Genomic DNA, 114,216 nt, shown 5'->3' on the forward strand with positions numbered 1-114,216 from the left:
TGGGCGAACTTCTTGCGCACGCTCCTGATCCGCCCGAGCAGCTCGCCCTGCTGCCGGGCATCGACCAGCGGAATCAGGCGGTGACCGACCTCGAGCCCCAGGGTATCGACCATCTGTACATCATCCCAGCTCGCCTCCGGCGCCTCCTGCACCGGCGCGGGTGCGGCAGAGATCTCTTCTTCGACCAGCTTGCGTTCGCGCTCACGCATCAGCCACCAGGCCAACCCGCCCAGCAGGGCGGTGAAGATCAGGAACACCAGGTTGGGCATGCCGGGCACCAGGCCGAGAAGCCCCATGACCCCGGCCGCCAGAATCATGACCTGAGGGTTGACGAACAGCTGGCTGATCATCTGCTGGCCGACATCCTGGTCGGTGGTCACGCGGGATACCGTGACACCCGCGGCGGTCGAGATCACCAGGGCCGGTATCTGGGCGACCAGCCCATCACCGATGGTCAGCAGCACATAGGTGCGCGCGGCGGCCTCGAAGGCCATATCGTGTTGCAGCATGCCGATCAGCAGGCCGCCGATGATGTTGACCACCATGATGACCAGGCCGGCCATGGCATCACCGCGCACAAACTTGCTGGCACCATCCATGGAACCGTAGAAGTCCGCCTCCTGGGACACCTCACTGCGGCGCTTCCTGGCATCTTCCTCGCCGATCAGGCCGGCGTTGAGGTCGGCATCGATGGCCATCTGCTTGCCGGGCATGGCGTCCAGCATGAAGCGGGCGCCCACCTCGGCGATCCTGCCGGCCCCCTTGGTGATGACCATGAAGTTGATGACCACCAGTATCAGGAAGACCACCAGGCCGACGGCAAAGTTGCCGCCCACCAGAAACTGACCGAAGGCCTCGATCACCTTGCCGGCGGCATCCCCCCCGGCATGACCCTCCATCAGTACGACACGGGTGGAGGCGACGTTCAGCGACAGGCGCAGCAGGGTGGTAAACAGCAGCACCGCCGGAAAGGCGGCAAAGTCCAGCGGCTTCTGGGTAAACATGCTCACCAGCAGCACCATCACCGCCAGGGCGATATTGAAGGTGAACAGCAGGTCCAGCACGAAGGGGGGCAGTGGCAGGATCATCATCGACAGAATCATGATGATCAAGACGGGGCCGGCGAGGACCTTCATCGGGACCCTGGCCATCCAGTCCTGCTGCCCCAGATAGTGGCTCAAGCCCCTCATGGACGTGCCTCGTCGTTCTCGCCATTGGGTGCCGCGACATCGAGCTCATCGGGCACCGGCAGGTCATGGGGGAGAGGTGGGGGCTCACCGCCCTCCTGCCGCGCGCGGCTGAGGCCGAAGGCCCAGGCCATGACTTCCGCCACGGCAGAGTAGAGTGACATCGGCACTTCCTGGTCGAGATCGACATGATGATAGAGGGCACGCGCCAGCGGTGGGGCCTCCAGGCGTGGGATGGCATGCTCATCACCCAGCTCGCGAATCCGGGCGGCCACGGCGTCGGCCCCCTTGGCAATGACCCGGGGTGCCTGCATGCCCTGCTCACGGTAGATCAGCGCCACGGCATAGTGGGTCGGGTTGGTGATAATCACGTCGGCCTCCGGTACCTTGCTCATCATCCGCCCGCGCGCCATGGCTTGCTGCTGCTGACGTATTCGCGCCTTGACCTGGGGATCGCCCTCGGACTCCTTGTGCTCGCGTTTCACCTCGTCCTTGCTCATGCGCATCTTCTTGGCGTGGCTCCAGATCTGGTAGGGCACGTCGATCAGGATAACGACCAGTAGTGTCAGCACCATCAGGCCACTGGCCTGGGCGGCCATCCATAGCGCCTGGGCCAGGGCCTGACGCACTGGCTGGTCCATCAGGTCCATGAAGGCACCACGGTTCAGGTAGAGAAAGGCGACCCCTACGCTGCCCACCAGCAGGGACTTGGCGATCGCCTTGGCCAGCTCCACCAGCGCCTGTACTCCGAAGATACGCTTCAACCCCTTGAAGGGGTTGAGCTTGCCAAGCTGAGGCTTGAGCGACTTGGCGGAAATCAGCCAGCCTCCGAGCAGGGCGGGTGCTACCAGGGCGATCACGGTCAGCAAGAGAAACAGCGGCAGCATGGCATAGAGCGTACGACTGCCGAGGTTCAGCGCATTGATCAGCATCGGCGTGGTCTCCATGGCCTGGCGACGCTCGAACAAGAACGCCTGCTCCATCACCATGCCGAGCTGACCATAGAGCATCTCGCCCATGCTCCACAGACCGACCACGCCACCGAGCAGCAGCATAAACGTCGCCAACTCCCGGGATCGAGCGACCTGGCCCTCCTCGCGTGCCTTTTCCAGGCGTCGCGGCGTGGCCTCTTCGGTCTTTTCCTGATCGCTATCCTGGTCAGCCATGGTCGATTACCGGGCACGCGTATGCACCCTGGCCATTGTGACGCCGGCAGGAAAGGGGTGATGCGTTAAAAAGGGCCGGTAATCGGGGTCTTATCGGCGACACGCGGCCCAATTCATCGATCGGCGGGGGGAGGCGTCAGAAGCCCAGTTGATCCAGCAGGTCATCCACCTGATCCTGGCCGGTAACGATATCCTCGTTATCCGGCTTGACCTGGGGGCCGTTGAGCAGCCCCTCTCCACGGCGTCGATCATCGGACTCCCACTGGTCACTGGCCTTCTTCTGCAGGTCGTCGCGTGCCTGGCCGCTGGGCACGGCGTCGATCAGGACCTGTACAAGCTGGTGCTCGATCTCGCGGATCACGTCCATCATCTTCTTGATCACCTGGCCGGTCAGGTCCTGGAAGTCCTGGGCCATCATGATATCGAGCAGCTCCTGATGGGTAGCCTGGGTCTTGTCGGGAACCGTTGCCAGGTAGCGGCGAGTGTCCGTGACCAGTGCCTTCGCCTCCTCCAGCTCCTTGGGTTCGGCGAACCACTCAGCCCAGCGGCTATCGAGAGACTTCGCTTCCTCGCTCAGGCTGTCCTGCAGCGGCTGCGCCCGGTCGATGGCGTTCAGTGCACGGTCGGCGGCCTGCTCGGTCATGCTGGCGACATAGCTAAGCCGATCGCGAGCGTCGGGGATCGCTTCGGCGGCACGCTCGATCTCCTTGTCGAGACCGAGCTCGCGCATGCTCTCGCGCAGCATTCGGGTCAGATGCCCGATGCGCTGAACCAGGTCATCGCTGTGAGCGGCCTGGTTTCCCTGGGGAAGATCGTTACTCATGCCTCATCTCCTCGCCGCAGGGCACAGGGCCCCACGACGGCCGTTGTTACATGCCAAGTTGCAAGCCAAGTTATATATCAAGTTACATGCCAAGTTTTTCGAAGATCTTGTTGAGCTTCTCTTCCAGGGTGGCCGAGGTGAAGGGCTTCACCACATAGCCATTGGCACCCGCCTGGGCGGCAGCGATGATATTTTCCTTCTTGGCTTCGGCCGTGACCATCAGCACGGGCAGCTCCTTCAGTGAGTCATCGGCACGAATCTGCTTGAGCATCTCCAGGCCATCCATGTTGGGCATGTTCCAGTCCGATACCACGAACTCGAAGCCACCGGACTTCAGCTTGTTCAGGGCGTCCTGACCATCTTCGGCCTCTTCAACATTGGTGAAGCCCAGTTCCCTGAGCAGGCTGCGCACGATCCGGCGCATGGTCGGGAAGTCATCCACTACCAGGATGCTCATGTTCTTGTCTGCCATCGGTTATCCTCATGTCGTGTCATGGCAAGTTGCTTCGGCATGGCTGCCGAGCTGTTCAGAATTCTTCCCACTCCGCCGCGGCAGGCGTCTCCCGGCGAAGAGAGGTCTGGGTCGTCTGGAGTGAACGGGAGCCTGCCGCATGCCGCCCGTCGGTGATGACGGCCGCATCACGGGGAGTGCCCTGATCGGTGGGCCCTGGGAATGCTGCTGGCATTGATGATCCAGAGGAGGCCGGCCGTGTCAGGTGGAAGACCGCGACGGCTCTCTCGAGGCGGCTCGCCTGCTCCTCGAGAGAAGCGGCCGCGGCCGCGGCCTCCTGGACCAGCGAGGCGTTCTGCTGTGTCACCTGGTCCATCTGGCCGACGGCCTGGCTGACCTGCTCGATGCCGTCGCTCTGTTCCTGAGAGGCTGCCGAGATCTCATCCATGATGTCGGTGACACGGCGAACGGACTCGACCACTTCCTGCATGGTCGTGCCGGCCTGCTCCACCAGGCTGGAGCCCTGGGTGACCTGACCGACGGAACTGTCGATCAGGGCTTTTATCTCCCTGGCAGCGTCGGCGCTACGACTGGCCAGTTGGCGGACTTCGCTGGCGACAACCGCAAATCCACGCCCATGCTCGCCGGCTCTAGCCGCCTCTACCGAGGCATTGAGAGCCAGGATATTGGTCTGGAAAGCGATGGAGTCGATCACCCCGGTGATATCGGCAATTTTCCTTGAGCTGCCCGAGATGCCGTGCATGGTGCTCACAACCTGCTGGACGACATCACCACCGCGTTCGGCAGTGTTGGAGGCATCCAGTGCCAGGCGGCTCGCCTGCCGGGCATTGTCGGCGTTCTGTTTCACGGTGGCGGTAATCTGCTCCATGCTCGAGGCCGTCTCCTCCAGAGAGGCGGCCTGCTGCTCGGTGCGTGAGGAGAGGTCGGCATTACCGCTGACGATCTCCCGGGTGCCCAGGTGAATCGAGGCGCTGCTGTCACGGACATCACCGACGATGCGGATCAGGCTTTGCTGCATATCACGCATGGCTGCAAACAACTTGCCGATTTCGTTGCGGCCATGGTCTTGAATCTCCTGAGTCAGGTCCGCCTTGGCGATACCTTCCAGGGTCGCGATTGCATGGTTCAGTGGGCGAATAACCACACCGCGCAGGCCGAGATAGATCAGAGCAGAAAGCAAGGCGATGATCGCGAGGACGCTAGCGCCCAGTGTCGCGTAAAACTCGGTAATACGGTTGTACTCGGCCTGTAGCTTGCTGCCGCGATCATCGGCGTAGTGCACGAAGTCGGTCAGTGCAGCCTCCTGCGCCTTGGCCGGCTCGACCATCTGTACGCGAAGCACACTGAAGGCACTGGAGTTCAACTGGTCCAAGGCCTGGTGCTGTTGACGTGCGAGGTCAAGCATCTCGGTGAAGGTGGCCTCGATTTTTGCTCCCAGCTCAGAGCCTTCCTCGGTTCTTGGCACCGCCGCAAAAGCCTCGAAACGCTCTTCGGCTCTGCCGATTTGATCCAGGGCAGAGGCGAGACGGTTGTCGGCTTCGCCACGGCGCCCCAGCATGAAGTGGTTGGAAGCGGTTTCGAGATCCAGGAGCGCCCCGGTGAGCAGGGCATCGGCACGATTGATTTCGTTAAGCTGGCGGATATTGATCTGATCCAGTGTGGCCATGGTGTCGCTGGCCTGTTTGCTGGCAAGGAAGCCCATGCCAGCAACGGCGAGGACGGCCAGCATCAGGCAGGCCAGGACCCCAACCATGATGGTGTGGAGGCTGATGTTACGCGTCAAACGTGTCATGTCGAGCTCCTGCGTCGTTGTTGTGGTGCCGTTGTTATGGTGCCGTTGTTATGGTGCTGTTGTTATGGCGTCGCTGCCGTGTCCCCACGGCCCGGAGAGTAAGGCTTGTCGATAGAGTTGAAGGCTAGACACGCTGCGCGCGGCCCGAGGCGGTGACCAGGGAGAGCAGTCGCGGGGCGATCTCCATCAAAGGAAGGACTTCGCTGGCGGCACCCAGGGCGATCCCCTCCCGTGGCATGCCGAAGACCACGCAGCTTTCCTCATCCTGGGCAATGGTCGGGGCACCGGAATCGCGCATTTCCAGCAGACCCTGAGCGCCATCCTTGCCCATGCCGGTCAGTAGCACGCCGACGGCATTGCGCCCGGCCTGGGTGGCAGCCGAGTGGAACAGCACATCCACGGATGGGCGGTGGCGGTTGACCGGTGGGCCATCGTCCAGTCTCGCCACGTAGTTGGCACCGCTACGGGCAAGCTTGAGGTGGGCATCCCCCGGAGCGATGTAGGCGTGGCCGGGAAGAATCCGTTCGCCGTCGCTGGCCTCCTTGACGCGGATCTGGCACAGGCGATCGAGGCGGTCGGCAAATGAGCGCGTAAAACCACCTGGCATATGCTGGGTGATCACGATGGCCGGACTGTTGGCTGGAAGGGGCTCGAGTACCTGGCGGATCGCCTCGGTGCCGCCGGTGGAGGCACCGATAATGATCAGCTTTTCACTGGAGATAAGCGGGGCCTTGAGGCGCTCGGGAGAGGGCGCGTTATGTCGACGCGCGGGATAAGGGCGAGACCGAGCGGCGGCACGGATCTTCTCGGCGATTTCATTGGCATACTCCAGCATGCCACTGCGAATACCCAGGGAAGGCTTGGCCACAAAGTCGAGGGCGCCCAGCTCCAGAGCGCGTAGGGTCACTTCGGAACCGGCCTGGGTCAGTGACGAGACCATCAGGACCGGCATGGGGCGCAGGCGCATCAGCCGCTCGAGAAAATCCAGCCCATCCATGCGTGGCATTTCAACATCGAGTGTCAGAACGTCGGGGTTGTGGCGCTTTACCAGATCACGAGCCACGATCGGGTCGGGGGCTACCGCGACCACTTCCATATCCGGCTGGCTGTTGATGATCTCTGTAAGCAGGTCGCGTATCAGCGCCGAGTCATCGACACACAGCACCTTGATTTTACGGGCGCTCAAGTGATTATCTCCTGTGGTTCTGACAGAGCAGTCTCTCCGGCAGGGGGTGCCGAAGATGTCGGCAGCAGGCGCCAGAACTTTAGCCTCTGTCCGAAAACTGGCTGCGCTTGGCTAGTTGCGGCGCAGGTAGACCGTCTGGCCGCGTAACTGGAAACGGTCGGTAATGTAAGAGAAGTTCTCGGAGTGGCCGGCAAACAGCAGACCATCGGGCTTGAGCAGTGGGGCGAAGCGCTCGAGGATACGCGTCTGAGTTGGCTTGTCGAAGTAGATCATGATGTTGCGACAAAAGATGGCATCGAATGACCCTTGTACTGGCCAGCGGGGCGAGAGCAGGTTCAATGGCTGGAAATCGACCATCGATGCCACCTCGGGGCGGACCCGTGCCAGCCCCTGCTGAGGGCCTCGGCCACGCTGAAAGAAGCGTTTGATGCGTACCTCCTCCAGCTTGCTCACCTGCTCCAGCGGATAGACACCGGCTCTGGCCTTGGCCAGGGCGTCGGTATCGATATCAGTGGCAATGACCTCTGCGCGTTGGCTCGCCTGCTGGCCGAGGGTCTCCAGCAGGGTCATGGCGATGGAGTAAGGCTCCTCGCCGGTCGATGCAGCGGCACTCCAGACCCGTAGGCGGCCTGGGCGGTCACGCATATGGTCGGCCAGCAGCGGAAAGTGGTGCGCTTCACGAAAGAAGGCGGTCAGATTGGTGGTCAGGGCGTTGGTGAAGGCTTCCCACTCCCTGGCATCTGGCTGTCGCTCAAGCCTGGTCAGGTAGTCACTGAAGCGGATCAGCCCATAGTGGCGCAGTCGCTTGGCGAGACGGCTGTAGACCATCTCACGCTTGTGCTCGGCCAATACGATCCCGGCGCGCTGGTAGATGAGCTGGCGGATTTTCGTGAAATCCGCCTCCGTCAGCTGCAGATCACGTTCGAGCCTGCTGTCTGCCCAGCCGGGCCCGGAGCCCGGCGGGGTGACATCATTTGGTGCGCTCAAAACTCCTCCCACTCCTCGACTCTATCTGACGATGGCGCCAGGCCAGTGGCGCCATCGCTTTGCGACGTTGTCGCTCTGGTAGCAGGGGCAGGAGTCACGGCTGCCTGTTGACGATTCCGCGTTGGAGCCTGCTCCATGCCACTTCCGTTCAACCGAAAGGCGGCAATGGCATTGGCCAACATGACGGACTGGTGTTCCAGATCACCGGCGGCCCGCGCGGAGCTCTGGACGCGGGCAGCATTCTGCTGGGTCACCTGATCCATCTCGGCCACGGCCGAGTTGATCTGGGTGATGCCATGGCTCTGCTCTTCGGAGGCGGCGGTGATCTCGCCGAGGATATCGTTGACTCGAGCCGAGGCCTCCATGACCTTGGTAATGGCCGCTTCGGCCTCATGGATCAGCGTCGCTCCCTTATCGATCTGCTGGGCCGAGCCATCGATCAACTGGCGAATCTCACTGGCCGCATCGGCGGAGCGGCTGGCCAGGTTACGAACCTCCTGTGCCACCACGGCAAAGCCTCTTCCCTGCTCCCCGGCTCGTGCGGCTTCCACCGAGGCATTCAGGGCCAGGATGTTGGTCTGGAAGGCGATGGAGTCGATGACATCGATGATCTCGGTCATCCTGCGCGCGCCAGCGGTGATCTCATCCATGGTCGACACGGCACGCTGCATCAGCTCCCCAGATGCCCCCGACTCGTTGGCATTTTCCTCGGCCAGGCCGCTTGCCTGGCGAGCATTGTCGGAGTTGTGCTGCACCGTGGTGGTCATCTCCTCCATGCTGGAAGCCGTCTGCTGTAGAGAAGCCGCCTGCTGTTCGGTGCGCGCTGACAAGTCCTCGTTGCCCCGCGCGATATCGTGGGCAGCCGGGGTGACGATAGCGATACCGCCATTGACGTCATTAACGATGCTGCCGAGGCTCTTGCGCATGATATCGAGTGCATCCACCAGCTGACCGAGCTCGTCACGGCGGTGGGCGGGAGGGTCTGCCATCAGGTTGCCCGAAGCGATCTGCAGCGTGAAGGCGCGAGACTCGCGTATGGGCCGCATCACGGCACGTAGCGTCATTCCGGCGATCAAAACGAGCAGCAGCACCCCGACACCCAGCAGGGTGGCCAGCGCCATAAGCATCTGCCGTTGACCCTCGCGCGCCTGCTGGGCAAGCACCCCGGCATTATCCTGCTTGTCGGCGATCAGCGCATTGATACTGTCGGCGAGGGCCTCACCTTGCGCCTGCATGGTCTCGATGTGTTCAGGGAGGTTGCTGAAGATATCGAAGTTGTCTTCGCTATGTAGCAGCGAGATCGCGTATCCGAGGCCATCCTGGCGGTAAGCGGTCAATTCATTATCGAAGGTATCGGCAGTGCCGTCCTGGTTGGTGTCACGGGCACGGAACTCAGACCAGAGTCGTTCGAGCCTCTCATCGATGTCGGTCAGCTGGTCAGCATGCTCGAGCTTTTTTTCAACCAGCTCGAAACGATCACTGCGGGAAAGCATCTGGTGGGCCTGAGTCGTCAACTGGTCGATCTGCTGGAGGCGGGCGACATCCTGCAGGCCATCGCGATCCAGGGTGCGCAGACGGTCTCCCGAGACTTGCAGGCCGTAAAGCCCCAGAACACTGCTGGCGACAAGCAGTAGCCCCGCGACGAGTACCATGGTGACAATGCGAGCACGCAGGCTGGTGAGGCTGGCGCCAGCCAGCCAGCCGCTCAGGCCACGGCGCTTGAGTTGCCCCTTGTCCAACTTGAGTCCGCGACTATTGCCTTCGCGGATGCGGGTATAGGCGGCTTCCGCGTGCTCCACATCCTTGCGTGAGGGCTTGACTCGCACGGAGACGAAGCCCTTGACTTCGCCTCCCTCGATGATCGGCGAGACGTTGGCCTCGACCCAGTAGTGATCACCGTCCCTGCGACGATTCTTGACCAGGCCCTTCCAGCTTTGGCCTTGCTTCAGGGTGTCCCAGAGATTCTGGAACGCCATTTCGGGCATGTCGGGGTGGCGCACGATATTGTGGGGTGCACCTATCAGCTCGTCGTGGCTGAAACCGCTGACTTCGATGAATGCCGGGTTGGCGTAGGTAATTCTTCCCTTGAGGTCGGTACGTGAAATAAGGAAATGATCGTCATCGAGCAGGTACTCCTGCTGGGTGACCGGCTGATTATTACGCATGCTGTTCCCCTACAAAGCGTTTGTCGATGTGATTGTTCTGAAATGACTGTTCTGAAATGATTGGTTTTAATGCGGCTGTTTTAATGTGATGACGGTGTCATGGAGCACTTTTCGAGCCTAGAAAGACTCCCACTCGTCATCGTGATCGTTATTGCGCCGCTGGCTCTGCTGCTGCCGGGTAGGCGGTGATGCCGATGATGGCTGGCGGTCGGCAAGCGACGGCATCCATCGCGAGAGTTCGTCGCCCGACATGTCGTTACCGGTGTGGCCGGCACCGGCTCCTGTCGAGCTCTCGAGCCGGAAGCGATTGACCGCGGCCTTCAAGCGACTGGCTTCGGCCTCCAGCTGATTGGCGGCACTGGCGGCACTCTGCACCAGACCGGCGTTCTGCTGCGTCACCTGATCCATCTGGGTGACGGCCTCATTGACCTGGCCGATGCCACTGCTCTGTTCGCTCGAGGCAGAGGCGATTTCATCCATGATGTCGCTGACGCGCTGCACCGAGGTGACGATGTCCTCCATGGTCTTGCCGGCCTGGTCGGCGCGGGTGGTGCCACGTTCGACCTGACTCGCCGAAGCCTCGATCAGGCCGCGGATCTCATGCGCGGCATCGCCAGAGCGTTTGGCGAGGTTTCCGACCTCCTGGGCCACCACGGCAAAGCCTTTGCCATGTTCACCGGCACGAGCCGCCTCGACGGAGGCATTGAGTGCCAGGATATTGGTCTGAAAGGCGATGCTGTCGATGGTCCCGATGATCGTGGCAATGCGCTGGGAACTCTGGCTGATATCATGCATAGTGCTGACCACCTCGTTGACGACGCTGCCTCCCTGCCGTGCCGTCTGGGTGGCATTCGCGGCCAGCTGGCTGGCCTGGCCGGCATTGTCGGCGTTCTGGGTCACGGTAGAGGAGAGCTGCTCCATGCTCGAGGCGGTCTCCTGCAGGGAGGAGGCCTGCTGCTCGGTGCGTGCGGAAAGGTCGTTGTTGCCGTGTGCAATGCTCTGAGTCCCCAGGTAGATGGCGTTACTGCTGTCACGAACGGTCGAGACGGTGTCGGCGAGACCTTGCTGCATGGCGGACATGGCGGCGTAGAGCCGACCGATCTCGTTGTTGCCGAGCTTCGGAATGCGTTGCGCCAGGTTGCCCTGCTGCATCCTCTCGAAGTAGCCCACCAGCTCGCTCAGCGGACGGATAACATTGGCGGTCACTCCCCATAGCACGACCACGACGCTGCCAGCGGCGACCACCAGGCCGACAATCATCAACCACTCAAGCATGTCGACCAGGTCAGTAAAGTCAGCGTAGAGGCTCGCACCACTGCGTTCGGCATCGACGAAGAAGTCGACCGCAGCGTTGTAGAAGGTCTCGGTAAGTTGCTCGACGTCGGGAGCCAGGGCCTGAAATCGCTCGACATCTCCTTCGGTCAGCGCCTGCTGTTGGGCCCGGAGTCCGTTATCCAGCAGGCGGATGAAGCTCGCCTGCATGGCGTCGATCATGGCCTCCCGTTTATCACCTCCCGGTAGTGCCAGAAACGCCTGAAAGCTGGACTCAATCCTGGATAGTTGGCTCTCCAGCGCCTCGGCCTGGTCCTGAACGGCCTCGCGCTCCTGGGGCACATCGCTGTCCAGCAGGCGCGCCTGCAGATCACGAAGCGCGAGCTGGGTGAGGAGCATCTGGGTATTGGTGCGGTTGAGGGCAGCCTGCTGGTCGACATTGACCTCGTTTAGGGTCTGCAGCACCGTTTCGCTGTGGCGTGCGGCATACAGGCCCAGTCCCCCCAGCGTGATAACCAGTACTGAGAACAGTGCCAGTACCAGGCTCCAGCTGAGGCGAACCGTCATGTTATCGAGTCGTTTCACGTTCTCATCCCTAATTCGTCAGTGGGTGGCGGTGGCGGCATGTCGTGCGCCCCTGGGGTCTGCAGCAGCGGCTGGCTCAGTATTCCGCGCGGCCGGGTGGCGTCATGACGCCCCGGTTCGGTCTGACGAGTACTCAGCTGGAAGTGGGCTACCTGATTGCGTAGGCGCTGGGACTGGTGGGTCAGTCGCTGCGAGGCTTGGGTGTGCTCTTGCACCAGGCCGGCGTTCTGTTGGGTCATCTGGTCCATCTGGGTGACGGCCTGATTGACCTGCTCGATACCCTGGGACTGCTCTTCGGAGGCGGCGGAGATCTCGCCGATCAGGGTGGTCAGCTGCTGGATGTCGCGCACCATGCCGGAGATGATCTCGCCGCTCTCCTCCACCAGCTGGGTGCCATCGGTCACCTTGGCATCCGCCCCCTCGATCAGCGTCTTGATCTCGCCGGCGGCCTCGGAGCTGCGGCTGGCGAGCTTGCGTACCTCCTCGGCAACCACGGCAAATCCACGACCATGCTCGCCGGCTCGAGCGGCTTCGACCGACGCATTGAGTGCCAGAATATTGGTCTGGAAGGCGATGGAGTCGATGGTGTCGATGATGCCTGACATCCGGGAGGCGCTGTCGTTGATCTCGTTCATCGACCCGGCGACACGCCCCATGGCAGCATGGCCGCGCTCGGCGTTGCCGGTGGTTTCCTGCGCCAGAGTGCTGGCCTTGCCGGCATGTTCCGCATTCTGACGGACCGTGGCGGTGAGCTGTTCCATGCTCGATGCTGTCTCGGCCAGGGAGGCGGCCTGCTGTTCCGTGCGGGTGGCAAGCTCGTCATTGCCGGCCCCGATCTCCTCGACCACGCTATTGACCTCATCGGTACCATGGTGGATATGACCGATGGTCTCGTCGAGGCGGCGGCGCATCCGTTCGATATCGAACAGCAGGCTCGTCTGGTCATCCTTGCGGAGCTTGACCTGACGATCGAGGTTGCCCTCGGCAATACGCCTGACCACCTCGGCTGCATAGCTGGGGTCGCCGCCCAGGCGGTGGGTAACGCTGCGGATCACCAGTCCCATCAGCAGCGAGAGCGGTATACCGACCCCGAGCAGGGCCAGCAGACTCTGGGTCAGCCCGGCGATAAAGGCGGCGTCGATGTCGTCGATATAGACCCCGGTGCCCACATACCAGCCCCAGGGCTCGAAGAGGGTGTTGAGCGAGGACTTTTCTGCCAGGGCGTCCTCTACCGAGGCATGCGCCCAGAGATAATCCACGACGCCGTCGTCGGTGCGCACGTCCTCGACGAATTCACGGAACAGGTAGCGGCCCTCCTCGTTCTGGAAGTCACGTACCGAGGTGCCGACCGGCAGGCGGGGGTGGGCGAGCAGCTCGTAATCGCCGTTGAAGATGTAGATGTAGCCGCGTCCCTCGTCATAGGTCATCTCGCGCACCGCATCGGCGGCGCGCGTCCGGGCTTCACTCAGTGGCAATTCGCCGGAGTCGGCACGCTGAGCGTGGTCCTTTACCAGGTTGACCGCCATATCGACGTAATCGCCCAGGGCGTTGCGCCGCTCTTCGAGCATTGTCTGACGATTGTCCCAGGCGCCCCAGATTACCAGGCAGATCATGCCGACCCAGATAATGCCCAGTGATCCCCATAGCTTCTTTGTCATTGTGAGTTGTCGCATGTGTGCTCCGGCTCCGTCTTACTCGCTGGCTTGTTCCACCAGGGCCATTTCGTCGCTGGTCAGCAGCTTGTCGATATCCACCAGCACCAGCATGCGGTCCTCCAGGCTACCCAGCCCGCTTAGGAAGTCCGAGGAGAGGGTGACACCGAACTCGGGCGCCGGCTTGATTTGATCCGGCGTCAGGGTCATGACGTCGGAGACACCGTCGACCACGATACCGACCACGCGGTCGGCGACATTGACCACGATCACCACCGTCTGGCCGCCATATTCGACCTTGTCGAGGCGGAACTTGATACGCAGGTCGACGATGGGCACGATCACGCCACGCAGGTTGGTGACGCCCTTGATGAACTCCGGGGCGTTGGCGATGCGGGTGACATTCTCGTAGCCGCGGATCTCCTGCACCTTGAGGATATCGATGGCGTACTCCTCCTCGCCTAGCGAGAACACCAGGAACTCGCGGCTCTGGGCCTCCAGGGTGGCGGCATCGAGGCCAGGATTGCTGAGGTTGCTCATGAGGCTTCTCCTTCGGTTTGGAGACGACGCTCCGGATCGTGATAGAGGTCGTGCTTGTGGTCGGAACGTTGCTGGTGCCGCGCCTCCTTCTTGGCGCGATTGAGACGATGCAGGCCGGGGATATCGAGGATCAGGGCGACACTGCCATCACCCAGGATGGTGGCGGCGGAGACACCGGGTACCTTGCGGTAGTTGGTCTCGAGGTTCTTGACCACCACCTGCTGCTGACCGATCAGGTCATCCACCAGCAGGGCATAGCGGCGTCCCTCGCCCTGCACGATCACCGCGATGGTCTCGTTGAACTCGGTCTTGGCGTCGGCGACATCCAGCGCCTCGTGAACCGCCACCACCGGCAGGTATTCGTCACGCACCTTGAGCACCACATCGTCACCCGCCATGGGGTAGAGGTCCGCGGAGGATGGCTGCAGCGACTCGAGCACGGTGGCGAGCGGCAGTATGAAGACCTCCTCGCCCACCTTGATCGTCATGCCGTCGAGGATCGCCAGGGTCAGTGGCAGCACGATGCGGATGGTGGTGCCTTGGCCGGGGGATGACATGATCTGCACCTGGCCGCCCATGCCTTGAATATTGCGCTTGACGACATCCATGCCCACACCGCGACCGGAGACGTCGGTGACCGCCTTGGCGGTGGAGAAGCCAGGGGCGAAGATCAGTTGCCACACCTCATCGTCACTCATGGTGTCGGAGACCGGCAGGCCGTTCTGACGGGCCTTGTCCAGTAGCCTGTCGCGGTCCAGGCCGGCACCGTCATCACACACCTCGATGATGATATTGCCGCCCTGATGACGGGCCGACAGGGTCAGCTTGCCGATGCGGGGCTTGCCGTTTGCCTCGCGCGCCTCCGGTGGCTCGATGCCGTGGTCCAGGCTGTTGCGCACCAGATGGTTGAGCGGGTCGATGATGCGTTCGGTCAGGCTCTTGTCGAGCTCGGTGGACTCGCCTTCGGTGACCAGCTCGATCTCCTTGCCGAGCTTGGCCGAGGTCTCGCGGACGACCCGGGGGAAGCGGCTGAAGACGAAGTCCATGGGGATCATGCGCACCGACATCACCGCTTCCTGCAGGTCCCGCGCATTGCGCTGCAGCAGGTTCATGCCGTTGAGCAGATTGCTGTTGCTCATGCCGTCCATCTCGCTGACGGTCTGGTCGAGCATCGACTGAGTGATGATCAACTCGCCGACCAGGTTGATGATCTGATCGACCTTGTCGACTGACACGCGGATCGAACTGGACTCGGTGCTTTTCCCCTTGTTCGATCTCGCGTTACCTCGCTTGGGCGAGCCGGCCTTGGCGGGAGGCTGGGACTTGGCTTCGGCGGGTGAGGCGGCATCTGACATGTCGTCCTGCGGTGCCTCATCGCCGGCTGCCCCATCTTCGAGAGTGGTATCGGCAGCCTCAGGGGCAGCGGAGGAGGGTGGAGGCGTCGCCTCTTCACCGTCGTCGAGGCGGATCTGCACCTGCTCTGGCTCGGCGATAAAGCACATGACCGCCTCGATATCGTCTGGAGTCACTGCGGTGGTCAGGACGATCTCATAGCATTGCGGGTTGCCCTGCTGACTCTGGACGTCACCCAGCTGCTCGAGCTCTTCGACCAGGAGAGCGCGGTCCCGGTCATTGACACCGAGCAGGCTCACCACCAGCTGCTGTTCACCCGTGGCAGGCCGAGTCGCCTCATGCGCTGCGTCGGCGGGGCCAGGCTCTGTCTCTGCCTTTATGTCTGCCTCTGTTTCTCCCCCCACCTCTGTCTGCTTTGATTCTGGGGGGGTATCCGATTGGGAAGATGCCGCTTCGTCAGGCAGGGGGAGGGCCTCTGCGCCCTCGAGCCCCTGGCCGATCTCCTCCAACGCCAGCCGTTGCAGTGTCTGGCAAATGCGGGCGAAGGCCTCCTGGTCAGGCTCCTCGCCGTTACGGTAGGCGTCGAGCTGGTCGTTCAACATATCCTTGGTTTCCAGAAAATTGTCGATAATGTCGCGGCGCAGCGTCATTTCACCGCGGCGAGCATGGTCGAGCAGGTTCTCGAACAGATGGGTGGTTTTTTGCAGGATGTCGAAACCGAAGGTGCCTGCGCCGCCCTTGATGGAGTGGGCCGCACGGAAGATGGCATTCAGCTGCTCGGCATCCGGCTCCTCGACATCCAGCTCGAGGAGATGACGCTCCATGTCGGCGAGCAGCTCTTCTGCCTCTTCGAAAAACGTGTCATAGAAATCGGTGATATCCATGCGCAAACCCTTGCCCTGAAAGTGTGGTGCCCGGTACCGGGCCTAGTCTGCCCCGAGTGCGCCCTGCAGGCTCTCGATAAACTGTATTGCCGGGGCGGTGTCGACCTGCCTGGTGCGCTGGCTGAGGGGGGACGGTTCCCCCGCACCGTTGAGCGTGCCGGGACGACGGATCCGCTCGGCGACCTCGTCGAACAGCACCAGCAGCTCGATTCGTCGGTTGATCGGGTCGATGGCCTCTGTGTCCGCTATGGGTACCCGGTCGGCAAATCCCGATACTCGCAGCAGCTTGTTCGGGGCCAGTCCGCCCGCAGTCAGCTCCCGACGAGAGGCATTGGCGCGGTCGGTGGACAGCTCCCAGTTGCTGTAACCCCGGTAGCCGTCAAGGTAGGAAAGGCCGTCGGTGTGGCCACTGATGCTCAGGTCGTTATCCAGCTCGTTGAGCAGGGGGGCCATGGTCCGCAGCAGGTCGCGCATATACGGGGCCACCTGGTTGCTGCCCAGCTCGAACATGGGACGCTGCTCGGTATCCAGCAGCTGAATGCGCAGCCCCTCCGGAGTCATCTCGAAGCGCAGTTGATGACGCAGCTTGCGGAGGTCCGGATCGGCGTTGATGGCGGTCTCGATACGCTGTTGAAGGTCGCGAAATGCACGCCGCTGGACATCGCTCGGCCGGGTCTGCTGGCGCAGGTCGATACGGGCACGCTCGCCATCGGAGTGGGTCGCATCGGGTCCTCCACCGGGAATGATGTTGCTGCTTTGTGCCTGGCCGCTGCCCCCCGTGATGGCGGTCAGCAGTGGTGTGCGGAAGTACTCGCCGACGGCCTCTCGCTGCGTCTGTGACGCCTGCGACAGGATCCACATCACCAGGAACAGGGCCATCAGTGCGGTCATGAAGTCAGCCAGGGCGATCTTCCAGCTGCCTCCATGGTGCCGGTGTATCACCTTCTTGCGTCGAATGATGATGGGTCGACGGTTCTGGCTCATGCGCTGCCTTCGCCGCCACTGGTGCCGCGTACGTACTCTTCCAGTTCGGAGAAGCCGGGGCGCTCCTCGCTATGCAGGGCCTTGCGTCCGAATTCGACGGCTAGCTGGGGAACATAGCCGTGCAGGCTCGCCATCAGGGTCACCCGCATGCACTGCAGTACCTTTTCCACCTCCTTGGTCTGGCGCTCCACGCGGCTGGCGAGCGGGTTGATGAACCCGTAGCCGAGCAGAATCCCCAGAAAGGTGCCGACCAGGGCGTGGGCAATCATCTGGCCCATCTGGTCGGGGGCGGCATCCGCCGCGCTCAGTGCCTTGACCACCCCCATGACAGCGGCAACGATGCCGAAGGCCGGCATGCCATCGCCGACCTTGGCGATGGCATCGGCGGGAATATGGGCCTCCTGTTCGAAGGCCTCTATCTCGTGGAGCATCAGCTCGTCGATCTCCAGGGGCTCCATGGTGCCGCTGACCATCAGGCGCAGGTAGTCGGTGAGAAAGGCCATGATGGTGGGGTCGGCGAGGATCCGCGGGTGCTCGGCAAAGAGTGAGCTCTCCTCGGGAGCCTCGATATCGCGCTCGATGCCCAGCATGCCGTCGCGACGAATCTTGACCAGCAGCTTGTACTGCACCGCCATCAGTTCCAGATAGAGCGCCCTGTCGTAGCGCTTGGAGCGGCGTAGACGACCGAAGATACGGAATGTCGCCTTGATGGCCTTGCCGTTGTTGGCGGCGATAAAGGCGCCGATGCCGGCGCCGCCGATCATCAAGAACTCCGTGGGCTGGAAGAGGGGGCCGAGACTGCCGCCCGCCAGCACGAAGCCGCCGAATACAGAAAGTAGTATTACCAGATAACCGATGGGTATCAGCACAGCCGCTATCCCTTGATCGAGACATGAGTTGAGTCCTTTCAGGGTTATCGGCGGGCGGGATGTGGACTTGAGGCGCGCGTGAAAAGTTCGATCCGTTGAAGCCGGCTTCAACGGATCGCAGGGCGGCTCAGACGTGGCGGGAGGCCTGTGTCCTGCAGGGTGATCTGGCCTCAATGTCACGACTGCGGGGGCTGCGACTCCGCCGTGTCTTTCCGGCGCGAGAAGGGGGCTGGCAGATGCCGCATACGTAATCGTGGTCAGGGCTGTGTGCATGGGCCACGAAGTGTCCTGCACAACGTCTGCAGGTGGAGAGTTGCAGCAGGTCGCTTTCGAAGAAGCGAACGAGCGTCCAGGCGCGGGTCAGGCCGAGCACCACCTCCATCTCGTCGTGGCCAATCTGCTCCACATAGAGGCGGTAGGCCTTGATAAAGGCGGTCATGCGTTCACAGCCCTGCCTCTCGCGTAGCCCCAGGTAGATATTGTAGAACAGCGACGAGTGGATGTTGGGCATCCAGGTAATGAACCAGTCGGTGGAGAAGGGCAACATCCCCTTGGGGGGTGACATGCCGCGGACCTCCTTGAATAGCCGTACCAGGCGTGCTCGGCTCAGGCTGGTCTCCGTCTCCAGCACCTGGAGCCTGGCCCCCAGCTCGATCAGGTCGATGGCAAGCTGTACCTGCTGCATCTCCTTGAGAAGACTCTTGTCACTCATTGGACTTACCTGAAGCTTCGTCATGGTGTGTCGAGGCCATCAGCAGTGCAGCGTGAAGTGACGCAAGGCCTTGTGGGCGTGGGTTGTCGGTTATCTGGCGCAGCTGTTCCGCGCTTTCGTAGCCGAAGTGGCAGAGCAGCTGGTTGGTGCGTGCCAGCTGGCTTAGCTGGCGGGCGTCCAGCCCGGCAATGAGGTCGGCCGTTTCGCTACTGATCTTCAGGCGAAACATCGCCTCGTCACGGTCATCGCTGATCAGGCGTTGGGCCAACAGCAAGTAGGTGAGATTCAGTTCCTGGATCTCTGCGCAGAATGAATTGGATGTCATGGTTCCCTGACGACTTTTTTCAGGCCGCATGGCGGCCAGTAGATTATGGGCCGCTGCTGTCGCTGGCGGCATGTCGCGGAACCATTGTGGTCATTATATAAGATTAAGCAATTGACCCAGGGGGGTAAAAGTATGAGATTAAAATAAGAGGCAGGGGTATGGTTTTTATAAAAAAACAATATATTCAATTGGTTACATAAAGAAATCGATGGCCGGTCGTACGGCGGAAGGTTACAAAACGTTACTTTGTGCGCTTTTTTATACCATCGGGTTCTTCTTGGCTGTTTTCGTATACCCATATCAGGATTTCAGCGATAACCTGGTAGAGGTTGGGAGGGATCCGCTCGTCCAGATCCAGCTGCATCAGCAGGCCAACGAGCTCAGGAGCATCATGCACATGGATGCCCTGCCTCTGGGCCTCGTGAATGATGCGCTCGGCGAGCTCGCCATACCCTTGTGCCACCACCCTTGGCGCATCGTCAGCATCCCGGTAGGCGAGGGCGACGGCCTGGCGGCGACTCCTGTTCGATTCATGGCTGGGCATCGGGAGTCTCTTTCGCCAGGGGGGCAAGGGTAGCACTCACCTCCTCGAAGCCATGAGCGTTCAGTCGAGCCTTGAGGGCAGGGAGGCCGGCTTGAAGGCGTTCGAGCGTGTCGTTATGGATGATGTGCATGTCGATCTCGAGTCGCGAGGCCTGCATCCATACCGAGGCCTTGATTCTACCGATACCCTCGAGATCGAGGTCGATATCCGAGCGCCAGGTGCGCTGCGAGTCTCCCTCTGGTGCATCATCCTCTGCGCCATCTCTCGACGCCTGGTGCCCTGTCGGTGGTTGAATCAGCAGGGCCATGAACAGGCCGCTCCAGACATCACCCTCCCAGCGCAGTGCCGGGGTCACTAGCATTTCAAGCTGGTGACGCACGATGCCCTGAAGGCTCTCATGTATCGCTTCCTGTGCACCGGCCTGTGGAGAGCGCGCCATGATGGCATCGTTGCTCTCGCCGCGCACAGCATGCTGACTTGCCGCCGCCTGTGAAGCCGGCGCTTGTAACGTAGCGGGGCCGGCTGTGGCGACAGTCTTGTCGGCGGGTGAGGGTGGGGCCGGGAGCGTTGAGGAGGAGTTCGCCGGATGAGATCGTTGCAGGCCCGGGAGAAGGGGGGGGCGCCTTTGTTGCGAGCTGGAGGTCTCCGGTAAAGGAGCGGGTGAAAAGCGCAGTGCACGCCACATCTGTGGCTCTCGCTCCAGCTGTTGGCGCGGGAGCTCGCCCTTGTACCAGCGACTCAGATGGGACTCGTAGAACAGACCGCTATCGCGAATGCTGCTTTCAAGACGGGAGGCGACATGGCTGACATCGGCTGACTGACCCGAGGCGACCAGCGGTAACCGGGTTGACAGTACGGATGGCGGGGACGGGAAGCGTAGCAGTAGATCGGCGATGGTACGGCCTGAGCTGCTCAGGTGGGTCTGTGTGGATGTCGCCGATACGGCAGGCTGTCGAGCCGAAGTGATCGACTCCTCTGTCGCCTGGGGTGAAGCGCGATTAGTGCCCAGCGTCGAAGTGGTGTTGGTGCGGGCATCCAGTCGGGAGTCGCTATGCAGGGCCCGCGGTGCATCTGCCGGAGAGGTCGGCCTGACCGGCTGGTTCAAGTCCCGTGGCGGTTGCGTGTCAGCCCGCTTCCCCAGCACCTGGTGGAGCAGGGTGTCCAGCAGCGGTGTGATTCCACTCACCACAGGCCCTTTTTATTGGTCGAATGGCTGTCCAGGTAGGAGGCCTGACGGCCACCCGCCGGCACTCCATAGGCGCGGCTGAGATTGCGCTGTTGCCGGGAGGTGTCGATCAGCTCGCCCAGCTCTTCACGACGCGTCATCAGCTGGTCACGCAATTGAAGATTGTTCTCCAGGATCCTCTTGATCAAGTCAGCCTTTTGCTGGCGATGCGCCTCTGTCAGCGTTACCGCTTCGTCCAGCTTCTTGAGGTGCTCAGTCTGCAGCACATACTCTGTCTGGCATGTGATCAAGGTATCCCATTCCTGCCGATGTGCCGCCTCCAGCATGCGTCGAGTTTGTAGCAGCATGGTTTCGTAGGCAGCTATTACCCCTTGGGATGATGTGGTGTCGGTCGGCATGATCATCACTCCTTGGCAGCGATTGGTTCGCCAACTTCTTTCCAGGCACCGGCAATATCGTTGAGGATCGCTTCGGCTCGATCCAGACATTCGACATCATTGTGCAGATTGGCGGCGAGTAACTGGCGGATTACGTAGTCGTAGAGCGAGGCCAGACGTTCGGCGATCTCGCCTCCTTTTTCTGCGTCCAGGGCGGCCAGCAGGCCATTGTTGATAATATCCATCGCCTTGGAGATAGCCTTGCCTTTCTCGGCGATGTTGTTGGCTTCCAGGTGAATGCGGGCAGTCCGGATCGAGGCGATGGCACCATCAAACAGCATCACGATGAGCTGGTGTGGGCTGGCGGACATGACGCCACTCTCGACACTGATCCGGGCGTAGGCATTGGCGCCGCGCCCATATGCGGCTCCTCGCATGGCTGACATGGTATTGGTCGCTCCTGTTGGGTTGTGACGGCTTAAAGGTGGTGCGGGCATCATATGATGTGGCCATCTTGATACAGTATGTCAGGTGACAGAGTTTGCAGTGGCAAGAACAACACATGTCTGCGCTATTATTTCGAACTATCGGCGCCGAAGCGGGCGACTTTAGCGTCACCTGCTAGGTGGAGATCGGAATCTCGTGGACAATCTCGCCCAGCTGTCGCGTGACATCCCCTTCAATGACCTCTCCGAGATCCTGCCCTGGGGGTTCCGCCTTGCGGGTGATCTGGACACGGTTGGGGAGGCTCTGTGCATCGAGGCCTTGCACCCACCCCATCTCTCCCGATGCAAACAGCACCAGTGAGCCCACCGGGTGCAGGCCAAAGCGCTGGATATAGCGTTTGACCCACTTCTGATCGAATCGGTCGGGCCTGGAGAGGAGTTGGCGATAGACATCATCGATACGGTGGGCGGGGCGATCCGGCCGATCACGTCGCATCGCCTCGATAACGTCGACGACGGCGGCGGCACGTGCCAGCTCATGGAGCTTGTCATGCTGCAGGCCAGCAGGGTACCCGCTGCCATCGAGTCGCTCGTTGATATTCTCGGTGACAGAGACCAGCACACTGCGCGATAGCCAGTGACAGCGACCCATTCGATCGATCAGCAGTCGGACATGTGTCTGAAGGCGTGCATGCTGTTCTGAATCGAGTGCACTGGCGTCCAGGAGCTCCGCAGGAAGAAGGGCTTTGCCCAGGTCGTGAATCATCGCGCAGGCGATCATGCCCTTGCGCAGGTCGCGTGGGATTCTGTCGAGGCCGGCCAGATTCAGCAACTGGATGGCCACGGCGAGCGAGTGGCGCACCAGTCGTGACTCGTGAGGCAGGCAGCGGGGAGCAAACAGCAGGGCGTTGCGGTCCTCATCGTGGAGCTGCAGCAAGCGGTCGGCATGCCGGGAGAGCTGTACCGAATCGATCATCCCGCCTTGCTGAAGCTCCAGCACCTGGGCATCCAGATAGCCGGCGACGCGTGCCAGTCGCTTGGCCATCGGCGTGGCATAGGCCTCGATATTGCGCCTGCTGATACCTGGGGGAGACGTCGTGCTGGTCTGGAAGAGCAGTGAGGGCAGGCGCGACGTCTCATTCCCGTCTTCATAGCGAGCGGCCTCGCGCTCGATCTCGCGTACCAGGTGCCAAAGCTGCCGTTCCTTGTCGGGGGTGACGGCCTTGAACCGAAAGCCTACCCGCAGGCTCTGGCGTTCCGTATCGACTTGCTGATGGCGAAGCTCGGCAGCACCCTGGAAGCGTGTGCCATCCGGAAAACAGAGCTCCACGTCCAGTTGCTGGTCGGCTTCGGCGAGTAACCCGCTAGCCGTGAGGGGCATTTCGAGCTGGCAGCCCTCCAGGGACAGGTCCTTGAGGTCCCCCTGAGTCGAGTGCCCCTGGTCATTGCGCAGGATGCCGCCGACCTCCATTCCCAGCCGCAGCCGTGCTCGAAATGAGGAACGTCGTTGAAGCTCTTCCAGGTGGTGGGGGTAGACGCTGACGCAGAGGAGCCGGCCGTTCTCCTCGTGGCAGGATTGAGCGGTGAGGGCGGGGGTGCGCACCATCTTGCCACTGATCTGCCCGAGGATGCGGAAGGAGTGCTCCTGGCGTAGCGCGATGGCGAGTTCGCGTATGGCGCTGATATCCAGGGTTAGCGACTCGCCCGGTGACTGCTCCACCAGAAGCACGGGCTCCGGCTTGCCGCCGGCTCCCTGCATCTCCAGTGAGGCCCCTCCTGGCTCCATGAGTGCGTCCAGAAGAGCCTCGACCTCATTGGGGCGCTCTACACGTGTGTAGCCATCACTGCTCTGCGACATCCTTGCCTCATGCGTTGCTCATCATATTGGGGTTGGGCCAGATATCGGTCCTTGCGCAGAAAACTTGAGCCTGGATGTGCCGGTATCGAGGCGACGGCGGTGGCTATCGAGGGGGTGGCGCGGCAGAGAGGTGATGGGGCGCTACGGTGTGTCTCGGATTCAGAGGGGCGTGTCGCCGAGCCGATGGGTGTCAGGGCGCCTTGCGATTGGTTTGCGGTTCTCGGCCTCAGGCTGAGGCGTTGAGTTGGCCGCTGCCGGCGAGATGGCGACCCTTGGCGGTGTAGGGGCGTGCTTCGGCGATGCTCTGCAGGTAGTCGAGCATCTGTCGATTGTGTTGGGCGCGGGTGCTGATCAGGTATCCATTGCGCTGGTTCTGTCGTGCCGTCACCCGTGTCAGCTCCAGCATGGCTTGCCACTCCTCCAGGCACCCGGCGTCCTCGGCCGCCTGGCGAGAGCCTTCGATGTCAGTGGGGTAGCCTAGTCGGTCCTGAATGGAGAGGCGACTCTTCTCGGTGGTTGCCAGGGCGTCCAGCAGGGTTTGCTTGTCCTGGGCCACCTGTTCCAGTGCCCTGCCTTCTATCTGGCCAGCAGTCAGCAGCTCCTGTTCCTGGGCAAGCAGGCGCGATAGTTCCTTCAACCGTGTGGTCTGGGTCTGCAGGAGGCGTGATAGGCTCATGGCTTTCCGTTTTCCTGGTCAAGCAGATCCTGGACGCTGGCGATCAGGCCGTCGGCGATGCGTTCGGCACGAATATCTAGCTTGCCGTCACGGATGGCTTCGCGAATCTCTTCGACACGGGCGCCGTCGATATCCTGACTGGCGTCAGTGGCGGCCTGGCTCAGGTGTGTCACACTGGCCGGGCCGGTATCCTGCTGCTTGCCACCCTGGGTGCCTGGCACCTTCTGTGTCTCCTGGCGCGACTCGATTTGGGTCTGGCGAGTCAGGTTGGGGTGTTGATGGTTGATTTTCACGGTGGTTGGCCTCGTGAGGGGTGCGTTACGCAGGCTATCGGCCGTTTCGGGCGAAGCTTTAGCCCAACGACGAAGAGCCATTTCAGTGTGGTCGTTTCGGTGTTAGAAGTCCACGGCGACTCTTTCCGGGCCTACCACCTCTCCCTCCACGATGCGTCGGCCGGGAAGCCTGACCCGAACCCTGTCACCCAGGCCGCCTTCGTCGATGGCTTGGCCCTCGCGCTGTACCCGGAAGCCGGTGCCGGAAGCCTCCACCTGCACGCTGTTATTGCGATAGACGAGCCGCGGTGTCTGGATATGGTGCGCCTGAAGGGTGACTCCCGGCGTCAGGGGGCGAGTGGCGTGCTGGCCGATGGCTTCTTCGAGCGTCATGACGGTGTGGTGAGGCAGGCGGCCCAGATTGCCGTGTTGCAGGGTGAGGTCCTTCGCGCGTATTGGTTCGCCTCGGTCGAGGCGCCTCGCCACCTCGACATAGCTGCCTGTGATGTCGATGGTCGCCTGCAGATAGCGCACCCGGCGGCCATCCTCCCCGCAGCGAATCCCGACCGAGACCCGGCTGCGCAGTCGGGCTTCGGGGTTGGGCAGGAAGGGGGACGGGTTGTCGCATTCACCCATCCGTGCGCTTGGTGGTGATACCTCGATGACCACCTCGTCGCCCAGCTGGCTGGCTCGTTCGTAGAGCAGTGTGTGAACGCGCTCCAGCATCAGGCGTTCGTTGGCACCGGCGATGAGGGGCAGTGCCAGTAGCAGAAGCGGTGTCAGCAGCCAGAGGGGTCGTGGCCAAGCATGGCCCGGCCAAGCGTGGCCCGACCAGAAGATGCCAATCATGGAGTCATGCCAGGGTATCAAAAGTGGGTGTCGGGGCGTAATGCGATTCTAGGTCGCAAGCCTGGTGGCGTATCGCTTGAAATAGGCGTTTTGAAGAGTGCTGTTCCAACCTTTGGTCTGACAGTGCCTGCAATAACCTTCATCGTCCAGGAAAGCTTTACTCGGGAGAGAGGGGATGATTGACCGGCTCGAAGCGTCATTGAATTTCCACCAGCAGGCGCTGGGGCTTCGTCAGGAGCGTCAGAAGGTGCTGTCCAGCAATATCGCCAATGTCGATACGCCGGGCTACAAGGCCCGCGACATGGATTTCGCCAGCGCCCTCTCTCAGGCCGCCTCCCGTACCGGGCACGGGCTGTCGCTCTCGCGCACTTCCGAGCGCCATCTCGAGAGCAGCGCTACTTCGCTCGGCTCGCGCGATCTGCTCTATCGTGTCCCGGCCCAGCCGAGCCTCGACGGCAACACCGTGGACATGGATGTGGAGCGCGCGCAGTTCGCCGACAACTCGGTGCGCTACCAGGCCGCGCTGACCCTTCTCAATAGCCGCATTCAGGGTCTCAAGAAGGCCATGCAGCCTGAATAAGCAGCCCGAATAAGCAGCCCGAACAACCAGGAGCGAGTGCATGACGATGTTCTCCATCTTCGAGATTTCCGGCTCGGCCATGAGCGCCCAGTCCCAACGCATGAACGTGACCGCCAGCAACCTGGCCAACGCCGACAGCGTGGCCGGCCCCGACGGCGAGGCCTATCGCGCCCGTCAGGTGATGTTCGAGACCCGCGCTCAGTCGCGGGAGGGCATCGGCGGTGTCGGCGTGCGCGAGGTGGTGGAGGACCCATCCCCCATGCGCCTGGAGTACCGCCCCGAGCACCCCCTGGCCGACGAGGAGGGCTATGTCACCATGCCCAACGTCGACCCGGTGGGTGAGATGGTCAACATGATCTCCGCCTCGCGCTCCTATCAGGCCAACGTCGAGGTGATGAACACCAACAAGCAGCTGATGCTCAAGACGCTGACGCTGGGTGAGGGGTAAGCCATGGCCACCACGATCGACAGCGGCGTGCTGAATGGCATCAATGGCGTTTCGGCGGGGCGTGGCGGTATCGGGGCCGGCGCCAATGACTCCCAGGCGCTTAACGACAACTTCATGACCATGATGGTGGCGCAGCTTCAGAATCAGGATCCGCTGAAGCCGATGGAGAACAGCGAGATGGTCTCCCAGCTGGCGCAGATCAACACCCTCAATGGCATCGAGGATCTCAACGAGACGCTGCATGGCATCGGCAGCCAGATCGACGCGGGACGTGCCCTGGAGGCCGCCGGCCTGATCGGCCAGGGCGTGCTGGTGCCGGGTGATCGAGTGCTGGTGGGGCGTGATGGCGAAGGCAACGTCAATACCACGCCGTTCGGCATGGAGCTCGCCGAGCCGGCCGAGAACGTCAAGGTCACCATCACCGACGGCGCGGGCCAAGTGGTGCGGCGCTATGACATCGGCGCTGTGGATGCCGGGGTCTCCTCCTTCCAGTGGAATGGTGAGACCGACCAGGGCAGCTTCGCTCCCGACGGTGCCTACAATATCCGTCTCGAGGCGACCCAGGGTGACAAGGAACTCTCCATCGACGCCTTGAACTACGCCATGGTCAATGCGGTGACGCCCACCGACGATAAGGGCGGCTTCGCCCTGGACCTGGGCGCCGTGCAGGGCCAGGTCGGCCTGTCCGCCATCAAGCAGATTCTCTAACGCTTTAAAAAATAGTTCGGCTTACGCAGAGGGAATAACACCATGGGTTTTTCACAAGCGCTCAGCGGCCTGAATGCCGCCGCCTCCAGCCTTGATGTCCAGGGCAACAACATCGCCAACTCCCAGACCGTGGGCTTCAAGAGCAGCAGCGCCCAATTCGCCGATGTCTTCGCCAACTCCAAGATCGGTCTGGGCACGCGCATGTCGGCGGTGCTCCAGGACTTCGGCGAGGGCAATCTGGAGAGCACCGGCCGCGCGCTCGATCTCGGCATCAGCGGCCAGGGCTTCTTCCGCTTCATGCAGAACGACCAAGTGGTCTACTCCCGCAACGGCCAGCTCTCCATGACCGCCGATGGCTACCTGCAGAACGCCCAGGGGGCGCGGATCATGGGGTTTGGGGCCGTTGGCGGTGAAGTTCAGGCTGGCGGGCAGCCAGAAGTATTGCAGGTCGGCACAGCAGAGCTAGAAGCGAAGGCAACGGAAAGTGTGAGCATGGTAGCCAACCTTGACTCGCGTGTTACAGATAATGAGTTGAATGAAGTCGATATTGGTGGAACCAAAGTTCCCTATCACTTTTCTAGTAATTTCACCGCTTATGATTCGCTAGGGAATCCGAAAAATACGACTGTCTACTTTCAAAAAACGGGCGCTGGTTCATGGAGTACCACCGCTACTGTTGACGGCGAGATGGCGGGGGCTACCACGTTGAATTTTGATAGTAACGGCCAAATTACTAATGATCCCGCCACCATCGAAGTTGACCTTGCGTTGGCTAATGGAGCCAATGGCTTAGATTTTGATATTGATGTTTCGGACTTCACTCAGTTCGGTAACACTTCACGCACCACCGATCTGCAGCAGGATGGCTACACCTCCGGTGCCTTCGTGGGCATCAGTATCGAGGCCGATGGCACGATCATGAGCAACTTCTCCAACGAGCAATCGGCGGCGGTGGGGCAGATCGCCATGACCAACTTCCGCAACCCCGAGGGCCTGAAGGCTGAAGGCGGCAACGCCTGGTCGGCCACCCAGGCCTCCGGCCAGGAGCTGGTCGGCGCGCCGGGCACCGGCCTGCTGGGCAGCATCGAGTCCGGCGCCATCGAGTCCTCCAACGTGGATATGGCGCGTGAGCTGGTGGACATGATCGTCACCCAGCGTGCCTACCAGGCCAACTCCCAGACCATCAAGACTCAGGACGAAGTCCTGCAGACCGCCATCAACCTGCGCTGATCGCGGAGACTGAGCCATGGATCGCATTCTCTATACCGCCATGAGCGGCGCGCGCCAGAGCATGGAGCAGCAGGCGGTGGTCAGCCACAACCTGTCCAACGTCAGCACCACCGGCTTTCGCGCCCAGTTGCACGCCATGCGCGCGGTGCCGGTGCAGGGCGATGGCCCGCTCGATACACGCGTCTCGGTGGCCGCCTCGACGCCGGGATCGGATTTCTCCAGCGGCCCCATCAATCGTACCGGGCGGGCGCTGGACGTCGCCGTGGAGGGCAATGGCTGGCTGACCGTGCAGGCGGCGGATGGCGAGGCCTACACCCGCCGCGGCGATCTCCAGGTCGATGGCGATGGCTTCCTGATGACTGCCAATGGCCGGCCGGTGATGGGCGAGGGCGGTCCCATCCAGATTCCGCTGGGGGCCCAGGTCTCCATTGGCGCGGATGGCACCATCAGCACCATCGGGGCTGGCGAGGACCCCGACGCCCTGGTGCCGGTGGATCGCCTCAAGCTGGTCTCGGCGCCGGAGCAGGGCCTGCTGCGCGGCGATGATGGCCTCTTCCGCCCGGCGGCCGGGGCCGAAGGGGAGCCACCGGCGGCCCTGCCGCTGGATGATGAGGTGTCACTCGTCAGCGGCGCCCTGGAGGGCAGCAATGTCAGTGCGGTGAAGGCCATGGTGTCGATGATCGATGTGGCTCGCCGCTACGAGATGCAGATGAAGGGTATCAGCACCGCCGACGAGAACGCCCAGCGCGCCAACAGCCTGCTGTCGATTCAGGGCTGATCGCGCCTGCCGTCACGCGCCAATTCGCAAGGAATTTCAATGATCAAGTCACTATGGACGGCCAAGACCGGCCTGGAATCCCAGCAGGTCAATCTGGATGTCATCTCCAACAATCTGGCCAACGTCAGCACCAATGGCTTCAAGCGCTCCCGCGCCGTGTTCGAGGACCTGCTCTACCAGAACATGCGTCAGCCCGGCGCCCAGAACAATATCCAGGACCGTCTGCCCTCCGGCATGCAGGTGGGCACCGGCGTGCGCCCCGTCGCCACCGAGCGCCTGCATACCCAGGGCGGGCTCGAGAACACCGAGAACTCCCGTGACCTGGCCATCAACGGCCAGGGCTTCTTTCAGGTATTGATGCCGGACGGCAGCACCGCCTACACACGGGATGGCAGCTTCCAGCTCAACGAGAACGGCCAGATGGTCACCGCCAACGGCTATCCCCTGGAGCCGGCGATCATCATTCCCGACAACGCCCTGTCGATCTCCATCGGCGAGGATGGGGTGGTCAGCGTGACCGAGCCCGGCACCAGCCAGCCCAACGAGGTCGGGCAGATCACGCTCTCCACCTTCGTCAACCCCACCGGGCTCGAGAGCGTTGGCGGCAACCTCTATATGGAAACCGCCTCATCCGGGCCGCGTAACGAGAATATGCCGGGCATGAATGGCACGGGGCGCTTGTTCCAGGGCTATGTCGAGACCTCCAACGTCAATGTGGTGGAGGAGATGGTCAGCATGATCCAGACCCAGCGCGCCTACGAGATCAACAGCAAGGCGGTGCAGACCAGCGATGAGATGCTGGCCCGCCTGAGCCAGCTGTAACCGATGATGGCAATGGCGGGAGAGAGGGCATGATGACAGGGCGCCTGGGTAGGCCAAGCCTGTGGTGGATGGTCGCGCTGATGCTGCTGATGGGCGGCTGCGCCCAGGTTCCTCGCGCCTCGGTGGTGGGGGAGCAGGAGCGCATCGAGATTCCGCAGCCGCCGCTGCCACGCGCCAACGGCTCCATCTACCAGGCCGAGCGCGGCTATCGCCCGCTGTTCGAGGATCGGCGCCCCACCATGGTGGGCGATATCCTGACCATCGTCCTGGACGAGCAGGTCAGCGCCAGCAAGAACAGCCAGTCCAGCGCCGATCGCAGTGGTTCCTCCAGCCTGGGCTTCGACCAGCAGGCCGATGCCATCGAGCAGCTGGCCGAACTCGGCTTCGATATCTCCGCCTCCGGGGAGAGCGACTTCAGCGGGGGTGGCGGCTCCGAGGCGAACAACTCCTTTACCGGCACCATTACCGTCTCGGTGCTGCAGGTGCTCAACAATGGCTATCTACGGGTGCGGGGCGAGAAGCAGATCGCGATCAACCAGGGCACCGAATTCATCCGTTTTGCGGGGGTTGTCGACCCGCGCACCATCACCGGCCAGGGGGCCGTGATGTCGACACAGGTGGCGGATGCCCGCATCGAGTACGTCGGCGATGGTTACATCAGCGAGGCGCAACATATGGGCTGGTTGCAGCGGTTCTTCCTCAATGTCTCGCCCTTCTAGCAGGAGTTCGACCGTGAAGCCTTCTTCGCAAGCGTGCCACAACGGTTTCTTTGCCCTGCTGGTCGTCATCCTGCTGGTCGTGATGGCGGCCACACCGGCGCGTGCCGAACAGATTCGTGAGCTGGCCAGCTTCGCCGGCGTGCGCGACAACGTCCTGGTGGGCTATGGCTTGGTAGTCGGGCTGGACAATACCGGTGACCAGACCACCCAGGCGCCGTTTACCGGGCAGAGCCTCGCCAACATGCTCAACCAGCTGGGCGTGACGGTCCCGGAAGGGACCAATATGCAGCTGCGCAATGTGGCGGCGGTGATGGTGACAGCGGATCTGCCGCCCTTCTCCCGCCCCGGCCAGCGCCTGGATGTCAATGTCTCCTCGGTGGGCAATGCCCGCAGCCTGCGCGGTGGCACCCTGCTGATGACCCCGCTGAAGGGCGCCGATGGCGCGACCTATGCCATCGCCCAGGGCAATCTTCTGGTCAGTGGTGCCAGTGCCCAAGGCGGTGGCAGCAGTGTGCAGATCAACCAGCAGGCCGGCGGACGCATCACCGGGGGTGCCATGGTCGAGCGCGAGGTGCCGCTGGACCTGGGCGCCCGAGGCGGGCTGCTGGAGCTCGAGCTCAACCGCACCGACTTCGGTACGGCACAGCGAGTGGTGGCGGCCATCAATTATGAGTTTGGGCGGCCGGTTGCCTCGGCGCTCAATGGTCGAGTGATCGCCCTGGATGGCCCGCAGAATGCCAACGCGCGAGTCAACTTCATGGCGCGGATCGAGCAGCTCAACGTCACGCCAACCGAGGCGCCGGCCAGGGTGGTGCTCAACTCGCGCACCGGGGCCATCGCCATGAATGGCCGTGTCACGCTGCGCCAGGCCGCCGTGGCCCACGGCAACCTGGCCATCACCATCGATACCGATGTGGGCGTCAGTCAGCCCAACCCCTTCGGCGGTGGCGAGACCGTGGTCGTCCAGGACACCGAGGTCAGCATCGAGCAGCAGCCCGGCACCCTCAAGGTAGTGGAGGGTGCCAACCTGACGGAGCTGGTGGATGCACTGAATACCCTGGGAGCGACGCCGGCCGATCTGATGTCGATCCTCGAGGCGTTGAAGGCTTCGGGGTCACTGCGCGCAGAGCTGGAGATCATCTGATATGGCGCTGAGTCATGGTAATGGCCTGGATGGCCAGTTTGCCCTGGAGATGCAGGGCCTGCAGCGGCTCAAGCACAGCGCGCGTCAGGATCCGGCGAGTGGCGCCGATGCGGCTGCCCAGCAGTTCGAGGCCCTGTTTATCCAGATGATGGTCAAGAGCATGCGCGACGCCGTGCCCACCACGGGGCTTCTGGACAACAAGCAGAGCGAGTTCTTCCAGTCGATGCTCGACCAACAGTGGTCCCAGACCATGGCCAGCCGCGGAATCGGCCTGGCCGACAAGCTGGTCAGCGAGCTCGAGAGTCGTGGCCTGGTCCCGTCGCAGGCAGCGCCGGCCGAAAACGCGCTGATCGCCGGTATTCCGCGGGGAACCCCCAGGCCGCTGCGGGATGCCATTCAGTCACTACCCTCGAGCGCCGTGGAACCCGGTGAGTCGCAGGCAGTACCAGATAACAGCGTCAGTGGCTTTATGGCGGCGCTGGATGCTCGACCGAGGGGGGCGGCCGCTGATTCAGGTGGCGACATGGCCACGCAGCAGGCCGCGGGTTTGCCGGCGTCGCGCGAGCGCTCCGCGATGCCGGCACATGTGCGGACCTTTCTCGACCGCCTCGAGGCGCCCGCCCAGGCGGCCAGCCGTGCCACGGGCGTGCCAGCCGAGCTGATCCTGGCCCAGGCCGCCCTCGAGACTGGCTGGGGGCGTCATGAGATCTCCACCCGGGACGGCGGCAACAGTCACAACCTCTTCGGCATCAAGGCCGGCAGTAGCTGGCGCGGCGAGACCACCGAGATCGTGACCCATGAAGTCTACGGCGGACAGCGTCAGCGGGTGCGCGACGACTTCCGGGTCTACGCCTCCTTCGAGGAGGCGTTTACCGACTACGCCAACCTGATCGGCAACAACCCCCGCTACCGGGCGGTGACCGCGGCCGCGAGCCCGGCCGAGGCGGCGCACGCCCTGCAGCAGGGCGGCTATGCCACCGACCCGGCCTACGCCGACAAGCTGATCGCGGTCATGCACAGCATAGGGCCGCTGGGCACGGACCGGCAGCTGGCCAGCGCCGGCTCCATCGCGGCCGCTGGCCTGCGCTGAGTTGGGCCTCAAGATTCTCGGCGCGCTGCCGATTAACGGGGTAACGGCCAAGGGAAATGCCACATGAGTATCTTTTCGACTGGGCTGAGCGGTCTGAATGCCGCTCAAAATGCCCTGCAAAGCACCAGCAACAATATCAGCAACGTCTATACTCCGGGCTACAACCGCGAGGTGACCGTTCTCGGCGAGAGCCGTGCCGGGGGTGGCGTGCAGGTCAACGATATTCAGCGCCAGTTCAATCAGTACGTGGCCGGCCAGCTCAACGCGGCCACCAGCAAGTCCAGTGCGCTGGAGGCGTATAACCAGCAGGTCGGGCAGATCGACAGCCTGCTGGCAGATCGTGATGCCGGCCTGGCGCCGCTGATGCAGAACTTCTTCTCCGCCATGGAGGACCTGGCCAGTGCGCCTTCCGATCCCGCTGCCCGTCAGGGCGTGCTCGGTGCCGCCGATACCCTGACCGCCCAGTTTCGCTCCTTCGACGGCTACCTGCAGGATATGCAGGAGGGCATCAATGGACAGATCGGCGACGAGGTCACCCAGATCAACAACGCCACCGAGCAGCTGGCCGATATCAATCGGGAGATCGCCCTGGCCCGGGCACGCAGCGGCGAGGCGCCCAACAGCCTGCTCAACCAGCGTGACCGGATGGTTCACGAACTCAATGAGCGCATGGACGTGCGCCTCAATATCCAGGACGGCAAGACCTACAACATCAGCCTGCCCAACGGTCAGCCGCTGGTGGCCGGCACCCAGCACTATCGCCTGGAGGCGATGGACTCGCCCAGCGATCCCCTGCGCACCGTGCTGGGCTATCGTGACTCCAACGGTGATCTGGTGGCGCTGGATGAGGACACCGTGACCGGCGGCACCCTGGGCGGGTTGATGGACTTCCGTGCCGAGACCCTGGATAAGACCCAGCGCCAGATCGGTCAGCTGGCGGTTTCCCTGGCGGAGGCCTTCAACGAACAGCATGCCAAGGGTGTCGACCTGAATGGCGATTCGGGGGGGGATCTTTTCGAGATCGACTCGACGTCACTGCACCGCGCCGGCGGCAGCCTGAAACTGGCCATCGATGATCTGGACAAGATCGCTGCGGCGGGAGTGAGTGGCGGTTCAGGCAACAACGAGAACGCCTTGGCGATGCAGGATCTTCAAAAGGAAAAAATCGTGAGCGGCTCCGCCACGCTGAGTGGCGCCTATGGTGCCATGGTCAGCGATGTGGGCAATCGCACCAATATCGTCCAGGCCAACCTCGATGCTCAGCAGGGCCTGACCGATCAACTGCGCGCGATGCAGCAGTCCGAATCCGGTGTCAATCTGGACGAGGAGGCGGCCAATCTGATCCGTTATCAGCAGTTCTACCAGGCCAATGCCCGAGTTATCGATACCGGCACCACCGTCCTCGACACCATCCTCGGCCTGCGTAACTGATCCGGAGAGAGAACACGATGCGAGTCAGCAGTGTCACCATGTACGAGCAGAGCATCTCGTCCATGAACCGTCAGCAGAACGACTTTCTCAAGGTCAGCCAGCAGATCGCCAGCGGTCGGCGGGTGGTCAATCCTTCCGATGACCCCCAGGCCGCCTCGCGGGCAGTGGGCGTCGACCAGTCCCGCGCGGTGACCCAGCAGTTTGCCGACTCTCGCGTCAGCGCCAGAAACTCGCTGGCCCAGACCGAGAGCGTGCTCAACAGCGTTAGCGACGCCGTCATCAGCGCCAAGACGCTGATTATCCAGGCGCAGAATGACACCTTGAGCGACCCCGATCGACAGTCTATTGCCTCCGAGCTGCGCGGCATCTACGAGACCGTCTTCGGCCAGGCCAACGCCACGGATGGCAACGGCCGCTATATCTTCGGCGGCTACAAGGATGACGCTCCGCCCTTCGAGAAACAGGCGGGCGATGTCGCCTATGTTGGCGATAGCAACATTCGTGAACAGCGTATCGACGCCTCTCGCCTGATGAAGGTTGGCGAGAATGGGGAGTCGATCTTTCAGAGCACGGCCGGCGATGTGGATGAAGACAACACAGATCTCTTCACGACCTTCGAGAAGGCGCTGAACGTACTGGAAAATCCGCCAGGTGACGCCGAGACGCTGCACGGCACCCTGGACGAGGTGATGCGCGAGTTCGACAACAGCCTCGACAACGTGCTGACCAAGCGTGCCTCCGTCGGTGCCCGCCTCAACGAACTGGATGTGATCGACAGCGTGGGGGGCAACCGCATGCTCAACTACGAGCAGACCCTCTCCGACCTGGTGGATCTCGACTACGCCGAGGCGATCGGTGATTACACCCTGCGCCAGGTAGGCCTGCAGGCCTCCCAGAAGGCGTTCGCCGACATGAAGGGCATGTCCTTGTTCAACTACCTCTGATTTCTTTCTTTTCCCTGCCGGCCATGCCATCCCCGTCTCCGGCATGGCCGTTTTGCCGTTCCGGTACCTGCCCAGGTCGGAACGGCTTTTTTCGATTTCGCAAGTTATGGCACGGGCAGCGGCGCCATCGTCTCCAGCAGCCCCTGAAGGAAGTCAAGCCCATTGGCGAAGTGTCGCTCCAGAAAGCCGCCCAGCTCGGTCATCAGTACCATCAGCAGCACCAGGCCGACGGTAAGCGAGGTCGGAAAACCGATATTGAATACCGTCAATTGCGGCGCTGAGCGGTTGAGGATGCCAAGGGCCAGGTTGATGATCAGCAGGGAGGCCACCAGCGGTAGGGCCAGCAGCATGCCGACGGTGAAGATGGTGCCGCCGTAGCGGGCCAGCAGGATAAAGGCGTCGGGATTGAAGCGACCGATGCCGACGGGTAGCGTCTCGAAGCTCGCCACCACGATCTCGAGAACCACCAGATGGCCGTTGAAGGCCAGGAACATCAGCAGGGTGATCATGTAGAGTATCCGCGACAGCACCACCATATTGGTGCCGCTTGCGGGGTCGAAGAAGGTGGCGAAGGCCAGGCCCATCTGCAGGCCGATAAAGTCCCCAGAGGCCTGAACCACCGAGACGATGATACGTACCGTGAGCCCGATGGCCAAGCCGATCAGAGTCTGCTCGACCAGCGTTCCCAGCCCCGCCCACGAGAAGAGCGGAATATCCGGCATGGCCGGCAGCACCGGGGCAATCACTATGGCAATCGCGCCGGCGGTGGCGATCTTGGCCTGGCGGGGCACGCTGGAGTGGCCCCAGAGTGGGGCGCTCAGCATCAGCGCGGTAATCCGCGCAAAGGGCCAGAAGAAGGCCACCAGCCAGCCGTGCAGCTGATCGAAGGTCACCTCCACCATGGTGTTACATCAGCATTGCAGGGATATTGGTGAAGAGCTCCCGCGTGAAGGTGGTGATCAGGGAGAGCAGCCAGGGGCCGGCCAGTACCAGCACGGTGAACACGGCCAGTATCTTGGGAATGAACGAGAGGGTCATCTCGTTGATCTGGGTAGCGGCCTGAAACAGGCTGACCAACAGGCCGGTGGCCAGTGCGGCAAGCAGCAGCGGGGCGGCGAGCAGCAGCGTCACACGCATCCCCTGATAGGCCAGATTCATCACCATTTCCGGTGTCATGAACGGCTCCCTAAATCAGCAGTTATCATGGATTGGTGGCAAAGCGCGATGGCGCCTGGCAATGGAGGTGTTAAAAATAGAACCGTTTAGAAATAGAAGCTCTCGGCCAGGGATCCCAGGATCAGCTGCCAGCCATCCACCAGCACGAACAGCATCAGCTTGAAGGGCAGCGAGATGGTGATCGGCGGCACCATCATCATGCCCAGCGACATCAGCGTGCTGGCGACAACCAGATCGATGATCAGAAAGGGAATAAAGATGGTAAAGCCGATCTGGAAGGCCGTCTTCAGCTCGCTGGTAACGAAGGAGGGCACCAGGATGCGTAGCGGTACATCCTCCGGGCCCTGCAGATCACCGATGTCGGCCAGGCGCGCGAACATGGCCAGGTCCGGTTCCCGGGTCTGGGCCAGCATAAACTCCCGGAAGGGCCCCTGGGCCAGCTCCAGGAACCGGCCAAGGTCGATCTCGTCATTGCTCAGTGGCACCCAGGCCAGTTCGTGAACCTGGTTGAATACCGGCGCCATGATAAAGAAGGTCAGAAACAGCGCCAGACCCAGCAGGATCTGGTTGGGAGGGGTCGCCTGGGTGCCCATGGCGGTGCGCAGCAGGCTCAATACGATGATGATGCGGGTAAAGCTGGTCATCATCAGTAGTGCGGCCGGTAGAAAGGCCAGCGAACTGAGCAGCAGCAGTGTCTGCAGCGATAGCGACCAGCGCTGCCCGCCATCTTCGGTCGGGGTGCTGATGATGCCGGGGATTTCCTGGGCGAGGCCCAGTGTTGGCAGCAGCACTCCGGCGAGCGGCAATGTCAGGAACAGAAGCCATTTTACCGATTCGCGCCGGGTCACGAGTCTCTCCTGTGGTCCAACCCGGCATTGCGCTTGAGTGCCTTGGCGAAGCGTGTGCCGAAACTGTCGCCAGCCTCGAACGGGGGAGGACTGTCGTGGCTTTCGGGTGCGCCGGGTTCTGCCGGCAGGCTATGCAGCATCTCCACACGACCGTTGCCCACACCGATCACCAGCCACGTCTCCTTGACCTGGACAATGGTGACTCGCTCCCTGGGGCCGACCAGGGCGGAGTCGATAACCCTGAGCTGGCCACCGCCGCGGCGCTGATAAGGGCCCCAGCGGCGCAGCACCGCGGCGGCGAGAAACAGGATCACCAGGATCAGCGCCAGGGCGGCTGCGGTCTTGCCCAGCATGGCCAGCCCCAGCAGCGACTCGCCGCCGGCGCTCGCGGCCTCGATGCCGCCCTGTACCTGTTCGCCAGCGTTCTCGTTCATCTGTTCAGCTTCTGCACCCGCTCGGAGGGGGTGATGATCTCGGTGATACGGATGCCGTACTTGTCCTCGACCACGACCACTTCACCCTGAGCAATCAAATAGCCGTTGATCAATATGTCCATGGGTTCACCGGCCAGTCCTTCCAGCTCGATCACCGAGCCCTGGGCCAACTCCAGCAGCTGCTTGATCGTCAGCTTGGTGCGGCCGAGCTCCACGGTGAGCTTGACCGGGATATCCATGATCATTTCGAGATCGCGGGCCACGGTAGCACCCTGGCCCTGCTCCAGCGGGGGAAATACGCTATGGCTGGCCGACTGAGCCTCGGGAGGCGGGTCATCGGAGCTTGTGGGCTCCTGGTCGGCGGCTTCGGCCGCCTGCTGCTCTGCCAGAGCTGCGGCCCAGGGATCCTCCTCGTCTGCCGGCTGGGTATCGTCGTTCTGCTCGGACATGGCGACGGACCAGTCATCCTCACTGATGTTCCTATCGGGCTTGTTGGGGTCAGTCATGGTGCGATTCCTTAGCTTTCGAGGCGGCGCCACGCGGTGAAGCCCCCTTGACGAACGTATCGGCAGGCTCGTGGTCGGCGGCATGGTCAAAGATTTTTCTTACCCGCAGTGCCCGCTGCTCATGGCGGCTACCGTATTCACATTCCATCACCGGCACACCATCGACGCTGGCGGTGACCGTTTCGGGGAGCTCCAGCGGTAGTACGTCGCCTGCCTTCATCGACATGACATGGGAGATGCGGCTGGGGATATCGGCAAACTTGGCGATCAGCTCCACCTCGGAGTGGCGGATTTCACCGGCGATACGGCGTGTCCAGGCGCTGTCCTGCTTTGGATCGCCGTCTCGGAGGGGGTTGGTCAGCAGGTCGCGCAGCGGCTCGATCATCATGTAGGGCATGCAGATCTGGAAGCTACTGGCCAGATTGCCCACCTCGAGATTGAAGTTGGTATTGACCACGATTTCGTTGGGCGAGTTGGTAATGTTGGCAAATTTTGACTGCATTTCGCTGCGTAAGTATGAAATTTGCAGCGGGTAGACCGATTTCCATGAATCGCTGTAGGCACTGATGGCCAGATCCAGCAGGCGCTGAATGATGCGCTGTTCGGTATTGGTGAACTCGCGCCCCTCGGAGCGAGTGACGAATCGCCCATCGCCTCCGAACAGGCTATCTACCACCATGAAGACCAAGCTGGGAGGAAAGACAATCAGCGCCGAACCGCGCAGTGGCTTCATGGCGATGATATTGATATTGGTGGGTACCGGCACGTTGCGAGAGAACTCGCTGTAGCTCTGGTAGCGTACCGACTCCACGGTAATGTCGGCACTGCGACGGATCAGGTTGAACAACGCCATGCGGAAGTAGCGAGCGAAGCGCTCGTTGATGATATCCAGCGAATGCAGGCGTTCGCGAATGATCCGATGCTGGGTGGCGGGGTCATACGGACGAATGTGCGAGGCGCCGTCGCCCTTGGCTTCGGGCTCGTCGTCGCCGCTGACACCCTTGAGCAGGGCATCGATCTCTTCCTGTGATAGCAGGTCGTCTTGGGACATGGTGTCTCGGTCTCCTGCCCGACTACTGGACGATAAACTCAGTGAACAGCACGTCCTTGATGGCCAGTGCGGGCTGTCCGGGCTCCAGTGGTGCCTCAAGCTCGGTGATGATGTCGTCGGCCAGGTGCTGTTTACCTTCAGCGGAGGTCAGCTCACTGGCCTTCTGGCCCGAAAACAGGGTCAGCAGACGGCTGCGCACCTGGGGCATGTACTCCTCGAGCAGCGCCTGTGTCTGGTCGTCGCCCAGCTTGAGCGTGATGCCGGTATAAAGCAGGCGTGAGCCGTAGTCATCGTCGGCGAGATTGACCGTGAACGGCTCGATGGAGAGAAAGATGGGAGCGCTGCGCTCCGCCGTGGCCGGTGTCTCCTCGGCCGAGGCGTCGGGCTGGCTGAAAACGAAGAACAGGGTGACGGCAGTCACGATGCCAAGAAGCATCAGCAGTGACACTAGCCCCCAGATGAGCTTGCGGGATCCACCGGCAGATTTCGCCATTCACTTACCTATCGTGTTGTATCGGATGTTTCCATCATGGCTGGATAGAGTATGCACCCCGTGGCGCCATGATAGTGAGCCGAACAGGCCCGACTTGCGGGCGCATCTTCAAGGATCGTGCCTAAAGAGGCTTAAAGTTGCAGAAGCTCAGGCGTAGAGGTCGACCCGACCGTCGAGGCGGATCGTACGCTCGCCCCCCTCCGACAGGCTCTGCGAACCTGTCTCGCCAGTATCGGACGACGTCCCGCCAGCCAGCAGGGTCTGGCCGCTCTCGTGCGATTCGCCATGACCCTCGTTGCCTGCATGCTGTTCGCCCACCGTGGCCTCACCCAGCTCGATGCCTTGTTCGGCCAGTGCCTCGCGCAGCTGCGGGATCGACTGCTCGAGGATCTGGCGGACCTGCCCGTGGGCCGACAGGAACTGGGCCTGGGCGCCCTGGTCTCCCATCTTGAGGCTGATGGACAGCGGGCCGAGCTCGGCGGGGTGAAGCTTCAGCTCGACCCGCTGCTCGCCGCCGCTCTGACTCATTCGAATCAGCTGCTGGCCGAGTTGCTGGGGCCAGGCCGGGCTGTTCACCGGGGCGCTCAGGCTAGCGGTCGGCGCCGGTGATCCACCCGTCGCTGAACCCGTTGCCGTCACGCTGCCGGTCAAGGGGGACAGCGCTTCGGAGAGGCTCCCTCGTGGCGCCTCACCCTGAAGCGAAAAGGTGGTAGAGGCCAGCTCTCCCTGGCGTGTGAAGGCAGTGCTGGTGTCGATGCCACTCAGTTGCGGGGCCGTGGCGTTGCCGCCATGGGCATCACCCATTTGTGTCTGGCCACCGCGCTGCATGGCAGCCAGGATGGTGTCGCGAAGCGTTGCTCTGGGAGGTGTCGCGGCATCTCCCTGCCATGCCCTGGCCATGCCGCTGCCCGACTCGCTCGCGCCTGGCAGCAGGGAAGGTGACCATGGCGCCAGGCTCGGCTCAGCGTCAGCCCCTGCCAGCCGGCCCGCCTGCTCGATCAGGGACAGGCGTTCGCGCAGTGTCGCCCACTCGTCAGGCAGGTTGTCATGCCGGGAAACGGGCCAGGCCTCATTGGAGCCACCTTGGGGCTGGAGCCCTGACGCAAGCTCCAGCGCCGCTTCACCATCGGATGAAGACAGAAGCGACGCCAGCTCGTTCAGCATGGTCTCGATGTCACTCTTTGCAACGCCAGCCTCGTCGAGCTGCACATTCAGATCGCTCAGCAGGGTGGCGATGTCACTCTGCGCAACACCCGCCGCGTCGAGCCCCTTGGCACTCGGCAGGCCGGCAGCACCCGAGGCGCTCGTCTGCGGATGAGGCGAGGCTGCCGTGGTGCTGCCGGCGGATGTCATGCTGGCCAGCTTGCTGGCAAAGGTCGGTGAGCCGGCAGGGGCACCGTCATGATGGCTGGCGGACTTGGCCGGCGAGGGGCTGAGAGGCATAACATGCTGAACATTCATCGAAAGTCTCCTCGTAGGCTCAGAATCCGCCCTCTCGGGGGCGGTGGGCCAGGCGGCTGTTGACCAGGTCATCGCTGACGCGTTGTTCGCGACGCTGGGCCATGCGCTGCTGCTCCTTGGCACGCCGTTCGGTCAGGGTGTCATAGGAGCTCAGGCGTCGCTGCTCCTGCTGCCACCGTTGGCGGGTGTGGTCGATCCGCTGCTGCTGGGTCTGCATGGCATGTCGGGCGCGCGCCAGGGCATCGTCGAGAGAGGCCAGGAACTGTTGATAGTTGCGCATGGTAGCGGGATCGATGCCGTCACGCATGGCGGCATTGAGCTTGTCGGCATACTCCTGCCGATAGTCGGTGAGTGCCGCCAGCTGGTCGGCGACCTGCTTGGCATTGCGCTGTTCGCCGGCCAGCGCCTGGCCGGCCTGGTCGCGAGAGTCGCGGGCCAGCTCGATCAGGGTATCGAGGGGAGTATGGGGCTGAGTCATGCCGGACCTCCGACAGTGCTGATGAGGGCTTGCTGAGAGGCAGCAATATCGGCGATCTCGTCGATGCGTTGTTGCAGGAAGGTCTCGAGCTGCGGAAAGCGCTGTACGGCCTCATCGAGCTGAGGGTCGTTGCCGGGGTGGTAGGCGCCGACGCTGATCAGGTCCCGGTTGCGCTGGTAGCGGGAGAACATTCCCTTGAAGCGCTGGGCCAGCCGCTGCTGTTGGTTATCGGCCACGGCGGTCATGACGCGGCTGATAGAGGCCTCGATGTCGATCGCCGGGTAGTGACCCGCCTCGGCCAGGGTACGAGAGAGCACGATATGGCCATCGAGGATGGCGCGTGCCGAGTCGGCGATAGGGTCCTGCTGATCATCCCCCTCGGTCAGCACCGTGTAGAAGGCCGTGATCGAGCCGCCCCCCGGTTCGGCATTGCCCGCTCGCTCCACCAGGCCCGGCAGCTTGGCGAATACCGAAGGGGGGTAGCCCTTGGTGGCGGGTGGCTCGCCGATGGCCAGGGCGATTTCGCGCTGGGCCATGGCGAAACGCGTCAGTGAGTCCATGATCAGCAGGACATTGTGGCCCTGGTCGCGGAACCCTTCGGCCAGGCGCGTGGCATAGGCCGCACCCTGCAGACGCTGCAGCGGTGAGGTATCCGCGGGGGCGGCGACCACCACCGAGCGTGCCAGCCCCTCCTTGCCGAGAATATTGTCGATGAAGTCCTGGACCTCTCGACCACGCTCGCCGATAAGGCCCACCACGATGATATCCGCGCGGGTGTAGCGGGCCATCATCCCCAGCAGCACCGACTTGCCGACCCCGGAGCCGGCAAACAGCCCCATGCGCTGGCCGCGCCCCACGCTGAGCAGCGCATTGATGGCGCGTATGCCGACGTCGATCTGCTCGTTGATGGGGGCCCGCGAGAGTGGGTTCAGCGGCGGGCTGGCCAGCGGAGCTCGCTGGGCCTCCTGCAGCGGGCCGAGGCCATCCAGTGGGCTGCCATTGCCATCCACGACCCGGCCGAGCAGGCTCTCACCGATGGGGAATCGCCGCGCCGCATTCGGGTTGCCCTCCACCAGCGGGAGGACCCTGGCGCCGGGGGAGAGGCCGCTGATTTCGGCCAGCGGCATCAGGTAGAGGCGGTCGCCGGCAAACCCCACGACCTCGGCCTCGGCGAAGCGGGCGGGCTCGCCGGGCAGCGAGGGTAGCTCGATGCGGCAGGCATTGCCCAGTGCTACCTGTAACCCTACCACCTCGATCACCAGGCCGGTCGCCCGCACCACCCGGCCGCTGGAGCGGTAGATCGGCAGCGGTGCCACGCGCTGGCGTACACCGCGCAGCGCCTGCTGCCAGCGTGCCTGGTAGGGGTTGGTGGCCTGGCCTGCGCTCACGAGTGCTCCTCCTCGCGACCGGTCGAAACGGCCCGCTGGCCTGGCGCTTGGGGGCTGCGACGGCGCACCTGCGCTTCGATGGCCTGCCAGCGTCTCTCCCAGGTGGCATCGAGCTCGCCGCTGGCGCTGGTGACACGGCAGCCGCCACGGCTGATCTGATCGTCGGGCTGCAGTGCCCAGCCGGCCGCCGACAGCTCCTCGCCGAGGTGCTTTTCCACCAGCGCATGGTCCTGGGGGTGCAGCCACAGGCGCTGTTGGCCCAGCAGCGGCGGGTCGGTGTGCAGCAGCGCGCGTACCACTTCCAGCACCTGGTCTGGCCGCTCCTCTAGTGCCTCGCCGGCAAGCTTGCGCCCGGTTTCCAGGGCCAGGTCGGCCAGGTCCTCGGCAATGACCTCGTCCAGGGTGTCGAGTGCGCTGGAAAACTGCTGGGCAAGCTCGCCCAGGGGAGCGAGCAGCTCGTGTTTGCGAGCCTCGAGCTCCTGGCGTGCCTGCTGGCGCCCCTCCTCGAGTCCCTTGGCCAGCCCCTCGCGGTGGCCCGCCTCGAGGCCTTCCTGGTAGCCGGCGTCACGGCCCTCCTGCATGGCCTGCTCGCGCAGGGCGTCGAGGTCGGCCTGGCGCCGCTGGCGCTCCTTCCGGCGGCGTTCGGCCTCGGGGTCGTCGCGAGTCGGCCCTAGGTGACGCTCGGACTCCGCCTGTGGGGCGCCCAGCTCGTCCATTTCCCAGCGTCGCCAGGCCCTCTGCTGGCCACCCGGGTCGAGGTGGCGGGTATCAGACATAGGTCTCGTCTCCGCCGCTCAATACCACTTCGCCGGCATCGGCCAGGCGGCGCACCACTTGCAGGATCGTCTTCTGTTCGGCCTCCACCTGGGAGACCCGGATTGGCCCGCGCGCCTCCATATCCTCGCGCATCAGGTCGGCGGCACGCTGGGACATATTGCGCATGAACTTGTCCATAAGCGCCTCGGGAGCCCCCTTGAGCGCCACCACCAGGGAGTTGGTATCGATCTCCTTGAGGATGATCTGGATGCTGCGATCGTCGAGGTCGATAAGGTTCTCGAACAGGAACATCTCGTCGATGATCTTCTGGGCCAGATCCTCGTTGTGCGAGCGCACCGTCTCGATGGCGGCCTCCTCCTGGTTGGTATTCATCAGGTTGAGGAGCTCTGCCGCCGTGCGTACACCGCCCATCTTGCTGCGCTTGAGGTTCTGGCCATCGAGCATATTGGTCAGTACCTCGGTCAGCTCCTGCAGGGCGGCAGGCTGAACGCCGCTGAAGGTGGCGATTCTCAGGACCAGATCATTGCGCAGCCTCTCGTCGAACAGCGCCATCACATCGGCCGCCTGATGACGCTCCAGGTGGATCAGAACCGTGGCGATAATCTGCGGGTGCTCGTCGCGGATCATCTCGGCGACTATCGATGGTTCCATCAGGTTGAGGGCGTCGATGCCCGAGCCACTGCCGCGAGTCTCCAGCACATCCTCGATCAGGCTGCTGGCACGATCACTGCCCAGCGCCTTGGTGAGCACGGAGCGGATATGCTCACTGGAATTGAGGTTCAGGGCGATAAACTCTTCGGTCTCGTCACTGAATGCCTGCAGCACCTTGCGCATCTCATCGTGGGAGACCTGCTCGAGGCTTGCCATCTCCAGGCTGATCTGCTGGATTTCCTGCGGCGAAAGAAACTTGAAGACTTCTGCCGCGGCATCCTCGTCCAGTGCCAACAGCAGGATGGCGCTGTGGCGAACGCCGCCCATCTCCTGAAGCTTACTCATGCTTGTTCATCCAGCTGCGTACGATCATCGCCACCATGCGTGGGTCCTCCTCGGCCATTTCGCGCAGGTCGTTGAGGTTCTGTTCATACGCCGTGGCCTTGCGACGGCGGGGCTTCTCATAGGTGGTCGTGTCTCCGTCCTTCCTGGCGCCATCTTTGTTCGACTCCTCGTCATCCCCCACGCGGGCCGTGACGGTGGGCGCTGGCTGCTGAGGTGCCGGGAGGGCCGTGGCACGCTTGATAAAGGGACGCAGGAGCAACAGGTAGAGCAGCAGAATAGCCAGGCCGATCAGCAGATACCGGCCAAGCGTGGCCGCCAGCTGCTGGATATCGGGGCGCTGCCACCACTCGAGAGGGGCTGTCTCCTGCTCATCCACGGTGAAGGGGCTGTTGACCAGGGCGATCTCGTCACCGCGTGCCTCGGAAAACCCCATGGCCTGACGCACCAGGCGCTCCAGCTGGGTAAGCTCTTCCTCGCTGAGCGGCTCTGCCCGGGCAGCGCCGTTCTCGTCGATGGTCTCACGATAGTTGATCACCACGGCGGCGCTGAGGCGCTCGATCTCCCCGCGGCGATACTGGGTATGCGAAACGGTGCGGTCGACCTCGTAGTTGATCACCTGGTCGCGGTCCAGACTTGACTCGTTGCCAGTGCCCTCGCCATCGGCACCCTCGTCACCGGCACCTTCGGCATCCTCGCCGGCGGGGGCTTCGATCGGTGATACCGCGATGCCGGGGGGAGTGTTGGAAAGGGCCCCGGGAATACCGCCCGCGACCTCCCCATCTCCCTGCCAGGTAAGGCGCGACTGAAGGCTGCGCACGGCGGCTTCATTGGGCGCCTGATTCGGCCCATAGCGCTCGGCCGTCTCCTCGCGCTGCGAGAAGTCGATATCGGCGGTCACCTGGGCCTTGACGTTGCGCAGGCCCAGAATCGGCGTCAGGATCGACTCGATGCGCCGCCGATAGGAGCGCTCCACTTCGGCGATATACTCGAGCTGGGTGCCGTCGAGACCCAGGCCGCCGCCATCGCTGGGGGTCAGCAGCTTGCCATGCTGGTCGACCACCGTGACGGCATCGGCCGCCAGGTCCGGGACGCTGCTGGCCACCAGATGCACGATGGAACTCACCTGGCCCTCACCGATGGTGCGCCCCGGCTGCAGGGTGAGCACCACCGAGGCCTTGGCGGGTTCGCGGTCACGCACGAAGACCGAGTCCTTGGCCAGGGCCAGGTGCACGCGGGCCCGCGCTACCGGGCCCAGCGACTCCATGGAGCGTGCCAGCTCGCCCTCGAGGCCGCGCTGATAATTGATCTGCTCGGCAAACTGGCTGATGCCAAAGGCCTGGTCCTGCATCAGCTCGAGCCCGGCGTTGCCCCCCTGTGGCAGGCCCTGCTCGGCAAGCTGCAGACGCAGCGTGTGCACCTGACTGTCGGGAACCAGCAGTGCCTGGCCCCCCTGGCTGAATCGGTAGGGCACGCCACGGCTATCCAGCTCGCCGATGATGCGCCCCCCATCCGCCTCGCTGAGATTGCTGTAGAGCACACGGTAGTCGGGGCTTCGCGCCCACATCAGCAGCGCCACGATGATGGCAATCGTGGCCGCGCCGGCGATCACCAGGCCCAGAATGGGGTTGCCGCGCAGTCGCGTGAGCCCACGCGCCAGACCGCCCGTCTCCTCGCGGGACTGGCTGTCGGTGGCGGTGGCGCCCTTACTCATCAACGCCTCCGTTCCCGGAGGCGCCTGGCAGGGCACGCATCACCACCCGGTATAAAGGGTAAAAGGGCATTGACGGCGTCCGTTCATCGCTTTCGACCGCACGCCGACGGGGTGCGGTACTATGATGGACGCCATTATCCGGGCTTGCCGCCACCCTAAAGGAATGAAAAGCCACTCTTTTGTCGGTCAATTGCTCGTTTGGTTTCGGGGCAGGGGTGATAGGCTAGCCGGGAAATCCGCTTCTTGAGACTCCGTTTCTCGAAAGCTCCGCATCAATACGTCGATACAGGCGGGTCGACATGACGGGGTCGCCCGACATGAGCGGGTCGACATCAATGGTCTTGCATAAGGTAGTGGTGGCAATGAGCACGCCAGCAATCGAATCCGTTCTTTCCCAGATGCAGTCCCTTGCGTCCCAGGCGGCTGGTCAGGCGGGTGGCCAGCAGGTGGATACGCGCGTCGGTGGGGGCTTTGCCGGCGAGCTGCATGATGCCATCCATCGTATCAATGACCTCAAGCTCGAGTCTGCCGATACGGCTGCGGCATTTCAGGCCGGCGAGCCCGGGGTCGAGCTCAACGATGTGATGGTGGATATGCAGAAGGCCAGCATTGCCAGCGAGATGGGCACCCAGGTGCGCAATCGCCTGGTGACGGCCTACAAGGACATCATGAACATGCAGGTTTGATGCAGGAGGCTTTCCGGCACTGTCGCCGGCACTTTCGTCGACACTCTCGGTCGATGTCGCCGGCGTTGATCACGCCTGTGTGCGGACCAGATTGCCCTTGAGCTCCTCCAGGCGCTCCGCGACCCGCAGCAGCTCCTCCGCGGGAATCTGGCGGATCACCTCGCCGCTGTCGCGATCCACGATGCGCGTCACGGGGCGCTCGGTCATATCCGAGAGCTCGAACTCCAGCCCGAAGGCGCGCATGGTCTCGTTGATGCGCTGGACGGGGGCTACCAGTGCATCCTGGCTGATCGCATCGCCGCCAGAGCTCCCCTGGGAGATGGCGCCGCCGGGGTTGGGTAGCTGAGCCAGTACGCTATCCAGGCGCTGGCGCGGGGGTAGTTCGTTGATGGTCCCGAAGGGCGCGGCGGCGGTGGCATCGGCAAGTGGTAATGTCATTTGTTGCTCCCATCTTCTGTTTTTGTTGGCGCCAGACCAGCACGGACACACAAGGACTCCGTCTATTCTATCGGCCGTCGTCGCCAGGACTTTACTTTGCGACGCCGGCCCTTGCCTCAGGCTGGCTCCATCTGTCGCCGTGCGGCCGGCAGCTGCCGGGCCGGCGCGCCGCGCTGGGTGACCGTGAAGCGGCCGGCCAGCCGCGACATATCAACGGCCTGCTGGTCCAGCGAACGGCTGGCGGAGGCCACCTGTTCCACCAGTGTCGCATTCTGTTGAGTCACCTCCTCCAGCTGTGTCAGCGCCTGGTTGATCTGCTCGATGCCAGCCGACTGCTCGCCGGTCGCCGCCGAGATGTCGTGCATCAGCTCGGCCACCTGCCTCACCTTGAGAGTAATGGCCTGTAGCGTGGTGCTGGTGTCATTCACCAGGGCTTCCCCGTCGTTGATGCGTGCCACGTTATCGTCGATCAGGCGACGGACCTCCCGTGCTTCCTCGGCGCTGCGGCTGGCCAGCTTGCGTACCTCCTGGGCCACTACCGCAAAGCCGCGGCCATGCTCCCCCGCGCGGGCCGCCTCTACCGAGGCGTTGAGGGCCAGCAGATTGGTCTGAAAGGCGATGCTGTCGATGGTCTCGACGATGCAGGTGACCCGCTGGTTGGCAGCATGGATCTGCTGCATGGCGTGGCTGGCGCCCTCGGCGACCCGGCTGGCCTCGTTGGCCTGCTGGTTCATCTCCTCGGTCATCCGCTCCGCCTGGCGGGCATTGTCGGCGGTGCTGCGCACGGTGGCGGTGATCTGCTCCATGCTCGAGGCGGTCTCCACCAGCGAGGCAGACTGCTCCTCGGTGCGCTGGGCCAGGTCCTGGTTGCCCTGGGCGATCTCGCCGCTCGCCACCTCGACCGAGTGTGCGTTGTGTTGAATGCTGCCCACCAGGGCTTCGGTCTCCTCCGAGGCCTTGTTGAAGGCGCCATAAAGGCGTGACAGCTCATCCGTTCCCGGGGCTTCCAGACGCTGGGTAAGATCGCCGCCGCGCCCCCGGATGCTGGCGAGGTTGCGGAACAGTGGAGCCAGCAGGCTGCGAACGGTCATCAGCGCAAGCACGATGGCCAGGCCGGCCGCGACAGCGGCAACGATCAGATAGGCTGTCAGGCCCCGGTAGGCCTCCTCGCGCAGCCGAGTGGCTTGCGCCAGGATGTCTCCCACCATCCTGTTCTCCACCTTCTTGAGGTGCTGAATCTTCAGGGTCTGCTGGTCGAACCAGTGTTCGGCACCGATGCCATAGCCGCCTCGCGGGCCGCGCTCGATGGCGGTCTGACGCATGTCGCCGAGCCTTGCCATATCGGCACCATGCATCAGGCGTTTCAGGGGGTCCCCATGCTCGGGGTTGGCCAGCGCCTCGAAGCTGTCGATAAATGCCGCTTCACGTCCGGTCAGGGAGAGCAGGCGACGGTGGGTCGCCACCGACATGCTGTTGGTGCCGAAGCTGTTGGCCAGCAGGGCGCGCTCGATGCCGGCAAGATCCTTTGCCTGGAGCAGGCCGGTGTAGGCGGCGAGCCGACGGGTGATATCGGCATCATCCGCGAGGTGGGCCACCCGGCCGATCATCGCGATCAGTTCGCCGTTCAGCGCGGTGTAGTCCACTACCGCCGGCTCGGCGCCAATCGAGAGCTCGAGCACCTGGCGACGGAGCGCCGGCAGGGTCCTCAGCAGGCGATGAATCGTGGCGATACGCTCGCCGAACTCGCTGTCGAGCGTCTCGGGGTCGAGTTCGCCCGCCGTCGTGGTGAAGATCGTGATCCGCGCGTCGGTGGCGGGGTGCTGACGCGGCGCAAGACGGTCATTAAAGCTGCGTCCCCCGCTGCCGATATAGCCACTGGACATGCCCCGCTCGCGTTGGAGCTCATGCACCAGGTCACCGGTTTGCGAAGAGAGTTCGGCGAGTGTCGTCAGCTGCTCCATATTGCCTGCCAGTTGCTGGCGCTCGAGGATGCCGATCAGGGCGAACCCCGTCAGCGCCAGCAGCGGCAGGGTCAGGGCGACGACAAACTTCCAGCCCATGGGGATGCGGTTCAACAGCGCTGTCATTTCGGTATCTCCCGGCCCTTACAGGGGCCTTCAGAGGTAGGCCAAGGTTCGTGGGGCAGGGAGGGGGCGACCGCTGTTGGTGGTGTTATGAGGGATCGGCTAGCGCCTGCCTGGCCTGGCTATCGACCCGTCTGGAGGCGGCTTTAGTCAAGCTGTTGTGGGGTGAAGGTTGTTCTGACCTGGGTCAATAAACAGGGCCGGATGGGTGCGGGCATCATGCAAAAGGCAGTGTGAAGAGGAAGAGTGAAAGGAGAAGGGGTATGTCGGCATGTTTCGCTTATCCTGATATAGATCAAGATGATGTGGGAAAAGTAGTGTAGCGTTCAGCTTTTTGGCAGTGCTGCCTGCTCCGTCGGCCTGTCTGTTGTTCTTTGTAACTGTTCTTTGTATCTGCTCCTTGTATCAGCCAGCAATAACAGGAAGGCAACATGCCGAGCCGACAGTGTGAGTCAAACCTGGGGGACGGAATGCTCGTCGCAGACAATCAGGCTGGAGTGGAGCCGGCGCCGTCGGCCCGTGGCGCGAGAGGAGAGGAGGCGGCCGGTCACGGGAACACCATTGCGGCGCTGCGTCAGCGCCTCAATCAACTCTCCATTGCGGTCGAGCAGAGCCCGGTCGCCATCGCGATCACGAATACCAGTGGTCAGATCGAATACGTCAACCAGCGCTTTCTCGATGTGACGGGCTATGGCCGCGAGGAGCTGCTGGGCAAGACGCCGGCGGTGATTCAATCGGGAGAGACGTCCTCCGCGGTCTATCGGGATCTCTGGGAGACGCTGAAGGCCGGTGAGGTGTGGCGTGGTGAAATACGCAACCGGCGCAAGAGTGGCGAGTGCTACCTGGAAGCCGAGGTGATTACCCCGGTGCGCGATGATCAGGGCAGTGTAATCAGTTTTGTCGCCATCAAGGAGGATATCACCGAGCGTCGCCGCCAGGAGCGCGAGCTCGAGCTGCTGGCAACGGTTTTCCAGACCGGGCAGGCGACCATGATTACCGACGCCGAGATGCGGATCGAGCGCGCCAACCAGGCATTCACCGATATCACCGGGTATCGCGAGGAGGAGGTGGTCGGCAAGACCCCCAAGATCTTCAAGTCGGGGCGCCATGGGAAGGCATTCTATCGGCGATTGTGGCAGTCGCTTCTTGACACCGCGCACTGGCAGGGTGAGATCTGGAATCGCAACAAGTTCGGCGAGGTCTATCCCTTGTGGCAGTCGATCACCGCGGTACACGATGACCAGGGCGAGATCCGCCATTTCGTTGCGGTGTTCCACAATATCACCGAACGCAAGCGCATGGAGGACGAGCTGGAGCGCCAGGCAACACGGGATCATCTCACCGGCGCCTTCAACCGACGCGCCTTCGATGCCACCCTCTGCCATGCTCTGGAACAGGCCGAAAGGGATCAGGCACCTTTTTCCCTGCTGTTATTTGATATTGACCACTTCAAGCAGGTCAACGACCGCCATGGTCATGATGTCGGTGACGCCATCCTCAAGCGCCTCGCCGAACGGGTCGCGAGGACGCTGCGCGCCACCGATATCCTGTGCCGCTGGGGCGGCGAGGAGTTTACGATTCTGCTGCAGGACACCCCTCTCAAGGGGGCGGCCAGCTTCGCCGAACGTCTGCGTCAACGGGTCGCCGAGGCGCGCCTCAACGGCCTGGCGGTGACGATCAGCACCGGAATCGCCGAGTACCGCCCGGGTGATGATACCGGCTCGATGTTGGCCCGGGCCGACGATGCCCTCTATCGCGCCAAGCAGGCGGGGCGCAACTGCATTAGGGTGGAAAGCGAATGATGACGACGCTGATGCAGGAGGCCTTCCATCAGGCGGGCGAAGCGATGGTGATTGCCGATGCCGGCTTCAAGGTGCTGGCCGCCAATGACGCCTTCGCCGAGCTGGCCCGAGTGGAGCCTGCGCAGGTGCAGGGGCTTTGCATACGCGAGCTGCTCGACGAAAGCCGCCTGGCCATGGATTTCTGCGAGATGCTGCGCGGCGGTGACCATGTGAAGGCCGAGCTCATGTTTCGCAACCGGATGGGGCAGAGTGCACCCGTGCTTCTCTCCCTGTCATGTATTCGGGATGCCGATGGCGGGCGCGATCACTATCTGATGGTGCTCTCCGATCTGATGGCGTTGGCTTCTTCTGGCCGCAAGGTGGGACGGGAGGTCTACTTTGACGCCCTGACAGGGCTGCCCAATCGCGAGCTGCTCGGTCAGTTGCTGAATGAGTCCATCGAGCATGCCAAGCGGCGTGGTGCCCAGCTGGCGCTATGTGTTCTCGATGTGGATCACTTCAAGGCCATCAACGACAGCCATGGCCAGGAGATAGGCGATCAGCTGATTACCCAGCTGGCCCATCGCATCAGCCATCTCGTGCAGGGTGATGACATCCTGGCGCGCATCGGCGGCGATGAATTTGCCCTGCTGCTTCAACAGGGGGCCGATAAGGAGACGCTGACCTGGCTGCTCAACAGCATCTCGGCACCGCTGTTTCTCAAGGGGGCCACGCTCAGGGTGACGGTCAGCCTGGGGGTGGCCCTCTACCCTCAGGACAATGTGGATGGCGATGTCCTGCTGCGCCATGCCACCCAGGCGATGCATCGTGCCAAGCAGCAAGGCCGCAACAACTTTCATGTCTTCGACTCGCGCTTCGACCGTGAACTGCAGGCCAGAGAGGAACAGCGCAGGCGCTTCCGGCAGGCCATCACCGACAACGAGCTCTGCCTGCACTACCAGCCTCAGGTCGATATGTTCGACGGCCGAGTGATCGGGCTGGAGGCGCTGGTGCGTTGGCAGCACCCCGAGAAGGGGCTGCTGCTGCCGGGGGCCTTCCTGCCGCTGATCGAAGGCAGCAGCCTCGATGATCTACTCGGCGAGTGGGTGCTGGAGGCAGCGCTGCGCCAGCTCCAGGCCTGGGGCAGGGAGGGCCTTGAGCTACCGGTCAATGTCAATATCAGCCCCACCCATCTGCTGTCGGATGACTTTGTGGAGCGCCTCTCGCTGATGCTGTCACGCTACCCGGAGGTGCCCGTCACGCGCCTGAAGCTGGAAATACTCGAGAGTACCGCCCTGGGCGACTTGCCGGCGGCGCTGGAGACCATGCGCCGCTGCCAGGCGCTGGGCATCGACTTCGCCATCGACGACTTCGGCACCGGTTACTCCTCGCTGACCCATATGCGACAGCTGCCGGTTGACCTGATCAAGATCGACCAGAGCTTTGTGCGCGATATGCTGGATGACCCCGGTGACCTGGCCATCGTCGAGAGCGTTATCTTCATGGCCAATCGCTTTCAGCGACCGATGCTGGCAGAGGGCGTCGAGACCATCGAGCATGCCAGGCGGCTGCTGGCGCTCGGTTGCGGCCAGGCCCAGGGCTATGGCATCGCCAAGCCCATGCCCAGCAGTGACTTGCCGGGCTGGCTCACCGAGTGGGCCGGGCAGCATGAGTGGACGGCGCTGGCCATGCAGGTGACACCGCCCTCGGCAGAGGGCCCGCCCCGCACGCGTGCCTGTCGGCTGACCAGTTGATGGCCGCCTGGGTGGCTGGCGGCCTCGGCGCTATCCGGTGCGTCGTTACCGCGGGCCGTGTCAGTCTTGTCCTGACGCTATTTTCATCCTGACCTTATGAGACCCAAATGGCGCAAGATTTCCCCGTAGACCGCATCATGCAGACCAGCCTGTTGAGCTGCCGGCGCCAGACGCCGCTGTGCGAGGCGGCGGCGATGATGGCAGAGCGGTGCTGCAGCGCCATCCTGGTGATGGAGGAGGGCCGCGCCGTTGGTATCTGGACCGAACATGACTGCCTGAGTATCGATTTCGATGACCCCGCCGCCATGCGGGTGCCGATCGACGAGGTGATGAGCTCGCCGGTGGCCACCCTGCGCCAGGGGGCGTCCATCGGTGAAGCGGCCCTGCACTTCGCCAGCGAGGGGCATCGCCACTTGCTGGTTGTCGACAGGCGCCAGGCGCCTTTGGGGATCATCACCCAGACCGATGTCGCCTTGAACCAGGGGCTGGAGCCCTATCTGCGCTTGCGCGACGTGGCCAGCACCATGCGTGGCCGGCCGCTGCAGCTGTCGGGTGATACGGGGCTGGGCCAGGCGGCGCGCCGGATGAAGCAGGCCGGCTGCGATGCCGCCGTGATCGATTGCGGCGCGGGCGCGCTGGGCATCCTGACCGAGCGTGATATGGTGCGCTTCGTCGCCCGCCACCCGGGGGGAACGTCGGTCGGTGGGCTGGCCAGCCGGCCGCTGCTGACCGTACAGGCAAGCGACGCGCTGCTGAAGGCGCGTGATCTGCTGATCGATCATCGGGTACGTCACCTGGGGGTATTGAGCGACCAGGGGGAGGTGGTGGGATTGCTGGGATTTGGCGATATCCTGCTCGGGGCCGAGCATCTCTATCTCAAGGATCTGCGTGAGGCGCTGGAGCAGCGCGACCGGGCACTGACCCAGTCACGCCTCCATCTGCAGATGGCCGAGAAGGTGATCGACTCCTCGCTGGAGGGGGTCATCATCACCGATGCCGATACGCGTATCGAGTTCGTCAACCCGGCCTTTACGCAGATGACCGGCTACACCCTGGAGGAGGCGGTCGGGAAAACGCCGGCCATGCTCTCCTCAGGGCGTCAGAGTGCCGCCTTCTATCGCGAGATGTGGGAGACCCTGCAGGAGCAGGGCTGCTGGCGCGGCGAGATCTGGAACCGGCGCAAGAGTGGTGAGCTCTATCTGGAGCTGCTGACGATTACCGCCATCCATGATGAAGAGGGCGAGGTGACCCATTACGCGGCGCTGTTCAGCGATATCACCTATATCCGCGAGAACGAGGAGCGCGTCAAGCGACTCGCCTACTATGATCCGCTGACCGGCCTGCCCAATCGACGCCTGCTCGACGACCGCCTGAAGCTGGCGCTGCGCCACGCCCACCGCCAGGGCAGGCGCCTGGCGGTGATCTTTATCGATCTCGATCACTTCAAGCAGGTCAATGATGCCCTGGGGCATGCCGCCGGTGACGAGCTGCTGCTGCGTGTATCGCAGCGGCTGCACGCGGGGCTGCGTGAGGATGACACCCTGGCGCGGCTCAGTGGTGACGAGTTTATCGTGCTGCTCAACGATGTGGAGGAGGTCGACCAGGTCACCCGGGTGGCGCGGCGCCTGATCGACACCATCGGCGAACCCTTCAAGATCGACGGCCAGGTGTTTCGGGTCGGCTGCAGCCTGGGCATCGGCCTCTATCCGGACGATGCCACCACGGCCTCCGCGCTGGTGCGCTGCGCCGACTCGGCCATGTATCAGGCCAAGCAGGAGGGTCGCAACACCTATCGCCTGTTTCGAGCCGACATGCATCAACAGGATGCCGTCTGCCTGCAGCTGGAGACCGACCTGCGCAATACCGCCGAGACCGGAGAGGGGCTTGGGTTTCATCTCCAGCCGCTGATCTGCCGCGACAGCGGCGAGGTGGGAGGCGCCGAGGCGCTGCTGCGCTGGCAGCACCCCACCCGCGGAGCGGTATCGCCCGGCGAGTTTATTCCGCTTGCCGAGCGCTCCGGGTTGATCCTGCCGCTGGGTGAGAGGCTGCTGCATCTGGTGGCGGGCCAGCTGCGCCGCTGGCTCGATGCCGGCTACATGCCGCCGCGCATCGCGATCAACCTATCGGCCAGGGAGTTCTGGCAGTCTGATCTGGTCGGTCGTGTGCAGCGGGTCTACCGCGACTACCGCCTGCCGCCCGGCCAGATCGGCTTCGAGCTCACCGAGAGCGTGCTGCTGGACAAGTGGCAGAATGCGATAGCCATCCTCAAGGGGTTGCGCGAGCTGGGCTGCCGGCTCTCCATCGATGACTTCGGTACCGGCTACTCCTCGCTGAGCTATCTGCAGGAGCTGCCGGTGACCACCATCAAGATCGACCGCAGCTTTATCCAGGGGCTCGGCGAGAGTCGAGGCAGCACCGCCATCGTCGCGGCGGTCACCGGCATGGCCAGGGAGCTGGAGCTGCGGGTGGTGGCCGAAGGCGTGGAGACCCAGGCACAGCTCGATGCCCTGTCGCGCTACCCCGTTCATCTGATACAGGGGTTCTTCACCGGCCGCCCGACAACGCCGGCCATCTTCGCCGAGCGCTATCTGGCCAGGCGTGAGCAGGCAGTCACCGAGGGGTGGGGGGGCTAAAGTTTCGGATGGCGCCGCCGATAGATCGGGCCAATGCCGAGGCGTGTGGCACCCGCACGCCGCCCGATCCACTCCACCCATGAGTGCTTCCATGTTCACCTCACTGCGTTTTCGCCTGCTTGTCGCCACCCTGGCGGTGATCATCCTCGCCCTGGTGCTCAACACCACCGCCAGCTATCTCACCGTGAAGTCCCACAACGACGATCAGGTGGCCGGTAACCTGGCCGCCGTGGCCAGCGGCAATGCCCGGGCCATCGGTCAGTGGCTCGATGCCCGCACCACCATGCTCGAGGCCGTGCCAACGCCCGAGGCGGGGACCAGGGCCGGGGCCGAGATTGAGACTGGAACCGGGGTTGAAACCAGTGCCGAGCCCGATCAGGCATCGCTGCCCGCGCTCAAGCAGCTCGCCGCCTCGGGCGGCTTCCAGATGAGCTATCTGGCCGATGCCGAAAGCGGCGATACCATCTTCTCCAACGGCTTCGAGGCCCCGGCGGACTTCGACCCCCGGGAGCGTGGCTGGTACCGTGCCGCGGTGGAGGCGGGCAAGCCCATCGTTACGCTGCCCTATGTGGATGTGGCGACCAACGAGCTGGTGGTGACCCTGGCCGCGCCCATGCGACGCGACGGACGGCTGATCGGTGTGGTCGGCGGCGACGTGGCGATCGGCACCATCGTCGATAGCGTGGGAGCCATCGAGCCGACACCGTCGAGCTTCGCCTTCCTGGCCGCCGCCGACGGCACCCTGATCGCGCACCCCGACCCCGAGCTGGCGCTGGAGCCGGTCTCGCGGCTGGGAGCAGGGCTCGATGCCGAGCGCCTGGCGACGCTTGCCGCCACGGGCGAGCCACAGGCCATGATGCTCGGCGAGCAGGCCGTGCGGCTGTTCGCCGAGCGTATCCCCGGCACCGACTGGCAGCTGGTGGTGGCCCTGGATAACCATGAGGCCACCGCCGGTCTGCGCGGCGTACTCACAAGCTCGCTGATCACCCTGGTGGGGGTCGCCCTGGCCGCCGCCCTGCTGTTGGGTGTGCTGCTGCGCCTGGCCTTTCGTCGCCTGCTGGTGGCCCGCGATGCCATGGCCAATATCGCCAGCGGCCAGGCCGACCTGACCCGGCGCCTGCCCGAGCAGGGGCAGGACGAGGTGGCCCAGATCGCCGCCGCCTTCAACCGCTTCGTCGCGCGCATGGAAGAGGTGATGCGCACCATCCGCGACAGCAGCCAGCAGGTGCGCCTGGCCGCCGGCGAGATCACCCACAGCAACCAGGACCTCTCGCGGCGCACCGAGAGCGCCGCCGCCAGCCTGCAGGAGACCTCCGCCTCCATCGAGCAGATCAGCAGCACCGTGAGCCATACCGCCGACTCCGCCCGCGAGGCCAATGGCCTCTCCCAGTCGGCCACCGAGGTGGCCGGCAGGAGCGGCGAGGAGATGCGGCGGGTGGTCACCACCATGGAGGAGATCCAGGACGCCTCGGGTCAGATCGCCGATATCGTCAAGGTGATGGACGGCATCGCCTTCCAGACCAATCTGCTGGCGCTCAATGCCTCGGTGGAGGCGGCCCGCGCCGGCGAGGCGGGGCGTGGCTTCGCCGTGGTGGCCAACGAAGTACGCCAGTTGGCCACGCGCAGCGCCGAGGCCTCCCACGAGATCCGCGAGCTGATCGAACGCTCCGAGGCCAGGGTGAAGGGCGGCACCGCCTTGGTGCATCAGGCCGGCGAGACCCTGGAGACGCTGGTCGGGCAGGTGAATCGCGTGGCCGAGGTGCTCGGCGAGATCACCGCTGCCACCAGCGAGCAGAGCGATGGCGTCGGCCAGGTCAACCTGGCGGTGGCCGATCTCGACCGGGTGACCCAGCAGAACGCCGCCCTGGTGGAGGAGTCCAGCGTGGCCGCCGAGCAGTTGAAGGAGCAGGCCGGCCGCCTGGCCGAGGCCGTGGAAAGCTTTACCCTGAGCGAGCGGGGCCAGGGTGGCGAGAATGTGGCGCCTGGCGCACCACGCACGGCCGGCCGTCATGCCGCGCCGCAGCCGGCCTGACAGTACTCGCGGTACTCGGCACTCCTGTAGGCCGGATAAGCCAAAGGCGCATCCGGCGGAGCCGGCCCTACAGGCACTTCGCCCCGCCGGTGAGCCGGTCCACCCAGGCGGTCACATTGCGTGCCCCGCGCTGGATCTCGCCGACGATAGTCTCGATGAGAGGCTCGTATTCGTTTGGCCGATAAATGCCAGCGTGTGGCCAGTAAGTGGCCGGTAATGGGCTTATTGGCCGGTAAATGGCCGGTAATGGGCGGAGCGGTTAAAGTTATCCTACCGATGGCCGATGCCAGGTAGCAATATCACCCTATTCTTCGTCAGTCGTTGGCTTGACAGGAGCGTCTTATGGCAAGTATCTCATCTCTCGGCATCGGCTCGGGGCTGGACCTGAACGGGCTGCTCGACCAGCTACGCGACGCCGAGCGGGGCAAGCTCGAGCCCATCGTCGCCCAGCAGCAGCAGCAGGAGTCGCGGATCTCGGCGCTGGGCAAGCTGCAGTCGGCCATGACCCAGTTCGACGACAGCGTGGCGACCCTGAACGACGCCTCGCTCTATGAGAGCCTCTCGGCCAGCGGGGGAGGGGACGCGCTCTCCGCCAGCGTGGACGCCACCGCCCAGCCGGGCAGCTACAGCGTGGAGGTAAGCCAGTTGGCCACCGCCGGCACTCTGGCCACCCAGCGCGTGGCGGCGCCGGATGCCGATATTATCGGCGATACCGCCACGAGCCTCGAGCTCACTTTCGCCGAGAAGGACGACCAGGAACCGCCGCAGAACGTCACGGTTAGCGTCGATGTCGCCGTCAACAGCACCCTCGAGGATATCCGCGACGCCATCAACGCCAAGGAAAACGCCGGGGTCAGCGCCTCCATCGTCAACGATGGCGAGGGCTACCGCCTGGCGCTGAACTCCAGCGAGACCGGCGAAGAAGCCTCCATCGAGACAACCAACTTCAAGAGCATCCTTTCGACCGACACTCAGAACGTCATCGATGCGGACAACACCAACAAGGTGATCGCACAGGCCGGCCAGGATGCCGCCCTGAAGGTCAACGGCATCGATATCACCAGCGCCAACAATACCGTGGAAGGCGCCATCCAGGGCGTCACCCTGGATCTCAAGGCCACCACCGGCGACGGCCAGCCCACGACCCTGAAGGTGGAACAGGACACCCTCAAGGTGCGCGAGGCGGTTTCTGGCTTCGTCAAGTCGTTCAATGCCCTCAAGGAGACCATCGGCACGCTGACCAGCTACAACAGCGAAACCGGCCAGGCCGGCGAGCTCAACGGCGACCGCACCGTGCGTACCGTGGAGTCGCGCCTGCGCAGTGTGCTCTCCGGCGGCGTGCCCGGCAGCGAGCTCAGCATGCTCAGCGAGGTGGGCATCACCCTGCAGCGCGACGGCACCCTGGAGCTGGACGAGGATGTGCTGAGCGATCAGGTCAGCGGCAATATGGCCGCTCTTGGCGAGTTCTTCGCCGGCAGCGAGGGCAGCTCCGGCATGGCCGAGCGCGTAGGCGACACCTTGGGGCGTATGCTCGATGATGAGAGCGGCCTGGTATCGCGCTCCATCGAGGGCGCCGAGGGGCGCATGGAGCGCCTGGGCGAGCGCTATACCCGCATGGAGGCGAGCGTGGAGCGCACCATCGACCGCTATCGCACCCAGTTCGGCCAGCTCGACGCCATGATCGCCAATATGAACCAGACCAGCAGCTACCTCACCCAGCAGTTCGACGCCCTGGACGCCCAGCTCGGCCGTAAATAACCCCACCTGCCATTCCGAGTGACCTCCTTGCTTGTGACATGCGCCCCGGCCGCAAGGCCCGGGGCGCTGCCGTTCCGTGCAGGCAAAGCGGTATAGGCCAAACGCGCCGCCTGGCCCCGGCGCCCGGCCTGTCAAGCCGCCCAGGCCAAAAAAATCGCGTTTCACCCTAAAGTTCGCTCAACAGCGGTCGTTAAATGGAGTAACGGCCAACGGCGCCGTTGTGGCAGGCCCGCTGGGCCTTGGGTAACACACGCAGCGGGCCCGCCAATGGAGCCCTCAACTACCGGGAAGGAATCACACCATGTCCGTGATCAATACCAACATCACCTCGATGATCGGTCAGCAGAACCTGAACGAGTCGAAGAACGCCCTGACCACCAGCATGGAGCGTCTCTCCTCCGGCCTGCGCATCAACAGCGCCAAGGATGATGCGGCCGGTCAGGCCATTGCTAACCGCATGAGCGCCCAGATCACTGGTCTCTCTCAGGCGAGCCGTAACGCCAACGATGGTATTTCCATCGCGCAGACCGCTGAAGGTTCCTTGAACCAGATCAACGATAACCTCCAACGCGTTCGTGAACTGACCGTTCAAGCCCAAAACGGCACCAACTCCGATTCTGACCTTCAATCCATTCAAGACGAAGTAAATCAACGTCTCAACGAAATCAATCGCATTTCAGAAGAAACAGATTTCAATGGCGTTAAAGTGCTCTCTGAAGACGTTAGCACTATTGCGATTCAAGTCGGAGCTAACGACGGTGAGAGCATTAGTGTAAATCTCGAAACTATTAATCAGAAATCGCTCAGTCTTGATGGGTTTGATTTGTCGAGCACTTTGCGAGATGTGTCCGCAGCAGAAGACCGTTACTCATCTGATTCTGTACTTTTTAATAAGACTGACATGCAGGCTGAAGGTACCGTAACTACTGCTTCTGAGCTTGATTCAGCTGGAACGTCAATTGATGGTTATGAGTTTGGCGGTGAGGCGCTTACTACGGGGAACTATGAAGTTAGAACCTTCGAAGGTGAGCAGTATGTAGTCGGTACTGCTGGCGATGTTGATGGTAAAGTATTTTCTATTGATTCTGTCGACGAAGCTTCAGGAGCTCTGACAGTCAATATTGGCAACGAAATTACTGGTCAAGTTGCTAGGGCAGAAGGTGACCGTGGAAGTTCTTTTGACTTCCAAGATGGCACTTCTGGTATTACAGCCAGCGATTATGATATTAGTGTAGTGACTAATAATAGTGGTGATCGCCTAGCACGCGCGGTAGATGATCAAGGTGGTATCTCTTATTACGATATTAGTGCTGAGGGAAAAGCGCAAACTGACGGTAGTGTAAGCATTACGTTAGGCAGTGAAGTGGCTGAAGGCACAGGTGATCTTGCTGGCGTTACTACCGACCCTATGAAAAAGCTGGATGATGCGCTATCAAAAGTTGACAGCCTTCGCTCTGAGCTGGGTGCGGTTCAGAACCGTTTCGAAGATGCTATCAGCAACCTGAGTACTAACGAGACCAACCTCTCCGCTGCCCGCTCGCGCATCGAAGATGCCGACTACGCGACAGAAGTGGCCAACATGACCAAGAACCAGATTCTGCAACAGGCGGGTACGTCGGTTCTGGCACAGGCTAACCAGCTGCCGCAGAGCGTGCTGTCTCTGCTGGGCTAAGACTTGCTCTAAGGGAAGCAGCTACCCCTTTGGCAATGCCATCGAACCGGCCCCATTACGGGGCCGGTTTTTTATTTCTGGAGGCGGCATGACGGCGGATGAGCACCAGCGCGTGATCGATGAACTTCAAGCTGTTATCGACGATACCCAGCACACCCTCGACCGCTTCGAGGCAACCGACATGGCGTCCGAGATGCCGGAGGACGTTGAACAGCTTCACGCTATTCTCGATCGTGCGGTCAGGGACCAGAAGGCGCACACGCTGCGCATGCTAACTAAAAATAAAGGACACCCACTTACTTGACGGCACGCCCCGGCCGGCTATGTTGACAAACAAGCCTCCTGCCGAGGGCTTCCCCATGGCCCAGCCCCGCTCCACGCTGATCTCGCTCGAAAGCACACCCTGGTACCACCTGGTCAACCGCTGCGTGCGACGCGCGTTCCTCTGTGGTGTCGATAGCGTCAGCGGCAACAGTTACGAACACCGGCGCGGCTGCATCAGCTGGCGGGGCTCTTTGCCATCGACGTGGCGGCCTACGCGGTGATGAGCAACCACTACCATCTGGTAGTGCAGGTGGACGCCCGGCGGGCCGCCGAGTGGAGCGACGACGAGGTGCTGTACCGCTGGACGCGGCTCTTCAGCGGGCCACTGCTGGTGCAGCGCTATCGCGCCGGTGCCGATCAGTTACCGGTGGAGGTGGCGGCGGTTAGGGCGCTGGTCGCGACTTACCGCGAACGGCTGGCGGATGTCTCCTGGTTCATGCGCGTGCTGAATGAATCCATTGCCCGCCAGGCCAACGCCGAGGACGGCGCCAAGGGGCGTTTCTGGGAGGGGCGTTTCAAGAGCCAGGCGCTGCTCGACGAGTCGGCGATTCTCGGCGCCATGGCCTATGTGGATCTCAACCCGATCCGCGCCGGTATGGCACAAACCCCCGAGGCCTCCAACTTCACCTCGGTTGCCGAGCGCCTGGCCGAGCTGTCAGGTGACGACGAGATGGCCGGGTGGGAGGCAAGGCGGGAGGCAAGAGTGGAGACACCTGATGAGCCGGCCCCCGAAGATGCGGCAACGCCGGCCAGCCAGCTGCCGGCCTGGTGCGAGAGCCTGCCACTCCAGCCGCTGATGCCCTTCGATGCCACCGCTCGGCTGCCCGCGGCCATCCCCTTTAGCCTGGAGGACTACCTGGAGCTGGTCGAGACCACCGGCCGCAGCCAGCGCCCCGACAAGCGCGGGCTGATAGAGGGCCACACTCCCCGGCTGCTCGACCGCCTGAACATCGACCCCGAGGCCTTCATCGCCGCTTCCACCATGCTGCTCAAGCGATTCGGCAGCGCCGTGGGCACACCGGCCAGCCTCACTTCCTGTTGCGCCGCCCGCCAGGCGCGACATCTACGCGGCATGCGGATGGCGCGTGAGGTGTTCGAGCGGCAGGTGGCCTAAGATTCAGGCCGGCGGGCATCAGGTTGTCTTTCACGCCCTTGGGACAGGTCAGGATCTAGTAGATACGTTCGGTGGTCGCCAGGTAGTAAGGTGCATAGCAGACTGGGCGTGAAGTCGGTGGGAGTGCCGCCTAGGCTCGATAAGCCAAAGATGCATCGGGTGTGATACTGACGCCCACTCTATGTCCGGTGCGCTGGTGCTTACCGGGCCTACGGATCTGGGTGGTCCACCGGGTTTGGATGTTCCACGCAGTGTCCTGTGTTCGGGATTCACTGTAATGCGGCTGATCATCACGCCAGACTGCAAAGCACCTAGAAAAGACACCTGGCTGTGTGATAACTCGGCCAATATTGCCTGGTTATCGTTTCCAGGTCCGGGCAGAAGAGGAGACATGTATCACAGCGGATGAACACCAACGGGTGATCGATGAGCTGCAAGCCGTCATCGACGCACACCCTCGAACGCTTCGAGGCCACCGGCATGGTGACCGAGATGCCCGAAGACTACGACCAGCTGCTGGCGATTCTGGATGACGCCGTGACCCGGCAGCGGGCGCATACGCGGGTGATGCTGGATCAGGCGTAGCGGCCAGGGCTACCTATCGGAGATAGAGTCGGGCAAGAAGGGTGGCTCGCTAGGTGTGTTGAAGCGAATCGCCGGGGTTCTGGGCCTGGAGCAGGATGATCTGACATAGTGCGGCGGTTCATCCATGCGAGCCCCTTGCCTGCAAGACGAGGAGAGTCACCATGTTGTCGATACGCCAGGGAGCGGCCTGGAGACCGTGGGTCGCCGTGCCGCGCTGCTGACGCTCTCGGGCTGCGCCATGCTGGCGCCGTCTCCGCCGGCGAACCAGACCAACGTCTGCGAGATCTTCCGCGAGCAGCCGGAATGGTACGACTATGCCCGGGCTTCCCAGGAGAAGTGGGGCACGCCGATCGCCACCCAGATGGCCTTTATCCAGCGGGAGTCGAGCTTTCGCAGCCATGTGAAGCCGCCGCGCACGAAACTGCTCGGCTTTATCCCCTGGGCCCGGCCGTCGTCGGCCTACGGCTATGCCCAGGCGCAGGGTCCGGTGTGGGGCGAGTATGAGGCCGACGCCGGGCACTTCTTCGCGCGGCGCACGCACATGAAGCATGCCACCGACTTCATCGGCTGGTCAACGCGCGTACCCGGCGCATGACCGGCGTCTCGCTGCACAACCCGGAGCATCTCTATCTGGCCTACCACGAGGGGCAGGGCGGCTATCGCCGTGGCAGCTGGAAGGGCAAGCCGGCGGTGCGGCGCGCCGCCCGCGATGTGGCCAACACCGCGGCGCGCTATCGACGCCAGCTGTCGAGCTGCGAGGCACAGTTCCGCTGCGACGGCTGGCTGGAGGTATGGCCGTTCTGTCGCGGTTAGGCGGGGAGTCTTTTGCTTTACAGCTCTCCCACTCATCCTTGGCGTGGGCGACGCTTCGGCTGTGGCTCGTCTCACGGTCGGCAGGGCTCCCTGACGGAGAGAGGTTTCCTGCCAGGCGGTAGGGCACTCGATGCCTGGGTCGCCTCGCTGACGCGATCGACCAGTTTTCCCCCTTCATGCACGGCCTCGCCGTTGCGCTCGCTCGGTGGCGGTGATGTCGCTCCACAGCGACTCGATGGCAGCGAGGTCCTGCTCCGCGTTCTCCAGGTGCATGTCAATATTCTGGCGGGCCCGGTATTTCCTTTGAATAAAAATTGATAGGAGGCTAATAGTTAAAGTTTCTCCCTGCCACGCCGATAACACTTTCTTAGACTTCCGCGGCCCCGGCCGTGCGGCATCCATTGAAGAGAGAACTTGATGCGCAATCTATCCATTCGTGCCCGCCTGTTGACGGCTTTCGGTATCCTGGTGGCGTTGATCCTGGCGATCAGCGCGCTCAGCCTGCACGCTCAGGGCGTCAGCGGTTCTGCGCTGCATGACCTGGCGCGCATCAATCTCGCCCAGGCCAATGCGGCCAACCGCATGGAGGTCAATATCGCCGAGATGCGCAACCATATCGTGCGCTTCGGGGAGTACAGCCGTGCCGATCAGGAAGCGAAGGCGGCCAGCGAGATCGCCCTGGCGGGAGAGGCGCTGCAGCGCGCGGAGGAGCGCATCGAGGCCTTTCGCAATGTCACCATTGGCGCCTCCAGCGAACGGGCGCGTTTCCTGGAGGCTATCGGCGCCACCTACGCCGAACTGGTGAGCCCCGGCTTCAAGGAGGCGCTGCTCGCCGGCGATATGGAGGGCATCTTCGCCTACCGTGGTCAGGTGACCGAGGCGGGGAATCGCCTGGCCGAGCTGGTGCGCGACTTTATCGGTTTCTCCGAGGCGCGTGCCGAGATGCGCTATGCCAAGGTGGAGTCAATGGCGACCTGGATGGATCGTCTGCAGCTGGCGGGGGTGGTGCTTGCCCTGCTGATCGCCGGGGGGCTCTTTGTGCTGATCACCCGCCGCGTGGTGGCGCCGCTGCGCGAGGCGGTAGAGCACTGTGAGCGTATCGCCAAGGGGGATCTGACCCGGGCCATCTCGGACCAGGGGCGCAACGAGATTGGTCGGCTGCTAGGTGCGCTTTGCGACATGCAGGAGTGGCTGCGCCAACTGGCGGGCACCCTGCAGCAGAGCAGTGACAGCGTAGCCACCGGTGCGGCGCATATCGCCGCGGGCAGCCAGGATCTCGCCTCACGCACCGAGGAGCAGGCCTCGGCGCTGCAGGAGACCGCCGCCAGCATGGAGCAGATTGTCTCGACGGTGCGCCAGAACACTGAGACCGCCGGGCGCGCCAATCAACTTTCCCGTGAGGCGGCCCAGCAGGCCGAGTCCGGGCCCACGAGGTCGAGGAGACAGTGGCCAAGATGCGCGACATGGAGGAGAGCTCGCGGCGTATCGGCGAGGTCATCGAGTTGATTGACTCCGTCGCCTTCCAGACCAATATCCTGGCGCTCAATGCCTCGGTGGAGGCGGCCCGCGCCGGCGAGCATGGCCGTGGCTTTGCCGTGGTGGCAAGCGAGGTACGTACCCTGGCGAGCCGTACGGCAGACTCGTCCCAGGAGATTCGCCGCATGATCGAGGAGGTGACGCGTCAGGTGAGCGAGGGCTCCAGCCAGGCGGGGCGCAGTGGCGAGAAGATCCGCGAGGTGGTGGATGCCATTCGCCAGGTCGCTGGTCTGGTCGATGAGCTGGCGCTCTCGGCCACGGAACAACAGTCCGGTGCCGACCAGATCGGTGCCGCCATCACGCAGATGGATACCGTGACCCAGGAAAATGCGTCTCTGGTGGAGCAGACTTCCACGGCATCGGCCAACCTGGAGGGCGAGGCCAGGCGCCTGGCGAAGCTGACTGGCTCCTTCAGGCTGAATGCCGCCGCGCACGGTACGGGAGAGGCGCACTCCGTGGCGCCTCTCATGCCGCCCAGGGAGGCTTCAGCGGACGATCGCAACCAACAGCTGGGTGCTGAAAAGGCCAAGGTGCCGGTCGGCGGGGCGATGGCCAATACCCGCGAAGAACCCCAGTGGGAAGCGTTCTAGGGACAGCTTGGCGGAGGATGCAAGGCCATGATTCCGCTGTCAGCTGGCTCTGGGGCACCGGTCCGCTGTGCGGGCCGGTGTTTTAGCGCGGGAGAAGCGGTCAGGTCGGCGTCATGGCGCTGCCAGCGCGTGCGATGGTGTCGTAGCGACTCAGTGCCAGCTCGGCCGAGGGCGGGCCGGCACCGCGGCTGTCATTGGTGTCGGCTGCCGCGGCCGGGCGCTCGGAGGTTGCATCAAGCGAGGAGGAGCCTTGCTGCCTGTCGTCATTTACCCCCTCGCGGGCATCGTCCATTTCGCTCTGCTGCTGTGCCAGCTCCAGCTGTGCCGCCATCATGTAGCCGCGGGCACGGGCGGCGACCTGGTGGTCCTTGGGTGAGGGGTCGGCGGGGGCCAACCACGGTTGTCGCAAACATGATCTACCTCGACCGAAAGGGCCCGCCGGGCGGGCCGCGTTTCTGGTAGAGTATTAACATCTTCTGTTTTTGCTGCAACTCGCCCCGCCCATGCCCAGTATCGATGTGGTCATCGAACTCAGCTACGAAGCCTGCCTGGCCCACTACGAGGGGCGGGTGGGCCAGGTACATACTCGCAGCCTCGACGGTCGGCGAGTGGTGTTTCCCGCCGAAGCGCTGCGACGTGTGGTAACGCGGACTGGCGTGAGTGGTATCTATCGGCTGACCTTCAGCGACGCCGGGCGCTTTCTCGCCATTGAACGCCTGGGATAAACCCGGGGCGGACCGAGACCCTGGCCTGCACTTCCTTCGGTGAAGGCTTATATAAACGGTGCAGCTCGGCTAGCATACTTCGACTCTTCCCTCGCTTTTCGGTGCCATTTGCATGCAGCGTCGCGATCTCCTTGCCGTACTGGGGTGCCTGATGGTGGCGCCTGCAACCCTGGGCGGATGCCGACCCGCTGTTTCGCCAGGCTGACCAGGCGATGTATACCGCCAAGCGCCACGGCAAGAACTGGCTGTATATCGTGGCTGCCTGAGGCGACCAACCAGGGCTATCGCCGATAAATCGGGTTCCCACAATGGCTTGTAGACCCGGTAAGCGATAGCGCACCGGGCGTGGTGGGGATCCACGATGTGGCCGGATGCACCATCGGCTATCCGGCCACATGTTCCCGAGACTGTTCACACCAGTCTGCAATTAACCTTCTTGAAGCCCGCCTCGAAGCTCTCGCTGCAGCGCCTTCAGGCGCGGAGAGAGGTCCTCTCCCAGGGATTCGAGTGACGGCCTGGCATAGAAGAAACCCTGCTGTTGGGTCATGCCGGCGCGTCCCAGCCAGAGGGCTTCTTCGCGGGTTTCTACGCCTTCGGCAATCACGGTGATCTCCAGCTCGGTTGCCAGCCGGCGAATGGCATGCAGCAGCGCCTGGCGACGACGGTCCTGATGGCAACCCATGACCAGCTCCCGGTCCACCTTGATCTTGTCGGGTTCCAGCACGGTGAGCAGGTCCAGATTGGCATAACCGCTGCCGAAGTCATCGAGGGCGGTGGTAAAGCCCATTTCACGATAGCTGTTGACGATTCGCTTGAGGTGGGCCCGGTCGACAACGCGCTCGGTTTCGGTGAACTCGAAGACCAGCCGGTCGGTGGGCCAGCCAACCCTTCGCGAGGTCTCGAGTGTGGCCTGGATGCAGGCTTCCGGCTCATACACCGCATTGGGCAGGAAGTTGATCGACAGCCGCTCGCGCATGTCCAGTTGGCTGGCCAGTTCGATGGCCTTGATGCGACACGCCTGGTCAAAGCGGTACATCAGGTCATCGGTCACCTGCGAGATCACGCTCCAGGCGGATTCATTGCCGGGCCCCCTTACCAGGGCCTCGTAGGTGGTCACCCGGGCGCCGGCAAGATCAACGATAGGCTGAAAGGCCATGGTGAAGTCGAAAGGTAGCGGCCCATCGCAACGGGCGCAGCGGTGAGGTCCTCGAGCACACTGGGGCATTGCGTGTCCTTGCAGCGGTGGGCGATATGGGGGTTCCATCGTGGCGATGATCGAAGAGGCACATCGTGCAGCATCAATGATTGCCCTATCGGCCAGGCAGGATAAAGCTTGAGGCGCCAGGGTGGCATTTTTGGCCGGTTCGAGAGCAGGTCCGTGAAGGGGCGCAGCAGTCGTAAGCTTGTGCTGGGGGGGGTGTCACCCTAAGGTTGCACTTTTTCGCGTAAATTCTGGAAAGGCCCGGGCACCATGATCGACGAGCACCGCGGACGCGGGCGACACGCCAACCTGATGCAGCCGCTGCCGCCGGATGATGACCCGGGCGGCTGGATGATCAGCTATATCGATGTGATGACGCTGCTGGTGGTTCTGCTGGTGCTGATCATTGCGCTCGGGAGTATCGGTGTCGGGCCGAGTCTGGTGAATTCTGACGAGATGGAAGCCGAAGCAGCGGCATCGACACCGGCGGTGCCGAGACTGGGTATTCCTCTGCCCGAGTTGCTGCATGAGGCGAGGCTTCGGCGCCGGAGCGCCCCCCTGCCGGCAGGGGAGCTGGCACCCTCGGCCATTTCGGCGGCGCTGGGCGTGGCGGGGCTCCCCGACCGTGGGCCGACGCCGCCATTGCCGCTGGCTCGCCGCTCGCCTGATGGGCGCGCACCGGCACCGGTTTCGGCACCGTCCATGGTGCTGCCCAGCGGCCTGGACCTTGATGCACCGCTCGCCAATACCCTGCTGATCCTGACGGACAATCCCCCGGCCGGATTTCAGGAGGTGGACGAGCGGGCGATAGCCGGGGCCCGTTTCGTGTCGGAATCACTGCCCCAGGCACCTTATCTGCCCGACCTGGAGGGCATGGAAGTGTCGCGGGTTCCCGAAGGCGTGCGGCTGCGGGTCGAGGACCGGCTGCTCTTCCCCACGGCCGACGCCGAGCTGACCGATGCGGGGGCCGCGCTGGTTGCCGGTCGGCTGCGCGAGCTGGTGGAGCGCTACCCAGGGGAGGTCTCGGTGGAGGGGCACTCGGATAGTCGTCCGATCAGCACCGAGCGCTTCCCCTCCAACTGGGCGCTCTCCAGCGGGCGTGCCATCGCCATTGTCGAGGCGCTGGTGGCGGCAGGGGTTGAGCCATCGCGGCTGCGCGCCGTGGGGATGGCGGATACGCGGCCGCTGGAAAGCAACGAGACGGCCGAGGGCAGGGCGCGTAATCGGCGGGTCGAGGTGATGATTCAGGCCCGATGATCGGCGGCCGCTAATGGGCCGGCTCCTCCGCTCGTCGGGTGTTCTCCAGCAGCCTCAGCATGGAGGGGAGCTGGCTGGGGTGCAGCATCAGCAGGCTCTCCCCCTCGGTGTTCCCGCAGGGCGTGATAACCGCAAACTCGCCCTCCTCGAGATGAAACTCATGCACTTCTCTTTCGCCTTCCGCCAGTCGAAGGTGGATGGAGCGGTAGGGGGCATCCTCACCATAGATAAGCCGGTGATAGACCTTGAACAGGGTATACAGCGCGAGGCCATCGGTGAAGGCGGGCCAGCGCGAGGGGTTGTGGCGGGTCTCTTCATCGATGGCGAGACCGGCCTGTTCGGCACGCTCAATGGCCTTCACGAGTGGCCTGGCGAGCAGCTCGCCAGGGTTTCCCGTGTCGTCAGCCTGGTACTCGAAGGTCTCACGATGATGGGCTTCGAGGGCACGCAGTTCGTCGAGAGAGCCGAGGCGGTAATCGCCATGGCGTAGCGACTCCGGCGCACACTCGCCGTTTTCCCAGCCATGGATGAGTCGTACTAGAAGGGTACGTTGTCGCAGGGGGCGGGTCACCAGCTCGGCCAGGGCGACTTGCAGGTGCAGTAGCCGTTCCGTTGCCATATTGCCAAAGGCGGTATAAGGGTCGGTAAAGATCCTGTGCAGGCGGCCTGGCGCGTGCTCCTTGGCTTCGGTGAAGGGCATGGCATGAATCCATTGGCGGGTGAAGGTGGGGTGCGAGAGAACACTACATCGGTGTCGACCAGCAGGTTGTCAGCTTGATTCAACGATAACGATAGACCCGCAGGCTGGGCAGGAAGGGCTCATCCTCGAGCTTCTCGTCGCGTCGGCGGGCGCGGGTGCGGGTCTCGGGGGGCTGCAGGGGCGGCAGGTTATGGTCGGGTAGTCGGCCATCCGGCGAGGGCACGAACAGCGGCAGGGCGACGTTCATGGCGCGCCGGGTGCGGCCATCCTCCAGCGGCTCGCGATAGAAGAGGTTGGCGCGCATCAGCGGGGCCTGGCGCTGCACCTGGGCGAGGGGCTCTCCGCTGGGAATGCCGGCAAGCTTGCGCAGCTGGATGCGGATATGCGGCGCCTCGCTGTCGAAGGTCAGCAGCTTCTGCTCGGCTTCCCGCACCGTCAGTTTCTTGATCGAGCGCCCGCTCGAGTACCAGGCCAGACGCACCCGGGTCAGCGGCGCCTCGCTTGCCGGAATGGCCCGCCAGCACTGCTTGAGGTGGACCCGGGCCAGCCCCTCGCCGCGCAGGTGGTCGTGCAGGGCCGGGTGGCGGAAGGGCAGCACCGCCTTGGCCTCGGGAATCAATGACGGCGCCTGGTCGCGTATTTTGGCGGTCAGGGCCGCGAACGCCGCCTTGGTGGCATTGGCCGCCGCCACGGCCTCCATGACCTCGTCACCGGCCGCCACCAGGCCGATATAGGCACGGGTGGCGCGACCGTCCTGGCCATCCTGATACCAGACATCCTGCAGCGCCTCGCGCAGCCAGGCCGCGGCTCTTTCGCCGTCGACCGGCTCGGGTTCGCCGAAGATCCAGCAGGCGCCGGGGGCGCGAGCATGGGCCTCGGCCACCGCGGCGGTGGTCTCGACCAGGGCGTCGAAGGCCGCCTCCAGCTCGGCAAGCAGGCGGTACTCGGGGCGCTGGGAGGATGAGCTGGTCATGGTTCGTCCTGGAAGCCGCGCTCGGCGCGCAGGATCATCTCGTCGATCTCGGTCTCGTCCATGGCCGGTTCACCGGCGATGCGGTGGCTGCCATCGGCCCAGGCGCCGAGATCGATCAGCCGGCAGCGTTCGCTGCAGAAGGGGCGGTAGGGGTTCTCATCGCGCCATTCGACCTTCTTGTAGCACTGGGGGCAGGCGACTTCCAGGGGGCGTTGTGATTGGCTCATGGGGGCTCCGTGGCTCTGGATCTATCGAGGGGGGAGGGGGGCAGTCCCCGTGCGGGGGTGGGACTGTCCCGACTGTCAGGACGCCAGTTCGCGGTAGTGCCGATCGAGCTCGTTGACTCGATGGCGCATCGCCTCTTCGCTGCCGCCATTATCCAGCACGTCGTCGGCGCGGGCCAGGCGTTCGTGGTGCGGCATCTGGGCGGCGACGATGGCGCGGGCCTGGGCGGCATCCACCTCGTCCCGGGCGGCGGTGCGCTCGATCTGCAGCGCCTCGGGCACATCGATCACCAGGGTGCGGTCGACCATCTCGCTCTGACCGGATTCGAACAGCAGTGGTGAGACCAGCAGGCCATAGGGGGCGCCGGAGGCGTGAAAGTGCGCCAGATACTCGATCAACCGTTCCCGGATGCGCGGATGGGTGACCGACTCCAGCCAGCGTCGCTCGTTCTCATCGGCGAAGACGATCTCTCGCAGGGCGCGGCGTTCGAGGGTGCCGTCGCCGTTGAGCACCCTGGCGCCAAAGCGCTCGGCGATCTCGGCCAGCGCCGGCTCGCCGGGCTCGACCACTTCCCGGGCGACATCGTCGGCGTCGACCCAGGGCGCGCCGAGCGCCGCGAAGGCGCGGGCCACGGTGGACTTGCCCGAGGCGATCCCCCCGGTCAGGCCGATGATCAGGGCCATGCTGAGACTCCTTGTCATGGTAGGCCGGGCAGTCACAACACTGCCCAAGTAGAATTGCCCAATCCGATGGCCTGGGAGTCTACCATTCTTGTCTTGCTCCGGGAGCTGGCGGTCCGCGACCTCCTGCATCATGGTAGAGGGGAGTCGCCATGGGTGATGCCGATGACGGTGTAACAGGAGGTATGATGGTCGAGCCGCTTGGCGCAGCACAGGTGTTTCAGGCGTGTCCCGAAAAGGGCTTTGGCTTCGAGGTCTCCAGCGAGCTCGCGCCGCTGGACCTGCTGGCGCGTATCCCGGTGCCCATCGTGGTGCTGCCGTGACCCTGAAGGGCCTCGCTATGGCACAATATCCGATCCGTGAATCGACAAGGATCGCCAATGGCGTATGTGCTGGTGATGGGCGGTCTCGCCCTCTCGGTTAGCTTTACTCTGGGCTGGGCACTGTGGCGCCTGGTCGGTGGGGCCCTGGGCTGGCTGGGGGGCTCTCCGTCGCGGGGTGCGAAGGTCAAGCCGAAGGCCCGCAAGCCCGCGGCCAGAAAGCCGGCGAGCAAGGCGTCCGCCAGCACGTCGTCTGCCACCAAGTCATCTAGCGGCAAGGCCGTAACGCCTCGCAAGGCGGCCGCCAAGCAATCTGCCACTCCCCCCCGCGAACCCTGGGGCCTGACCCGCGGGCTGGCGGCGAACCGCTCCCTGTTGCCCCTCGCCAGCCTGGCCCTGATGCTCTATGCCTTCGGCCGACTCGTCGTGTTCGGCCTGCAGCATCGTCCCGTGGAAGCGCCGGCCTCGTTTGCCCAGGTGGTGATGGTGATTGGCTGGGCGGCGGCGGTACTGCTTGGCCTGGCCCTGCTCTCCCTGCTGGCACGCTGGCGCTGTCGGGGGTAACCGGGGCTGCGAACCCGCGCAACGTTGGCGAGTCTTACCGAGGAAGCCACCGAAGGAGAAGCTTGTGCTAGCCAATATCCAGCGGTTCTTTCAGCAGATGCTCGCGGAGGAGGGCGACGGCGCCGGGCGTGAGGCGCCGAGCCTGGAGCTTGCCGCCGCGGCGCTGCTCTGCGAGGTGATACGCGCCGACTACGAGGTCACCCCGGATGAACTCGAGACGTTACGGGATCAGCTGCGTCGACATCTGAGCGTCAGCGACGAGGCGATCGACGAGCTGATGAACCTGGCCCAGCAGGAGGTCGAGGGTGCCGTCGATCACTATCAGTTCGTCTCGTTGATCAGACAGCATTACGACTACGCCCGGCGCTGTGAGCTGGTGCGCATGATGTGGGCGCTGGCGCTGGCCGACGGTGAGCAGCACCATCTGGAGGAGCATCGTATTCGCCAGCTGGCCGAGCTGCTGCATGTCAGCCACGCTGATTTCATCCGCACCAAGCTGCAGGTGCAGCAGCAGGGTGGGGCCAGCGCAGATGGCTGAAGACTCAGTTGGCTGGAGACCTGGATAGCTGAAGACCCTGCTGGCTGCAGACGCGGATGGCTGAAGACCCAGGTGGCTGAAGTTTAGTGGCCTGAGTCTTTTTCTATCTCTGGGGTATCCATCTGAATGCCGGCAGAAAAACGGTAAGAAATCTTGTTTTCGGGAAGGTATTTGGAAGCCTAGCCTGCCGGTGAAACGTTATGATTCCCTGAGTCTTTCGCCGTCGGGTTGCAGCTGGCCCGGTGGCATGGAAACGTCATTCGTTGAGTGGGCCTCTCCCTGTGGTGAGGCCTGCGTTCTTTCCAGTGAGGTGTTGGTGATGTCTCGTGAAATCGTGGTTCTGGGGGCCGGCATGGTCGGCGTTTCGGTGGCCTGGCATCTGGTGCGCCAGGGCCATTCGGTGACGCTGGTGGACCGCCGCGAGCCGGGCCGCGAGACCTCCTTCGGCAATGCCGGCATCATCCAGCGCGAGTCGGTGCGGCCCTACGCCTTTCCCCGCGATCTCGGCACGCTGATGCGCGTGCTGCCCAATCGCGAGGTGGATATTCGTTATCGTACGGCGGGCATGCTGAGCGCCGCCAGCCCGCTGCTTCAGTACTGGCTCAACTCCGGCAAGACCCGCTACGCCAAGATCGTGCCGGAGTATGCGTCGCTGATCATGCGCTGCCTGGAGACCCATGCCCCGATGATCGAGGCCTCTGGTGCCGACCATCTGGTGCGTCGCGACGGTTGGCTCGAGCTCTACCACACGCAGAAGGCCTTCGATGAGCGTATCGTCGAGGCTCGGGAGAACCGTGACCTCTACGGTGTCGAGTTCGAAGTGCTCGATGCCGCCGGCCTATATGCCAAGGAACCCCATCTCAAGAAGGGGCTGGTGGGTGCCATTCACTGGACCCAGCCGTGGACCGTCGCCGATCCCGGCGCGCTGGTGCAGGCCTATGCCGAGAACTTCCAGCAGCAGGGCGGCCGCTTCCTTAAGGCCGAGGTGCAGGGTGTCGAGAAGGGCGGCAAGGGCTGGAAGGTGACCACCGATCGCGAATCGCTGGAGGCGGAACAGCTGGTGGTGGCGCTCGGTCCGTGGAGCGACAAGTTGCTCAAGCGTCAGGGTATCTCGGTGCCGCTGTTCGCCAAGCGCGGCTACCATATGCACTACGCCAGCGCCGATGACAATGCGCATCTCAACCACTGGATCATGGATGCCGAGACCGGCTTCCTGCTCGAGCCGATGCGGGCGGGGATCCGCCTGACCACCGGGGCCGAGCTGGCCGACCTGGATGCCCCCCCCAAGTTCAAGCAGCTCAAGGCCGCGGAGCGGGCCGCAAGGAAGATCTACCCGCTGGGTGAGCGGCGCGACCCCGAGCCCTGGAAGGGCGCGCGCCCCTGCCTGCCGGACATGAAGCCGATCATCGGGCCGGCACCCAAGCAGGACGGGATGTGGCTGGCCTTCGGCCACGGCCATCAGGGCTTTACCCTGGGACCGGTGACCGGGCTGCTGTTGAGCCAGATGATGGCAGGCGAGACGCCCGAGGTGGATATGGCACCCTTCAGCGCCACACGCTTCTGAGTCTGGCGTCACCCTGGAGGGCATGGGGCAAGTCGAGCTGACTACCTCAGCAGCGCCGCAGGGCCTATCAGGCCTTGCGGCGCCGTTTTATCTGGTGGGTGGCCAGCTTGACCATCAGGGTGACGACAAACACCAGCCAGCCGGCGGTGGCCATCACATTGAACAGCAGCAGCTTCTGTACGCCGCTCAGGGGCGCGAAGATCAGCTCGAAGGTGATGCCGAACAAAAAGGCGAGAAACAGTGGCAGCGCCAGGATATGCATCCACATCTCGGTGCGACGCTTCCTGACGTGATAGCGGCGCAGGAGAACACGGGTGGGCCGGTGCACGAAGGTGACCAGTACGGTGGTGCCGAGCAACAGCAGGGCCGCCACGGTGGGCTGAAGATTGCCCAGGTGGGCCGACAGGCTGATCGACCAGTACACGACCAGCCACATCAAACCGGCCATGCTGGCAGCCAGATCGGCATAGTGGCGAACCTTGGGCATCTTTTCTCTCCCTGAAATCTGGCCGCATGATACGGGATATCCTGGCTGCCTGGCGAGTGGCTAGGTGCTTCCGGAGGCGCTAGGTGGCGAGGCGCAGCACCAGCTTGCGGACCCAGTACCAGCGATTGATCAGCAGGGCGGTGAAGATCAGCGAACAGCCGGCGAGCTGCAGCAGGGTCATGGTCTCGCCGTACCAGGCGGCGGCCAGCAGTGCGGTCCAGACCGCCTCGAGCATCAGGATGACCGCAGCGTGGCTCGGGGTGGTGAGGCCCTGGGCGTGAATCTGCAGGAAGAAGCGCAGGGTGCTCGAGAGCAGGATGCTGGCCGCCAGCCAGCCCAGGATATCGCCGCCTAACCGCGCCGGCCATGGCTCCACCAGCGCCGAGGCCAGGCTGAGCAGAACGCCGACGACGGTAAGCTGGATGGCGGTAAGCGGCAGGGCGGGCAGGTGGCGTACCACCCGCGTATTGGTGTTGATCAGCAGCGAGAAGAGCAGCGCCGAAGTGGCGATCAGCCACTGGCTGGGCTCCAGGCGCAGCCCGGCGTTCAGCGACAGCAGGCCGAAGCCGGCCAGCGCAATGGGCAGGGCGATCCAGGTGGTGCGCGGCGGTCGGTCGCCGAACAGCAGGCGGGCCACCACCGGCACCAGCAGGATGCCCAGGCTATTGATAAAGGCGCTCTCGCCCAGGTGGCGGGAGTGGAAGAGCCCCATGACCCAGAAGCCCAGCGCGGCGCTGAAGAGCAGGCCCACGCCGGCGCTGGTGGCGAGGTCGCGTCGGCTCAGCCGGCGCAGGGCGGGAAGGGCGAACAGCACCAGTATCAACCCGGCGAGCAGGAAGCGTGTGCCGATAAACAGCAGCGGCGGCATGCCCGCGAGAGCCTCCTTGGAGAAGATCCAGCCGGCGGCGGCGAGCAGGGTGACGGTCAGCAGCAGCAGGTCGGCGCGCAGCGGACTGCGCTCCAGGGAGTCGGTCATAGGGCGTCCGGTGAAGAGGCAAAACCAGCATGCTACCAGACTATATGCAGGGCTATCGCAGTTGAGGTTGTGGCCTGGGGCTGATCCGTCGACAGATCTGCGAAGGGGCGCTGTGAACCCCTCCATGGGCGCTACCGACGCCATCCCTGGCGTAGGACCCCTTCTACGATCTGTCCCCGGCGCCCCTTGCAGAGCCAGCTGCGATAGCCCTGAGACTATATGGTTCGCGGTTCTGCCCTGCCCGGCGGCATTCGGTATACTGGCGCGACATCGATTGACCCCGTCGCTACATTCGAACTCGCCACTACATTTGAACTCACTACTACAGGATCCCCCGTGACTACCCTGACCCTTACTCGCCCCGACGACTGGCATCTCCATCTACGCGACGACCGGGCGCTGGCCGCCGTGGTCGAGGCCTCTGCTCGCCAGATGGGCCGTGCCATCATCATGCCCAACCTGACGCCGCCGGTGACCACCACCGAACAGGCGCTGGCCTATCGCGAGCGGATCCTGGCGGCGTTGCCCGAGGGTAGCCGCTTCGAGCCGCTGATGACCCTCTATCTCACCGACAACACGCCCGCCGAGGAGATCGAGCGTGCCCATGCCAGCGGCCTGGTGCAGGCGGTCAAGCTCTATCCCGTCGGCGCCACCACCAACTCCGCCTCCGGGGTGACCGACCTGGCGCACTGCGATGCCGCCATCGCCGCCATGGCGAGGCTGGGGATCCCGCTGCTGATGCATGGTGAGGTGACCGACGCCGAGATCGATATCTTCGATCGCGAGGCGGTGTTTATCGAGAAGGTGCTCAAGCCCCTGCTGGAGCGCCACCCGAGCCTCAGGGTGGTGTTCGAGCATATCACCACGGCCGAGGCGGCCGAATTCGTGGCCGCGGCACCGGCCAATGTGGGCGCGACCATCACCGCCCATCATCTGCTGTTCAACCGCAACCATATGCTGGTGGGTGGCATTCGGCCCCACTACTATTGCCTGCCGATCCTCAAGCGCGAGCGCCATCGCGAGGCGCTGCTGGCGGCGGCCACCTCGGGCAGCCCCAAGTTCTTCCTGGGCACCGACAGCGCCCCCCATGCCCAGGGTGACAAGGAGAGCGCCTGTGGCTGTGCCGGGGCCTATACCGCGCCGGCGGCGATCGAGTACTACGCCGCCGCCTTCGCGCAGGCCGGCGCCCTGGATCGCCTGGAAGGCTTCGCCAGCCACCACGGCCCGGATTTCTACGGCCTGCCGCGCAACGCCGACACCATCACCCTGGTGCGCGAGCCCTGGCAGCTTCCCGAGTCGCTGCCCTATGCCGACGGGGCGCGCATCGTGCCGCTGATGGCCGGCGAGATGCTGGAGTGGAAGCTGGTCGACGAATAGTCGGTCTGGTGCCTTCGCTACCGCCCGATAACACGAGTGCCCGTGACTGCCGCTGTTGGCGGCAGTCTTCGGGGCTGTGTAGTGCTAACGCTCGACAGGTCGGGCGCCTGCAACACCGGCGATGGTGGTGTGTGCGTCAGGCGCTCTGTGCCACGGTCTCACGCTGCCGATCGCCCAGGCGGGCCACCATCGCCTCGATCATCTTCGAGGAGTGCAGGGCGGCCTTCTCCAGGAACTCCTCGAAGGAGAGATGGTTGTCGCCGCCGCCGGGGATATCCGAGAGGGCGCGGATCACCACGAAGGGGCAGCCGTAGAGGTGGCAGGTCTGGGCGATGGCCGCGGCCTCCATCTCGGCGGCGAGCATGGTGGGGAAGCGCCGACGGGTCTGGGCCACCAGGTCGGGGCAGGCCATGAACACATCGCCGGTGGCGATCAGCCCCTCGACCACCCGGACCTCGCCCAGCGCCTCGACACACTCCCGGGCCAGGTGAACCAGCCGTTCGTCGGGCAGGTAGGCCGCCGGCATGTCGGGGACCTGGCCATGCTCGTAGCCGAATACCACGGCATCCACGTCGTGGTGGCGGACCTCGTTCGAGACCACGATATCGCCGATCTCGAGCCCTTCACCGAAGCCACCGGCGGAGCCGGTATTGATGATCGCCTCGGGCTGGTACATGTCGAGCAGCAGGGTGGTGCCGACGGCGGCATTCACCTTGCCGATGCCCGACTGCAGGATCACCACCTCCACGCCGTGCAGCTTGCCGCTGTAGAAGGTGCTGCCGACGTGGGTGTGGGTCTCGCACCCCTCGAGCAGGGAGGCGAGTCGTTCCACCTCCTGACTCATGGCGCCGATGATGCCGATGCGCCTCATGCGAAGATTTCCGTCCACTCGTTGCGCTTGGCCAGGAAGCCGCGGGCGATCTGCTTGGCCCCCTCGAGGCTGTGGCTGGCCGCCCAGCCGCACTGCATCTCGTTGCAGGCCGGCACCTCGTCGGCCTCGAGCACATCCTTGAGAGTGTTCTCGAGCAGGGTCAGCACGCCCTCGTAGTCGTCGTGGTTGATCATCGCGATGTAGAAGCCGGTCTGGCAGCCCATGGGGCTGATGTCGACCACCTTGTCGGAGTGGTTGCGCGACAGCTCCGCCATCAGGTGCTCCAGGGAGTGCAGGCCGGGCATCTCCATATGGTCCTGGTTGGGCTGGCAGATGCGCATGTCATACTTGTGGATGGTATCGCCGCGCTCACCGGTCTTGATATCGGCCAGGCGCACGTAGGGAGCCTTCACCTTGGTGTGATCCAGGTTGAAGCTCTCGACATTCATCTTGTCGCTCATCTTTGTCTCCTCAATTCTGTTTGGGGGCCTGCTTCGGGGTGGCCTGCTTCGGGGTGGCCTGCTTCGGGGTCAGGCCCCAACCCCCGGGGTCTGACCCCAGGGGGACCCCAGGGAAAGGTTAACTGGCGTCGTGCATATCGGCGGCCTGCAGGGTGTTCTCCAGCAGGCTGGCCACGGTCATGGGGCCGACACCTCCGGGAACCGGGGTGATCCAGGCGGCACGCTCGGCGGCGGCCTCGAAGTCGACGTCGCCGATCAGGCGGCCGTCCTCCTGGCGGTTGATGCCCACGTCGATGACGATGGCGCCCTCCTTGACCCACTCTCCCTTGACCAGCCCCGGCTTGCCCACCGCCACGATCAGCACCTCTGCACGGCGCACATGCTCCTCCAGGTTGCGAGTGAAGCGGTGGCAGACGGTAGTGGTGCAGCCGGCGATCATCAACTCCAGGGCCATGGGGCGGCCGACGATATTGGAGGCGCCGACCACGGTGGCATCGAGGCCACGCACCGCCAGGCCGCTCTCCTCGAGCAGCGTCATCACGCCCTTGGGGGTGCAGGGCCTCAGCAGCGGCAGGCGCTGTGCCAGACGGCCCAGGTTATAGGGGTGGAAGCCGTCCACGTCCTTGTCGGGGCGTATGCGCTCGAGGATGGGGCGGGCGTCGAGCTGCTCGGGGAGGGGCAGCTGGACCAGGATGCCATCCACGCTGGGGTCGTCATTGAGCTGGTCGACCAGCGTCTCGAGCTGTTGCTGGGTGGTGTCCGCGGGCAGCTGATGTCGAAATGACTCGATGCCGGCCTCGACGCAGGCGTTGTGCTTGTGGCGCACATAGACCGCCGAGGCGGGGTCTTCGCCGACCAGGACGACGGCAAGCCCTGGCGTACGGCCCCCGGCTTCGCGGCGAGCCTGCACCTGGCGGGCTACCTGCTGGCGAACACGGGCGGCTATCGCTTTGCCATCGATCTGTTGCGCGGTCATCGAGGATCCTCTGGGTGGCCGGTAGTAAAGGTAAGGGCGTGATTTTCGCATGCCGAGCGGTCGAAACAAAGCGGGTGATATCAGCAAATTGTGTTCTGCCACTTGACGGGCGGGGAAAGTCACGTAGAATACGCAGCGCTCGACGAGGCCTGTGCGGCGGCGTCCAGCCCGCTTGATCGCCGTCGGAGTGTAGCGCAGTCTGGTAGCGCGCCTGCTTTGGGAGCAGGATGTCGGGGGTTCGAATCCCTCCACTCCGACCACAACTTCTTGAATGTCTTGCGGTTTTTTGACACTCAGGGTTGCGGCGAGGCGACCTGGAACGTAGAATGCGCCCATGGCTCAATCGGATAGAGCAACGGCCTTCTAAGCCGTAGGTTGCAGGTTCGAGTCCTGCTGGGCGCGCCATACGGTGCGGTGGCAGGCAGTCAGTGCGAGCAGTTGTCGAAGTGGTGGATGTAGCTCAGTGGTAGAGCCCCGGATTGTGGCTCCGGTGGTCGTGGGTTCGATCCCCATCATCCACCCCACCTCGACATGCCTGGCAAGATCAAGGCAGTGTTGCAAGTTCAAGATCGTTGTAAGTTCAAGGCTATGGTGGATGTAGCTCAGTGGTAGAGCCCCGGATTGTGGCTCCGGTGGTCGTGGGTTCGATCCCCATCATCCACCCCATGTCTTGTGTTGCCGCTCTTGTGTCGGCAATGGGTCTTGTGGCATCAGGTTAGTCCCTCTCTTTTATTTTTACCCTCATGCGTTTCATTCCGTCCGTCGCAGGGCAGGTTTCTCTTTTTTTCTCGCTATTTCGATAAATCACGTGCGGTATGTGTCACGCGGTCGCTCAGGCGTCGGCGTTTTTTGGCGTGGGTGCGCCGCTGGCCCTTGTAATCTCACGCAGTGCCCCCACTTCTTTCGCCTCAGTGCTTGCCAGTGCCGGACGGGATTCATAAAATCATCCTTTTGATTTTTCATTCACGCAATCAACACAATGCCCCCAGTCGGTAGAGGACATTTCATGCAAGTTTCCGTCGATACGACCTCCCAGATCGAACGCCGCATCACGGTCCAAGTGCCGGCCGCCGAAATCGATGAGGCCGTCAACACCCGTCTCAAGGATGCCGCCAAGAACGTTCGTATGGACGGTTTTCGTCGGGGCAGGGTGCCGATGACGGTGATCCGCCAGCGCTACGGCAGCGAAGTGCGCAACGAGGTGGTGGGCGAGGTGATGCGTGAGCGCTACGTTCGCGCCATTTCCGAGAACGAGCTCAACCCGGCTGGTCTCCCGCAGATCGAGGCCACCGTCAACGAGGCGGGTAAGGACCTGGAGTTCGTCGCGACGCTGGAGATCTACCCCGAGATCAAACTGGCCTCCATCGAGGGTGCCGAGGTCGAGCGCCCGGTGGTCGAGGTGAGCGAGGCCGATGTCGACGAGATGATCGACACCCTGCGCAAGCAGAACGCCGAGTGGGAAGAGGTCGAGCGTGCCGCCGAGGATGGTGACCAGGTGACCATCGACTTTCAGGGCTTCCTCGGTGACGAGCCCTTCGAGGGTGGCAGTGCCGAGGGTCATGACCTGGTGATCGGCTCCGGCAGCTTTATCCCCGGATTCGAGGAGCAGCTGATCGGTGCCACCGCTGGCGACGACAAGGAGCTCAAGGTCACCTTCCCGGAGGACTACCAGGCCGAGAACCTGGCCGGCCAGGAAGCGACCTTCAAGGTCAAGGTCCATGCGGTGAAGGGCCAGGCCCTGCCCGAGGTGGATGCCGAGTTCGTCAAGAAGTTCGGCGTCGACGACGGTGACCTCGACAAGTTCCGCGCCGAGGTCAAGAAGAACATGAGCCGTGAGGCCGAGCAGGCGGTGGACAATCGCGTCAAGCAGCAGGTGCTCTCCGCGCTGCAGAAGGCCAACGAGGTCACCGTGCCCCAGGCGCTGGTCCAGCAGGAGACCGATGGTCTCAAGCGCCAGGCCGCCCAGCAGTTCGGCCTGGGTGAGGACTTCGATGTCTCCCAGCTGCCCAACGAGCTGTTTGAGGAGCAGGCCAGGAGTCGCGTCGAGGTAGGCCTGCTGCTGGCCGAGGTGATCAAGGTCAACGAGCTCGAGGCCAGCGACGACGAGATCCGTGCCAAGGTGCAGGAGCTCGCCGAGCAGTACCAGGAGCCCGAGCAGGTGGTCGAGCACTACATGGGCAACGACCAGCTCAAGACCCAGGTCAAGTCCGCTATCCTTGAAGAGAAGGCCGTGGGCGTGCTGCTCGAGCAGGCCAGCGTCAAGGATGTCGAGATGTCCTACCAGGATGTGCTGGCAGCGGCCCAGCAGCAGGAAGAGGACGATGCGGAGGAAGGCAGCGATGAGGCCGGCGAGGAAGAGCGCCAGGCCTGATCGATGCCCCCGCGCCCCGGCCAGTGCCGGGGCGCCGTTTCTCTTCGCTTCCATTCATCGGATGCAAGGACAACACGCAGATGAGCAACGAGTTCGAGACCCAGAACGCCGGGGGCCTGGTGCCCATGGTGGTCGAGCAGAGCGCCCGCGGCGAACGCTCCTACGACATCTATTCCCGCCTGCTCAAGGAGCGTGTGATCTTCCTGGTGGGTCCGGTGGAAGACTACATGGCCAACCTGGTGGTGGCGCAGCTGCTGTTCCTGGAGTCCGAGAACCCGGACAAGGACATCCATCTGTACATCAACTCGCCGGGTGGCTCGGTGACCGCTGGCATGTCGATCTACGACACCATGCAGTTCATCAAGCCTGACGTCTCCACCGTGTGTATCGGCCAGGCGGCCAGCATGGGGGCGTTGTTGTTGGCCGGTGGTGCGCCGGAGAAGCGCTTTTGCCTGCCCAACTCGCGCATGATGATTCACCAGCCTCTGGGCGGGTACCAGGGGCAGGCCTCGGACATCGAGATTCATACGCGCGAGATTCTCGGCATCCGCGACAGGCTCAACCGTATCCTGGCGGAGCATACCGGCCAGGATATCGATACGATCGCCCGGGATACCGACCGTGACAACTTCATGGACGGCAACCAGGCCGTGGAGTATGGCCTGATCGACGCCATGCTGGATAAGCGGCCAACATCCTGATAGCGTGATTTGCATTACACGCTGATTGTTCCCGGCGGCGCAGGCCGCCGTAGCGAGCTCGGTGGTGCCGGCCTTGGCGGGTACCACCAATATGAAAAGAGGTAAGCGAATGGCTGACGGCAAAGGCAAGGACGACGGTGGCAAGCTGCTCTACTGCTCGTTCTGCGGCAAGAATCAGAACGAGGTGCGCAAGCTTATTGCCGGCCCGTCCGTCTATATCTGTGATGAGTGTGTCGACCTCTGCAATGACATCATTCGCGAGGAGGTGCTCGATGCCGATGCCGAGAGCGACGACGAGCGCCTGCCGACGCCGCGCGAGATTCGTCACACCCTCGATGACTATGTGATCGGCCAGGATCGCGCCAAGATGGTGCTGTCCGTTGCCGTCTACAACCACTACAAGCGCCTGAGTTCCGAGGTCAAGAAGGACGACGTCGAGCTTGGCAAGTCGAATATCCTGCTGATCGGCCCCACCGGCAGCGGCAAGACGCTGCTCGCCGAGACCATGGCGCGGCTGCTCAATGTGCCGTTCACCATCGCCGATGCCACCACGCTGACCGAGGCCGGCTACGTGGGCGAGGATGTCGAGAACATCATCCAGAAGCTGCTGCAGAAGTGCGACTACGATGTGGAGAAGGCCGAGCGTGGCATCGTCTACATCGATGAAATCGACAAGGTGTCGCGCAAGTCCGACAACCCCTCGATTACCCGCGATGTGTCGGGTGAGGGCGTTCAGCAGGCTCTGCTCAAGCTGATCGAGGGCACCACGGCCTCGATACCGCCCCAGGGCGGGCGCAAGCACCCTCAGCAGGAGTTCCTGCAGGTCGATACCGGCAACATCCTGTTTATCGTCGGTGGTGCCTTCGCCGGCCTGGAGAAGGTGATTCGCGACCGCGTCGAGAAGGGGGGCATCGGCTTCAATGCCGAGGTCAAGAGCAAGGACGACAGCAAGCCGGTGGGCGATGTACTGGCCACCGTGGAGCCCGAGGATCTGGTCAAGTTCGGCCTGATTCCCGAGTTTGTCGGTCGTCTTCCGGTGATCGCCACCTTGACCGATCTCACCGAAGAGGCGCTGATCGAGATTCTCACCGAGCCCAAGAACTCGTTGATCAAGCAGTATGCCAAGCTGTTCGAAATGGAGAACGTGGAGCTCGAGTTCCGCCAGGATGCCCTGCAGGCGGTGGCCGTCAAGGCCATGACCCGCAAGACCGGCGCCCGTGGCCTGCGCTCCATCCTCGAGTCGGTGCTGCTCGACACCATGTACGAGATCCCCTCGCTGGATGGTGTCAGCAAGGTGGTGATCGATGCCTCGGTGATCAATGGCGAAAGCGAGCCGCTGTTGATCTATTCCCAGCAGCAGGAAGCCGCCAGCGACGGTACCGACGGCTGAACGATCGGGGGTACCCCCCACGGGAGCACCTTACCTCCATCGCCGGCCCGGCCGGCTGGGGTCATGGTGGCTCCCGTTTTTTTGTCGTGTCGCCTCCTGCCTTGCAATCTTATCCGGTCGCCCCCATTCCACGGGGCATCCCTTCGCTTTTCTTGAGGTACGTCTGCGATGCAGCAGAACGCTGATCAGACCCTGAGTCTGCCCCTTTTGCCGCTGCGGGACGTGGTCGTCTATCCGCAGATGGTCATTCCCCTGTTCGTGGGTCGCGAGAAGTCGATTCAGGCGCTCGATGCGGCCATGAGCGCCGACAAGCGCGTACTGCTGGTTGCCCAGCGTGAGGCCAGCAAGGACGACCCCAACCGCGAAGACCTGTTTGCCATCGGTACCGTCGCCGAGATCATGCAGCTGCTCAAGCTCCCCGACGGCACCGTCAAGGTGCTGATCGAGGGGGTCTCGCGGGCCGATGTGGGCGAGCTGAATGACGGTGAGGACTATACCAGCGCCGAGGCGCTGCTGCGTGAGAGCACGCCCCTCACCGAGCGTGAGCAGGATGCCCTGGTGCGCGTGCTGCTCAACCAGTTCGAGCAGTACGTCAAGATGTCGAAGAAGGTGCCCAACGAGGTGCTCAACTCGCTCTCCGGCATCGAGGACCCCAGCCGCCTGGTGGATACCATCTGTGCGCACCTGTCGCTGAAGATCGATGACAAGCAGCAGCTGCTGGAGATGGACAAGGTGCGCGATCGCATCGAGCACCTGATGGCGCTGATCGAGTCCGAGATCGATCTGCTGCAGGTCGAGAAGCGCATCCGCTCCCGGGTCAAGGAGCAGATGGAGAAGTCCCAGCGCGAGTACTATCTCAACGAGCAGATGAAGGCCATCCAGAAGGAGATGGGCGAGCTCGAGAACGTGCCCAACGAGGCCGAGAAGTACGAGCAGGCCATCGAAGAGTCGGGCATGCCCAAGGAGGCGCGCGACAAGGCCGTTCAGGAGCTGGGCAAGCTCAAGATGATGTCACCCAACTCCGCCGAGGCCACGGTGGTGCGCTCCTACCTCGACTGGCTGGTGTCGGTGCCGTGGAAGAAGCGCACCCGGGTCAAGCATGATCTGCTCCACGCCCAGAAGGTGCTCGACGAGGATCACTATGGCCTTGACGAGGTCAAGGCGCGGATCCTCGAGTACCTGGCGGTGCACAAGCGGGTCAAGAAGCTCAAGGGGCCGGTGCTGTGTCTGGTGGGTCCCCCCGGGGTCGGCAAGACCTCGCTGGGCAAGTCCATCGCCCGCGCGACGAACCACAAGTATGTGCGCCTGGCGCTGGGCGGGGTGCGTGACGAGTCCGAGATTCGTGGCCACCGCCGTACCTATATCGGCTCGCTTCCCGGCAAGATCGTTCAGCGCATGTCCCGCGCCGGGGTCAGGAATCCGCTGTTCCTGCTCGACGAGGTCGACAAGATCGGCATGGACCATCGTGGCGATCCCGCCTCGGCGCTGCTCGAGGTGCTCGACCCGGAGCAGAACGACACCTTCAGCGACCACTATCTTGAGCTGGATTACGACCTATCCGAGACGCTGTTCATCTGTACCGCCAACTCCATGAACATTCCCGGGCCGCTGCTCGACCGCATGGAAGTGATTCGTCTGCCCGGCTATACCGAGGACGAGAAGCTGGCGATCGCCAAGCGCTATCTGGTACCCAAGCAGCTCAAGGCCAACGGCTTCAAGGAGGATGAGCTGGCCTTCTCCGATGAGTCGCTGCTCGAGTTGATCCGCTACTACAGCCGTGAGGCCGGGGTGCGTGAGCTGGAGCGTCAGATCGCCAAGGTCTGTCGCAAGGTGCTGCGAGTGCGCATCGAGAAGGAGGGCAAGGAGGGCGCCCAGGCCCCGATGCTGCTGGCCGCCACGGATATCGAGGAGTATGCTGGGGTGCGCCGCTACAGCTATGGGCTGGCCGACCAGGAGGATCAGGTGGGGCGCGTGACCGGCCTGGCCTGGACCTCGGTCGGGGGTGAGCTGCTCAATATCGAGTCGGTGGTGACGCCTGGCAAGGGGCGTATCAACAAGACCGGCTCGCTGGGCGACGTGATGAAGGAGTCGGTGAGTGCGGCCCACACCGTGGTGCGCGCGCGAGCCCTCTCCATGGGCATCGACCCCGAGCGCTTCGAAAAGGAAGATCTGCATATCCATGTGCCCGAGGGAGCGACGCCCAAGGATGGCCCCAGTGCGGGTATCGGCATGGTCACCGCCATGGTCTCGGCCTATACCGGGCGTCCGGTGCGCTGCGACGTGGCGATGACCGGCGAGGTCAACCTGCGGGGCGAGGTGATGCCGATCGGTGGCTTGAAGGAGAAATTGCTGGCCGCCAGGCGCGGTGGTATAAAGACCGTGCTGGTGCCCGAGGAGAACCGTCGGGATCTCAAGGAGGTGCCGGAGAATATCAAGGAGGCCCTCGATATCAGACCGGTGCGCTGGATCGATGAGGTACTCGAGGCGGCATTAGCAAAAAAGGATGAAGAGCCCAAAGAGGAATCTCATTCAGAAGAAGCCTCGTCGTCGCAGTCAATGATTAGCACGCATTAAGGTCAATTTCCCCACCATTATTCTGGCGAAAGCCTTGTATGGTGGGGCTCTGCCCTGAATGTAGCTTGACAGCGGTTTCTTCACATTGCTATAAATTACCCCATGCTGTGATCGTGCTTGTTAACTGAAATGCCGGTTCGATTGGGGCCAATTTCCGAAAAAGTCAAGGGGTGAAGTGTGAACAAGTCTGAGCTGATCGAAGCCATCGCCGCGTCTGCCGATATTCCCAAGGCTTCCGCCGCGCGTGCCCTGGATGCCATGGTGGATTCCGTGACGGAAAGCCTGAAGAAGGGTGACAGCGTCTCCCTGGTCGGCTTCGGTACCTTCCATGTGAAGGAGCGTGCAGCGCGTACCGGTCGCAACCCCCAGACCGGTCAGCCGATCGAGATCAAGGCGGCCAAGGTTCCCGGCTTCAAGGCCGGCAAGGCGCTGAAGGATTCCGTCAACTAATTGTCGCCGAGCTGGAGTCGCGCGTTACGCGCCGCTGATGGTTCGCCGTTGATGGTTGATTGATACAGGCGCATCGCCCTCGGCGGTGCGCCTGTCTTCGTTATTGATTCCACCCTTTCCCAGTATCCCTTTTGAGGCAACACTTCCGAGGCCTGCATGCTGCAAAGTATTCGAGACCGCTCCCGAAGCTGGGGAGCCAAGATCATCATCGGGGCAGTGGTCGTGACCATGGCGATGTTCGGTGTGGATTCACTGGTGGGCCTGTTCGGCAACAGTGGCGACGAGGTCGCCGAGGTCAACGGCGAGCCCATCATGCGCCAGGAGCTCGAGCTCTCGGTACAGCGGGCCATCCGCAGCGGCCAGGTGCCGCCGGAGCAGGAGCGGGCCCTGCGCAGTCAGGTGCTCGACGAGCTGATCACGACTCGGGTGTTGAGTCAGTATGTCGAAGAGGGCGGGATGCACCTCTCCGAGGAGCAGCTCGACCAGATCATCGTGTCACTCCCCGAGTTCCAGGATCAGGAGGGCCGGTTCGACCAGGAGCTGTTTCGCAATCGCCTGGCCAGTGCCGGCTACACGCCGCTGGGCTTTCGCCAGCAGCTGCGCAGCGACATGAAGCAGCAGCAGCTGCAGCAGGGGTTGGCATTCAGCGACTTCAGCCTGCCCAGTGAACAGGAGCGCCTGGCCGAGCTGCAGCGGCAGACGCGTACCTTCCGCCATGCCGCCCTGGGGGCTGACGACCTCGACGAGGAGATCTCTCCCTCCGATGAGGCCATCGAGGCGTATTACGCCCGGCATCAGGAACGCTTCCGTCGTCCCGAGCAGGTACGCCTGAACTATGTGGTGATCGACCGCCAGGCCATGGCCGACGAGGTGGAGGTCGAGGAGGCGGCGCTGCGCGATGCCTGGCGCGAACAGACGGCCAATGCCGACCGCCGGCTCTCGCACATCATGCTGACCTTCGGTGATGAGCGCAGCCGCGAGGAGGCGATGGCCAAGCTCGAAGAGGTTCAGGCGCGTCTTGCCGATGGCGAGGACTTCGCCGACCTGGCCGCCCAGCTCTCCGATGACACCGTCTCCGCCGAACAGGGGGGCGATCTGGGGGTGGTCAGCCGCGGCTTCTTCGGCGACGCCTTCGATGAGGCCGCCTTCTCGTTGGATGAGGGGGAGGTCTCGGAGGTCGTCGAAACCGACAATGGTCTGCATCTGCTGACCGTGACCAGCCTCGAGCGCGAGTCATTCGAATCGATGCGGGATGAGCTGCGCCGCCAGCTGGCGATGGAGCGCGTGTCCGGAGAGTTCAACGAGAAGGTTCAGCAGCTGATCGACGAGAGCTTCGCCGCCGATGATCTGCAGAGCGTCGCCGATGACCTGGGCCTCGAGCTTCAGTCCAGCGACTGGGTCTCCCGTGATACCCGCGAGGGCGTGCTCTCGGAGCCGGGGGTGATGGCCCAGGCGTTCAGTGAGGATGTGCTCGAGGAGGGCTACAACAGCGAGGTGATCGAGCTGGATAGCGATCGTCGCCTGGTGCTGCGCCTCGCCGAGCATCGCGAGGCGACCACGCTGCCGCTGGTTGATGTGCGCGACGAGGTCGCCGCCGAGGTCGCGGCGCAACAGCGCCGTGAGGCGTTGCGTGCCAGGGCGGATCAGCTCGTCGAGTCGCTTGGCGAAGGCGGCACCGTCGAGCTCGACTGGCAGCAGGCCGAGGAGGTCAGTCGCCAGGAGACTCGCGGCCTCTCCCGTGCGCTGGTGGAGGCGGCCTTCCGGCTTCCGGCCCCCGAGGGGGATTCGCCGGTGTATGGCAGGGTGGTCGACGGTGATCGCGCCGTGATCATCGCCCTGGAGTCGGTGGGCGAAGGCGAGGTCGACGATCAGTCCGAGCGCTTCGTCGCCTCGATGGCCGAGCGCCTGCGCGCCCAGGCGGCGATCCAGGGCCTGATCGAGCATCTTCGCAGCGAAGCGGAGATCAAGCGCTAGGCGTCAGCGCTGAGCCGCCAATTGACAGCCCCCTGCGAGCCATGATCTCGCAGGGGGCTCTCTTTTTATGGTATTCCCCCCTGCGATGGGGGCATTGCCAGCGTCAAGTCAAAGAAGCAAGATTTAATATATTAATTCCAAGAGCCTTCGATATATGCAGTTCAAGACAGCTTCGATCGCCCTCGACACCTGGCTGATGGTGGTTTCCACCACCTTCATGCTGATGGGGGGCGTGGCACTTGTAACGAACTCACTGCATCTGTCGGGGCCCATACTGCTTGCGACGGATACCGCCCTCGCATCGCTGTTCACCGGCATCGGTCTGCTTGGTGTCTGGCTTCGCCAGCCCGGCCTGCGTGTCATTGCCGGCATCGCCATGGCCGGCCTGGGGATTGACACCCTGGTGGAGGGCGGCCTGGGTGAGTCCCCTGGAACCACTACCGGCTGGTTGCAGGCGGGTGTCACCCTGGGGGCGCTGGAAGCCTCCCTGATGCTGGCCGTTGCGCCCTGTCTGTTGCTGGGCATGAGGCGACCATGGCTCAGGAAACTGTGGCGAATCGCCGGCATGCTGCTGCTGGGAATCAGCGCCCTGGCGCTATGGACGCTATTCGGCGGTAGCCTGAAGGGGTGGCCGGCGGGGGCAGCCTACTCCGAAGTGTTGGCGCTGTTCACCCTGCTGCTCGGAGCCGCCATGCTGGTCGCCGGCTACCGGCCGGTGCACGGCAGGCTCTACATCGGGCCCAGGACCCTCTGCGCCTGCCTGCTGGGCGTCGCCATCAGCAGTGCCTCCTGGTATCTGCTGAACTGGCAACAGCTGGTGCGTGAGACCGGTCGTGCCGAGCTGATATTCGAGACGGCTCGCCTGGACACCGAGAGGGCGGTGAGCTCGCGTCTGCAGTCCCTCAGGCGCATGGCCGAGCGTCTGAATGCCTCGAGTCATGGATCGGGTGGCAGGGTCGCGCGGTACGACCAGGTGAGCTATCTGCGTGACCTTTCGAGCCTCAGCGCCTTCGGTGTGATCACCCGTGAGGGTCGCTGGCAGTGGCTTCGAGGGGGGGATGCCGAGGCGAGGCGGTGGCTCAGGCAGCAGGCCGGTCGGCCACTCGTGGAGGAGTGGGATGCCTCCGATTTCAGCCAGCCAATCATGCTGTTGCCCGATGTCGATCACCCCAGGCAGGCACTGGTCGTGGTCGGCATACCCCGGCATGACTATCGCCTTGTCGCGTCGATCCATCTGGGCCGGCTGCTCGAGAGTGAGCTGCATGTATCGCTTTCCACGTTTCAGGTGGCGTTGCTCCATGGCGGCGAGACGCTGCTGCGGGTGGCGGCCCCGGGTGTGACCCCCAGGGGCCTGACGGAAACGCCTCGCATGCTGTCGCGCAGTATCGGGCTGCCGGGTGGCGTCAGGCTTCGCCTCGATATTCATTCGGCCATGCCATCGCTGTGGCCGATGGCACTAGGAGTGCCGGCGTTTGTTGGGCTGGGTGGGCTGGTGCTCAGCTTCCTTCTGACACTGAGCCTGGGGCTGGCAAGACTCAATGCCGACCGCTCCCGGGAACTCGACCATTCGCGGCAGCACCTGGTTCGCCAGCAGGCCATCCAGGCCATGATCGCCGAAGAGGCCCCGCTCGACGCCCCGCTCGAGGCGGTCTGCGAGATGCTGGAAGAGCAGCTACCGCAACGGCTCTGCTCCATCATGCTGGCCAACCAGGCGGGCACCCGTCTCGAGCTGGCGGCAGGCCGCCGCCTGCCGGAGGCGTATCGGGCCGCGATACGGTCCGTTCCCATTGCGGAGGGAGTGGGTGCCTGTGGCAGCGCCGCCCATACCGGCAGGCTGGTGGTGTGCGATGACCTTCCCGGTGACCCCGCCTGGCGAGGCTACCAGGCGCTGGCAAGGGAGCACTCGCTGCTTGCCTGCTGGTCCTATCCCGTTCTCTCGAGAGACAACAGAGTGCTCGGCACCTTCGCGGTCTATTCACGCGAGCATGCACGGCCCACCGAACATGAGCTTGGCCTGGTTCGTCAGGCGGTGGATATCGTCGCCCTGGCCATCGAGCGTGACCATGACCGCCGCTCTCTGCAGGAGAGTGAACAGCGCTACCGCTCGCTATTCTCCTACAATCCCGATGCGGTGTTTTCCCTGGATATGCAGGGCTACTTCATCAGTGCCAACGCCAGCTGCGAGGAGGTGACGGGCTACCGTCTCGATGAAATACGGGGGGCTCACTACTCACGCTTCGTGCAACCCCAGGAGATGTCCAGGATCCAGTCCCATTTCGACCAGGTGTTGAAGGGCGAGGCGCAACGCTATCAGCTGGAGGTGGTGGGCCGGAGTGGGGAAGCGCGACAGCTGGATCTGACCAATCTGCCCATCATCGTGGATGGGAGTATTCGCGGTGTCTTCGGTATCGCCAAGGATATCACCCAGCGTCGAAGGAGTGAGATGCGCCTGCGCATCCTCGAGCAGGGCGTCGAGGTCAGCGTCAATGGTCTGGTGATCGTGGATGCCCTCAAGCCCGATATGCCGATGACCTATGTCAACCGAGCATTCGAGGCGATGAGCGGTTATTGCCGGGAGGAGGTGTTGGGGCGCAACTGCCGCTTTCTACAGGGCCCGGATACCGACCCCGGGGCGTTACAGGAGCTGCGGGATAGGCTGGCCAGTCAGCAGGAAGCCCATGTAACACTGTGCAACTACCGCAAGGACGGCGGCACCTTCTGGAACGAGCTGTATGTCTCGCCGATCCGTGACCAGGACGGGCAGGTTACCCACTATGTAGGGATTCAGCATGATGTCTCCGAGCGCATGGCCTATGAGGGCCAGCTGGCCTATCACGCCCGTCACGATGTGCTGACCGGCCTGGCGAACCGTGTCGTTCTGGAGGATCGTCTTCCCCGTGATCTGGCGCTGGCGAACCGCGAGGGCAAGTGGCTGTGTGTGCTGTTTATCGACCTCGATGGCTTCAAGCCGATCAACGATAGCCTCGGCCATGCCATCGGTGACCAGCTTCTGCAGAAGCTCGCCAGGCGACTGACGGAGATGGTACGTCGCGAGGATACCCTGGTGCGCTTCGGTGGCGATGAATTCGTGTTGCTGCTCAATGACCCGGGTGATGAGCAGCGAGCGATGGAAGTGGCCGAGCGCTTGCTGGATCTTGTTGCGCGACCCTATCGCATCGAAGGGCACGAGCTGCACTTGACGGCAAGCATCGGGATCGCCGTCAACGTCGATCGCCATACCCGACCGATGGAGTTGATTCAGCAGGCCGATATGGCCATGTATCGCGCCAAGCAGCAGGGGCGCAATACCTACCAGTGGTTCACTCCCGAGATCACCAAGCGGGTGAGTGAGCGCGTCGCCCTGCGTAGCGAGCTCCAGGAGGCGATCGATACGGACTCCTTCGAGCTTCACTATCAGCCGCTGTTCGATCGCGATGGCGAGGTGGTCGGGCTGGAGGCGTTGCTGCGCTGGTCGCATCCCGAGCGGGGCGATATCTCGCCGGCGACGTTTATTCCCATCGCCGAGCAGACGGGGCAGATCATCCCCATCAGTCGCTGGGTGTTGACGCGGGCATGTCGGGACATGGAGGCGCTGCGCCGGCAGGGCATGAGCTCACTCGGCGTGTCGGTGAATATTTCACCGCTGCAGTTCCAGCGTGACAACTTTCTCGCCATTCTGGCGGACACGCTGTCGCTCACGGGGCTGCCTGCCGAGTGGCTGACCCTCGAGTTGACCGAGGGCATCCTGATGAGTGAAACCGACAGCGCCATCGAGGCCCTGGACGCCTTGCGAAGCATGGGGGTTCAGGTGGCGATCGATGACTTCGGCACCGGTTTCTCCAGTCTGAGCTATCTGAAAAACCTGCCGGTCGATACCGTCAAGATCGATCGCAGTTTCATTCGCGAGATCGATCGCAATGCCGATGACGCCTCTCTTGCCCAGGGCATCACCTCCATGGCGCATCATCTGGGACTCAGGGTCGTGGCGGAGGGGGTAGAGACCGACAGCCAGTACCAGCTGGTGCGGTCTCATGGCTGTGATCTGTTCCAGGGGTTCCTGCTGGCAAGGCCGATGTCGTTCGAGAGGCTTCAGCAGTTCCTTCAGAAGAGGCGGGGGAGTGCCGGTGTCAGCCTTGGGACAGGGGCACCTTTCACAGGGTCACCTCTCTGAGCGCCGGCCCGGTCTCTTCCTCGATGACGACCTCCCAACCCAGGGTCGGCTGCCAGTCACCCAGCACGATACGCCGGGCCGGCCGTCCATCGACCTCGAGCTCATGCACCGCCGGGCGGTGGGTGTGGCCGTGGATCAGGGTGGTGACACCCTGTTCGGCCATGACCCGGATGACCTCATCCTGGGTGACGTCCATGATGTCCTCGGCCTTGTTGGAGTTGGCCTCACCGGACTGATCACGAAGCTGCCTGGCCAGGGTGATACGCTCCTGGATCGGCATCGACAGCACCTGCTTCTGCCATCGCGGATCTCGGGCCTGGGCGCGGAAGGCCTGGTAGGCCTCGTCGCGCGTGCACAGGCTGTCGCCATGCATCAGCAGCACCGGGCTGCCCCCGAGGGTGACAACGGTAGGGTCCGCCAGCAGGGTGGCGCCGGCTTCGCTCGCGAAGCGTTCGCCGAGCAGGAAGTCACGGTTGCCATGCATCAGGTAGATCTCGGTGCCGTCGTCGGCCAGGCGGCGCAGTGCCGTGGCGATACGGGCCGCGAGATCGGCATTGCCGGTGGGGTCGACGCCAACCAGATCGAGCAGATCATCGCCGATCCAGGCTTCGAAGAAGTCACCCAGGATATACAGGGCGTGGGAACCATGGGCGCGCTCCTCCAGCCAGCGCAGAAAACCCTCGGTGATCTCGGGGGCGCCAGGGTGCAGGTGCAGGTCGGAAATCAGCAGGGTGGCCATATGGAGAGTTCCCGGTTTGGCAGCAGAGAGCAAGGCGCCCGCACGGGGCGGGCGCCAGCTGGGGGCAGGACGGAAGGCTTATTCCTCGATGTAGGCCTTCTTGATCACCACGTCCTCGGCGGGCACATCGGCGTGCATGCCGCGGCGGGTGGTGTCGACGTTCTTGATCTTCTCGACGACGTCCATGCCGTCGACCACACGGCCGAAGACGCAGTAGCCCCAGCCCTGGATGGACTTGCCGCTATGGTTGAGGAAGGTGTTGTCGGCGACGTTGATGAAGAACTGGGCGGTAGCGGAGTGCGGATCCTGGGTGCGGGCCATGGCCAGGGTGCCGATCTCGTTGGCCAGGCCGTTGTCGGCCTCGTTCTCGATGGGGGCGTGGGTCGGCTTCTGGTCGAAGTTCTCGTCGAAGCCGCCACCCTGGACCATGAAGCCTTCGATCACACGGTGGAAGAGGGTGCCGTCGTAGAAGCCCTCACGCACATATTGTTCGAAGTTGGCGGCCGTCTTGGGGGCCTTCTCGTGGTTGAGCTCGACACGAATGTCACCGAAGGTGGTCTGCAGTACGATCATGCGTAAGTTCCTGTGCAATAAAGGGGCGCTGCCTTGGCGTTGCCCATGGACGTGGCGCTATAATACCGGTTTTGCCTCGCTGCGCGAAGCTAGCCTGATGATGGCCTGGATCGCCGCGGCGAGGGGCGCCGGGGATGAGCCGAAGAGGAGGTCCTATGCCAGGGATGGCATCGGTAGCGCCCAGGGAGGGGTTCACAGCGCCTCCTCGCAGGCTCGTCGCCGGAAAAGCCCCGAGCAGTGAAGGCCACAGTCAACGGCCCCCGGACCGCACCCCAACCAGAGGTTGTTTTCCCAACCATGACCACCGACACCACCAGCGCGCCGAACTTTATTCGCAACCAGATTCGTGACGAGATCGAGGCCGGCCGCGACGGCAAGATCGTGACCCGCTTCCCGCCGGAGCCCAACGGCTTCCTGCATATCGGGCACGCCAAGTCGATCTGTCTCAACTTCGGCCTGGCCGAGCAATTCGGTGGTGACTGTCATCTGCGCTTCGATGACACCAACCCGGCCAAGGAGGAGCAGGCCTATATCGACGCGATCAAGGAGGATGTCAGCTGGCTGGGCTTCCAGTGGGTGGGCGACGTGCGCTTCGCCTCCGACTACTTCGATCAGCTCTATGCCTGGGCGCAGCATCTGGTGCGTGAAGGCAAGGCCTATGTCGACGACCTCTCGCCGGACGAGATCCGCGAGTATCGCGGTACCCTCACCGAGCCGGGCCGCCCCAGCCCCTATCGCGAGCGTTCACCCGACGAGAACCTCGACCTGCTCGAGCGCATGCGCGAGGGCGAATTCGCCGAGGGGGAGAAGGTGCTGCGAGCCAAGATCGACATGGCCTCGCCCAATATCAATCTGCGCGACCCGATCCTCTATCGCATTCGCCATGCCAGCCATCACCAGACCGGCGACAAGTGGAAGATCTACCCCTCCTACGACTTCACCCATGGCCAGTCCGACGCCATCGAGGGGATCACCCACTCCGTCTGCACCCTGGAGTTCGAGGATCATAGGCCGCTCTACGAGTGGTTCCTCGACAACCTGCCGGTGCCGGCGAAGCCGCGCCAGATCGAGTTTGCCCGGCTCAACCTGAACTACACCCTGACCTCCAAGCGCAAGCTCAGGCTGCTGGTGGATGAGGGGATCGTCGATGGCTGGGACGACCCGCGCCTGCCGACCATCTCCGGGCTGCGTCGCCGCGGCTATACCCCGGCCTCGATCCGCAAGTTCTGCGAAATGATCGGTGTGACCCGGGCCGATGGCGGCCTGGTCGAGATCGCCATGCTTTATCACGCCATCCGCTCGGACCTCGAGGACAACGCGCCACGCGCCATGGCCGTGCTCAAGCCGCTCAAGGTGGTACTGACCAATGTGCCCGAAGGGCATGAGGAGACCTACGAGGTACCTGGCCACCCGGCGCGGGACGATATGCCCGTGCGCAAGGTGCCCTTTACCCGCGAGCTCTATATCGACCGGGACGACTTTATGGAGGAGCCACCCAAGAAGTTCTTCCGCCTGGCGCCGGGCAAGGAGGTGCGGCTGCGCAACTCCTACGTGATCCGCTGCGACGAGGTGGTCAAGGATGAGGCCGGCGAGATCACCGAGCTGCGCTGTTCGGTGGACTTCGACACCCTGGGCAAGAACCCCGAAGGCCGCAAGGTGAAGGGTGTGATCCACTGGGTCAGCGCCGAGCACGGGGTGCCCATGGAGGTGCGTCTCTACGACAATCTGTTCCTCGAGGAGCAGCCGGACAAGGACAAGGATGCCGACTTCCTCGAGCATCTGAATCCCGAGTCGCTGGTGGTGTGTCAGGCCATCGGTGAGCCCAGCCTGGCCGGGGTCGAGCCCGAGAGTCGCTTCCAGTTCGAGCGTGTGGGCTACTTCTGCGCCGACCGCCATGCCTGTGGCGAAGGCAAGCTGGTGTTCAATCGCACCGTGAGCCTCAAGGACAGCTGGGCCAAGACCCTGAAGAAAGAGACGCAGAAGAAAGAGTCCCGGAAGCAAGACGCGCAGAACAAGGGCTGAGCATGACCGATATGCAGATCTACAACACGCTGACACGCCGCAAGGAGCCCTTCACGCCGATCGAGCCGGGCAGGGTGCGGATGTATGTCTGCGGCATGACCGTCTATGACTACTGCCACCTGGGCCATGCCCGGGTGATGGTGGCCTTCGACGTCATTACCCGCTACCTGCGTCATAGGGGATATGACGTGACCTATGTGCGCAACGTCACCGATATCGATGACAAGATCCTGCGCCGGGCCGACGAGAATGGCGAGACCATCGCGTCGCTGACCGAGCGCATGATCGAGGCGATGCATGAGGACGAGGCGCGCCTCGGGGTGCTGGCGCCGGATCAAGAGCCTCGGGCGACTCGACATATCGACGACATCATCGCCATGATCGAGACCCTGATGGCCAAGGGCTACGCCTATGCCGCGGACAATGGCGACGTCTACTACCGGGTACGACGCTTCGAGGGCTACGGCAAGCTCAATAACCGTGATCTCGACGAGATGCGTTCCGGTGCCCGCATCGAGGTCGATGAGCACAAGGAGGATCCCCTCGACTTCGTGCTCTGGAAGGCCGCCAAGCCGGGCGAGGCGAGCTGGCCTTCGCCCTGGGGCGAGGGGCGTCCCGGCTGGCATATCGAATGCTCGGCCATGTCGAAGTGCTGCCTGGGCGAGACCTTCGATATCCATGGTGGTGGACCGGACCTGACCTTCCCGCACCACGAGAACGAGATCGCCCAGTCGGAGGCGGCCAACGGCAAGCCCTTCGTCAATACCTGGATGCACGCCGGCGCGGTGCGGGTGAACCACGAGAAGATGTCCAAGTCGCTGGGCAACTTCTTCACCATCCGCGAGGTGCTCGAGCACCATGATCCCGAGGTGGTGCGCTACCTACTGGTGGCCAGTCACTATCGCAGCGCGATCAACTACGCGCCGGAATCCCTGGCCGATGCCCGCAAGTCGCTGGAGCGCTTCTACAACTCCCTCGCCGGGCTGTCTCTCGAAGGGCACTCTCTCGACGGACTGTCGCGAGAAGGGCGCTCCTACCACGGGCAGTCCCGCGAAGAGGCAGCGGCACTCGGCGGTGCCGGGGCGGTGGTCGAGGGCGTGGTCAGCGACTTCGACAAGCGCTTCAGCGCGGCCATGGACGATGACTTCAATACCGCCGGGGCGCTCTCGGTGCTCTTCGACCTGGCCCGCGAGCTGAACCGCGCAAAGAAGGAGGCCCCCGACCAGGCGCCGGCCCTGGCCGCCGAGCTCAGGCGGCTGGGCGGCATACTGGGGCTGCTGCAGCAGGACCCGGCCCTCTTCCTCAAGGCGGGGGCCGGTGAGCTGCCGCTCTCGGAAGCGGAGATTCAGGCGAAGATCGACGAGCGCGCCGCGGCCAAGAAGGCCAAGGACTTCGCCACCGCTGACGGGATTCGCGACGAGCTCGCCGCCCTGGGCATCATCCTCAAGGACTCCCGCGAGGGTACCGGCTGGGTGTTCGAGAGGCCCCAAGCCTAGCCTGGCTCGGGAGCCTCGGGTGCCATCGAGTCAGGTCATCCTGTAGACGCTCGGCCCGCCGAAAGGGGCCGGGCGTCTATGTTTTTATACATCTTATTGCTGCGGGTCTGTCATGGTCATGAAGCCGAAGAGGTCGGTGCGAGACTCGATCAGTCTCGAGGCGCTTGGCAAGCCGCCGATGCCCGAGGGGCGAGTCGTCAGGGGACTGGTGCTGAGCGTGGTGCTTGGGCTGTTGCTGGGTGGCTGTACCCTGCCCTCGCTGGAGGGACGGAGCATGACCCGGGCGCTGCCCCTCGAGCAGGCGCGTGATACCACTCTGGGCGAGCTGGTCCGCGACCGGGTGGATCGACACCCTGAGCGTAGCGGCATCTACCCGCTGAGTGATGCTTACGAGGCGTTCGCCGCCAGAATGCTGCTGGCAGAGGCCGCCGAGCAGACCCTCGATCTGCAATACTACATCTGGCACAACGATACCGCGGGCAGCCTGCTGTTCGATGCCGTGCGGCGTGCCGCCGATCGTGGTGTCAGGGTCAGATTGCTGCTGGACGATAACAATACGGTGGGGCTGGACGAGACCCTGGCCGCCCTGGATGCGCACCCGGGGATCGAAGTACGCCTCTTCAATCCGTTTGTGGTGCGCTCGCCTCGGGCCATCGGCTATGTGACCGATTTTTCCCGCGCCAATCGCCGCATGCACAACAAGTCATTCACCATCGATAACCAGGTCACCATCATCGGTGGGCGAAACGTCGGTGACGAGTACTTCGGTGCCACCAGCGGGGTGCTCTTCTCCGACCTTGATGTCATGGCGATCGGACCGGTCGTGCAAGACGTTTCCGAGGACTTTGACCGCTACTGGCATAGCCAGTCGTCCTACCCGGCGAGCCGGTTGTTGGAGAGTGTCGGCAGGGAGGGGCTGGCGCAGATGGCCGCCGAGGCGGAGCAGGCGCGTGGGTTGCCGAGCTCACAGGGCTATCTGGCGGCACTGGAGGCGAACGGTCTGGTCAGTGGGCTGGTCCGTGGTGATCTGGCCTTCGAGTGGGCCAATACCTGGATGGTAAGCGATGACCCATCCAAGGGGCTGGGAGAGGCTCAGGAGCAGGAGCTTCTGACCACTCGCCTCGGCGATCTGCTCGGCGCGCCGAGGCGCCAGTTGGATCTGGTGTCCCCCTATTTCGTGCCCATGGAGGAGGGCACGGAGTGGCTGGCGGGCCTGGCGGAACAGGGGGTCCGGGTCAGGGTGCTGACCAACTCCCTGGAGGCCACGGACGTTGCCGCGGTGCATGCCGGGTATTCAAAGCGTCGCCGGGATCTGCTCGACGCCGGGGTAGAGCTCTTCGAACTGAAGCGCAGCGGCGCCATGGATGTGATAACGCATGGCAGCCCCTTCGGGCGTTTTGGCAGCTCCGGTTCGAGCCTGCACGCCAAGACATTCGCCGTCGATGAGGAGTGGGTATTTATCGGCTCGTTCAACTTCGACCCCCGCTCGGCGCGCCTCAATACCGAGATAGGCTTCCTGATCGAGAGTCCAGCGCTGGCCAAGGCAATGGATGACGCCTTTGATAACCGGGTGTCCGAGCAGAGCTACCGGGTCAAGCTGGCCGATGATGGCCATCTGGTGTGGCATGAGCAAACCCAGGAGGGTAACGTCGTTCACGATAGTGAACCCAATACCGGGCCGCTGCGCCGAGCCGCTGTGAAGGTCATGTCCTGGCTGCCCATCGAGTGGCTGCTGTAGAGGGCAGGCCGGGGATGAGAAGCCGCTGATCGAGATCCTGTTTGGCGATCTGAGCAGCGCCGACCGCTAAGCGACCGGCGCTGCTGCTCCGCTATCTCCCTGTGCTCCCTGAGTCAGTGGCGGTGATCTCAATGGCCAGAGGGCTAAGCGTCATGGCGCCGGGAGTCGCGGCGCAGGATCGTGCCGCGATCGCCCACGGCATAGACGCCGCCATCCCGCGTGGCACAGATGGCGCGCAGGCCGACATCACTGCCGCTGGGCTCGGTCAGCCACTGGCCCTCCTCCAGGCGCAGGATGCGCCCTCGGGTGCCCACCGCAAAGGCGCCGGCGGCCGGGGAGCCGGCCACTCCCAGCAGGTCATCGCGCAGGCGGGTCGGCTGAAGCTGCCAGCGCTGGCCGTTGAAATGGGCCAGGGTGCCGGAGAGACCCACGGTATAGATATCATCCAGCGTCGGTCCCCAGACCCCGTACAGGAAGTTCTCGGTGCCGACGTTGAACTCGCCCCACTCCTTGCCGTTGTAGCGCAACACCAGGCCGAAGTCGCCGACCGCCAGCAGGTGCCGGTCGTCCCAGCCGTGGAGGCTGTAGAGCGCCGACTGGGTGCCGCTGGGCATGCGCTTCCAGCCCAGGCCGTCGAAGTGCAGGATCAAGCCCTCGTCGCCGACCGCGTAGATCGAGTCGGGGCCGGTGCCCCACAGGGAGAGGATGGTGAGGTCGAGATGCAGATCGAAATGCAGCTGCCAGCGACTGCCATCGAAGCGGTAGATGCGCCCGAGCTGTCCGGCGGCAAACAGCCCCTTGCCACTGTCCCACAGGCAGTGCACCGCAAGCTCGCTGGGAGCGGGCAGGGGGCGCCAGCCATCCGCGTCGAGCCGCAGCACGGTGCCCGCCTCGCCGCAGGCGTAGCAGGTTCCGTCACCGGCCTCGTGGATGCCCCACAGCTGATTGGCGGTGGGGGAGGCCATGGCGGCCCAGGGGCTCGGTTGCGCCGCCGCCGGCGGTGGCGCCAGGGCGGCGGTGAAGTCGGGGGCGGCGGTCATGATGGTGCCGAAGTCACCCACCGCCAGTGCCTCGCCGGTGGGTAGCGTGATGATATCCATCAGGTCGTGGTGACTGTTGCTCTCCAGGCGATCGAGACGCAACTCCTTGAAGTAGTAGAGGTGGCCCTGGTCGCCGACGATCAGCACGCCCTCCTTGTAGGCCTTCAGCGCCCGCAGGCGCGGCATCGGCGTCTCGAAGGTCAGTGCCTGGAACTCGCCATGGCGGTAGCGTACCAGCTCCCCGCGAAAGCCCCCCTGATCGACGAAGTAGCGCCCGCCGCCCAGCAGCAGTTCATCGTCTGCCAGCAGCACCATTGCCTGAAACCCCGAACTCAGGGGGCAGTCGAGGGCCAGCCAGCGGCCCTCCAGGTTGCGCTGAAGCACCGTCCCCTCGCCACCGGCGGCGTAGACGGTGCCGTTGGGGGCACAGGCCACGGCACGCAGGTTGATGCGTGTCGGGCTCGCCTCCCGGTGCCACTCGCCGCCGTCGTAGTGCAGGATCATGCCGTCATCGCCCACCGCCCAGGCCTCGCCTGCGGCGTTGCCGTCGATGGCGAAGAGCGGGGTGTTTTCGCTGCAGGGGGCGAAGCGCCCCTCGTCATCGACGATGCCTCCGCGCTGCTGGTGCCACTCGGCACCGTCGTAATGCAGGATGGTTCCCATCCAGCCGACCGCGATCAGGCGGTCGGGGCTGGGCCCCCAGAGGCCGTGCAGCGGCAGGTTGGTGGGCACGCTCATGCGCTCCCACTGCTGCCCGGCGGCGTCGGGGGCGCCGGTGTAGCGCAGCACCATCCCCTCGTCGCCGACCACGAATACCTCGCCGGCGCCGGCCCAGCCGGACCAGAGCACATCACCGTCACCCGCGCCAACCTCGGGTACCCGGCGCCAGGGGGCACGCCGGGGCGTGCGGGAGCGGGCGCCGTCGAGCAGCTGGCTGAAGAAGCGGCGGCGATCGGGTTGGGCGTTATCGCCATGGCGGGCCTGGGGCATGGTGTAGCGTCCTCGCAGAGTCAGTGGTTTGGTGTAGCGTCCGGGGCTAGCGGGAGGCGTCGCCGTTGTCCGAGGATGTCGTCCCACCGGCGCCGAGCAGGGCATCCAGCTCCGCACGCAGGGCGTCGCGCTGGTCGTCGGGCACGCTTGCCAGTGCCGCTTCCAGATCCCCCGACAGCTCATCAGACATCGACGGGTGCTGGCTCAGCGCCTGCAGGGAGTCGACGGCGGCGGCGGCGAAGGTCTCGCTGGCATGTGCGATACACGCCTCCACCGCGGGCATGAAGGCGCGCGCCTCGGCGCCCTGAGGGTCATCGAGCACGATGGGACGCCCGGCATCGGAGCCGCTGGCCAGGGCCGGTGACAGGGGAATCTGCGCCAGGGAGTCCACGCCGACCTCGGCCAGTGCCGCGGCCAGGTGAGCACGCGGGAAGAGGTGGAACTCACCCCCACAGTGGGGACAGGTGACCCCCGCCATGTTCTCCACGACGCCGAGCAGTGGCATGCCGCGCTCCTGGCAGAAGCGTACCGCCTTGAGGCTGTCCATCAGCGCCACTTCCTGAGGCGTGGTGGCCAGCAGCGCCGCCACGTCATGCCCTTCGAGCAGGTCGGCCAGGGTGATCAGCTCGTTGCCGGTGCCCGGCGGCATGTCGATCACCAGAAAGTCCAGCGGACCCCAGTCGAACGAGCCGATCAGATGGTGCATGAAGTCGTGCTTGTAGGCATCTCGCCAGACGATGGGGGTGTCGTCGCTCTCCATCATGAAGGCCAGGGAGCCGACCTGGATGGGGTGGTCGATGCCCTCGGTGCGAAAGGCGCGGGGGCCAAGGCCACGCTTGTCGATTCGCACACGCTCGCCGACGAAGCCGAAAAAACGGCTCTGGTTGGGGCCGTGAATATCGGCATCGGCGATGCCGACGCGGTAGCCGCGAGCGGCAAGGCCGGCGGCGACGTTGGCCGAGACGGTACTCTTCCCCACGCCCCCCTTGTTGGCCATCACCATGATGATCTGGCCGATCCGCGCCAGGCGCGACTCGAGCAGCTGCTTCTCGTGATGTCCCTTCTCCAGCCGGCAGGTCGCCTCATCCGGGCAGAACTGGCAGGCATGACCGCGGCCGCACTCTTCGGGCGCCAGCGCCAGCGGGTCGTGGGAGGGAAAGTGGGAAACTGACATCGTCGCTAACTCCTCAGCTGTCGGAAGCGCCTTCCAGGCCGGTATCCAGCAGGATCCAGGTATGGGTGACGCGCTTGTTGCCGTCGCGCTCGTTGTCGCTACCCTGCCAGACGGCGAAGGCGATCGGAACCTGCTCGCGTGCGAGGTCCACGTCATACTCGCCGTCGGCGCTCAGGGGGCGCGACATCACCACCCGCCACAGGCTGTCCTGCTCGATGGCATCGGGGTAGTAGGCGCCCGCCCCCGTGACATGCTGCTCGTCGAGGGTGGTGGTGCTGCGGTAACCACCGGCGGCGAGGTTCTCGACCCGGTCGGTGTCGTCGGCACGCCAGTACCAGATGTTGACGGGGTTTTCCGGGCCTGACCCCATCATGTAGGAGGTATCGGTATCGCCGATGGCGTACTGGATGGCCACTCCGTCGCGGAAGCTGTCCACGGTGGTGTCGGTATCCTGGCTGTCATCCTTCCACTGCAGCCGAACATAGAAGCGTTCGCTGGAGCGGGCGACCTGGAAGTAGAGATGCTTGCTGCGGTTGGCGCCTTCGTCGAAGCGCAGCTTGACCGACTGGTGGACCGGCGGGGCCGGGAACAGCTCGGTGCGATACATCGGCAGTCGATCCCAGATGATGTCATCCGGGTCATCCTCGGTGCGCAGATAGATATTGTCGGGCAGGCGTGCCGCCTGGACGCTATCCCCCGGCTTGATCTCGGTGATATTGGGATTGATCTCTGTATGGTCGGCCCAGGCAGCGGCCGTGCCGAGCGCCAGGGCACACGCCATGGTGCCGTGAAGAATGAAACGCGTTGTCATGGCAAATCTCCTCGCAAGGGGAACAGGCCCTTGTGCGTGCTACCTGGTCAGCCCCACATCGGGCCGGAATCGAGTTCAGAACGTTCTTCGGCACCGCGGGGTGGCGGGCAGGGGCCGACGCGGGATGCCAGCGCCGCCTGCTGGTTGCTCGCCCAGCGGGGCAGCACCTCGATCAGGTGCGCCAGTGTCGGGTCGAGCCCGCTGACCCGCTCGGCATGGAAGCGCGCCTGAATGGTCGTCAGCAGCGGTTCCAGATAGCGGGCGATAAAGTCCCGCTGGGCGCGTTGATAGGGCGCGGTATCACGCCCGGCCAGCAGCGCCTGGTGCTCTAGATGGCAGAGCAGGGCGCCGAATTCGAGCATGGCCACCAGGTGATCGGGCTCATCGGCATGACCCTCGTCGCCCTGGGCGGCCTGCAGATCGAAGTGGCGATAGAAGGCCTGCACGTTGAGCAGAAAGCTGCCCGGCGTCTGTCCGCTCAGCAGGTCGTGGTAGGCGCTGGCCACCAGCGGAACCCGTGGCTTGCCGCGCCGCCCCTGCACGAAGGTGCTCATATAGCCGAGCTCCAGTGCGGTCAGGTCGGGGCTTGCCGGCAGTTCCGGCCAGGGTTCACCGGTCAGGGTCTGCCAGGCGGGTGTCAGCGCCTCGCGCAGGCGCCCGCTCTCGAGCGCCTGCTGGGTCTCGGCCAACGGGTAGCCAAACAGCGCGGCGGCCAGACGGTAGAGCGTCTCCGCGGCAACCAGCTGCGCTGCCTCGTCGGCCTGTGTGGTAGGGGATGGTGCGCTCACGGGATCTCCTCGTCTCAGCTCAGCTTGAACATCTCGGCATGCTTGTAGCCGATCAAGGTATCCATCAGCTCGCTCTCGCGTCCCTCGGCCTTCGCCTGGCGCTCCACCTGCAGGGTATCGAGCACCTCACCCACACGCGGACCGAACAGGCTCTCCAGGTAACTGAGAGGAATGCGCGACTCATCCAGCTCCTGACCATCGGTACCGTAGCGGGACGGGGAGAGGGGCGGCACGTAGAAGACGTTTGGCTGAGTGCCCCATTCGGCGTGCAGCGGCAGCGCGACCTTGTACTTCTCGACCAGCTGATGGATGGGCCCCTCCTCGTCGTCGCGATACCCGATCCAGCGGATCCGGCCGACGCATTGCTGGGCACAGGCGGTCGGCAGCCCCTTCTCGATACGCGGATAGCAGAAGATGCACTTCTCGGACTTGGAGATCTGCTCGTTGAAGTAGATCTTCTTGTAGGGGCAGGCGTTGACACAGTAGCGGTAGCCGCGGCAGCGCTCCTGGTCCACCAGCACGATGCCGTCTTCCTGACGCTTGTAGATGGCGTTGCGCGAGCAGGCCGCCAGGCAGGCCGGGTTGGCGCAGTGGTTGCACAGGCGCGGCAGGTAGAAGTAGTAGCTGTTGGGGTAGTCGCCCTCGCCCCGGTCCTCGTCCCAGTTGGCCCCCCAGGTCGGCTTGACGTGGGGGCGCAGCCAGGGATCGGTACCGGTCATCAGCGCTTCCTGGTAGTTGTACTCCCAGGGAATGCCGTAATCCTCCTGGCTCGGCTGACGGCCCAGGCGCAGGGCACCATCGGCATCGAAGCCTCCGCCCATGTTCTGATAGTCCCGCGGGTAGCCGAGCCCCGGCTGAGTCTCCACGTTGTTCCAGTACATGAATTCGCGACCGTTGCGGTTGGTCCACATCAGCTTGCAGGCCGCGGAGCAGGTGTGGCAGCCGATGCACTTGTTCAGGTCCAGCACCATGCTGAGTTGGCGTTTGACAGCCATGACAATCTCCTCTTAAACGGCCCGCGGGTCAGCGATGTCTTCGGCCTTGGCCAGCTCGATGTCGTAGCTGGACTCATGGATATGCTGGTTGGCATTCCACATGGCATAGATGAACTTCAGGTGTCCCCAGCCACCCGCCAGCTCCAGCGGCTGCAGAAACACGGCGTGGGAAACGTTCATGTTGCGGCGATGAATATACTGATGCGGCTCCCAGCCGTGCTCCATCATGATCGAGTCTGGCGGAAGGCTCGGGTAGAACTTGGCCTGGGCAAAGAAGTCACCGTTGCCGTTGAACAGCCGCACCGTGTCACCGTCCTTGATCCCTTTCTGCTCGGCCAGCCTGGGGTTGATATAGATATTGGGCTCGCCGCGCTGCAGGCGAAGCAGATACTTGTTGCTGCGCCAGTTGGAGTGAATCGCCCAGCGGGAGTGTGGCGAGTAGAACTTCAACGGGTAGTTGGAGGCCTCGGGGCCCGCGAACAGGCGCGCCGTGGGTACGGTCGACTCCAGCTTCTTGAACCAGGGGTGATCGCAGTAGAAGGTGATGCGACCGGTCAGGGTGTCGTAGGGTTTCTTGCCTTCGGTCTGGGCGGTGAAGGGGTCGTAGGCCCTGTCCGCCTCGAGCGGCTGATTCAGCCCCGCGTGTTCGTTCATCACGATAAAGCCCCGCTCGGCGGCCTCTTCCAGGCTCACGCCACCGAATTCGGGGGAGTCCTCGATGATGTGCTTGAGCACGTCGTAATCCGTGTTCAGCGTGCCCTGGCGGGTAAAGTCATCATGAATGGTGTGCAGGTCGCGGGTCACGTCACCATCCTGGATCGGGCCGATGCCACGCGCGATGGCGCGCTCCTGAATCTTCTTGGTCAGCAGTGCCATGATGTCCCAGTCCGGCTTTGACTCGCCGACCGGGGGAACAGAGCGGGTAAAGACGTTGGCGAAGCGGTGGTACCCCTGGGTGCGGATATCCCATGCCTCATAGTGGCTGGCCGCCGGCAGCACATAGTCTGCCCACTCGGCGGTGGAGTCCATGCGCACGTTGATGTTCACGTACAGCTCTTCCGCCTGGCGCAGGTGCTCCTCGCGGTACTTGTGGGACATCTTGTTGCGGCGGAAGGTGTTGTCCGCAATGGAGATCATGCCCTTGATTTCGCCATGGTAGGGCATCCAGCCCTTCTCGATGGACTCGTTCATCATCTCTTCCATCTCATCGAGATCGAAGCCGACGCGCTCCTTGAGCTTGGCGTTATCGAAGTGATTGCGGGCGCCTTCCATCATGCCGCCACGCAGGAACTCGCCCAGGCCACCGGGTTCCAGGCGGGCCGATTTCTTGCCTTCGAAACCGGCCAGCTCCGTCCAGCGCGGGTGGTTCCACACCACCCAGGAGGTATCGAGGCCGCCGGTGCGACCGCCATGGCCGGTCAGTGCCAGCGTCAGCGCATAGCCCCAGCAGGTGTAGAGGCAGTTGGAGTAGCTCGACGTGATATAGCCGAGCATGATGATCGCCTTGTGAGCCTTGGCCAGATGGCGGGCCTCCTGGCGAACGACATCGGGGTGGATATTGGTGGTCTCGAAGGTCGACTCGGGGGTGAACTTGGCCGCCTCGCGCTTGACCTGCTCGAATACCGTGGTGACCGCGATGCCATCGACCTCGAACTCGCCCTCGATGGCCGGGTCCACGTCACCCAGCTTCAGGGTCTTGTCATCATCCCCCATGGAGCCCCTGGCCTTCACCGCCTGGCCGCTGTTCAGGTCCCAGTGGTAGAACACCTCGTCGGAGCCACCCTCCATCAGGTCCTTTTCGCGTAGCAGCTGGCCGTCGTCGAGGCGCACCAGCATCGGCAGGTCGGTCTGCTCCTTCATGAAGGCCGGCTTGTAGAGCCGCTCCTCGATGATGACGTTGACAAACGACATCGCCAGGAACGGATCGGTGCCCTGGTTGATCGGCATCCACAGGTCGGTGTGAATGGCGCTGGGGTTGTAGTCCGGTGCGGTGCTGGTGATGCGTGCGCCGTTGTACTTGGCCTCCCAGATATAATGGGCGTCGGGGATGCGGGTGGCGTTGGGGTTGATCATGCCGAGCATGATGTAGTCGGCATCGAACCAGGCGTCCGAGGTGAAGCTCTCCAGCGGATTGCCGTAGGCCAGGTGAGCGCCGGTCAGCAGGTCACCCACCACGGTGAAGCCGTCGAGCTGGATACCGCCCACCAGGGCGGCGAAGCGGGCCGGCCCGGACTGACGCACCATGGTCTGGTTGCCGGATCCCTGGTGAGTCTTGAGCTTGCCGGGGCCATGCTTCTCGAAGATATCGATGATCTTGTCGGCGATCTCCTCGGTGGCCTGGTCCCAGGAGATGCGCTGCCACTTGCCTTCGCCGCGCTCGCCGGCGCGCTTGAGCGGATAGCGCAGGCGGTCGGCCTCATACATGGCGGTGGAGTGGATGGCACCCTTCTGACAGCCCCGCGGGTTGGCGTCGGGAATGTTGGGGTTGACCTGGGGGTACTTGGCGATCTGCTCCTCGCGAATGACGATGCCATCCTTCACGTAGACGTTCCAGGCGCAGTTGCCCATGCAGTTGATGCAGTGGGCCGCGTGACCGACGCTATCCCAGGTCCACTCATTGCGGTAGAGATCTTCCCAGCCGCGGTAGGGGTATTCGGTGGCCAGGGTGTCGTTGATAGGCTCTAGCCGGTTGAGTGCCCAGACATTGCCGCTGAGCATGGCACCGGTGCCGGTGATTCCCAGCCCCTTCAGGAAATCGCGACGCTTAAGCTTCCACATCCCCATGGTTCTCTCCTCATCAAGGGCCATCGCCCGCCGTGGAACCGCAGCAGCGATGAAGCACATAGCACGGCATTTATTAACGTTGACTGATCAAGAACTGATGTTTAGCAAGCCGGGTGGCCGGTACCGCGTTACACCGGAGCAGGAGCGGGTGTCGTGCCAGGAGGAGTGCGGTCTGTCAGGGAAAATGGTTGGTGTTGTCGGCCACCTTGGCTAATCAGGTCGCCTCGAATTATAGACGTCGTATACCGGTGGGCTAGCGCAAAACGGCCCTGGCACAGCGTGATCTCAGGTATGGTTGATGTGCATCAATAAAACGGTGCCATGAGGGGAGAGCGTCTTGTATACAAGGAGCCCTGGCGCTAAACAGTGGCCTCGTGGCGAACCTCGCCATGATTCGGTCAGACGATGAGGAGAGGGTGATGATCAACAAGCGCGTTAGAGGCTCGGCAGTGGTGCTGCTGTTGTCTGTGGTGGCGTTCTCCGGCACGGCCAGCGCCGCCGGCGATGCCCAGGCCGGAAGCGAGAAGATCGCTAACTGCGTGGCCTGCCATGATGCCGAGGGCCAGGGGACCGCCGGTATCTACCCCAACCTGGCGGGGCAGTCCGCCACCTACCTGGAGAGCGCCCTCAAGGCCTATCGCGAGGGGCAGCGTGCCGGTGGCATGGCCGCGGTGATGACACCCCAGGCGGCCAACCTGAGTGATCAGGACATCGCCGACCTGGCGGCCTATTACAGCTCGCTGTAACGGGGCGGGCACCCCCTGGGGGTGCCTGCCTTATGCCCCTGGCGGCAGCGGTATCTGGCGCGGCCAGTCGTCGGCGACGATAAACAGGCGTCGCCAGCCGGCCTCGGGGTGCCACAGGGCGATCTGCAATGGCGGGGCAGGCGTTCGGAAATAGGCGATAAGCTGGGCTTCCAGTTCGCGAAGCGGCTGAAGGTGCTCGGGCCGGGGCAGGGCAAGCCAGTGCGGCTTGTGAAGCCTGAGCCCCCGGGTGCCGCGGGGCAGGCCGTCGCGATAGCGATGCCAGTCGTGCCAGTACAGCCAGCGACCCCGCAGGTGGTCCTGGGTCGCCTCTCTCGGGGGCGGCAGGGGGTGGTGCCAGGGGGTGAAGAGCACGCCGGGCATGGCGACCCGGCTGGTCAGACACGGCAGCGCCCCTGCACGGTCGCCATATGGTTCCAGTGTGGCCTTGATGGCATCGAGGGTCTCGGGCCGCTCGGTCATCCGCAGCTGGTGGCGATGCAGGTGCTCGCGCTTGCCGGCCAGGCTGTCGGCGCCACCGGGGCCGATCCAGCGGGCCTGGGCGTGTTCGTCGCCCGGGCCTTCCTCCAGCCCGAGATAGAACTTGATGGCCACCTCGAGATGGGTGATCGACGCCTCGGCATGGCACCGGTAGAGCAGGTCCAGCTCGCCGAGCGTCAGCTTGCCGTCGAGGATGGGCAGGTTGTGGGCCAGGAGCTCCGTGCCCGGTGCCGTGTCGAGCAGAAACTGCCAGAGGCGCTCGTGGTAGAGCCCCATGCGCCCCTGCAGCGCCTCGCCCACATGGCTCTCCAGCGCTCGCGGCCAGGCTTCCAGCTGATCCAGCCAGTCGGCGGCACGGTCGTCATCCTCCAGGCCCAGCAGCGCCCGGCTCGGGCGTCCCGGCCAGGGCATGGCGATCAGGTCGGGGGCCAGCAGCAGCCACGCCAGGTCGCGCACCAGCGGGTGGTGGCAGCGATCCAGCAGGGGCTGCGGGGGATTAGGCATTGAAGCCTCCTCTGCGTGGGTTTGGGCTATCGCAGTCAACGATAAGGTGATAGCGAAAGGCGTCGGGGACAGGTCGGAGAGGGGGTCCGAGGACCAGGGGTTAGGAGCACTGCTCCGAACGGGCTGGCCATGGATGGCCAGCACCGGACCTGCAAGCGGAGCGGGACGCGAGAGCGCCGCAGGGCCGAGGTAGCCTACAAGGATGTACTCGTAGCGCCCCCTTGAAGGCCTGTCGCCGGAACAGCCTTGAGCGATGTTGCCATCTACGATAGCCCTATGCGGTGGCGGCGATGTGCTGCAGGTATTCCCGAGTTTTCTTATACTCAGGGTACATCCATGATCCGTCAGGTGGTATTCCGTCATGCAACGTTCCCTGTTTTCCCTCGCCGCCATCGCCGCCGCCGTTTCGCTCGGCGCCACGCCGCTGCAGGCCCAGGAGCCGGTTACGGTGTCCTCCAAGATCGATACCGAAGGCTCGGTGCTGGGGGAGTTGATCGTCCAGCGCCTCGAGGCGGGCGGCGTCGAGGTGGAGGAGCGGCTGCAGCTGGGGGCCACCAGCATCGTGCGCGAGGCGCTGCTGGCCGGCGAGATCGACCTCTATCCCGAGTACACCGGCAACGGCGCCTTCTTCTTCGACATGACCGGCAGTGATGTCTGGCACGATCCCGAGGCCGCCTATGAGACGGTGCGCGAGCGGGACGCCGAGAATGGCCTGACATGGCTGGCGCCGGCGGCGGCCAACAATACCTGGGCGATCAGCGTGCGGGGCGAGCTGGCACGCGACCACGACCTGACCACCCTGGAGGATCTGGCGACCTATCTGGAGGAGGGCGAGACCTTCAAGCTGGCCGCCAGCGCCGAGTTCGTCGAATCCGAGCAGGCCCTGCCCGCCTTCCAGGAGGCCTATGGCTTCGAGCTCGGTGACGACCAGCTGCTGGTGCTCTCCGGCGGCAATACCGCCTCGACCATGCGCGCCGCCGCCCAGCAGACCAGCGGCGTGAATGCCGCCATGACCTACGGCACCGATGGTGGCCTGAAGGCGCTGGATCTGGTGGTGCTGGAGGACACCCTGGGGGTGCAGCCGATCTACCAGCCGGCTCCCGTGGTGCGCAGCGAGGTGCTCGAGGCGTGGCCGGAGATCGATGACCTGCTGGCACCGCTCTTCGCGGCGCTGGATCTCGACACCCTGCAGCGTCTCAACGGGGACGTGGCGGTGAACGGGCGCCCTCCGGCCGACGTGGCCGCCGACTTCCTCTCCCAGCTGGAGGAGTAGGCGGGTGCTGCGCAGGGAGGCGCCGATCAATCGTGTGGTGCTGTCGCTGACGTTGACGGCGCTGGTCATCTGGCTGTGGCTGCCGCTGGGCAGCATCGCGCCCAACCGCATCATGCCCGGCACCGCCTATCCGCTTGCCCAGGCCGTGGGCTGGCCACTGGCGATGGTGAGCTGCCTGCCGCTGCTGGGCCTGCTGGCGGTGGCCTGGCGTCCCACGCGATCAGGCTATCGGGTGGCGCTGGCCCTGACCCTGCTGATGTTGGCAGCCCTGCCGTCATGGCTGGCGCTGATGGCGCAGCAACATCTCGACCCCGAGCTGCCCCAGGCCCGGGTCGGGATCGGCGCCGCCTGGTGGCTGATGCTGTTCTGGCTCTCGCTGTTGCTGATCGAGCTGCGTACCCGGCTGGCGTTGGCCGGCTGGCAGCTGACGCTGTCGTTCGTGCCGGTGCTGGCCGGCTGGTGGCTGGCCGGCAAGGGGCTCGAGTCGCTGGCGCTCCGACAGGAGCTCGAGGGGCGAGGAGAGGCCTTCGGCGAGGCCCTGATCCAGCATCTGTTGCTGGTGGGCGGTGCCGTGGGCATGAGCCTGCTGCTGGGCGCGGCCATCGCCCTGGCCATGCGTCAGAGCCCGCGGGTCGAGCGCCTCGGCTTTGCGCTGCTCAACTTTTTGCAGACCATTCCCAGTCTGGCGCTGTTCGGCCTGCTGCTGGCGCCCCTGGCCTGGCTGTCGGCCCGCGTCGACTGGCTGTCGGCGCTTGGCGTCAGCGGTATCGGTTGGGCGCCCGCCTTCCTGGCGCTGCTTGGCTATAGCCTGCTGCCCATGGTGCGTAACACCTTCGTCGCCCTCTCCGGGGTGGAGCCCGGCGTGCTCGAGGCGGCGCGCGGCATGGGCATGAGCCGCGGCCAGGTCTTTCGCCAGGTGCGCCTGCCCCTGGCGCTCCCGGTGGTGCTCGAGGGGGTGCGGATCACCACCGTCCAGGCGATCGGCCTGACCGCCGTGGCGGCATTGATCGGCGCCGGCGGCCTGGGCACCTTTATCTTCCAGGGGCTGGGCCAGGCGGCCATGGATCTGGTGCTGCTCGGCGCCATGCCGATCCTGGTCATGGCCCTGGCCGTCGATGCGCTGCTGGGCGCCCTGACGCGGCGCCTGGATCACCGCTCAGGCCAGACCACGGGAACCATCGGATGATCGAACTCAAGAGCGTCACCAAGCGCTTCGGTAGCGAGACGGCGGTGGACGCCATCTCGCTGACGGTGAATCGAGGCGAGCTATGTGCCCTGGTGGGCACCTCGGGGTGCGGCAAGTCCACCACCCTGCGCATGATCAACCGGCTGATCGAGCATGATGGGGGCGAGATCCATATCGATGGCCGCCCCATCCGCGAGTTCGATGGCCGAGTGCTACGCCGGCGGATCGGCTATGCAATCCAGAGCACGGGGCTTTTTCCCCACTGGAGCGTGGCCCGCAATATCGGCCTGGTGCCGCGGCTGCTCAAGTGGCCGGCCGCCCGGGTCAACGAGCGCGTCGAGGAGTTGATGGCGCTGCTCGGCCTGCCGGTCGAGCAGTTCGCCGACAAGTATCCGGCCCAGCTCTCCGGCGGCCAGGCCCAGCGCGTGGGGGTGGCCAGGGCACTGGCGGCGGACCCCGATATCCTGCTGATGGATGAGCCCTTCGGCGCCCTGGACCCGATCACCCGGGAGGGGCTGCAGGTCGAACTGCACGACCTGCAGGCACGCCTGCAGAAGACCATCGTCTTCGTGACCCACGACATGGATGAGGCCCTGGCCCTGGCCGACCGCCTGGTGGTCATGAAGGCGGGGCGCATCGTCCAGCAGGGCAGTCCACTCGAGCTGTTGCGGGCGCCGGCCGATGACTTCGTGGCGTCGCTGCTGGGGGGCGATGATCGGGGCCTCAAGGAGGCGGCCATCACGCCGGTCGTCGAGCGCATGCGCCCCCTGTCGCCGCGGCTGCTGCCCCAGGCCAGGGTCGCCCGGGAGGCGACCCTCCACCAGGCCCTGGCGGTGATGTTCCGCGAACGCGTCGAGCGCCTGGCGGTGGTGGATGACGACGACATGCCGGTGGGGGAGATCTCGCTGCGCGGCATCGTCGGCGTCGCCCGCGCGGAGGGTCGTGACAGGTGATCTCGAGATGCCTCAAGCATTGGGCGGCGCCGCTCGCCTGGCTGGTCCTGCTGCTGGCGCTGGCCACGGGAGGCGAGTGGCTCGAGCCGCTGCTGCGCTGGAGCGAGCCCGAGGCGCGCCGGGTCCTCTACCCCCAGGCCGACCTGCTGACCCTGCTGCTGCGTCATCTGCAGGTGGTGGCGATCGCCTCCAGCCTGGCGGTGGT

The 114,216-nt window shown here is 63.8% G+C and carries 104 protein-coding genes, 4 tRNA genes and 1 pseudogene (2 of these 109 cut by a window edge); 50 read left to right on the plus strand and 59 right to left on the minus strand.

Going from position 1 to position 114,216, the window contains the following annotated elements; all coding sequences use genetic code 11:
- The 24 genes from flhA to flgA all read right to left on the minus strand — a co-directional run.
- Positions 1-1,190, minus strand: partial view of a flagellar biosynthesis protein FlhA gene (flhA, locus tag RM463_RS06560; protein WP_311429454.1) — the 5' portion only. Its footprint begins 892 nt before the window's first position; 1,190 of the gene's 2,082 nt are visible here — the first part of the coding sequence; it begins with the start codon at positions 1,188-1,190; its stop codon lies off the left edge, out of view.
- Entirely contained in the window at positions 1,187-2,353 is a 1,167-nt protein-coding gene (flhB, locus tag RM463_RS06565) for a flagellar biosynthesis protein FlhB (protein WP_311429455.1), read from the minus strand. Before flhB ends, flhA begins: the two co-directional genes overlap by 4 nt.
- A 136-nt stretch (positions 2,354-2,489) precedes the next feature.
- Positions 2,490-3,176, minus strand: a complete 687-nt coding sequence (gene cheZ, locus RM463_RS06570; protein ID WP_311429456.1) for a protein phosphatase CheZ — start codon at positions 3,174-3,176, stop codon at positions 2,490-2,492.
- An 82-nt stretch (positions 3,177-3,258) separates the two neighbouring features.
- Positions 3,259-3,648, minus strand: coding sequence for a chemotaxis response regulator CheY (cheY, locus tag RM463_RS06575; RefSeq protein ID WP_311429457.1), 390 nt, complete (start codon positions 3,646-3,648; stop codon positions 3,259-3,261).
- A 55-nt stretch (positions 3,649-3,703) separates the two neighbouring features.
- Positions 3,704-5,440 carry a methyl-accepting chemotaxis protein gene (locus RM463_RS06580; RefSeq protein WP_311429458.1) on the minus strand — a complete coding sequence of 579 codons (1,737 nt, stop codon included), beginning with the start codon at positions 5,438-5,440 and terminating at the stop codon, positions 3,704-3,706.
- A gap of 124 nt (positions 5,441-5,564) precedes the next feature.
- Entirely contained in the window at positions 5,565-6,626 is a 1,062-nt protein-coding gene (locus RM463_RS06585) for a chemotaxis response regulator protein-glutamate methylesterase (RefSeq protein WP_311429459.1), read from the minus strand.
- A 111-nt stretch (positions 6,627-6,737) separates the two neighbouring features.
- Positions 6,738-7,613 (minus strand): CheR family methyltransferase, encoded by an 876-nt coding sequence (locus RM463_RS06590; RefSeq protein ID WP_311429460.1) that lies wholly within the window; start codon positions 7,611-7,613, stop codon positions 6,738-6,740.
- On the minus strand, positions 7,610-9,778 hold the full coding sequence (locus RM463_RS06595; protein ID WP_311429461.1) for a methyl-accepting chemotaxis protein: 2,169 nt from the start codon (positions 9,776-9,778) through the stop codon (positions 7,610-7,612). The genes RM463_RS06590 and RM463_RS06595 overlap by 4 nt, the downstream gene beginning before the upstream one ends.
- A 117-nt stretch (positions 9,779-9,895) precedes the next feature.
- Complete coding sequence (locus RM463_RS06600) at positions 9,896-11,635, minus strand: methyl-accepting chemotaxis protein (RefSeq protein ID WP_311429462.1); 1,740 nt, start codon at positions 11,633-11,635, stop codon at positions 9,896-9,898.
- Positions 11,632-13,308, minus strand: a complete 1,677-nt coding sequence (locus RM463_RS06605; RefSeq protein WP_311429463.1) for a methyl-accepting chemotaxis protein — start codon at positions 13,306-13,308, stop codon at positions 11,632-11,634. The genes RM463_RS06600 and RM463_RS06605 overlap by 4 nt, the downstream gene beginning before the upstream one ends.
- A gap of 18 nt (positions 13,309-13,326) precedes the next feature.
- Positions 13,327-13,827, minus strand: coding sequence for a chemotaxis protein CheW (locus tag RM463_RS06610; protein ID WP_311429464.1), 501 nt, complete (start codon positions 13,825-13,827; stop codon positions 13,327-13,329).
- Complete coding sequence (gene cheA, locus RM463_RS06615; RefSeq protein WP_311429465.1) at positions 13,824-16,064, minus strand: chemotaxis protein CheA; 2,241 nt, start codon at positions 16,062-16,064, stop codon at positions 13,824-13,826. Before cheA ends, RM463_RS06610 begins: the two co-directional genes overlap by 4 nt.
- Positions 16,065-16,106: 42 nt before the next feature.
- Positions 16,107-17,048 (minus strand): flagellar motor protein MotB, encoded by a 942-nt coding sequence (gene motB / locus RM463_RS06620; protein ID WP_311429466.1) that lies wholly within the window; start codon positions 17,046-17,048, stop codon positions 16,107-16,109.
- Positions 17,045-17,917 (minus strand): flagellar motor stator protein MotA, encoded by an 873-nt coding sequence (gene motA / locus RM463_RS06625; protein WP_311429467.1) that lies wholly within the window; start codon positions 17,915-17,917, stop codon positions 17,045-17,047. The genes motB and motA overlap by 4 nt, the downstream gene beginning before the upstream one ends.
- Positions 17,918-18,044: 127 nt before the next feature.
- The gene (gene flhC / locus RM463_RS06630) at positions 18,045-18,629 is read right to left on the minus strand and encodes a flagellar transcriptional regulator FlhC (protein WP_311429468.1); all 585 of its coding nucleotides are present in this window, start codon (positions 18,627-18,629) and stop codon (positions 18,045-18,047) included.
- Complete coding sequence (gene flhD, locus RM463_RS06635) at positions 18,622-19,026, minus strand: flagellar transcriptional regulator FlhD (protein WP_409228254.1); 405 nt, start codon at positions 19,024-19,026, stop codon at positions 18,622-18,624. Before flhD ends, flhC begins: the two co-directional genes overlap by 8 nt.
- A 169-nt stretch (positions 19,027-19,195) precedes the next feature.
- Positions 19,196-19,498, minus strand: coding sequence for an EscU/YscU/HrcU family type III secretion system export apparatus switch protein (locus tag RM463_RS06640; protein WP_311429469.1), 303 nt, complete (start codon positions 19,496-19,498; stop codon positions 19,196-19,198).
- The gene (locus RM463_RS06645) at positions 19,485-19,937 is read right to left on the minus strand and encodes a flagellar hook-length control protein FliK (RefSeq protein WP_311429470.1); all 453 of its coding nucleotides are present in this window, start codon (positions 19,935-19,937) and stop codon (positions 19,485-19,487) included. Before RM463_RS06645 ends, RM463_RS06640 begins: the two co-directional genes overlap by 14 nt.
- Before the next feature lie 743 nt (positions 19,938-20,680).
- Positions 20,681-21,082 (minus strand): flagellar protein FliT, encoded by a 402-nt coding sequence (locus RM463_RS06650; RefSeq protein ID WP_311429471.1) that lies wholly within the window; start codon positions 21,080-21,082, stop codon positions 20,681-20,683.
- 5 nt (positions 21,083-21,087) lie between these two features.
- Positions 21,088-21,507, minus strand: a complete 420-nt coding sequence (fliS, locus tag RM463_RS06655; protein WP_311429472.1) for a flagellar export chaperone FliS — start codon at positions 21,505-21,507, stop codon at positions 21,088-21,090.
- A 175-nt stretch (positions 21,508-21,682) separates the two neighbouring features.
- On the minus strand, positions 21,683-23,365 hold the full coding sequence (locus RM463_RS06660; RefSeq protein ID WP_311429473.1) for an HD domain-containing phosphohydrolase: 1,683 nt from the start codon (positions 23,363-23,365) through the stop codon (positions 21,683-21,685).
- A 226-nt stretch (positions 23,366-23,591) separates the two neighbouring features.
- Entirely contained in the window at positions 23,592-24,041 is a 450-nt protein-coding gene (locus tag RM463_RS06665; protein WP_311429474.1) for a flagellar protein FlgN, read from the minus strand.
- The gene (gene flgM, locus RM463_RS06670; RefSeq protein ID WP_311429475.1) at positions 24,038-24,334 is read right to left on the minus strand and encodes a flagellar biosynthesis anti-sigma factor FlgM; all 297 of its coding nucleotides are present in this window, start codon (positions 24,332-24,334) and stop codon (positions 24,038-24,040) included. Before flgM ends, RM463_RS06665 begins: the two co-directional genes overlap by 4 nt.
- Before the next feature lie 102 nt (positions 24,335-24,436).
- Positions 24,437-25,039: a flagellar basal body P-ring formation chaperone FlgA gene (flgA, locus tag RM463_RS06675; RefSeq protein ID WP_311429476.1), complete on the minus strand. Its 603-nt coding sequence runs from the start codon at positions 25,037-25,039 to the stop codon at positions 24,437-24,439.
- Positions 25,040-25,337: 298 nt separating this feature from the next.
- Between flgA and flgB the strand changes: the two genes are divergently transcribed.
- The 11 genes from flgB to flgL all read left to right on the plus strand — a co-directional run bounded on the left by flgB (position 25,338) and on the right by flgL (position 35,056).
- A complete protein-coding gene (gene flgB, locus RM463_RS06680; protein ID WP_311429477.1) occupies positions 25,338-25,742 on the plus strand; it encodes a flagellar basal body rod protein FlgB in 405 nt (134 codons plus the stop codon).
- 40 nt (positions 25,743-25,782) lie between these two features.
- Positions 25,783-26,190, plus strand: a complete 408-nt coding sequence (gene flgC, locus RM463_RS06685; protein ID WP_311429478.1) for a flagellar basal body rod protein FlgC — start codon at positions 25,783-25,785, stop codon at positions 26,188-26,190.
- A 3-nt stretch (positions 26,191-26,193) separates the two neighbouring features.
- Complete coding sequence (locus tag RM463_RS06690) at positions 26,194-26,898, plus strand: flagellar hook assembly protein FlgD (protein WP_311429479.1); 705 nt, start codon at positions 26,194-26,196, stop codon at positions 26,896-26,898.
- 42 nt (positions 26,899-26,940) lie between these two features.
- Positions 26,941-28,128: a flagellar hook protein FlgE gene (gene flgE / locus RM463_RS06695; RefSeq protein ID WP_311429480.1), complete on the plus strand. Its 1,188-nt coding sequence runs from the start codon at positions 26,941-26,943 to the stop codon at positions 28,126-28,128.
- 16 nt (positions 28,129-28,144) lie between these two features.
- Positions 28,145-28,906, plus strand: coding sequence for a flagellar basal-body rod protein FlgF (gene flgF, locus RM463_RS06700; protein ID WP_311429481.1), 762 nt, complete (start codon positions 28,145-28,147; stop codon positions 28,904-28,906).
- 39 nt (positions 28,907-28,945) lie between these two features.
- Positions 28,946-29,728, plus strand: a complete 783-nt coding sequence (gene flgG / locus RM463_RS06705; RefSeq protein ID WP_311429482.1) for a flagellar basal-body rod protein FlgG — start codon at positions 28,946-28,948, stop codon at positions 29,726-29,728.
- 29 nt (positions 29,729-29,757) lie between these two features.
- The gene (locus RM463_RS06710) at positions 29,758-30,447 is read left to right on the plus strand and encodes a flagellar basal body L-ring protein FlgH (protein WP_409228248.1); all 690 of its coding nucleotides are present in this window, start codon (positions 29,758-29,760) and stop codon (positions 30,445-30,447) included.
- Between the two features lie 82 nt (positions 30,448-30,529).
- Positions 30,530-31,591, plus strand: a complete 1,062-nt coding sequence (locus tag RM463_RS06715) for a flagellar basal body P-ring protein FlgI (protein WP_311429603.1) — start codon at positions 30,530-30,532, stop codon at positions 31,589-31,591.
- Position 31,592: 1 nt separating this feature from the next.
- Positions 31,593-32,681 (plus strand): flagellar assembly peptidoglycan hydrolase FlgJ, encoded by a 1,089-nt coding sequence (flgJ, locus tag RM463_RS06720; protein WP_311429483.1) that lies wholly within the window; start codon positions 31,593-31,595, stop codon positions 32,679-32,681.
- Positions 32,682-32,744: 63 nt separating this feature from the next.
- Positions 32,745-34,112 carry a flagellar hook-associated protein FlgK gene (gene flgK, locus RM463_RS06725; RefSeq protein WP_311429484.1) on the plus strand — a complete coding sequence of 456 codons (1,368 nt, stop codon included), beginning with the start codon at positions 32,745-32,747 and terminating at the stop codon, positions 34,110-34,112.
- A 17-nt stretch (positions 34,113-34,129) separates the two neighbouring features.
- The gene (gene flgL / locus RM463_RS06730) at positions 34,130-35,056 is read left to right on the plus strand and encodes a flagellar hook-associated protein FlgL (protein ID WP_311429485.1); all 927 of its coding nucleotides are present in this window, start codon (positions 34,130-34,132) and stop codon (positions 35,054-35,056) included.
- Between the two features lie 104 nt (positions 35,057-35,160).
- Here the strand turns inward: flgL and fliR are convergent, their stop codons facing one another.
- From fliR to fliF, 13 genes are all read right to left on the minus strand, one after another.
- Positions 35,161-35,958, minus strand: a complete 798-nt coding sequence (fliR, locus tag RM463_RS06735) for a flagellar biosynthetic protein FliR (protein WP_311429486.1) — start codon at positions 35,956-35,958, stop codon at positions 35,161-35,163.
- Between the two features lie 4 nt (positions 35,959-35,962).
- Positions 35,963-36,232 (minus strand): flagellar biosynthesis protein FliQ, encoded by a 270-nt coding sequence (gene fliQ, locus RM463_RS06740; RefSeq protein WP_311429487.1) that lies wholly within the window; start codon positions 36,230-36,232, stop codon positions 35,963-35,965.
- An 86-nt stretch (positions 36,233-36,318) separates the two neighbouring features.
- Positions 36,319-37,050: a flagellar type III secretion system pore protein FliP gene (fliP, locus tag RM463_RS06745; protein WP_311429604.1), complete on the minus strand. Its 732-nt coding sequence runs from the start codon at positions 37,048-37,050 to the stop codon at positions 36,319-36,321.
- A 26-nt stretch (positions 37,051-37,076) separates the two neighbouring features.
- Positions 37,077-37,514, minus strand: a complete 438-nt coding sequence (gene fliO, locus RM463_RS06750; RefSeq protein ID WP_311429488.1) for a flagellar biosynthetic protein FliO — start codon at positions 37,512-37,514, stop codon at positions 37,077-37,079.
- Positions 37,511-38,020 (minus strand): flagellar motor switch protein FliN, encoded by a 510-nt coding sequence (gene fliN, locus RM463_RS06755; RefSeq protein WP_311429489.1) that lies wholly within the window; start codon positions 38,018-38,020, stop codon positions 37,511-37,513. The genes fliO and fliN overlap by 4 nt, the downstream gene beginning before the upstream one ends.
- A complete protein-coding gene (fliM, locus tag RM463_RS06760) occupies positions 38,013-39,071 on the minus strand; it encodes a flagellar motor switch protein FliM (protein WP_311429490.1) in 1,059 nt (352 codons plus the stop codon). Before fliM ends, fliN begins: the two co-directional genes overlap by 8 nt.
- Positions 39,072-39,093: 22 nt before the next feature.
- The gene (fliL, locus tag RM463_RS06765; RefSeq protein WP_311429491.1) at positions 39,094-39,564 is read right to left on the minus strand and encodes a flagellar basal body-associated protein FliL; all 471 of its coding nucleotides are present in this window, start codon (positions 39,562-39,564) and stop codon (positions 39,094-39,096) included.
- A 147-nt stretch (positions 39,565-39,711) separates the two neighbouring features.
- Complete coding sequence (locus RM463_RS06770; RefSeq protein WP_311429492.1) at positions 39,712-41,025, minus strand: flagellar hook-length control protein FliK; 1,314 nt, start codon at positions 41,023-41,025, stop codon at positions 39,712-39,714.
- A gap of 19 nt (positions 41,026-41,044) precedes the next feature.
- Positions 41,045-41,503, minus strand: a complete 459-nt coding sequence (gene fliJ / locus RM463_RS06775; protein ID WP_311429493.1) for a flagellar export protein FliJ — start codon at positions 41,501-41,503, stop codon at positions 41,045-41,047.
- Positions 41,500-42,891: a flagellar protein export ATPase FliI gene (gene fliI, locus RM463_RS06780; RefSeq protein WP_311429494.1), complete on the minus strand. Its 1,392-nt coding sequence runs from the start codon at positions 42,889-42,891 to the stop codon at positions 41,500-41,502. The genes fliJ and fliI overlap by 4 nt, the downstream gene beginning before the upstream one ends.
- Positions 42,888-43,667 (minus strand): flagellar assembly protein FliH, encoded by a 780-nt coding sequence (locus RM463_RS06785; protein WP_311429495.1) that lies wholly within the window; start codon positions 43,665-43,667, stop codon positions 42,888-42,890. The genes fliI and RM463_RS06785 overlap by 4 nt, the downstream gene beginning before the upstream one ends.
- On the minus strand, positions 43,660-44,664 hold the full coding sequence (gene fliG, locus RM463_RS06790; RefSeq protein ID WP_311429496.1) for a flagellar motor switch protein FliG: 1,005 nt from the start codon (positions 44,662-44,664) through the stop codon (positions 43,660-43,662). Before fliG ends, RM463_RS06785 begins: the two co-directional genes overlap by 8 nt.
- On the minus strand, positions 44,657-46,375 hold the full coding sequence (gene fliF / locus RM463_RS06795; RefSeq protein WP_311429497.1) for a flagellar basal-body MS-ring/collar protein FliF: 1,719 nt from the start codon (positions 46,373-46,375) through the stop codon (positions 44,657-44,659). Before fliF ends, fliG begins: the two co-directional genes overlap by 8 nt.
- Before the next feature lie 362 nt (positions 46,376-46,737).
- Between fliF and fliE the strand changes: the two genes are divergently transcribed.
- Complete coding sequence (gene fliE / locus RM463_RS06800; protein ID WP_311429498.1) at positions 46,738-47,061, plus strand: flagellar hook-basal body complex protein FliE; 324 nt, start codon at positions 46,738-46,740, stop codon at positions 47,059-47,061.
- A 69-nt stretch (positions 47,062-47,130) separates the two neighbouring features.
- Here fliE and RM463_RS06805 read toward each other — a convergent pair whose 3' ends face one another.
- Positions 47,131-47,499, minus strand: coding sequence for a flagellar protein FlaG (locus tag RM463_RS06805; protein ID WP_311429499.1), 369 nt, complete (start codon positions 47,497-47,499; stop codon positions 47,131-47,133).
- Between the two features lie 116 nt (positions 47,500-47,615).
- On the minus strand, positions 47,616-49,586 hold the full coding sequence (locus RM463_RS06810) for a nitrate- and nitrite sensing domain-containing protein (RefSeq protein WP_311429500.1): 1,971 nt from the start codon (positions 49,584-49,586) through the stop codon (positions 47,616-47,618).
- A gap of 467 nt (positions 49,587-50,053) precedes the next feature.
- Between RM463_RS06810 and RM463_RS06815 the strand changes: the two genes are divergently transcribed.
- From RM463_RS06815 to RM463_RS06870, 12 genes and pseudogenes are all read left to right on the plus strand, one after another.
- On the plus strand, positions 50,054-51,385 hold the full coding sequence (locus RM463_RS06815; protein WP_311429501.1) for a diguanylate cyclase: 1,332 nt from the start codon (positions 50,054-50,056) through the stop codon (positions 51,383-51,385).
- Complete coding sequence (locus RM463_RS06820; RefSeq protein ID WP_311429502.1) at positions 51,382-53,118, plus strand: EAL domain-containing protein; 1,737 nt, start codon at positions 51,382-51,384, stop codon at positions 53,116-53,118. Before RM463_RS06815 ends, RM463_RS06820 begins: the two co-directional genes overlap by 4 nt.
- Before the next feature lie 107 nt (positions 53,119-53,225).
- Positions 53,226-55,751: an EAL domain-containing protein gene (locus tag RM463_RS06825; protein ID WP_311429503.1), complete on the plus strand. Its 2,526-nt coding sequence runs from the start codon at positions 53,226-53,228 to the stop codon at positions 55,749-55,751.
- Between the two features lie 91 nt (positions 55,752-55,842).
- Positions 55,843-57,783 carry a methyl-accepting chemotaxis protein gene (locus RM463_RS06830; protein WP_311429504.1) on the plus strand — a complete coding sequence of 647 codons (1,941 nt, stop codon included), beginning with the start codon at positions 55,843-55,845 and terminating at the stop codon, positions 57,781-57,783.
- A 342-nt stretch (positions 57,784-58,125) separates the two neighbouring features.
- A complete protein-coding gene (gene fliD / locus RM463_RS06835) occupies positions 58,126-59,541 on the plus strand; it encodes a flagellar filament capping protein FliD (protein ID WP_311429505.1) in 1,416 nt (471 codons plus the stop codon).
- Positions 59,542-59,842: 301 nt separating this feature from the next.
- On the plus strand, positions 59,843-61,213 hold the full coding sequence (locus RM463_RS06840) for a FliC/FljB family flagellin (RefSeq protein WP_311429506.1): 1,371 nt from the start codon (positions 59,843-59,845) through the stop codon (positions 61,211-61,213).
- 88 nt (positions 61,214-61,301) lie between these two features.
- Entirely contained in the window at positions 61,302-61,517 is a 216-nt protein-coding gene (locus RM463_RS06845; protein WP_311429507.1) for a hypothetical protein, read from the plus strand.
- A gap of 240 nt (positions 61,518-61,757) precedes the next feature.
- On the plus strand, positions 61,758-62,651 hold the full coding sequence (locus RM463_RS06850; protein ID WP_311429508.1) for a transposase: 894 nt from the start codon (positions 61,758-61,760) through the stop codon (positions 62,649-62,651).
- 426 nt (positions 62,652-63,077) lie between these two features.
- Positions 63,078-63,236, plus strand: coding sequence for a hypothetical protein (locus tag RM463_RS06855; RefSeq protein ID WP_311429509.1), 159 nt, complete (start codon positions 63,078-63,080; stop codon positions 63,234-63,236).
- A 238-nt stretch (positions 63,237-63,474) separates the two neighbouring features.
- Positions 63,475-64,049: pseudogene (locus RM463_RS06860) on the plus strand (lysozyme-like domain containing protein).
- Positions 64,050-64,466: 417 nt separating this feature from the next.
- Positions 64,467-65,555, plus strand: coding sequence for a Tar ligand binding domain-containing protein (locus tag RM463_RS06865; RefSeq protein ID WP_311429510.1), 1,089 nt, complete (start codon positions 64,467-64,469; stop codon positions 65,553-65,555).
- On the plus strand, positions 65,504-66,175 hold the full coding sequence (locus RM463_RS06870; protein ID WP_311429511.1) for a methyl-accepting chemotaxis protein: 672 nt from the start codon (positions 65,504-65,506) through the stop codon (positions 66,173-66,175). Before RM463_RS06865 ends, RM463_RS06870 begins: the two co-directional genes overlap by 52 nt.
- Before the next feature lie 100 nt (positions 66,176-66,275).
- Here the strand turns inward: RM463_RS06870 and RM463_RS06875 are convergent, their stop codons facing one another.
- Positions 66,276-66,569, minus strand: coding sequence for a hypothetical protein (locus tag RM463_RS06875; RefSeq protein ID WP_311429512.1), 294 nt, complete (start codon positions 66,567-66,569; stop codon positions 66,276-66,278).
- A gap of 109 nt (positions 66,570-66,678) precedes the next feature.
- Here RM463_RS06875 and RM463_RS06880 point away from each other — a divergent pair, with 109 nt between their 5' ends.
- Positions 66,679-66,900: a DUF2835 family protein gene (locus RM463_RS06880; RefSeq protein ID WP_311429513.1), complete on the plus strand. Its 222-nt coding sequence runs from the start codon at positions 66,679-66,681 to the stop codon at positions 66,898-66,900.
- Between the two features lie 427 nt (positions 66,901-67,327).
- On the opposite strand, the gene RM463_RS06885 is transcribed toward RM463_RS06880, so the two are convergent.
- Complete coding sequence (locus tag RM463_RS06885) at positions 67,328-68,125, minus strand: EAL domain-containing protein (protein WP_311429514.1); 798 nt, start codon at positions 68,123-68,125, stop codon at positions 67,328-67,330.
- 246 nt (positions 68,126-68,371) lie between these two features.
- On the opposite strand from RM463_RS06885, the gene RM463_RS06890 reads away from it, so the two are divergent.
- Positions 68,372-69,358 (plus strand): OmpA family protein, encoded by a 987-nt coding sequence (locus RM463_RS06890; protein ID WP_311429515.1) that lies wholly within the window; start codon positions 68,372-68,374, stop codon positions 69,356-69,358.
- Positions 69,359-69,368: 10 nt separating this feature from the next.
- Here RM463_RS06890 and RM463_RS06895 read toward each other — a convergent pair whose 3' ends face one another.
- From RM463_RS06895 to coaE, 4 genes are all read right to left on the minus strand, one after another.
- The gene (locus tag RM463_RS06895) at positions 69,369-70,058 is read right to left on the minus strand and encodes a hypothetical protein (protein WP_311429516.1); all 690 of its coding nucleotides are present in this window, start codon (positions 70,056-70,058) and stop codon (positions 69,369-69,371) included.
- 79 nt (positions 70,059-70,137) lie between these two features.
- Positions 70,138-71,031, minus strand: a complete 894-nt coding sequence (locus RM463_RS06900) for a DNA replication terminus site-binding protein (RefSeq protein ID WP_311429517.1) — start codon at positions 71,029-71,031, stop codon at positions 70,138-70,140.
- Positions 71,028-71,258, minus strand: a complete 231-nt coding sequence (gene yacG, locus RM463_RS06905; RefSeq protein ID WP_311429518.1) for a DNA gyrase inhibitor YacG — start codon at positions 71,256-71,258, stop codon at positions 71,028-71,030. The genes RM463_RS06900 and yacG overlap by 4 nt, the downstream gene beginning before the upstream one ends.
- Before the next feature lie 75 nt (positions 71,259-71,333).
- Entirely contained in the window at positions 71,334-71,933 is a 600-nt protein-coding gene (gene coaE / locus RM463_RS06910) for a dephospho-CoA kinase (protein ID WP_311429605.1), read from the minus strand.
- A gap of 191 nt (positions 71,934-72,124) precedes the next feature.
- On the opposite strand from coaE, the gene RM463_RS06915 reads away from it, so the two are divergent.
- The 4 genes from RM463_RS06915 (at position 72,125) to RM463_RS06930 (ending at position 74,922) form a co-directional block, all read left to right on the plus strand.
- A complete protein-coding gene (locus tag RM463_RS06915) occupies positions 72,125-72,259 on the plus strand; it encodes a hypothetical protein (protein ID WP_311429519.1) in 135 nt (44 codons plus the stop codon).
- A 57-nt stretch (positions 72,260-72,316) separates the two neighbouring features.
- The gene (locus tag RM463_RS06920; RefSeq protein WP_311429520.1) at positions 72,317-72,820 is read left to right on the plus strand and encodes a hypothetical protein; all 504 of its coding nucleotides are present in this window, start codon (positions 72,317-72,319) and stop codon (positions 72,818-72,820) included.
- Between the two features lie 64 nt (positions 72,821-72,884).
- A complete protein-coding gene (locus RM463_RS06925) occupies positions 72,885-73,358 on the plus strand; it encodes a TerB family tellurite resistance protein (protein ID WP_311429521.1) in 474 nt (157 codons plus the stop codon).
- 319 nt (positions 73,359-73,677) lie between these two features.
- The gene (locus RM463_RS06930; RefSeq protein WP_311429522.1) at positions 73,678-74,922 is read left to right on the plus strand and encodes an FAD-dependent oxidoreductase; all 1,245 of its coding nucleotides are present in this window, start codon (positions 73,678-73,680) and stop codon (positions 74,920-74,922) included.
- Positions 74,923-74,989: 67 nt separating this feature from the next.
- Here the strand turns inward: RM463_RS06930 and RM463_RS06935 are convergent, their stop codons facing one another.
- Positions 74,990-75,409, minus strand: a complete 420-nt coding sequence (locus RM463_RS06935) for a hypothetical protein (RefSeq protein ID WP_195687608.1) — start codon at positions 75,407-75,409, stop codon at positions 74,990-74,992.
- Between the two features lie 79 nt (positions 75,410-75,488).
- Entirely contained in the window at positions 75,489-76,385 is an 897-nt protein-coding gene (locus RM463_RS06940) for a DMT family transporter (protein ID WP_311429523.1), read from the minus strand.
- A 336-nt stretch (positions 76,386-76,721) separates the two neighbouring features.
- On the opposite strand from RM463_RS06940, the gene pyrC reads away from it, so the two are divergent.
- Positions 76,722-77,762: a dihydroorotase gene (gene pyrC / locus RM463_RS06945; protein ID WP_311429524.1), complete on the plus strand. Its 1,041-nt coding sequence runs from the start codon at positions 76,722-76,724 to the stop codon at positions 77,760-77,762.
- A gap of 136 nt (positions 77,763-77,898) precedes the next feature.
- Here the strand turns inward: pyrC and mtnN are convergent, their stop codons facing one another.
- The 3 genes from mtnN to folD all read right to left on the minus strand — a co-directional run bounded on the left by mtnN (position 77,899) and on the right by folD (position 80,070).
- Positions 77,899-78,633 carry a 5'-methylthioadenosine/S-adenosylhomocysteine nucleosidase gene (gene mtnN, locus RM463_RS06950; RefSeq protein ID WP_195687605.1) on the minus strand — a complete coding sequence of 245 codons (735 nt, stop codon included), beginning with the start codon at positions 78,631-78,633 and terminating at the stop codon, positions 77,899-77,901.
- Positions 78,630-79,094, minus strand: coding sequence for an S-ribosylhomocysteine lyase (locus RM463_RS06955; RefSeq protein ID WP_132040931.1), 465 nt, complete (start codon positions 79,092-79,094; stop codon positions 78,630-78,632). Before RM463_RS06955 ends, mtnN begins: the two co-directional genes overlap by 4 nt.
- Before the next feature lie 118 nt (positions 79,095-79,212).
- Positions 79,213-80,070, minus strand: a complete 858-nt coding sequence (folD, locus tag RM463_RS06960) for a bifunctional methylenetetrahydrofolate dehydrogenase/methenyltetrahydrofolate cyclohydrolase FolD (protein ID WP_195687603.1) — start codon at positions 80,068-80,070, stop codon at positions 79,213-79,215.
- Between the two features lie 183 nt (positions 80,071-80,253).
- On the opposite strand from folD, the gene RM463_RS06965 reads away from it, so the two are divergent.
- The 11 genes from RM463_RS06965 (at position 80,254) to RM463_RS07015 (ending at position 93,701) form a co-directional block, all read left to right on the plus strand.
- Positions 80,254-80,330, plus strand: a tRNA-Pro gene (locus RM463_RS06965).
- 68 nt (positions 80,331-80,398) lie between these two features.
- A tRNA-Arg gene (locus tag RM463_RS06970) sits at positions 80,399-80,475 on the plus strand.
- 44 nt (positions 80,476-80,519) lie between these two features.
- Positions 80,520-80,594 (plus strand) — tRNA-His (locus RM463_RS06975).
- Between the two features lie 67 nt (positions 80,595-80,661).
- A tRNA-His gene (locus RM463_RS06980) sits at positions 80,662-80,736 on the plus strand.
- A gap of 340 nt (positions 80,737-81,076) precedes the next feature.
- Positions 81,077-82,441 carry a trigger factor gene (gene tig, locus RM463_RS06985; RefSeq protein ID WP_311429525.1) on the plus strand — a complete coding sequence of 455 codons (1,365 nt, stop codon included), beginning with the start codon at positions 81,077-81,079 and terminating at the stop codon, positions 82,439-82,441.
- Positions 82,442-82,521: 80 nt separating this feature from the next.
- The gene (gene clpP, locus RM463_RS06990) at positions 82,522-83,142 is read left to right on the plus strand and encodes an ATP-dependent Clp endopeptidase proteolytic subunit ClpP (protein WP_195687601.1); all 621 of its coding nucleotides are present in this window, start codon (positions 82,522-82,524) and stop codon (positions 83,140-83,142) included.
- A gap of 109 nt (positions 83,143-83,251) precedes the next feature.
- Positions 83,252-84,532: an ATP-dependent Clp protease ATP-binding subunit ClpX gene (gene clpX / locus RM463_RS06995; RefSeq protein ID WP_195687600.1), complete on the plus strand. Its 1,281-nt coding sequence runs from the start codon at positions 83,252-83,254 to the stop codon at positions 84,530-84,532.
- Positions 84,533-84,700: 168 nt separating this feature from the next.
- A complete protein-coding gene (lon, locus tag RM463_RS07000; protein WP_311429526.1) occupies positions 84,701-87,106 on the plus strand; it encodes an endopeptidase La in 2,406 nt (801 codons plus the stop codon).
- A 177-nt stretch (positions 87,107-87,283) separates the two neighbouring features.
- The gene (locus tag RM463_RS07005; RefSeq protein ID WP_132040937.1) at positions 87,284-87,556 is read left to right on the plus strand and encodes an HU family DNA-binding protein; all 273 of its coding nucleotides are present in this window, start codon (positions 87,284-87,286) and stop codon (positions 87,554-87,556) included.
- A 156-nt stretch (positions 87,557-87,712) separates the two neighbouring features.
- Complete coding sequence (locus RM463_RS07010; RefSeq protein ID WP_311429527.1) at positions 87,713-89,530, plus strand: SurA N-terminal domain-containing protein; 1,818 nt, start codon at positions 87,713-87,715, stop codon at positions 89,528-89,530.
- Positions 89,531-89,684: 154 nt separating this feature from the next.
- Positions 89,685-93,701, plus strand: a complete 4,017-nt coding sequence (locus RM463_RS07015) for an EAL domain-containing protein (protein ID WP_311429528.1) — start codon at positions 89,685-89,687, stop codon at positions 93,699-93,701.
- On the opposite strand, the gene RM463_RS07020 is transcribed toward RM463_RS07015, so the two are convergent.
- Entirely contained in the window at positions 93,682-94,440 is a 759-nt protein-coding gene (locus RM463_RS07020) for a UDP-2,3-diacylglucosamine diphosphatase (protein ID WP_311429529.1), read from the minus strand. The two genes, RM463_RS07015 and RM463_RS07020, sit on opposite strands and share 20 nt — an antisense overlap.
- A 78-nt stretch (positions 94,441-94,518) precedes the next feature.
- On the minus strand, positions 94,519-95,013 hold the full coding sequence (locus RM463_RS07025; RefSeq protein ID WP_195687596.1) for a peptidylprolyl isomerase: 495 nt from the start codon (positions 95,011-95,013) through the stop codon (positions 94,519-94,521).
- Positions 95,014-95,310: 297 nt separating this feature from the next.
- Here RM463_RS07025 and RM463_RS07030 point away from each other — a divergent pair, with 297 nt between their 5' ends.
- The 3 genes from RM463_RS07030 (at position 95,311) to RM463_RS07040 (ending at position 100,269) form a co-directional block, all read left to right on the plus strand.
- Entirely contained in the window at positions 95,311-97,035 is a 1,725-nt protein-coding gene (locus RM463_RS07030; protein WP_311429530.1) for a glutamine--tRNA ligase/YqeY domain fusion protein, read from the plus strand.
- Between the two features lie 11 nt (positions 97,036-97,046).
- Positions 97,047-98,531 carry a cysteine--tRNA ligase gene (gene cysS, locus RM463_RS07035; protein WP_311429606.1) on the plus strand — a complete coding sequence of 495 codons (1,485 nt, stop codon included), beginning with the start codon at positions 97,047-97,049 and terminating at the stop codon, positions 98,529-98,531.
- Between the two features lie 136 nt (positions 98,532-98,667).
- A complete protein-coding gene (locus RM463_RS07040) occupies positions 98,668-100,269 on the plus strand; it encodes a phospholipase D family protein (RefSeq protein ID WP_311429531.1) in 1,602 nt (533 codons plus the stop codon).
- A 143-nt stretch (positions 100,270-100,412) separates the two neighbouring features.
- Here RM463_RS07040 and RM463_RS07045 read toward each other — a convergent pair whose 3' ends face one another.
- The 6 genes from RM463_RS07045 to RM463_RS07070 are packed head-to-tail and all read right to left on the minus strand — an operon-like array spanning position 100,413 to position 108,851.
- The gene (locus tag RM463_RS07045) at positions 100,413-102,299 is read right to left on the minus strand and encodes a hypothetical protein (protein WP_311429532.1); all 1,887 of its coding nucleotides are present in this window, start codon (positions 102,297-102,299) and stop codon (positions 100,413-100,415) included.
- Positions 102,300-102,345: 46 nt separating this feature from the next.
- The gene (locus RM463_RS07050; RefSeq protein WP_311429533.1) at positions 102,346-103,473 is read right to left on the minus strand and encodes a P-loop NTPase; all 1,128 of its coding nucleotides are present in this window, start codon (positions 103,471-103,473) and stop codon (positions 102,346-102,348) included.
- A gap of 13 nt (positions 103,474-103,486) precedes the next feature.
- Positions 103,487-104,284 carry an ethylbenzene dehydrogenase-related protein gene (locus tag RM463_RS07055; protein WP_311429534.1) on the minus strand — a complete coding sequence of 266 codons (798 nt, stop codon included), beginning with the start codon at positions 104,282-104,284 and terminating at the stop codon, positions 103,487-103,489.
- A gap of 47 nt (positions 104,285-104,331) precedes the next feature.
- Positions 104,332-105,072 carry a molecular chaperone TorD family protein gene (locus tag RM463_RS07060; RefSeq protein WP_311429535.1) on the minus strand — a complete coding sequence of 247 codons (741 nt, stop codon included), beginning with the start codon at positions 105,070-105,072 and terminating at the stop codon, positions 104,332-104,334.
- 14 nt (positions 105,073-105,086) lie between these two features.
- Complete coding sequence (locus RM463_RS07065; RefSeq protein WP_311429536.1) at positions 105,087-106,067, minus strand: 4Fe-4S dicluster domain-containing protein; 981 nt, start codon at positions 106,065-106,067, stop codon at positions 105,087-105,089.
- A gap of 12 nt (positions 106,068-106,079) precedes the next feature.
- Positions 106,080-108,851 carry a molybdopterin-dependent oxidoreductase gene (locus RM463_RS07070; RefSeq protein WP_311429537.1) on the minus strand — a complete coding sequence of 924 codons (2,772 nt, stop codon included), beginning with the start codon at positions 108,849-108,851 and terminating at the stop codon, positions 106,080-106,082.
- A gap of 419 nt (positions 108,852-109,270) precedes the next feature.
- Here RM463_RS07070 and RM463_RS07075 point away from each other — a divergent pair, with 419 nt between their 5' ends.
- Positions 109,271-109,597, plus strand: a complete 327-nt coding sequence (locus RM463_RS07075; protein WP_311429538.1) for a cytochrome c — start codon at positions 109,271-109,273, stop codon at positions 109,595-109,597.
- A 30-nt stretch (positions 109,598-109,627) separates the two neighbouring features.
- On the opposite strand, the gene RM463_RS07080 is transcribed toward RM463_RS07075, so the two are convergent.
- Entirely contained in the window at positions 109,628-110,599 is a 972-nt protein-coding gene (locus tag RM463_RS07080; protein WP_311429539.1) for a DUF1853 family protein, read from the minus strand.
- A 361-nt stretch (positions 110,600-110,960) separates the two neighbouring features.
- Here RM463_RS07080 and RM463_RS07085 point away from each other — a divergent pair, with 361 nt between their 5' ends.
- The 4 genes in view from RM463_RS07085 to RM463_RS07100 are tightly spaced (at most 4 nt apart) and all read left to right on the plus strand, a layout consistent with a single transcriptional unit that may run on beyond the window.
- Positions 110,961-111,872, plus strand: coding sequence for an ABC transporter substrate-binding protein (locus RM463_RS07085; RefSeq protein WP_311429540.1), 912 nt, complete (start codon positions 110,961-110,963; stop codon positions 111,870-111,872).
- Between the two features lie 4 nt (positions 111,873-111,876).
- On the plus strand, positions 111,877-113,058 hold the full coding sequence (locus RM463_RS07090) for an ABC transporter permease (protein ID WP_311429541.1): 1,182 nt from the start codon (positions 111,877-111,879) through the stop codon (positions 113,056-113,058).
- A complete protein-coding gene (locus RM463_RS07095) occupies positions 113,055-114,011 on the plus strand; it encodes an ABC transporter ATP-binding protein (RefSeq protein WP_311429542.1) in 957 nt (318 codons plus the stop codon). The genes RM463_RS07090 and RM463_RS07095 overlap by 4 nt, the downstream gene beginning before the upstream one ends.
- A protein-coding gene (locus RM463_RS07100; RefSeq protein ID WP_311429543.1) for an ABC transporter permease crosses the window boundary here: on the plus strand, positions 114,008-114,216 show its 5' end (the start). 523 nt of this gene lie beyond the right edge of the window; only the first 209 of its 732 coding nucleotides appear in the window; it begins with the start codon at positions 114,008-114,010; its stop codon lies off the right edge, out of view. The genes RM463_RS07095 and RM463_RS07100 overlap by 4 nt, the downstream gene beginning before the upstream one ends.

This window comes from Halomonas sp. LES1, from assembly GCF_031846005.1.
GTDB lineage: Bacteria > Pseudomonadota > Gammaproteobacteria > Pseudomonadales > Halomonadaceae > Halomonas.

What these genes read in the sequence shown, in the direction of transcription:
- RM463_RS07050 (WP_311429533.1), bottom strand. Translation starts at nt 103,473, where the DNA reads ATGTCAGTTTCCCACTTTCCCTCCCACGACCCGCTGGCGCTGGCGCCC.
- fliL (WP_311429491.1), bottom strand. Translation starts at nt 39,564, where the DNA reads ATGGCGAAATCTGCCGGTGGATCCCGCAAGCTCATCTGGGGGCTAGTG.
- RM463_RS07015 (WP_311429528.1), top strand. Translation starts at nt 89,685, where the DNA reads ATGCAGTTCAAGACAGCTTCGATCGCCCTCGACACCTGGCTGATGGTG.
- RM463_RS06690 (WP_311429479.1), top strand. Translation starts at nt 26,194, where the DNA reads ATGGCCACCACGATCGACAGCGGCGTGCTGAATGGCATCAATGGCGTT.
- RM463_RS06855 (WP_311429509.1), top strand. Translation starts at nt 63,078, where the DNA reads ATGAGCTGCAAGCCGTCATCGACGCACACCCTCGAACGCTTCGAGGCC.
- flgJ (WP_311429483.1), top strand. Translation starts at nt 31,593, where the DNA reads ATGGCGCTGAGTCATGGTAATGGCCTGGATGGCCAGTTTGCCCTGGAG.
- RM463_RS06920 (WP_311429520.1), top strand. Translation starts at nt 72,317, where the DNA reads ATGGCGTATGTGCTGGTGATGGGCGGTCTCGCCCTCTCGGTTAGCTTT.
- RM463_RS06645 (WP_311429470.1), bottom strand. Translation starts at nt 19,937, where the DNA reads ATGGCGCGCTCTCCACAGGCCGGTGCACAGGAAGCGATACATGAGAGC.
- RM463_RS07025 (WP_195687596.1), bottom strand. Translation starts at nt 95,013, where the DNA reads ATGATCGTACTGCAGACCACCTTCGGTGACATTCGTGTCGAGCTCAAC.
- flgK (WP_311429484.1), top strand. Translation starts at nt 32,745, where the DNA reads ATGAGTATCTTTTCGACTGGGCTGAGCGGTCTGAATGCCGCTCAAAAT.
- RM463_RS06895 (WP_311429516.1), bottom strand. Translation starts at nt 70,058, where the DNA reads ATGCCCTTCACCGAAGCCAAGGAGCACGCGCCAGGCCGCCTGCACAGG.
- RM463_RS06930 (WP_311429522.1), top strand. Translation starts at nt 73,678, where the DNA reads ATGTCTCGTGAAATCGTGGTTCTGGGGGCCGGCATGGTCGGCGTTTCG.
- fliG (WP_311429496.1), bottom strand. Translation starts at nt 44,664, where the DNA reads ATGAGTAAGCTTCAGGAGATGGGCGGCGTTCGCCACAGCGCCATCCTG.
- flgA (WP_311429476.1), bottom strand. Translation starts at nt 25,039, where the DNA reads ATGCTGGAGCGCGTTCACACACTGCTCTACGAACGAGCCAGCCAGCTG.
- RM463_RS07030 (WP_311429530.1), top strand. Translation starts at nt 95,311, where the DNA reads ATGACCACCGACACCACCAGCGCGCCGAACTTTATTCGCAACCAGATT.
- fliQ (WP_311429487.1), bottom strand. Translation starts at nt 36,232, where the DNA reads ATGACACCGGAAATGGTGATGAATCTGGCCTATCAGGGGATGCGTGTG.
- RM463_RS06935 (WP_195687608.1), bottom strand. Translation starts at nt 75,409, where the DNA reads ATGCCCAAGGTTCGCCACTATGCCGATCTGGCTGCCAGCATGGCCGGT.
- RM463_RS07085 (WP_311429540.1), top strand. Translation starts at nt 110,961, where the DNA reads ATGCAACGTTCCCTGTTTTCCCTCGCCGCCATCGCCGCCGCCGTTTCG.
- tig (WP_311429525.1), top strand. Translation starts at nt 81,077, where the DNA reads ATGCAAGTTTCCGTCGATACGACCTCCCAGATCGAACGCCGCATCACG.
- RM463_RS06595 (WP_311429461.1), bottom strand. Translation starts at nt 9,778, where the DNA reads ATGCGTAATAATCAGCCGGTCACCCAGCAGGAGTACCTGCTCGATGAC.
- flgG (WP_311429482.1), top strand. Translation starts at nt 28,946, where the DNA reads ATGATCAAGTCACTATGGACGGCCAAGACCGGCCTGGAATCCCAGCAG.
- RM463_RS06805 (WP_311429499.1), bottom strand. Translation starts at nt 47,499, where the DNA reads ATGACATTACCACTTGCCGATGCCACCGCCGCCGCGCCCTTCGGGACC.
- RM463_RS07045 (WP_311429532.1), bottom strand. Translation starts at nt 102,299, where the DNA reads ATGCCCCAGGCCCGCCATGGCGATAACGCCCAACCCGATCGCCGCCGC.
- cheY (WP_311429457.1), bottom strand. Translation starts at nt 3,648, where the DNA reads ATGGCAGACAAGAACATGAGCATCCTGGTAGTGGATGACTTCCCGACC.
- RM463_RS06640 (WP_311429469.1), bottom strand. Translation starts at nt 19,498, where the DNA reads ATGCCCAGCCATGAATCGAACAGGAGTCGCCGCCAGGCCGTCGCCCTC.
- fliR (WP_311429486.1), bottom strand. Translation starts at nt 35,958, where the DNA reads ATGGTGGAGGTGACCTTCGATCAGCTGCACGGCTGGCTGGTGGCCTTC.
- RM463_RS06815 (WP_311429501.1), top strand. Translation starts at nt 50,054, where the DNA reads ATGCTCGTCGCAGACAATCAGGCTGGAGTGGAGCCGGCGCCGTCGGCC.
- RM463_RS06840 (WP_311429506.1), top strand. Translation starts at nt 59,843, where the DNA reads ATGTCCGTGATCAATACCAACATCACCTCGATGATCGGTCAGCAGAAC.
- flgC (WP_311429478.1), top strand. Translation starts at nt 25,783, where the DNA reads ATGACGATGTTCTCCATCTTCGAGATTTCCGGCTCGGCCATGAGCGCC.
- cysS (WP_311429606.1), top strand. Translation starts at nt 97,047, where the DNA reads ATGCAGATCTACAACACGCTGACACGCCGCAAGGAGCCCTTCACGCCG.
- flhC (WP_311429468.1), bottom strand. Translation starts at nt 18,629, where the DNA reads ATGAGTGACAAGAGTCTTCTCAAGGAGATGCAGCAGGTACAGCTTGCC.
- RM463_RS06885 (WP_311429514.1), bottom strand. Translation starts at nt 68,125, where the DNA reads ATGCCCCAGTGTGCTCGAGGACCTCACCGCTGCGCCCGTTGCGATGGG.
- fliE (WP_311429498.1), top strand. Translation starts at nt 46,738, where the DNA reads ATGAGCACGCCAGCAATCGAATCCGTTCTTTCCCAGATGCAGTCCCTT.
- RM463_RS07095 (WP_311429542.1), top strand. Translation starts at nt 113,055, where the DNA reads ATGATCGAACTCAAGAGCGTCACCAAGCGCTTCGGTAGCGAGACGGCG.
- RM463_RS06610 (WP_311429464.1), bottom strand. Translation starts at nt 13,827, where the DNA reads ATGAGCAACCTCAGCAATCCTGGCCTCGATGCCGCCACCCTGGAGGCC.
- flgF (WP_311429481.1), top strand. Translation starts at nt 28,145, where the DNA reads ATGGATCGCATTCTCTATACCGCCATGAGCGGCGCGCGCCAGAGCATG.
- flhD (WP_409228254.1), bottom strand. Translation starts at nt 19,026, where the DNA reads ATGCCGCCAGCGACAGCAGCGGCCCATAATCTACTGGCCGCCATGCGG.
- RM463_RS06880 (WP_311429513.1), top strand. Translation starts at nt 66,679, where the DNA reads ATGCCCAGTATCGATGTGGTCATCGAACTCAGCTACGAAGCCTGCCTG.
- RM463_RS07065 (WP_311429536.1), bottom strand. Translation starts at nt 106,067, where the DNA reads ATGGCTGTCAAACGCCAACTCAGCATGGTGCTGGACCTGAACAAGTGC.
- RM463_RS06915 (WP_311429519.1), top strand. Translation starts at nt 72,125, where the DNA reads ATGGTCGAGCCGCTTGGCGCAGCACAGGTGTTTCAGGCGTGTCCCGAA.
- flgE (WP_311429480.1), top strand. Translation starts at nt 26,941, where the DNA reads ATGGGTTTTTCACAAGCGCTCAGCGGCCTGAATGCCGCCGCCTCCAGC.
- flhB (WP_311429455.1), bottom strand. Translation starts at nt 2,353, where the DNA reads ATGGCTGACCAGGATAGCGATCAGGAAAAGACCGAAGAGGCCACGCCG.
- RM463_RS06830 (WP_311429504.1), top strand. Translation starts at nt 55,843, where the DNA reads ATGTTCACCTCACTGCGTTTTCGCCTGCTTGTCGCCACCCTGGCGGTG.
- fliN (WP_311429489.1), bottom strand. Translation starts at nt 38,020, where the DNA reads ATGACTGACCCCAACAAGCCCGATAGGAACATCAGTGAGGATGACTGG.
- RM463_RS06785 (WP_311429495.1), bottom strand. Translation starts at nt 43,667, where the DNA reads ATGTCTGATACCCGCCACCTCGACCCGGGTGGCCAGCAGAGGGCCTGG.
- RM463_RS07075 (WP_311429538.1), top strand. Translation starts at nt 109,271, where the DNA reads ATGATCAACAAGCGCGTTAGAGGCTCGGCAGTGGTGCTGCTGTTGTCT.
- RM463_RS06605 (WP_311429463.1), bottom strand. Translation starts at nt 13,308, where the DNA reads ATGCGACAACTCACAATGACAAAGAAGCTATGGGGATCACTGGGCATT.
- motB (WP_311429466.1), bottom strand. Translation starts at nt 17,048, where the DNA reads ATGAGCCAGAACCGTCGACCCATCATCATTCGACGCAAGAAGGTGATA.
- fliD (WP_311429505.1), top strand. Translation starts at nt 58,126, where the DNA reads ATGGCAAGTATCTCATCTCTCGGCATCGGCTCGGGGCTGGACCTGAAC.
- RM463_RS06845 (WP_311429507.1), top strand. Translation starts at nt 61,302, where the DNA reads ATGACGGCGGATGAGCACCAGCGCGTGATCGATGAACTTCAAGCTGTT.
- RM463_RS07010 (WP_311429527.1), top strand. Translation starts at nt 87,713, where the DNA reads ATGCTGCAAAGTATTCGAGACCGCTCCCGAAGCTGGGGAGCCAAGATC.
- RM463_RS06770 (WP_311429492.1), bottom strand. Translation starts at nt 41,025, where the DNA reads ATGAATGTTCAGCATGTTATGCCTCTCAGCCCCTCGCCGGCCAAGTCC.
- lon (WP_311429526.1), top strand. Translation starts at nt 84,701, where the DNA reads ATGCAGCAGAACGCTGATCAGACCCTGAGTCTGCCCCTTTTGCCGCTG.
- yacG (WP_311429518.1), bottom strand. Translation starts at nt 71,258, where the DNA reads ATGAGCCAATCACAACGCCCCCTGGAAGTCGCCTGCCCCCAGTGCTAC.
- RM463_RS06850 (WP_311429508.1), top strand. Translation starts at nt 61,758, where the DNA reads ATGAGCAACCACTACCATCTGGTAGTGCAGGTGGACGCCCGGCGGGCC.
- RM463_RS06710 (WP_409228248.1), top strand. Translation starts at nt 29,758, where the DNA reads ATGATGACAGGGCGCCTGGGTAGGCCAAGCCTGTGGTGGATGGTCGCG.
- RM463_RS06900 (WP_311429517.1), bottom strand. Translation starts at nt 71,031, where the DNA reads ATGACCAGCTCATCCTCCCAGCGCCCCGAGTACCGCCTGCTTGCCGAG.
- fliO (WP_311429488.1), bottom strand. Translation starts at nt 37,514, where the DNA reads ATGAACGAGAACGCTGGCGAACAGGTACAGGGCGGCATCGAGGCCGCG.
- fliF (WP_311429497.1), bottom strand. Translation starts at nt 46,375, where the DNA reads ATGAGTAAGGGCGCCACCGCCACCGACAGCCAGTCCCGCGAGGAGACG.
- cheZ (WP_311429456.1), bottom strand. Translation starts at nt 3,176, where the DNA reads ATGAGTAACGATCTTCCCCAGGGAAACCAGGCCGCTCACAGCGATGAC.
- RM463_RS07080 (WP_311429539.1), bottom strand. Translation starts at nt 110,599, where the DNA reads ATGCCTAATCCCCCGCAGCCCCTGCTGGATCGCTGCCACCACCCGCTG.
- RM463_RS06580 (WP_311429458.1), bottom strand. Translation starts at nt 5,440, where the DNA reads ATGACACGTTTGACGCGTAACATCAGCCTCCACACCATCATGGTTGGG.
- RM463_RS06820 (WP_311429502.1), top strand. Translation starts at nt 51,382, where the DNA reads ATGATGACGACGCTGATGCAGGAGGCCTTCCATCAGGCGGGCGAAGCG.
- fliJ (WP_311429493.1), bottom strand. Translation starts at nt 41,503, where the DNA reads ATGACTCAGCCCCATACTCCCCTCGATACCCTGATCGAGCTGGCCCGC.
- RM463_RS07020 (WP_311429529.1), bottom strand. Translation starts at nt 94,440, where the DNA reads ATGGCCACCCTGCTGATTTCCGACCTGCACCTGCACCCTGGCGCCCCC.
- RM463_RS06865 (WP_311429510.1), top strand. Translation starts at nt 64,467, where the DNA reads ATGCGCAATCTATCCATTCGTGCCCGCCTGTTGACGGCTTTCGGTATC.
- RM463_RS06665 (WP_311429474.1), bottom strand. Translation starts at nt 24,041, where the DNA reads ATGAGCCTATCACGCCTCCTGCAGACCCAGACCACACGGTTGAAGGAA.
- folD (WP_195687603.1), bottom strand. Translation starts at nt 80,070, where the DNA reads ATGACCGCGCAACAGATCGATGGCAAAGCGATAGCCGCCCGTGTTCGC.
- RM463_RS06955 (WP_132040931.1), bottom strand. Translation starts at nt 79,094, where the DNA reads ATGAGCGACAAGATGAATGTCGAGAGCTTCAACCTGGATCACACCAAG.
- RM463_RS06870 (WP_311429511.1), top strand. Translation starts at nt 65,504, where the DNA reads ATGCGCGACATGGAGGAGAGCTCGCGGCGTATCGGCGAGGTCATCGAG.
- clpX (WP_195687600.1), top strand. Translation starts at nt 83,252, where the DNA reads ATGGCTGACGGCAAAGGCAAGGACGACGGTGGCAAGCTGCTCTACTGC.
- RM463_RS07070 (WP_311429537.1), bottom strand. Translation starts at nt 108,851, where the DNA reads ATGGGGATGTGGAAGCTTAAGCGTCGCGATTTCCTGAAGGGGCTGGGA.
- flgB (WP_311429477.1), top strand. Translation starts at nt 25,338, where the DNA reads ATGATTGACCGGCTCGAAGCGTCATTGAATTTCCACCAGCAGGCGCTG.
- clpP (WP_195687601.1), top strand. Translation starts at nt 82,522, where the DNA reads ATGAGCAACGAGTTCGAGACCCAGAACGCCGGGGGCCTGGTGCCCATG.
- RM463_RS07055 (WP_311429534.1), bottom strand. Translation starts at nt 104,284, where the DNA reads ATGACAACGCGTTTCATTCTTCACGGCACCATGGCGTGTGCCCTGGCG.
- flgL (WP_311429485.1), top strand. Translation starts at nt 34,130, where the DNA reads ATGCGAGTCAGCAGTGTCACCATGTACGAGCAGAGCATCTCGTCCATG.
- RM463_RS06810 (WP_311429500.1), bottom strand. Translation starts at nt 49,586, where the DNA reads ATGACAGCGCTGTTGAACCGCATCCCCATGGGCTGGAAGTTTGTCGTC.
- fliM (WP_311429490.1), bottom strand. Translation starts at nt 39,071, where the DNA reads ATGTCCCAAGACGACCTGCTATCACAGGAAGAGATCGATGCCCTGCTC.
- cheA (WP_311429465.1), bottom strand. Translation starts at nt 16,064, where the DNA reads ATGGATATCACCGATTTCTATGACACGTTTTTCGAAGAGGCAGAAGAG.
- RM463_RS06715 (WP_311429603.1), top strand. Translation starts at nt 30,530, where the DNA reads ATGGCGGCCACACCGGCGCGTGCCGAACAGATTCGTGAGCTGGCCAGC.
- RM463_RS06940 (WP_311429523.1), bottom strand. Translation starts at nt 76,385, where the DNA reads ATGACCGACTCCCTGGAGCGCAGTCCGCTGCGCGCCGACCTGCTGCTG.
- RM463_RS06660 (WP_311429473.1), bottom strand. Translation starts at nt 23,365, where the DNA reads ATGTCGCAGAGCAGTGATGGCTACACACGTGTAGAGCGCCCCAATGAG.
- fliS (WP_311429472.1), bottom strand. Translation starts at nt 21,507, where the DNA reads ATGTCAGCCATGCGAGGAGCCGCATATGGGCGCGGCGCCAATGCCTAC.
- mtnN (WP_195687605.1), bottom strand. Translation starts at nt 78,633, where the DNA reads ATGAGGCGCATCGGCATCATCGGCGCCATGAGTCAGGAGGTGGAACGA.
- RM463_RS06890 (WP_311429515.1), top strand. Translation starts at nt 68,372, where the DNA reads ATGATCGACGAGCACCGCGGACGCGGGCGACACGCCAACCTGATGCAG.
- RM463_RS06825 (WP_311429503.1), top strand. Translation starts at nt 53,226, where the DNA reads ATGGCGCAAGATTTCCCCGTAGACCGCATCATGCAGACCAGCCTGTTG.
- RM463_RS06650 (WP_311429471.1), bottom strand. Translation starts at nt 21,082, where the DNA reads ATGCCGACCGACACCACATCATCCCAAGGGGTAATAGCTGCCTACGAA.